Here is a 115343-nt window from a genome sequence, read left to right as displayed (position 1 = left end):
ACGGAAACCGGCATCGGCGGGGGCGGCTGATCGGCCAGCACCACGCACAGCTCGCCGTTGGCCAGTTGCTCGCGCACGCGATAACGCGGCACCTGCACGAGGCCAAGGCCCGCAAGCGCACCCGCCGTATACAACTCCGCGCCATTCACGCCCACCGGACCCGGCAGCGTGATATTGCGCACGCCGTCGGGCAGCGCGCGAATTCGAGCGGATGGGCGCGGCCCGTAGCCGGCGAAAGGTAGTTGACGGCGCGGTGCCCATCCAGCAACGCTTCGATCGAAGCGGGATCGCCGTACCGTTCGAGATAGGCGGGACTCGCGACCGTCACCTGTTCGAGCAGCGCGACGCGCCGCGCGATCATCGACGAATCGCTGAGTTCGCCCGCACGCAGCACGCAGTCGATGCCCTCGCGCACCAGATCGACGAAATGGTCGCCCGAGCCGATAAAGAGTTCGATGCGCGGGTAGCGCGCCAGAAATTGCGGCAGACGCGGCATCACGAAGTACTGCGCGAGCGTGCCTTGCATGTTCACGCGCAGGCGGCCGTGCGGATCGGTGTCGCGAAAGGCCTCCTCGGTTTCTTCGAGATCGGCCAGCAGGCGCGTGCAGCGTTGATAGTAGGCGTCGCCGTCGGGCGTGGGCTTCACCTGCCGTGTGGTGCGTTCCAGCAGGCGCACGCCCAGGCGCGTCTCGAGACGCTTGATCGAATTGGTGACGGTGGCGCGCGGCAAATTCAGGTCCTCGGCCGCCTGCGTGAAGCTGCGGCGGTCGACGATGCGCGTGAAAATCTGCATCTCCTGGAAACGGTCCAAGGGCGGTCTCGTGTGGATTGGTCGCGGCGTTTTGCTGTGGCGTATTGCTGTGGCGTTTTGTAGCGATCCGCGGGGCGGCGTCATCTTCTCATGAGCGCAGCGCGTGGCCAAAAATACCCAGCCCCCGGCGCGGCGCACGGTGCACCGGCCGTCTCAGCCCTTGAGCGCCACCCGCTGCACCGCCGCGACGAAGGCCGCGCCCGCATCCTCGATCCGTCCGGAATTATCGATCTGCACGAAGGTCGCGCCTTCGGGCACGTCGAACGGCGCGCGCCGCGCCAGCCGTTCGGCGACTTGTTCGGGCGTTTCGCGCGCTCGCGAAGCAAGCCGTGCGGCCAGCACATGTTGCGCGGCATTCACATGCACGAGCGTCATGCGCGGAAAACGCGCCAGCGCTTCATTCACGTAGGCGCGCGAGCCGTTCACCACGACGGTGCAGCCCAGCTTGAGCCACTGCTCGACTTCCACGCCGATCCCATAGCGCAGCGCGTGGCTGCGCCACTGCAGCGCGAACAGGCCCAGCCGCGCGCGCGCTTCGAATTCGGTGTCGGTGAGCGCGATGTGGTTTTCGCCGCCGCCCTCCTCGCGCGTGATGTAGCGATGTGCGAACACCACGCCTTCCGCTGCGAGCCGCGTGCGCGCATAGCCAAGCAGCGTGTCCTTGCCTGCGCCCGATGGGCCCATCACGTAAATCAGGCGGGCCGTCATGCCGCTGCCTCCTGCTGCTGCGCGAAATCCACGCGCTGCCACAGCACAAAGGGCGCGCCCGGCTGCGGCTCGACGTAGATCGCCACGCCATGCACGGGCAACGCGCCCGCATCGTGCATCTGCGCGTTCCAGGCCTGCGTGAGCGCGGCGCGCGCGGGCGCATCGTCGAGCGAATCGGATAGCGTCATATGAAAGCGGAACTCGTCGAACACATACGGATAGCCCCAGGTTTCCACGTAGTCGCGCTGGCGCGGCGTGAGCGGCGCGTCCAGGCGCTTCGCCAGTTCGGCGTTTGTCTGCGCGGCGCGCAGCGAGCCGAGCGTGCGCAAGGCGTCGGCGGCCAGGTCCTGAAGCGCCTGCGCGCCCGCATCGTCGCTTGCCTTAACCGCGACGAATCGGCTCAAAGTAGCCGCTTCCGCCTTCACCGCGAAGCGCGCGCGCCGCGCGGCCCAGGCCTGCGTAGCGGCAAGGAGCGTCTGCGGCGTCACGCCATCGGCGAGGCGAAACGGCGGCACCAGCGTGCCGTGCCAGCCATATCGAGCGGGCACGACGGTCAGCGCCGCAAGCGGCTGGTCCAGTTCCACAGGCTGCGGCGGCGCAAGCGGCGCGCCGCTTTCCGGGTCGCGGCCAAGCCACGCGCAACCGGCGCGCCACCAGATGCTGTCGCGCGGCGGCGCGTAATAGATCGCAAAGCGCGTCGCCGCGCTCCAGAGGTCGTGGGCGGCGCTCATTTCGGTGCTCATATCTCGTGCTCCACCATCAGTTGCACGCGGTCCGCTGCGAAATGCGTCACGCCGTATTTGATCGCCACGCCTTCCAGATCGACGTCGACGTTTTCGACCCAGAGCACCGGCTGCTGTCGATTGATGTTCAAACGCCGCGCGACTTCCGGCTCGGGCAACACGCTGCCGATACGGCTCCATTTGCGCAGATAGTCGCTCACGCCAAATTCCGCCAACGCCTTGGACGTGCTGTCCACGCGCTCCATGACCGCGGGCAGATCGGCGAAACGCGCGGCCGGATACCAGCTGCGCGCGTAGGTGAGCGGCACGCCGTCCGACTCGTGCAGCGTTTCGAGCCGATAGACCAATGCGCCCGCGCGCAGCCCCAGCGCCTTGGCCACCGCCGGATCGGCCTTCACGCGCGACGACGCCAGCAGCTTGCCCACCGCCGAATGCTGATGACGCTGCAGGTTTTCCGTGAAACGCGTGCGCTTGCCGATGCTGTAGTCGATCGCGCCGGGCTGCACGAAGGTGCCGCGCCCCTGCTCGACGCTCACGAGACCCTGGGCAGCGAGGCCCAGCATCGCGCGCCGCACCGTATGCCGGTTGACGTCGAAGCGCTTCGCCAGTTCGCCTTCGCTCGGCAGGCGGCCATCGTCGCCGAAACCCTTCGCGGCGATCTCGGCTGCGAGGATCTGCTCGATCTGCCGCCACACCGCCAGCCCTGCGCCGCGTTCGAGCGTGCTGTGTTGCGCGTCGTCGTTCGATGTCATGGTGCTGTCATTCCCCTCGGTTTCAATAGCGTTTTGCGCATTGTAGTGGCCAGGGCGTGATGAAAATATGAAAACGTCTTCAGCGCCGGTGCGCGTTCACTGTAACATTAAACGTCTAGACGTTTAGATGAATAGATGCTCCAATGTCCCGACGTCGCGACGCCCTGCGAGGTGCGCAATCCGGCAAGTGTTTCAACCAACCGCGCCTTGATCACGCTTTGATCTCGTTTCGCCCCTGTTTTATCCGCAGTTCAATTCCGTTCACGACACAGGAACTCCGATGAACGCTTCCTCCGCCCCATCCACCGCCGCCGGTTCAGCCGCGCGCCGCGCCTGGATGGCGGTTCTCGCGCGCACGCCGCGCGCCGAGCTCGAAGCGGCCTTGGCCGCGGCGCTCGGCGGCGAGCCGGCGCCTTCCTTCGACTGGCTGCGCGCCCCCCAAACCGGCCTCGCGATGGTGCGCGGGCGCGTCGGCGGCACCGGCAACGCCTTCAACCTGGGCGAAGCCACCGTCACGCGCGCCACGCTGCGCCTGCGTGCGCCGGACGGCGCGGCGCACGGCACGCAGGCCGCCACGGTGGGCGTCGCCTGCCATCTGGGCCGCGACAAACGCCGCGCCGAACTCGCCGCGCTGGCCGACGCCCTGTTGCAGCAGCCCGAGCGCCACGGCCGCCTGCACGCGCAGTTGATCGAGCCGCTGGCCGCACGTCTGGCCGAACAGCGCGCCGCGCGCCGCGACGACACCGCCAGCACCCGGGTCGAATTCTTCACGATGGTTCGAGGTGACGCATGAACGAAGGCGCCATGACTGCCGATTTCGCCGGGGCGAACGCTGCCGCCGTGCATCTGTCGCTCGACGTGCTCGCGCCGGGTTTCGCCGATCCGGTTCACGACACGCAAGCGGTGTTCCGTACGCTGCTGAACGCGCTTTCACGTCCCGGCACGATCGAATTGATCGAGACCCCGCTGCCCGCCGCCGAGGCCATCGAAGCCGCCAGCGACGGCACGCCGCGCGCCGGTCTCGCGGCCTTCGCCGCGCTGCTCGCGCTGGCCGACTACGCCACCCCCATCTGGCTCGCCCAGCCCGACGCCGCGCTCGCCGCCGCCCTGCGCTTTCACGCGGACGCGCCGCTCGCCGCCACGCCGCGCGAAGCCGCTTTCGCCTATGTGCATGACGCCGCCATGCTGCCGCCGCTCGACACCTTCGCATGCGGCACGGCCGAATCGCCCGAGCAGTCGGCCACCGTGTTCGTGCGCGTCGATTCGCTCACGGACGGCGCGCCGCTCACGCTCAGCGGCCCCGGCATCCAGACGACCCAGCGCTTTGCGCCCACCGGCCTGCCTGCATCGCTCTGGCAGGAACGCGCCGCGCTCGCGCCGCTCTTTCCGTGCGGCATCGACTTCTATTTCGTCTGCGGCGCCCGGATCGTGGGCCTGCCGCGCAGCACCCGCGTGGAGGTGAACTGATGTACGTCGCCGTCAAAGGAGGAGAGCGCGCGATCGAAGCGTCGTGGCGTCTGCTCGACAAAGCCCGCCGTGGCGACACGAACGTGCCCGAACTCTCCGTCGCGCAGATCCGCGAACAGATGCGCCTGGCTGTGGCGCGCGTGATGGCCGAAGGCTCGGTCTACGACGAAGAACTCGCCGCGCTCGCCATCAAGCAGGCTGCGGGCGATCTGGTCGAAGCGATTTTTCTGCTGCGCGCCTATCGCACCACGTTACCGCGCTTTGGTTACACGGTGCCCGTGGACACCGGACATATGGACGTCGAGCGCCGCATTTCCGCGACCTTCAAGGACGTGCCCGGCGGCCAGGTGCTGGGCGCGACCTACGATTACACGCAACGTCTGCTGGATTTCACGTTACTCGCTCAAGGCGATGATGATTCGGATCCCGAACCGACTTCGCAACCCAATGCGCCGCAGGAAGCCATGCCACGCGTCGTCACGCTGCTGAACAGCGAAGGCCTGATCGAGCAGGAAACCGTCACCGGCGAAGGCATCGAACCGGGTGACCTGTCGCGCGAACCGCTGTCGTTTCCCGCCGATCGCAGCGTGCGCCTGCAGAACCTCGCGCGCGGCGACGAAGGCTTCCTGCTGGCCATGGGCTACGCCACGCAGCGCGGCTACGCGCACTCGCATCCGTTCGCGGGCGAGATCCGCTTTGGCGCCGTAGCCGTGGAAATGGTGCTGGACGAACTGGGCGAAGCGGTCGAAATCGGCGAGATCGAGCTGACCGAATGTCAGATGATCAACCAGTTCGCGGGCAGCAAGGACATGCCGCCGGCCTTCACGCAAGGCTACGGCCTCACCTTCGGCCATGGCGAACGCAAGGCCATGGCGATGGCGCTGGTCGATCGCGCGCTGCGCGCCGAGGAGTTGGGCGAAACGCTCGCCTCGCCCACTCAGGACATCGAATTCATGCTTTCGCATAGCGACAATGTGGAAGCGTCGGGCTTCGTGCAGCATCTAAAATTGCCGCATTACGTCGACTTCCAGGCCGAGCTCGAACTCGTGCGCCGCCTGCGCGCGCAGCATGGCGAACAGCCCGGCGACGAACTGCAAACGGGAGAGGCCGCATGAACGCGCCCGATATATTCGACACCTCGCTCGCCTCGCACGAAACGCAGGCCGCCGACGGCTACAACTTCGCCTATCTCGACGAGCAGACCAAGCGCATGATCCGCCGCGCCCTGCTCAAGGCCGTGGCGGTGCCGGGCTATCAGGTGCCGTTCGCCTCGCGCGAAATGCCGCTGCCGTATGGCTGGGGCACGGGCGGCATTCAGGTGACGGCGGCGATCATCGGCGCGAAAGACACGCTCAAGGTCATCGATCAAGGCTCGGACGATACGACCAACGCGGTGAACATCCGCCGCTTTTTCGCGCGCACCACCGGCGTGGCCACCACGCGCCGCACCCGCGAAGCGACCATCGTGCAGACGCGCCACCGCATTCCGGAAACGCCGCTCACGGACAAGCAGATCCTCGTCTACCAGGTGCCGATGCCCGAACCGCTGTTCAGGCTGGAGCCGCGCGTGGCCGAATGCAAGAAGCTGCATGCGCTTGCCGATTACGGCCTGATCAGCGTGAAGCTTTACGAGGACATCGTGCAGCACGGCAGCATCGCCACCACGTACGATTATCCGGTGACGGTCAACGGGCGCTACCTCACCTCGCCTTCGCCGATTCCGAAATTCGACAATCCCAAGCTGCATATGAACGCCGCGCTGCAACTATTCGGCGCGGGCCGCGAGCGACGCATCTACGCGATTCCGCCTTATACGCCGGTGAAATCGCTCGATTTCGACGATCATCCATTCGAGGTGCAGCGCTGGGAACATGCGTGCGCGCTGTGCGGTTCGCGCGAGAGCTTCCTGGACGAAATGATCGTCGACGATGCGGGCAAGCGCATGTTCGTGTGTTCGGATAGCGACTATTGCCACGAACGCCGCGAAACTCAGGATCACGAAGTCATTCACGAACAAGCGGGAGCGCAAGCATGAATTCAGGGATGAAGCCGCTCTTGAGCGCACGCGGCCTCACGAAGCAGTACGGCGGGCGCAACGGCTGTCGCGACGTGAGCTTCGATCTGTATCCGGGCGAGGTGCTGTGCATCGTGGGCGAATCGGGGTCGGGCAAGACCACGCTGCTCAACACGCTTGCGCTACGCACCGACGCCGATGCCGGTGCGCTCGACTACACCAGCGCGAACGGCGAAACGCTCGATCTGCGCACGCTTTCGGAGCCGCGCCGCCGTCTGCTTGCGCGCACCGAATGGGGTTTCGTGCAGCAGAATCCGCGCGACGGGCTGCGCGCGGGCGTGTCGGCGGGCGCAAACATTGGCGAGCCGCTGATGGCGGTGGGCGCGCGCCATTACGGGCGCATCCGCGCGAGCGCGCAGCAATGGATGCGCCGCGTGGAGCTGGACGAGACCCGCATCGACGAACTGCCTTCGGCGTTTTCGGGCGGCATGCAGCAACGCCTGCAGATCGCGCGCAATCTGGTCACGGGACCGCGCCTCGTGTTCATGGACGAGCCCACCGCAGGTCTCGACGTGTCCGTGCAGGCGCGTCTGCTCGATCTGCTGCGCACGCTCACGACCACGCTGCATCTTTCGGTGCTGATCGTCACGCACGATATTGGCGTGGCGCGTCTGCTCGCGCACCGGCTGATGGTGATGCAGGGCGGCACGGTGGTCGAATCGGGTCTGACCGACCAGGTGCTGGACGATCCTCAACACCCTTATACGCAGACGTTGGTGGCCTCCGTGCTGCCGGTCTAGGATGAACGTCATGACACTGAATTCCCCCGTTTCCGCGGCCGCGCGCGCGTTCGCCGAGCGCCCCGCGCTGATGCTGCGCGCCGAAGACGTGCGCAAGACCTTCACGCTGCATGGCCAGGGCGGCATCGGCATCGACGCGCTCGCGGGCGTGTCGCTTGACGTGGCGCGCGGCGAATGCGTCGTGCTGGTCGGTCCCTCGGGCGCGGGCAAGAGCACCTTCCTGCGCTGCCTGTACGGCAACTATCTGGCGAGCGGCGGCTCGATCGCGATCCGCGACGACGCCGCGCCCACCCAGCATCTGGAAATCACGGGCGCGCAACCGCACGACGTCTTGCGCCTGCGCCGCAACGTAGTGGGTTACGTGAGCCAGTTTCTGCGTGTGATTCCACGTGTTTCTGCGCTCGATATCGTGGCCGCGCCGCTGGTTTCGCGCGGCGTGGATGAGGAAGAAGCGCGCGCCCGCGCCGCCGCTTTGCTCGAACGTCTGAACGTGCCGCAACGTCTCTGGCCGCTCGCGCCCGCCACGTTTTCGGGCGGCGAGCAGCAGCGCGTGAACATCGCGCGCGGTCTGATCGCACAGCATCGCGTGCTGTTGCTCGACGAACCCACAGCCTCACTCGATGCGGAAAACCGCGAAGTGGTGGCCGGTCTGATCGTCGAGGCGCGCGAGCGCGGCGCGGCGATCGTGGGCGTATTCCACGACGAGGACACGCGCGAACGCGTCGCTACCCGCGTGCTGGCGCTGCGTGCGCCGCGCGTGGCAGAGGTCGAGGCAGCCTGAGCGCAGGCCCGCTGAACATGCATTCGTAATCCGCTTTACGTACCCTTAACCGTGATTCAAGAACCGATTTCCGGAGCCTGACGATGTTGATCAAGAACGCTCGCATCGTGACGCGAGACGACGTTTTCACCGGCACGCTGCATGTCGAAGGCGAGACGATCCGCGACATTTCGCGCGGCTCCACCGCCGCGCCCGAAGCCGAGGACTGGGAAGGCGACTTTCTGCTGCCGGGTCTCGTCGAGCTGCACACCGACAACCTGGAAAAGCACCTCGCGCCACGCCCCGGCGTGCACTGGAACACCGACGCCGCCTTCGTGATCCACGACGCGCAGATCGCCGCCGCCGGCATCACCACGGTATTCGATGCGCTCGCGATCGGCACGCGTCTGGCCGTGGGCGTGCGCGGCCGCGACGTGCAACTGGCCAGCGCCGCCGCGCTCTCACGCTTTTCCGAACGCAAGCTGCTGCGCGCCGACCACTTCCTGCACCTGCGCTGCGAAATCGCCACGCAGGACGTGATCGAGCTGTTCGACATCCTGAGCGAGCATCCGCTGCTGCGCCTCGCCTCGGTGATGGACCACACGCCGGGCCAGCGCCAATGGCACGATCGCGCGCAGTGGCGTCGCTATCAGGAGCGCCACGGCAAGTGGACCGACGAACACGCCGACAACCTGCTCACCGAGATGGAAACCGAACAGGAGCGATTCGCGGACGCGCACCGCCGCGCCATCGTCGAACGCTGCCGCACGCGTAACATCCCGCTCGCGAGCCATGACGACACGCTGGTCGAGCACGTCGAGCAGGCTGCCGCCGAAGGCATCGTGCTGGCCGAATTCCCAACCACGCGCGCCGCTGCCGAAGAAGCGAAGAAGCGCGGCATCGCCACGATCATGGGTGCGCCCAATGTCGTGCGCGGCGGCTCGCATTCGGGCAACGTGTCGGCGCTCGAAATGGCGCAGGCCGGCCTGCTCGACATTCTCTCGTCCGATTACGTGCCATCGAGCCTGCTGACTGCCGCGTTCGACCTCGTGACCAAGGCCGGCTGGACATTGCCGCGCGCGCTCGCCACCGTCTCGTGGGAACCGGCTAGCAAGGCTGGTCTGGATGACCGTGGCGCGATCGAACCGGGTCTGCGCGCCGACTTCGTGCGCGTGACCATGCTCGACACGCTGCCGGTGCCGCGCGCGACGTATCGCGCCGGTCAACGTGTGATCTGATTCGTGATCCGACGCGTGATCTGATGATCTGAGCTTGCTGCATTGCGGCAAAGGCGTGCCGTCGCCAACCACGAAACCAACGGCACGCCATCGTTTCGATTTCAACTTCCCTTCATGCGCCGCGTGTAGCGACCGCCGCTGCCCGGCGCATGCCTGCGACTGTTGCGGCAGAGCATCGCAATCCGTTTTCCGCCGCCCACCTTGCACGCCCTCCCAGCATCTCTAAAGCCTTTCAGTACAAGGCTTTGCGTCCATCGGCACAGATTGGCGAACGCTCCTTAGAGCGCTTGTTCGCTTGCCATCCGGTATTTCACTAGCGACGCAGCATTTTTGACCGGGTAAGCTTCTCGCCGCCGCTCGCAGCAACGCTTGCGAGGACAACCGAATCTCCGGCGCGAGCCGCGCCGGAAAAATGCACCGTGGCGGCACGACCGCACATGGCGCGCCATGAACCATAAGAGGAGTAAAGAGAGTGAAGAAACTGCTTGCCACCCTGTCGGTTGCCCTGCTGGCCGTTTCGGCTAGCGCCGCCTATGCCAAGGATTGGTCCACCGTGCGCTTTGGCGTAGACGCGAGCTACGCTCCGTTCGAATCGAAAGCCCCCGATGGCAAGCTGGTCGGCTTCGACATCGACCTCGGCAACGAAATCTGCAAGCGCTTGAACGCAAAGTGCGTGTGGGTCGAGCAGGATTTCGACGGCATGATCCCGGGCCTGAAGGCCAAGAAGTTCGACGGCGTGCTTTCGTCGATGACGATCACCCCGCAGCGCCAGGAACAAATCGCCTTCTCGGCCAAGCTGTTCGACACGCCGACGCGCCTGGTCGCCAAGAAGGGCACCACCTACCAGCCGACGGCTGACTCGCTCAAGGGCAAGTCGGTGGGCGTCGAACAAGGCACGATCCAGGAAACCTACGCGAAGGACAACTGGGCGCCCAAGGGCGTCAACGTCGTTCCCTACCAGAACCAGGACCAGGTCTACGCCGACCTGATCTCGGGCCGTCTGGACGCAGCGCTGCAGGACGAAGTGCAGGCTGACCTGGGCTTCCTGAAGACCCCGCGCGGCGCAGGCTTCCAGTTCGCCGGCAAGGAAATCCCGACGGGCGCGGCCGCTATCGGCCTGCGTAAGGAAGACGCCGACCTGAAGGCCAAGATCGACAAGGCTATCGCCGACATGATCAAGGACGGCACGTACAAGAAGATCGAAGCCAAATACTTCGACTTCGACGTGTACGGCGGCTAAGCGGTTTTAACTGCCCGGTCGAAAGCCCGAACCCTCGCGGTTCGGGCTTTTTGTTTTTGGGCTCCGTGTGTTTCTGTCTCGCGGTTGCGCCCCGCGGTTTCTGTCGATCCGGCGGATCGGCTAAGATCATGGGGATCGGCCCGCTCGCGGGCCACCCACCCGGACAGGCTCGGATAACGCGCCTCGCGCCTCAAGCGCCACGCGCACACCCATCATGCAAACCCACCACCATCCGTTGATTGCGCCCGCACTGGGCACCGCGCGAGAGATCACGAGTTTCCACTACGGCCAGCCAGGCGGCGCCAAGGTCTATGTGCAGTCGTCGCTGCACGCCGACGAATTGCCCGGCATGCTGGTCTGCTGGGCGCTGCGCCGCAAGCTCGCCGCGCACGAAGCCGCCGGGCGCATGCGCGGCGAAGTCGTGGTCGTGCCGGTGGCGAACCCGATCGGGCTGAACCAGCAATGGCTCGGCCATCTCGCGGGCCGCTTCGAGTCGAACACCGCGCAGAACTTCAACCGCAACTTCCACGAACTGACGGCGCTCGTGTTGCCGCAGGTCGAGTCGCGCCTGGGCCCCGACGCCCACGCCAACCTCATGGCGATCCGCGCCTTGATGGGCGAAGGTCTGGCCGCCGTGCAGCCGAAGACCGAACTCGACTCGCAGCGCCTCGCGCTGCAACGCCTGTCCTACGACGCCGATATCGTGCTGGACCTGCACTGCGACTGGGAAGCCGCGATGCACATCTACACAAATCCCGAAATCTGGCCCGACGTCGAGCCGCTTGCGCGTTATCTGGACGCCAAGGCGTCGCTGCTCGCGCTCAATTCGATCGGCAATCCGTTCGACGAGATTCACAGCTTCTGCTGGACGGCGCTGCGCGAACAGTTTGGCGGGCGTTTCCCGATTCCGCACGGCTCGATTTCGGTGACCGTGGAGTTGCGCAGCCAGCGCGACGTCTCGCACGAATTCGCCGAGCACGACGCGCAGGCTATCGTCGATTACCTGATCACGCGCGGCGTGATCGACGCCACGGCGTCCCCGCTGCCGCCGCTCGCGCATCCGGCCACGCCGCTGGCGGGCACCGAGCCGATCGTCGCGCCCGCCAGCGGCGTGATCGTGTTCCGTGCGGACTGCGGCGCATGGATCGACGCGGGCACGCCGGTGGCCGACATCGTCAACCCGCTCACCGATGAAGTGACCACGCTCAGCGCGAGCGTGAGCGGCGTGATGTACGCGCGTCACAGCGCGCGTTTCGCGACCGCCGGGATGGAAATCGCGCGCATTGCAGGCGACACGCCAATCCGTTCAGGCTCGCTGCTGTCGCTCTGATCGCTCGAAGAATCGGCTCAACGCCCCGGCTTGGGAACAAGCCGGGGCGTGGTCATTTCTGGCTGCCCGGAAGCCCGTGAGCCAAAGGCGAATATTGCAAAAATCGTCACAATAGCGGCTTTTTCCGGTCAATAAAGGGCGCTAACACTTGCCTTGCGCCGCCGCATTTGCATCAAAAAAATAACATCACATTCATGCAAATCGCCTGGCCAACCTTACAAAGCAGAAAATCTTATAAAGGTCATCCGGCGCACCGCCGTGGCCTCCAAAGCCCCGTCATTTTCTGGCAATGCCAATAACGGCAAGGCTTTCAGCCGCTTCCACCGGGTCACAAGGCTGCTGTCGCATTCACACCACATAACAGCGACATTTCAGCGACATATCCTTACTGTCACATTTCTTTAGCTAGCGACCCTTAAATTGCAGCGCGACACATCAACCGGCCCGTACGAGGCCGGAGACTTACTTTCCTTCATCCGGAGAAACAGTTGAAAAAGAAAATTCTGACCACCGCTATCCTCGGCCTGATCGCCGGTTCCGCTCACGCACAAAGCAGCGTGACGCTGTATGGCCTGATCGACGCGGGTGTGAACTACATCAACCACACGACCAACGCATCGAAGGGCAGCTCGAAGGCCTTCACGTACGGCGACGGCGTCGCTCAAGGCAGCCGTTGGGGCCTGCGCGGCTCGGAAGACCTGGGCGGCGGCCTCAAGGCGATCTTCGTCCTTGAAAACGGCTTCAACAGCGGCAACGGCACGGCAGGTCAAGGCGGCGCGATGTTCGGCCGTCAAGCCTATGTCGGCCTGACGCAAAGCAACATCGGTTCGATCACGTTCGGCCGTCAATACTCGTTCAGCACCGACATCCTCGGTTCGCTGTACTCGACGGGCGGCAACACGGTTTCGGGCAACTGGGCCTACCACGTCAATGACGTCGACCAGCTCACGTCGAGCCGTATCAACAACGCCGTCAAGTTCCAGAGCGTGAACTTCTCGGGCTTCACGTTCGGCGGCCTGTATGGCTTCTCGAACACGACATCGTTCGCCGGCGCTCCGACGACCGCTACGACGTCGTCGTCGCGTGCCTACAGCTTCGGCGCGAACTACGCATACGGCCCGTTCAGCCTGGGCGGCGCATACACGGACATCACGTACCCGGCAGCGGCAGCGCCGGCGTTCTCGACGTCGCTGGCCAACATCAACGCCGCTACGCCGAGCGCCGTGCGTGACCTGCGTTCGTTCGGCTTCGGCGGCCGCTACGTCTTCGGCCCGGCTACCGCATGGCTGCTGTGGACGAACACGCGCTTCCTGCCGATCACGGGTTCGTCGACGCTGTTCAACGCGTACGAAGCCGGCGTCAAGTACGCCTTCACGCCGGCTCTGACGGGCGCGGTGGGCTACACGTACTCGCGCGCTTCGGGTCTGTTCAACGCGCACTGGAACCAGGCCAACGGTTCGATCGACTACGCTCTGAGCAAGCGCACGGATGTCTACGGCCTCGTCGCTTACGAAGAAGCTTCGGGTTCGTACAAGGGCACGCCGGTGCAGGCGCAGATCGGCGATTCGTCGTCGAGCATCTTCGCTCCGTCGGGTTCGGGTTCGCAGAACCAGCTCGCAGTGCGCGTCGGTATCCGCCACAAGTTCTAAGCATTGCGAACGTAGCGCCTGCCACGCGGGCGCTGTGTGCGCGATATGCAAAAGGCTTCCTTCGGGAAGCCTTTCTGCTTTTTGCAGGCGAACTGCGGCGTCGTGCAACCTGCCGCCTTGCGCGCGCTTCTGGTACGCTGCGGCCTTTCCCTTCGCAGCTTTCGAACCGATGGAACTCCCTTTCAACGAAGCCGGCGTCTCGGTCACGCGCACCTCGCTTTCCGTCGCAGGGCAGATCTTCGCACTGCGCGATATCGACGATCTGCGGGTCGTCACGATCCATCGCAGTCGTGTCGTGCCGTTGCTGCTGTCGCTGTTCGGCGTGGCGCTGGCGGCTTTCGGCGGCGCTTACCACTCGGGCGCGGGCCTGGGCTGCGGCGTGATGATGATCGTGGTGGGCTGGCTTGCGTGGATCTGGCAAGAGGTCACGCACCGCCTGCTGGTGGTGACGAAGGGCGAAACACGCGAAGCGGTCTCCAGCAGCGACCGCACCTTTGTCGAACGCGTCGAACAGGCCGTGCGCGCAGCCAAGGCGGCCAGCGCCGATACCCCGGCAGCGCGCCCCACCGCACAGTAACACCGCTGCTTCAGGACAGTTTCAGGTGGGCGCGCGTTGACCCTCAGCCCACCTGCTCGACCGGCTTCGTATGCCAGATGTCGCGCGCGTACTCCGCAATCGCGCGATCCGACGAGAACGCGCCCATCCCGGCCACATTGAGAATCGCGCTCGCGGTCCAGCGTGGCGTATCGACGTAGCGCTCGTCGGCCGCTTCCTGCGCCTGCACGAAGGCGGCGTAGTCGGCCAGCACCATGTAGTGATCGCCCCAGTCCACCAGCGTGTGGAAAATATCCGAGTAGCGCGCAGGGTCGCCGGGCGAGAAGAAGCCCGTGCGGATCTGGTCGAGCACGGTGCGCAGCTCGGCATTTTCTTCGTACACCTGACGGGGCCGATAGCCCGCGCAACGCAGCGTATCGACCTGATCGGAGGTGTGGCCGAAGATGAAGATATTGTCGTTGCCCACCGCATCGCAGATTTCGATGTTCGCGCCGTCGAGCGTGCCCATCGTCAACGCGCCGTTAAGCGCGAGCTTCATATTGCCGGTGCCCGACGCCTCCGTGCCCGCCGTCGAGATCTGCTCGGACAGATCGGCGGACGGAATCAGCACCTCGGCCACGCTCACACCGTAGTTCGGCACGAACACCACCTTGAGGCGCTCGCCCACCACGGGATCGTGATTGATCTTTTCGGCCACGTCGTTGATGAGGCGAATGATGGTCTTGGCCATCCGGTACGCCGACGCCGCCTTGCCCGCGAACACCACCACGCGCGGCACCCAGTCCACTTCGGGCTGCTGGACGATACGGTTGTAGCGCGTGATGACGTGCAGCACGTTGAGCAACTGGCGCTTGTATTCGTGGATGCGCTTGACCTGCATGTCGAACAGCGCATCGGGATTGAAGCTCAGGCCCGTACGCGCCGTCATGCGTTCGATAAGCCGCAGCTTGTTCGCGCGCTTGGCCGCGCGAAAACGTTCGCCGAAGGCCGCATCGCCGCTGAACCTGCGCAAGCCATCCAGCGCGAAGAGATCGCTGCGCCAGTTCGGGCCGATGGCCTCGTCGACGAGATGCGCAAGCGGCGGGCTCGCCTGCGCCAGCCAGCGGCGCGGCGTGATGCCGTTGGTGACGTTGGTGAAGCGATCGGGAAAGAGGCGCGCGAAGTCCGCGAAGATATCGCGCGTCATCAACTGCGAGTGCAGTCTGGAGACGCCGTTGACCTTGTGGCTCGCGACAATCGCCAGATAGGCCATGCGCACGCGCCGCTGTCCATATTCATCCACCAGCGAAATGCGGCGGATAAAGTCGAGATCGTGCGCGCCCTTGTCGCTCGCTTCGCGCAGAAACGCAGCGTTGATATCGAAGATGATTTCCAGGTGCCGCGGCAGCAGACGCGCCAATAGTTCGACATCCCACGTTTCCAGCGCTTCGGGCATCAGCGTGTGATTCGTGTATGAAAACACGCGCTTGATGTGCCCCATCGCTTCGGCCCACGGCATATGGTGGACGTCCACCAGCAAGCGGATCAATTCGGGAATCGCCAGCACCGGATGCGTATCGTTCAGATGCACCGCGACCTTGTCGGAGAAGCGCCCGAACGTGCTGTGGGTGCGCAGATAACGGCGGATCAGGTCCTGCATGGTCGCCGAAACGAAGAAGTATTCCTGGCGCAAGCGCAGCTCACGGCCCGCCATGGTCGAATCGTCCGGATACAGCAGACGCGATACGTTCTCCGAAATATTTCGTGCTTCCACGGCGCGCTGGTAATCGCCCTGATTGAAGGCGGAAAGGTCGAGTTCTTCGTCGGCGCGCGCGGACCACAGCCGCAAGGTGTTGGTCGCGCTGGTCGCGTAGCCGGGAATCACCGTGTCATACGCCATCGCATTGACGTGCGTGGTGTCGATCCATTCCACGTGGCCGTCGCGCTGCACGGTGCGCCCGCCGAAATGCACGGGATACAGCACTTCGGGTCGCGGGAATTCCCACGGATTGCCCGAGCGCAGCCAGTAATCGGGCGCTTCCACCTGCTCGCCGTTGATGATCTGCTGGCGAAACATGCCGTAGTCGTAGCGAATGCCATAGCCGAAGCCCGGAATGCCCAGCGTCGCCATCGAGTCGAGAAAGCAGGCCGCCAGCCGGCCAAGGCCGCCGTTGCCGAGCGCCGCGTCGGGTTCGAGATCGATCAGCGTTTCCATATCGACCCCAACGCCCGCGAGCGCCTCTTTCATCTGGTCGTAGATGCCGAGCGCGAGCAGCGCGTTCGAAAAGGTCCGGCCGATCAGGAATTCCATCGACAGGTAGTAGACGCGTTTGACGTCCTGATCGTACTGGCGGCGCGTGGTCACCATCCAGCGCTCGACCAGCCGGTCGCGCACAGCCAGCGCGGCGGCGTGCAACCAGTCCTGCGGACGCGCGGTGACGGCGTCCTTGCCGACGCCGTACATCAGACGGTTCGAGATGGAACGGCGCAGCGCGTCGGCGCTGCTCTTCAACTGGTCGAATTCAAGACCGACGGCTGTCATCGAATGCCTCCCGGAAAAAGCGGCGCGCGGCGCGATGCCAGGATGGCGGGCGCGGCGCGCGGGCGTTCGGGCTGCGCTTGCATGTCGTGTGCCGCGCGCGATGGGCGTCAATCGCTCTCGCAAGGACACTCTGAGGCACCTTCGCGGTGCATTCCGTCCGCCGGACGGTCATGGGCAGGCAGGCGCAGATCAGTTTGCAGAGTAGGACATTTTCAAGGCGTGCGGCGGCGCGGCAACCATGCAAGGCGCATCATCTACAGCGCGAAGACTGCGAGGCGACCCACGTTGAGCGCCATCGCGCGGCGTTTTCGCGGGGGCGCGAGGGACTGGCTGTTAGTTGCGATAGAGGCCTGTATAAAGCTCGCCTTACAGCTGGCCCACACTCTGAAGCAAGCGCTGCAGAGTCGCGCCACCTCTGTAACAATCGCGGAATCGTTCGCACGACGCCACGCGCCGTGCCCGAATTCCCCGCTTCGCCTAGCCTTCGATTACGCCCGAGACCGCCTTGTCCGAAACCGTATCCGCGCCGAAAGACACCGGCCGCGCCGACGCCCCCATGACGGCGAAGAACCGTCGCGCCATGGCCGCCGTGATGCTCGCCGTCGCGCTGGCGACGCTCGACACTGCCATCGCCAACACCGCGCTGCCTGCCATCGCCGCCGATCTGCACGCCGCGCCCGCTGCTTCGGTGTGGATCATCAACGCTTACCAGCTTGCGATGGTTGCCACGCTGCTGCCGCTCGCGGCGCTCGGCGATATCCTCGGTCACCGGCGCATCTATCTCAGCGGGCTCGCCATCTTCACGGTGGCGTCGCTCGCCTGCGCGCTCGCCCCCTCGCTGACGGCGCTGGCCGGCGCGCGCGTGCTGCAGGGGCTGGGCGCGAGCGCGATCATGAGCGTGAACACGGCGCTGATCCGCTTTCTCTACCCGCCGCACCGGCTCGGGCGCGGTCTGGGCATGAACGCGCTGATCGTCGGCGTGTCGTTCGCCGTGGGACCGACAATGGCCTCGCTGATTCTCTCGGCGGGCACCTGGCCGTGGCTATTCGCGATCAATGTGCCGCTTGGCGTGATCGCGCTGGTGTTCGCCATTCCTGCGCTGCCGCAGACGGCGCGCGGCAAGCATGGGTTCGATCCGCTCGCCGCGCTGCTCAATCTCGTGACCTTCGCCGCGCTGATCTTCGCGCTCGGCGAGGCGGCGCAACGTGCGCCCGGCAAGGAAGTGGCGAGCGCCGCGGTGATCGCGCTCGTGTTCGGCGCGCTGCTGATTCGCCGCGAGCACGGCCACCCCGCGCCGATGCTGCCCGTCGATCTGTTCAAGCGGCCGGTGTTCGCGCTGTCGTCGCTGACTGCAGTCTGTTCGTTCGCGGCCCAGGGCCTGGCGTTCGTGTCGCTGCCGTTCTATTTCGAAACCGTGCTGATGCGCAGCCAGGTGGAAACCGGCTTCCTGATGACGCCCTGGCCGGTGGTGGTGGCCGCCGCCGCTCCCATCGCCGGGCGGCTCTCGGACCGTTATCCGCCGGGTTTGCTCGGCGCGATCGGTCTGGCGATCCTGGCCGCGGGCATGGCTTCCCTGGCCATGCTGCCGGTGCACCCGAGCGTGATCGACATCGTGATTCGCATGGCGATCTGCGGCGCGGGCTTTGGCTTTTTCCAGTCGCCCAATCTGCGCGCGATCATGGCGGCCGCGCCCCCCGAGCGCAGCGGCGGCGCGAGCGGCACCGTCGCCGTCTCGCGGCTGCTGGGGCAGACCACGGGGGCCGCGTTGGTGGCCTTGTGTTTCGGGATCGTGGGCAAGCATGGCCCGACGCTGGCGCTCAGCCTGGGCGCGGCCTTTTCAGCGGCGGCGAGCGTGGCGAGCGGCCTGCGCCTGTTCGCGCCGTCGCATCGCTCGGGCGGGCATTGAGCGAAGCGGCGCGAACTGCGCCGCCTTTGTATATCAGCGCTTGAAGTACGCCTTCACGGCTGCGACAAAGGTGTCGATATCGGCGGAGCTTACGTCCAGATGCGTCACGAAGCGCGATGCGTAGAGCATCTGCGTGAGAATCCCGCGCTCCTTGAGCCACGCCTCCAGCGGCGCGCAATCGGCTTGCGGAAACTGCGCGAACACCATATTGGTGGCGTGCGACATCACCTTGACCTCGTCGATCTGCGCCAGCCCGGAAGCGAGGCGCGCGGCATTCGCGTGATCGTCGGCCAGACGCGCAACGTTGTGATCGAGCGCGTAGTCGCAAGCCGCGGCCAGCACGCCCGACTGACGCATGCCGCCGCCCAGCACCTTGCGCCAGCGGTGCGCCACCTCGATCAGCGCCTTGCTGCCCACCAGCACCGAGCCGACCGGTGCGCCCAATCCCTTCGAAAAACAGATCGACACGGAATCGAAGCCCTCGGCCATCGCCTTGAGCGACTGGTCTGACGCCACCGCCGCGTTGAATACGCGCGCGCCGTCGAGGTGCGTGGCGAGCCCCTTGCCGTGCGCGAACTGCGTGGCCTGGGCGACATAAGCCGCTGGCAGCACCTTGCCGCCGATGGTGTTTTCCAGCGCGAAGAGGCGCGTGCGCGCGAAGTGATCGTCGATCGGCTTGATCGCGGCGGCGACACGATCGAGCGGGATCGAGCCGTCCTCGGCGTTGTCGAGCGGCTGCGGCTGGATGCTGCCGAGCACCGCCGCGCCGCCGCCCTCGTACTTATAGGTATGCGCGGCCTGGCCGACGATGTATTCGTCGCCGCGCCCGCAATGCGCCATCAGCGCGGCGAGATTGCTTTGCGTGCCGCTCGGGAAAAACAGCCCGGCTTCCTTGCCGGCCTGTTCGGCCACGCGCGCCTGCAGGCGCAGCACGGTGGGATCGTCGCCCCAGACATCGTCGCCGGTTTCGGCGCGGGTCATGGCGGCCAGCATGGCCTGGTTCGGGCGGGTGACGGTGTCGCTGCGCAGGTCGATCATGCGATGGAATCCTCGTGGAGGCCGTGGGCGCACGGCTGGACGCCGCGCCGCAGGACCGGTGCGGCGTGGAAACCATCGAGTGTATTTTCAAACGGCGCGCCGTGGCAAATCGGGCAAAATCGCGCGGAAAAAGCGGCGATGGCCCTGGCGCGCCGGTTTCGCGCGAGTCAGCGCAAAGGCTTAACGCGAGAGCAGCGGCAGCGGATCGACCGGCTTGCCGTCGCTGCGCACCTCGAACTGCACGCCGGCGACGCCGTTGTTGTCGACGCCCATTTCGGCGATCGGCTGGCCTTGGGAGACAGCGTCGTCTTCCTTCACCAGCAGGCGGCCGTTATGACCATAGGCGGTCACGGTCTGGTCGTTGTGCTTGATGATGACGAGCGGACCGTAGGCCTCGATGCCCGAGCCTGCGTACACCACGCGGCCAGCAGCGGCGGCCTTGACCGGCTCGCCCGGCGCGCCGCCGATCACGATGCCGGTCGACTTGCCCGGCACGAAGCGCTGCAGGATCGGGCCGCGCGCCGGCCACATGAGCGTGAGCGTCGAGCCGACCGCATTGGGCACGGCCACGCCGTTCGCGGCGGGTGCGCTGCTGGTGAAGGCAGGCGGCTGCGGGGGCACGTTGCCGGCGCTATAGCCCGCGGGCGGCGCGACGCGCAGCACCTGGCCCGGCAGCACCTGCGCGTTCGGCGGCAACTGGTTCCAGTTCGCCAGATCCTGGGTGCGCTGCCCGTAGGCCGACGCGATGCGCGACAGCGTGTCGCCAGGATTGACGCGGTAGTAACCGGCGGGCACGCCATTGGACGTCGGGGTGGGCGGCGCGGACGGGCTGCCCTCCCAGGGCGTGAGCGTACAGGCGCTGCAGGCAAGCGTGAGGGCAGCCAGAGCCGCATACGCGCCTGGGATTCGCCGTTGTTGATTCATGTTGCTGTTCCTCGCTGGTTCCTCGCTACGTACGACGGGGATACGTATTGTTGGATGCGCGTGGGGCCGCCGGCGTTCGCCCGCGAAACCCGCTCCGTTGAGTAAGCCGGAATTGGCGAACGGCCCCCATTATATCGTCCCGGGCGCGGCGGCTTTTTTAACGCGCACGCCCAGGCCGACTGCCGTTCCCCACGTTTTCAGCCGCGCGGCGTCTTCAGGTTTCCATCGTACAAACTCGCTAGCCCTGATCGCGCCCTCGCCTATACTGGGTTTTGCCGCCTGCTGATAATCAGACAAAAACCGACGCCCGCCTCTCGCCGTGGTGCAACGTACGTCCCTGAGGGAACCCAGGATGAACAAAGCCACCTTCCTTTCCGTGCAGATCAACGTCGAAGACGTCGCGGCATCGCCGGGTCTCGTCGAATTGTTGAACAATCACCTCGTGTTCGCCGCCGACGTGGCCGAAGCCGCCGACGAACTGGTCCAGCACGCCAGCGTCGCGCGCCTGTCCGGCGGCCTGCACGCAACGGTCGAAATACCGGCCATCGTCGTCGAACGACTGCGCGATGCGCTCGACACCCTGAGCGGCTACGACGAAACCTGGCTGTTCGCGCTCGAACCCGGACGCGCACTCTTCGACGACATCGCACGCCGCCCGCGCCTGCTGCACTGAGCCCGGGCCCATCACTGGCCACGCCGGAGCGGGCCGCGCAAGCGCCCGCTTTGCCTGACCGCCTGCCGGAAGCCGCGAATCGTCATCCGATCAATGGGATGGCCTGGCAACCGGCCGATTATTTCAGGGGACACGCCGTGAAGTCTTTCCTGCATCGCCGTAACGCCGTGCTGTCGGGCGGCGCGTCACACCTTGTCGCCGTGGACGCCGAGCCTTCTCCCGATGGCGCGAGCGCTCAAGCCGGAGCAGCCGGACTCGTGAGCGACGAAGCGCTCATAGCAAACCCCGCGCCCGCTAGCGCAGGCGCTGCCGTCCACGCGGATCTGCCGACCGGCAGCGAGACGCCGGATGCGCCGGATTCGTCCACCGCGCCGCGCCCCGTCTCCACCTTGCATGCGGTGCCGGCCGTACCTGCGCACCTGGCCAATCGCCCGGTCCAGCTCGCGGATGGCGCGTCGTTCGCCGCGCTCGTCGCCGCCGATGAATTGAGCACCTTCCGCGTATTTCGCAGCTTCGATTACTCGGTCACCCTGCTGTTTCACTCGCGCGCGCTCGCGTACTTCGTGGCCATGCACCAGGACAACACACTCTGGCACGCCTTCCGGGCCGCCGATCTCGATTCCGCAAGCGCCGTGTTTCATCACCTTGAAGAGCAGGCGACGCGTCTGGCAGAGGGCGAAACCCGTCTCGCGCAACTGGCGGCGCAGAACGCGATGCTCGCGAAGCAGATCGAGGAATCGGAAGCACACGCCGAGCGGCTGCGCGTGGACCTGCAACGCCATGCGGAGCAGGAACACCTGGTGAGCACGCGCCAGCATCAGGTGCGTCGCGACGTGGCGCAGTTGGAGGCGCAACGCATCGCCGCCCAGGCGCAATTGAACAAGGCGCACCGGACGATTCATCAGCTCAGCGTGACGAGCAACGAAGGGGTGCCCCATTTGCCGGGAAGGTGAGTGCGGGGCGTTGTAAAAACAGCGCGCCCAGAAAAGCGAAAAGCGCGGGCCGGTAAGAACCGGGCCGCGCTGGACTGCATGCTGCTACTGCGTACTTCACTTACTACCTCTACTGCTTGATACCACTGCGAGTACTGCTTACTGCAACAACTCATGCAACCTCTTTGTTTACTGCGACTACTACGTACTGCTTACTGCAACTGCCTTTTTCTAACGCAACTCCAACGCAACAACTACTGCAACATCTACAGCGTACTGCAACTACCTACTACACCTCTTTGCTTACTACGACCTGCTACCACCTACCGCAACTTCAACTGCTTACTACCTACAGCCACTACTGACTACTCAAGCAACAACACAGACAAAACAACTAAACGCTACAACTTCTACTGCACCTCTTTGCTTACTACGAACTGCCACTACCTGACACGACTTCAACTACGCACTGCTTACTACTACTGCTAACCACTCAAGCAAGACCACAACAACGACAAACTGCAACTGCGTGACACACCTCTGTGCTCGCTGCAACCTGCTACTGCCTTACTCACTACAACTACTCGCACTACATTTCCAACCGCCTGCATGGCGAAGCGGGTCTACCTCACCGCTGCGCTTTAACCTGCGACCACGTTCTGCTTAGTGGCCGAAATACACTGCCTGCGACGGCGTGACGTGTGCCGGTTGCACTGCCGGACCGCCTGCCTGCGACGTGCCGACTGCCGGCGCGCCATAACCGCTCGTATCGCCGCTGGCCAGCTTTTCCTGGGTCACGCGAGCCTGGGCGGCCTGCAGATTTTCGGGGTAATTCACACGATCACCCGACGGGTTGTAGCCAGCCTGTTCGAGCTGCACGAGCTCGGCGCGCACCTGGGCGCGGGTCAAACCTTGCTGGCTCGACTGGGCAAACGAAAGGGACGGAACAACAAGAGCGGCTGCCACGACGACTGCGGGAATAAGCTTCTTCATGATTCGACCTCCATCTGTTTTATTGACGCTTTCGGGCGGGTGTTCATGTCCGTCTGCGATTGACTAAAGTCTAGGCTCTTATTCGCTCTAGGGAAAACCCTAATTACAAAATACACCGTTGCGAAAACGGTAATAAAAAAGGGGAACCCTCTCGGGCTCCCCTATTCATTCGACAAATACCCGCAACGACTATGCGGGCAATAGCCGCAGTTTTACGACCAGTCGGCGTGAAAACTGCCCGGCTTGTCGATGCGCTCGAACGTGTGCGCACCGAAGAAGTCGCGTTGCGCCTGCACCAGGTTCGCAGGCACGCGCTCCGAACGATAGGCGTCGAAGTACGCAATCGCCGACGAGAACGCCGGCACCGCCACGCCTGCCTTAACCGCTTCGATCACCACGTCGCGCAGCGCCGACTGGTAATTCGCAGCGATATCGCTGAAATAGGGATCGAGCAGCAGATTGGCCAGTTGCGCATCCTTTGCATAAGCGTCCGTGATCTTCTGCAGGAAGCGCGCACGGATGATGCAGCCCGCACGGAAGATCTTGGCGATGGTGCCGTACTGCAGATCCCACTTGTATTCGTCCGAGGCGGCGCGCAGTTGTGCGAAGCCCTGTGCGTACGAAATGACCTTCGAGAAGTACAGCGCGCGGCGCACCGCCTCGATGAAGGCCGTGCGGTCGCCCGCGAACGGCTTGGCGTCGGGACCCTTGAGCACCTTGCTCGCCGCCACGCGCTGCGTCTTGAGCGACGACAGCACGCGCGCGAACACGGCTTCGGTGATGAGCGGCAACGGCGCGCCCAGATCCAGCGCGTTCTGGCTGGTCCACTTGCCGGTGCCCTTTTGCGCGGCGCGGTCGAGGATCACGTCGACGAGGTATTGGCCGGTCTCCTCATCCTTCTTGTCGAAGATCTTCGAGGTGATTTCGATCAGGTAGCTGTCCAGCTCGCCCTGATTCCATTCCGTATAGACCTTGCCGAGTTCTTCGTTCGACAGGCCGACCACCTGCTTGAGCACCGCGTAGCTTTCGGCGATCAGTTGCATGTCGCCGTACTCGATGCCGTTGTGCACCATCTTCACGTAATGGCCAGCGCCATCCGGGCCCATGTAGGCCACGCACGGCTCGCCGTCCGCCGGCGCCTTCGCCGCGATTTCGGTGAGGATCGGTGCAACCAGATCGTAAGCATCGCGCTGGCCGCCCGGCATGATCGACGGGCCCTTGAGCGCGCCTTCTTCGCCGCCCGACACGCCCGTGCCGATGAAATGCAGGCCCGCCTTGGCGAGTTCCTGGTTGCGGCGGATCGTGTCCGTGAAGTGTGTGTTGCCGCCGTCGATCAGGATGTCGCCTTTGTCCAGCAGCGGCTTGAGCGCCGCGATGGTCGCGTCGGTCGGCTCGCCCGCTTTCACCATCAGCAGAATGCGGCGCGGCTTTTCGAGCGATTCCACGAACTCTTCGAGCGTGAACGTCGGCACCAGTTTGCGCTCGGGGAACTCAGCGATCAGCTCATCGGTTTTCTCGCGGCTGCGGTTGAACACCGACACCGCATGGCCGCGGCTCTCGATGTTGAGCGCAAGATTGCGCCCCATCACGGCCAGACCCACCACGCCGATTGCCTGTTTGCTCATGTTGACTCTCCACTTCAATCGATTGGGGTGACGCCCGCGCAGGTCTTGCGAGAGACGTCGATCGTGCAAGGATAAGGGAAACGCTCCAACGATGCGTGCTTGCGCGCATGGGCTTGCCAGTGCTCTCGCCCGGCGGGCATCGCGGCCTTCGTCGTCGTGTCCGGCACGCGCTTCGTGAGTGCGCGCCGCTTATCGAGGGCCGCGATTATCGCTCAGTTGTCGCCGCATGAGCGCTCGCCGCCCGCTTCTCCTTGCGAAAAACTACCGTGAAATTGTTTGCCGGCATCGGCACGACGGCCTCGCGGGCAAAGCCTTCGGCGCGCGCGAGCGCCTCGACGGCTTCGAGATCGCGCACGCCCCATGCCGGGTCGCGCGCGCGCAGATCGGCGTCGAACGCTTCGTTGGACGGCGCCGTGTGTGCGCCGTCGCGGCGGTAAGGCCCATAAAGCACCAGCGCGCCACCAGGCGCGATGCGCGCCCCCGCGCCTTTCATGAGCGCAATCGCGGCCTCCCAAGGCGCGATATGGATCATGTTGATGCAGACCATCGCATCGACTGCGTCGATTGGCCAGGGTTCGCTGCGAACGTCCAGTTCGAGCGGCGCGCGCAGGTTCGCGAGGCCCGCGTGCTCGCGCCAGGCGGCAATCGAGGCACGGGCGCGCGGGTCGGCGTCGCTCGGCTGCCAGTTGATGCCGGGCAACGCCGCTGCGAAATGTACGGCGTGCTGGCCCGTGCCGCTCGCGATCTCCAGCACCGTGCCGTGCGCGGGCAGCGCGCTGCGCAGGACATCGAGGATCGGCGCAGCGTTGCGCGCGGCGGCGGGTGCGCTCAGACGCAGGCTGGCTTGCGGGTTTTGCGGTTCGTTCATCGGTATCAGATTCAGTACAGGCTCTTTTTCATGCGCTCGGCGAGATCGGCTTCGTAGCGCTCGACGTCGAAACCCTCGCCGTATTGCTCTTGGTTCACGCGGCGCAGCATTTCGCCCGCGCCCGGCAGTTGCGAGCGCTCGACATGGCGCGCCGGGTCCCAGAGATTCGAGCGCGCGATCGCCTTGGCGCAGTGGAAATACACGCTTTGCACTTCGATCAGCAGCACCGAGCGCGGCGGCTTGCCGTCCACGGCGCAGCGTTGCAACAACTCGGGATCCAGACTCACGCGCGCGCGACCGTTCACGCGCAGCGTTTCGCCCACGCCCGGCACCATGAACAGCAGGCCGACCTGCGGCGCGGCCACCACGTTGCGCAGGCTATCGACCCGGTTGTTGCCGGGCCGGTCGGGCAACGCGAGCGTGCGCGCATCGAGGATCTGCACGAAGCCCGGCGCGTCGCCGCGCGGTGAGCAATCAAGGCCATCCGGGCCGCCCGAGGCCAGCACCACGAACGGCGACAGTTCGATAAAGCGCCGGTAGTCCGCGTTGATGTAGTCGATTTCCTTGCGCAGCGAGCGTTCGTTCGGCGCGCCGTAGTGCGCTTCGAGTGCGGCGATCGTGTTCAGCATGGGGCACTTCCTCGTCGATGGACGGATCGGTTGGCGAAGATGGGGCGTCAGGCGCTCGATGCGTTCGATGCAGCGAGGCGTGCGACCAGCGCTTCGAGCGTGGCCGCACAGGGCGCCGCCACCTTGAGCGCGAGCAGCGGATCGGCGCGCGTCTTGCCGAGGTTGATGGCCGCGACCGGCTTGCCGCGCTGCTGCGCCCAGGCGCAAAAGCGGTAGCCCGAATACACCATCAGCGACGAGCCGACCACCAGCACGGCGTCTGCCGCATCGAGCGCCGCCGAAGCCGCCGCGACGCGCTCGCGCGGCACGTTCTCGCCGAAAAACACCACCGACGGCTTGAGCATGCCGCCACAGGCCTCACAGGCGGGAATGTCGAAGGCGTTCGTGCCGTCGAATTCCAGATGCGCATCGCCATCGGCGGCCGGTTCGGCGAATGCGCCCGCGACGGCCGGATTGCGGGCCACCAGCTGCGGCTGCAGCGAGGCGCGCGTGTACTGTGCGCCGCAATCGAGGCAATGCACAAGGCCAATGCTGCCGTGCAGTTCGATCACGTCGCGGCTGCCCGCGCGCTGATGCAGGCCATCGACGTTCTGGGTGACCAGCGCGCCCACACGCCCCGCCGCATCGAGTTGCGCGAGCGCGCGGTGCGCGCCGTTGGGCTGCGCGAGGCCAACGGTCGGCCAGCCGATCATGCTGCGGGCCCAATAGCGGCGGCGCCAGCTCTCCGAGCCCAGAAATTCCTGCAGCGTGATGGGCGGCGAGCGCTTCCACGCCCCGTTGTCGTCGCGGTAGCCGGGTATGCCGGAATCGGTGCTGATGCCCGCGCCGGTCAGCACGAACAGGCGCGGATGGCGCTCGACGAAATCCTGCAAGGCGTCGAGCGCGGCAGGCTCAGGCGCGGCGGTGGGATTGACTGCAATGAGCGGGGCGGGATCGGACATGACTCGGCTCGGCGGGTGGGCGTATCAGTCGGCGGTTTTGGCGGTGTCGGCCATGTTTGCGGGGTCTGCCTGGCGCTGCGCCTCGCGTTGTTCCCAAGCCGCGAGATCGGCGCGGTAGCGGGTCACTTCGTCGTTGTACAAATCGAAGATGCAAGGGTCGCAGCCGCTTTGGCAGCAGGCGTTATCGTCGGGCCGCTCGGGTGGCTGCGGGCGCGGGTCGTCCTCGGGACGCGGGGGTAAAGACATGGGGCAAGGCGTTTTGGCTGAACGCCTTCCAGTATACGGGAGCGCGCGCGGACGCGCCTGGCGCTCCGCTTCGGCTAGCCACGGCCGACGAAAGGCATTTTCGTCGCCATGATCGTCATGAACTGCACGTTCGCGGCGAGCGGCAGTTGCGCCATGTGCAGCACCGCATCGGCGACCAGTTCCACGTCCATCAACGGTTCGACCGCGATCTCGCCGTTCGCCTGCGGCACGCCGCGCGCCATGCGCCCGGTCATTTCGGTGGCGGCATTGCCGATGTCGATCTGGCCGCAGGCAATGTCGTAGCGCCGCCCATCGAGCGAGACCGATTTCGTCAGACCGGTGATGGCGTGCTTGGTCGCCGTATAGGCGATGCTGAACGGGCGCGGCGCATGCGCCGAAATCGAGCCGTTGTTGATGATGCGCCCGCCCATCGGCTGCTGGCGCTTCATGAGCCCGAACGCCGCGCGCGTGCAGAGGAACACGCCGGTCAGATTGACATCGACCACGGCGCGCCAGTCCTCGACCGGCAACTCGTCGATATCCACGGCCGGGGCATTGCGGCCGGCGTTGTTGAATAGCAGGTCGAGGCGGCCAAAACGCGCGCGCACGCTCTCGAACAGCGCATCGACGGCCGCGGCGTCCGCCACATCGCAGGGTGCGGCCAGCGCCTCCTGACCCGCCGCCAGCGCTTCGGCTTCGAGCGTTTCGAGCGGCTGCGCACGCCGCCCCACCAGCACGACGGCGTAGCCGTTCGCCAGCAGCTTGCGCGCGCAGGCGCGCCCGATCCCGCTGCCCGCGCCGGTGACGATCGCCACCTTGCGCCCCGCTCGCGTCGGTTGCCGTGTCTGGTCATGTAGCTGTCGATCCGCTTCAGCCATCGTCCTTTTCTCCGTTCGAAATCGCCATTCAAGCTAGCCCCGCGCGCAATACCTCCACGAACGCCCGGCCCGCCTGCGAATCCATACCGCCGTCGCGCCACACCGCGAACACGCCCACGGTCAGCTCCGGTTCCACGCGGCGGATCGCCACCGGTTCCCCCGCGCTGCGCGCCGTGATCTCGTCGAGCAGCACGCGCCCGACACCACGCGCCGCCAGCGCGCGCGCCACGTACCACGTCTGCGCTTCGACAGCGGCAAGCTGTCCGTCCACGCCCTGCGCTTCGAGCAGATGGCCGATGGCCTCGCCCAGCGGATCGACATTGCCGATGCTGATCCAGTCGCCCGCGACGCATTCCTGCAGCGCGAGCGGCGCGTGCGCAGGCGAAGGGTCGTCGGGCGGCGCAACGCACACCACCGCTGTGCGCCCGAGTTCGAACGCTTCGATGCCGGGTCGCGCGGGCGGGTTGAGCGCCACGCCCACGTCCAGATCGCGCGTGAGCAAGGCGTTGAGCAATTCCACAGTGTGACGCGTCTGGATTTTGAGCGAGACCTCGGGGTAACTCGTGCGAAACGTTTCGACGGCCTGCGGAATCAGGCTCATACCCAGACTCGGCAGGCAGCCGATGCGCAGCAATCCTTGCGGGCGCAACGAAAGGTTGCGCGCCAGATCGCGGATGCTATCGAGGTTCGATTGCAGCTTCTGCGTTTCCGCGAACAGCAGTTCGGCTTCACGCGTAGGTTGCAGACGGCCATGGGTGCGCGCGAACAGTTTGAGGCCCGCGCTGCGCTCGGCATGCGCGAGCACCTTGCTCACGGCGGGCTGGGACACGCACAGCAGCTCGGCGGCTTTCGAGAGCGAGCCGGTGCGCATGATCGCGTGGAAGACTTCGATGTGACGTAGACGCATGGGGCGCGAGCGGCAGACGGGCAAGCGCTGGATCGCAGCCCGCATGCGGCGAAACAAAAGCGCAAGGATAGCGCGTTCGCATCGGTCGACACAGGCGAATGCGTGTCATGCTCATACGCGGAAATCGGCGGCCATGTCCTCATCGCCCCGCGCGGAAATCTCGCCGCTGCGCGCCGCCTTCACGAACACATCGTAATCACGTTCGACCTGATCCGCGTAGGCCGCGCCGTAGCCCGCGAGCGCTTCCGCGAACTGGTCGCTGCGGCCGATATAAGCGGCAATCTCGATCGCCGCGTTACTCGACTTCGCGTGCGCGCGCGCCATCGCCCAGCCGCACAGGCGCGCGTAACCGGCCAGCAGCGTGCTGTCGAGCAGATCGAGTTCGACCGAGAGCTTCATGTCGCGCAACTGGCGGAAATAGAAGTGCCGCCCCGAAGGCCCCGTCGACCAGCCCAGAAACAGATCGCTCGCCGCCTGCAACAGACGCTGGCCCTGCACGACGCGCGCGCCCTCGTGCTTGAACGCGGGTGACTTGAAATACTGCGAAATCACCGAGCGGCGCGCTTCCTTGATCTGCAGGAACAGCGGCTTTTGGTGATGATCGGTCAGCAGCATCACCAGACAACGCGTGCCCACGCTGCCCACGCCCACCACCTTGAAGACCATGTCCTGGATTTCGAAGTGCTCCAGCAGTTCGCGGCGCTCGGGCGCGAGCGTCTTCAAATAGGCGTCGTAAGTCGGCATGATCAGCGTGCGCCAATCGCCCAGCGTGAGCCAGTTGTCCTCCGATTCGTAGAGCGAGTTCGGACCGTGGACATGGAAGAGCGCGGGCGGCGCATCGCGGATGGTCCAGTGCGTGCCGTCGCGATACGCGAGCTTCTCCAGCATGCTTTCGTGCGTGCGGCCCGCGGCCTTCTCCATGCCGCGGCGAATCAGGCGGCGGCCATCGGGCGTGAGCGCGCTTTCGGCCATGCGGTCGAAGGTGATCTTGTCGTACCAGAGTTCGAGCGCGCCGTATTCCGAGTACTGGCGCATGCGGTCGCGGTAGGTGTTCACGACCGCCATCACCAGATCCTCCGCCACGCCGCGCGAGTAGCGCATATGCCGCGCCGCCACCACGAAGCTCGCCACCAGCCGTTTGAGATCCCACTCCCACGGGCCGGGCGCGACTTCGTCGAAATCGTTGAGATCGAAGACAAGCTGACGTTCGGGCGTGGCGAAGCCGCCGAAGTTCAGCAAATGGCCATCTCCGCATATCTGCATCGCCATGCCGGTGTCGGGCACCTGGGCGAGATCGTGCGCCTGAAGCACGGCGCTGCCGCGAAAGAACGTGAATGGCGAGACGATCATGCGACCGTAACGCAGCGGCACCAGATTGGGCACGCGGCCCTCGCTGCTTTGCTTGAGCAGCGCGAGCGGATCGCGCTTGAGATCGCCCACCAGACGGTGGCTCGAACGCCTGGCCTTTTCACGCGCGGCGCGTCCAGCCGCTTCGCGTTCCGCAACGGTCTTTCCATTCATGAACTGCTCCCGTTTTGAGGATGTTCGTGGATGCCGTGATTCGTCCCGCATCGGCGCGCGTGTCGATCCGACCGAAGCACGCACCTGCCGTATTTAAGCGTGTGGCCCTCTTTTGCGCAAGCGCCCACCGTGCGCGCAACGTCCGTCCTGCTCGTGTACCTTGCGCAATGGACGTCGCGCGCGGGGACGGCGTCAGTGGGTGCAGTTCAGCGTGCAGTCCCGGGTGCAGTCCACGGTGCAGACGCAAGTGCAACCCGGGCTCGACCTTCGCCGCATCGCGAGGCCTCAATGAATGTCGACGTCTATGGAACGCTCGTCGCCGCGTCGCTTGTGCTGTTGCTCGGCAACCGGCTGGTGGCCGCGCTGCCGCTGCTGCGCCGCTGGACCATTCCCGAACCCGTGGCGGGCGGCCTCGTGGCTGCGCTCGTTCTGTTCGGTCTACACGCGTTCGCGAGCGTCGATGTAAGTTTCGACGCATCGCTGCAGACCCCGCTCATGCTGGCGTTCTTCGCCACCATCGGCCTCAATGCCAATCTCGCCAGCCTCAAGGCGGGCGGCCCGATGCTCGCGCGCTTCCTGGTCGTGGTGGTCGGGCTGCTGGTGCTGCAAAACCTGGTGGGCATCGGCCTCGCTTATGCGCTGGGCGTCGATCCGCTGTTCGGCTTGCTGGGCGGCTCGGTCTCGCTGTCCGGCGGGCACGGCACCGGCGCGGCGTGGGGCAAGGTCTTCACCGAGCATCACGGCTTGCAGTCCGCGACCGAAGCCGCCATTGCCTGCGCAACCTTCGGGCTCGTGATGGGCGGCATACTGGGCGGCCCGGTCGCGCAGCGTCTGCTCAAGCGGCTGGGGCGCGGCGAAGGCGCAGATGTCAATGCCGATACCGATACCGCCGCCGATGCAAAGGGCGCAGCCGCGTCGCAGGCTTTCGAAGCACCCAAAGCCGAGCAGCCGACCACCGCCGCCGCCTTCATCGAAACGCTCACGCTGATCGCCATCAGCCTCGCGGCTGGCAACCTGATTGCAAGCTGGCTCGCCGGCACGCCCGCCGAGTTGCCCGCGTTCGTGTGCGTGCTGTTCGTGGCGGTGCTGCTCGCCAATGGCCTGGCGCTCGCGGGCCGCCCCGTCGCCGCGCATGCGGTGGCGCTGATCGGCAACGTGAGCCTGGCGCTATTCCTCGCGATGGCGCTCATGACGCTGCGGTTGTGGGATCTCGCCGCGCTCGCGTTACCCGTGTTCTCGATCCTCGTCGCGCAGACCGTGCTGATGGTGCTGTACGCGATGTTCATCACGTTCCGCGTGATGGGCGCGAACTACGACGCCGTCGTGCTCGCAGCGGGTCATTGCGGTTTCGGCCTGGGCGCGACGCCCACCGCCATCGCCAATATGCAAGCCGTGACGGCGCGCTTCGGTCACTCGCATCTCGCATTTCTCGTCGTGCCGATGGTCGCCGCGTTCTTCATCGACATCGCCAATGCCCTCGTCATCAAGCTGTTTCTGGCGCTGCCGATCTTCTCGACATAGACGTCGATCCCATAAGTCATCCTTGATGATTCGGCGGATAAACTTTAACTGTCGTTAATCGATCGCTGCCCCTATGCTCGAACCATCGTCCGTCCTCTCACGCAGGTGATGCAGGCCATGCGAGCGACTGACCGACACGCGGTTTTCAACGTCATTGGGGAATCATATGAAGATCTGCATCTTCGGAGCTGGCGCGATCGGCGGCATGCTGGGCGTGCAACTCGCGCGCACAGGCGCCGACGTGAGCTTCGTCGCGCGCGGCCCGCATCTGGCTGCCATGCGCGAGCACGGCGCGCGTCTCTTGATGGACGGCGAGGAATTCGTCGCAAAGGTTCGTTGCACGAATGATCCGCGCGAGCTGGGCGTACAGGATGTCGTGATCGTCACGCTCAAGGCGCATTCGGTCGCCGGCGTGATCGACGCGATGCAGCCGCTGCTGGGCAAACATACCGCCCTCGTCACGGGCACCAACGGCATTCCGTACTGGTACTTCCACCGTCACGGCGGCAAGTTCGAAGGCACGCGACTCGAAAGCATCGATCCCGACGGTGCGCAGTGGACGCGGCTTGGCCCGCAGCGCGCGCTTGGCTGCGTGCTCTACCCCGCCGCCGAAATCGACGCGCCGGGCGTGATCCGCCACGTGTACGGCAAGAAGTTTCCCATCGGCGAGCCGTCCGGCGAACGCACCCCGCGCATCGTGCAGTTGCAGGAAGCGATGACGGCAGCCGGTTTCGAAGCGCCGATCCGCGACAATATCCGCGACGAAATCTGGCTCAAGCTGTGGGGCAACCTTTGCTTCAACCCGATCAGCGCGCTCACGCACGCGACGCTCGACGTCATCACGCACGACCCCGCAACGCGCGCCGTGGCGCGCACGATGATGCTGGAAGCGCAGCGCATCGCCGAGCATTTCGGCGTGCATTTTCGCGTGGATATCGAACGGCGCATCGACGGTGCGGGCGCGGTGGGCGCGCACAAGACTTCGATGCTGGTCGATCTGGAGCAGCGCAGACCGATGGAGATCGACCCCCTGCTGACCGTGGTGCAGGAAATGGGCATGCTGGTGGGCGAAGCGACGCCCGCCATCGATACGGTGCTCGCGCTCGTCAAGCAACGCGAGCAGATGATGAAAATGGCCGCCTGAGAAGCAGCGGGCAAGTGACAAGGCCGCGCGAAAGCGCGGCCTTATTTCATTGCGCGATTGAATCGACGATTTCGGGCTCCTGCGCAGCAGCCCGGTCGATACGCCCCGCTTCGATGAACTGTGACCACACCGCCAGCGCGCACGGCCGCAAAGAGCGATGACGCCGACGCACGAGCAGCGTGCTGACCTCGACAACCGGATGCAGCACACGCACGACGTGCGGCCCGGCAGCTAATGGCCAGTGTCTCGCATCGCCATCGTCGGCACCAGTCGAAACAGGCAGTATGCCGATCCCCATGCCGAGCTGCACCATGCGCGCGACGCCCGCCGCCTGAGCGAATTCCCGCATGGCGTGATCGGGCGCGCGCAAACCTGCTAGCGCGTGCACGACCGCGCCAGGGAAGCCGGAATCGCGATTGAGCGTGACGAGCGCTTCGTCGGCCAGCGCGCTCCAATGCAAAGGCGTAACTCGCCCGAGTGAATGTTGCGCTGGCAACAAGGCGCACAGCGGCGTGGCCGCGATGGGCTGCACATCGAACTGGCCGCCCGCGAGCCGCAGCGCGGGCATCACTTCAGCGATCACGCCGAAATCCACTTCGCCCTGTTCGACCGCCTGCAACACCGCCTCCTGAGACCAGTCCTGCAAATGCAGCGTGACGGCGGGCAACGCAGCCGCGCAGCGCGCCATCGCGTGCGGCACCCAGGCCGACGACAGCGCCGGGTTGCTCGCCATCGTGACGACGCCGCGATGCGCCTGATGCGTATCGCGCCCTTCGCTCAATGCCATGTCGATTTCGTCGAGCAGGCGCGCGATGCGCCGCTCGAAGCCGCTGCCCGCCGACGTGAGCTCGACCTGGCGCGTGGTGCGATCGAACAGTTTCAGATCGACGGCCTCTTCGAGTTCGCGCACGCAACGGCTCACCGCAGACTGCGTGAGACCGAACTCGCGCGCCGCGCGCGTAAAGCTGCGCGAGCGCGCGACCGCGACGAAGACCTTGAGTTGCTGGAGTGAAACGTTCATCGACATCGGCGCTTCAGGGTGTCATTCGCCGGTCTGGTTCTGCCACTGCTGAAGCGCGCCGGTATGCGTCGCGAGCGTGGCCGACGAGGCTTCGCCGTTCTGCTCGATCAGGCGTTGGCGCATCGGCGCGAGGATGAACTTCGCGCTCACGCCCGCCGCGATCGTGATGATGGCCGCGACGATGAACACGGCGCTCCAGCCGCCCGTCGCCGACAACACCGAAGCGACCGGTACGAGCAGCGCGGCGGTGCCCTTGGCGGTGTAGAGCGTACCCGCATTGGCGGCGGCGAACTTGCTGCCGAAGGTATCGGCGCAGATCGCCGGGAAGATCGAGAAAATCTCGCCCCAGAACAGGAAAATCAGTGCGGCGAAGGTCATGAACGCATAGGGGTTCGTGCCGTACTGCATCATGCCCAGCAGCGCCAGGCCCTCGCCCACGAAGATGATGAACATGGTGTTCTCGCGGCCGATCTTGTCGGAGATGAAGCCGCAAAGCGGACGCGTAAAGCCATTGCAGATGTTGTCGATCGACAGCGTGAGCGTAAGCAGCGGCAGCGTCGCGCCGAACACGGTCATCGGGATGCGCGCCAGGCCCCAGTCCTTCGCGATCGGGCCGATCTGCGCCGTCGCCATCAGGCCGCCGGCAGCCACCGCCACGAACGAGACGTAGATGATCCAGAACACCGGCTGACGCACCATCTGCCCCGGCGTGTAATCGACCCGCGAGACAAGGCGTCGAGCCGCGCCCACGGCACGCGGCACCGGCTTCACCAGCAGGAAGGCCAGCACGAGAATCGCCGCGCCCTGCAGGATGCCGAAGAAAAGAAACGTATGCTCGTAGCCCGAGCGCGTAATCATGTTGGCGATGGGAATCACCGTGACCGCCGCGCCCGCGCCGAAGCCCGCCGCCGTGAGGCCAGCCGCCAGCCCGCGCCGGTCCGGGAACAGCTTGAGTGCGTTGCCCACGCAGGTGCCGTACACACCGCCCGCGCCGATACCCGCGATCACCGACGGCGCGTAAAGCATCGGCAGCGTAGTTGCATAGGCATTGAGCACCCAGGCAAGGCCCGCGCAGACCGCGCCAACCGCCACGACGGGACGCGGGCCGAATTTGTCGACCAGCCAGCCCTCGACGGGCACGAGCCAGGTTTCGGTCAGGATGAAAATCGAGAACGCCAGTTGAATCGACGCTTCGCCCCAGTGATGGCGCGCGTTCATCGGCGCGACGAACAGCGTCCACGCGTATTGCAGATTGGCAACCAGCGCCATGCATAGCATGCCGAGCACCAGTTGACACCAGCGGTTCGTCCAGAACGGACCGCCTTCGCTCCTCTGACCGATTGCATTCATCTCGCTTGTCTCCGCTATCCATTCATGGGGGCCGGTGCTTTTGCCGGCCTGCATAGTCTTCAACTTATGGTTATCACTCTGATCGCTGTTTTTATTCGATTCGTTACACGGAAATTCGTAATGAAATTCGCTGACTTTCTTTGAATCGCTGCTTTCTTATGAATCACGGACTGGCTGAAAAGACGGCGTATCGATCGGGGTTTTCCCGCTATAAACATGGATCTTTAAGCGAATTTACGCGTTAACCCGCAAGCCGCTGCCGATGCATTCGGACTCCTTTCAACTCATGCTAGGGTGAATGCTCAATTACTCATAATTAAAGTTTGTTAGTATGTGGATTCACCATCCTTTATGGATCGGCCATGACCATGCGGAACGCCACGCTGCGCCAGTTGAAGGTCTTCGAGACCGTGGCGCGCCACCTGAGTTTTTCGCGTGCCGCCGAAGAACTGCACCTCACCCAGCCAGCCGTTTCCACCCAGGTCAAGCAACTCGAAGAGCACGCGGGCCTGCCGCTCTTCGAGCAATTGGGCAAGAAGATCTACCTCACGCCGGCCGGCACGGAAATGCTGCATTACAGCCGCGCGATCATGCAGCAGTTCCACGAAGTCGACGAAGCCATGAGCCAGTTGAAGGGCGTCTCGGGCGGCAAGCTCAACGTGGCGGTGATCAGCGCCGGCGATTACTTCTTTCCGCGTCTGCTCGCGGAATTCACGCGGCGCTACAAGGGCGTGGAGCTCAATCTCTCGGTGCACAACCGCGAGCAATTGCTGCATCAGCTTTCCACCAACCAGACCGACCTGGCGATCATGGTGCGGCCTCCGCATGCAACCGACGCCGTCAACGAAACGTTTGCGCCGCATCCCTATGTGATCGTCGCCGCGCCGTCGCATCCGCTTGCGCACAAGCGCAATATCAAGCTCAGCGCGCTCGCCAACGAGGCGTTCATCGTGCGCGAGCGCGGTTCGGATACGTGGAATTCGATGGAAGAAGGCTTCGCTGGCAAGCTCACGAACCTGAAGATCGCGATGGAGATCCACAGCACGGAAACGATCAAGCAGGCCGTGATCGCGGGCATGGGCATCGCGTTTCTATCGGCGCATACGATAAGCCTCGAACTGCAGGTCGGTCATCTGGCCGTGCTGGATGTCGAGGGCTTTCCGGTCATGCTCAACTGGTATGTCGTGCACCGCAAGAACAAGCGTCTGCCGCCCGTCGCGCTCGCGTTCAAGCGCTTCCTCACGGAGGAAGGCGCGCAACTGATCGAAAACATTACACAAGTCTCACAGGCCTCACTTCATAAGTAAGGCACTATGGTTACGGGCGTAACGTTTATGCCTGGCTTATGCCTGGCTTATGCCTGGCTTATGCCTGATTAATGATCCGCAGCGATTCTGCGCGACGACCGCCGCCTTCGGCGCGAGAAGTCGCGCGAGGCGTGGTGGATTGGCGGCCAGGCGGCGGTGGGAGGCGGCTGATACACGGCGATCCAGTCATCGAAGTTAGTCGGCTCACAGGCACACGGTCCGCATGCGGCAACGAGCCATGCGTCGGGCACCGTGCTCCATCTGGATTGCGCGGATCGTTTTGATGCGTCGGGCGGCGCGGCGTTGATGCGGATCCCGCTTACGCGCCAGCGGCGACGTGCGCCGCCCATCCAGCACACGCCCAGCGCTGCGGCCAGCACCGAGCCTGCCGCAAGCGCCGACACGTCGAACTCCTTGGATGCCGACGACAACCCGATCCCCGCGCCAAGCGTGAAGATCAAAGCAAGCGCCAGGAAATAAAGCACACGCTCTGTGCGGCTCGATGAGATGCGAAGTCGGGAAATCGCCCGCGTGTCGTGAGCGAAGTGAAATGCGGCGGCTCCTGCACCAAACCCCATCGCGCCCAAGATCGCGCAGACGTAGAGCGCGACGCGTGTCGGTTCTCCATGAAGCAGCAGAAAAAGCATGCTCACGCACATCGTCACAAGACCCAGCGCACAGCCCCACGCTGCAATCGCACGTTTCCAGAGCATGATTTCGCTACGTGCGGCGAGCGAAAGGCCGAAAAGCGCCCCTGTCTCCGCTGCCGTTACGACAGCAACGCTCTCGTCGAACAGCGCAGCCAGCACGCCCGGCACAGCCGTCGCCAGCAGTGCCAACAAAATCGCGAACGCTGCTCGGCGCGGCGGCGCGACCTGGCGAGCACACGATGGCTTCGCGCGCAGCGGCACACGACGCCGCCATCCCGACACAAGCGCAGCGAATTGTGCAAATGCACAGGCAAACCAGGCGAACAGCATGGCGCCGCCCAGCGCTATCGCTGCGTCGGCGAGAGGCTCCGGCATTTCGTCTCCTTCGTCTTGTGCTGGGTGGGCCGGCTGCGCTCAAGCCACGCGCTCGTCTTCCACTTGCGTCTGCTCAACGGCCTGCTGCGAGCGCAGCGTATTGACGAGCGTGCCGATTCCCTCGATCGTCACCGACACCATCGCGCCCTCACCGATCGAGCCGACGCCCAGTGATGTCCCGCAAGCAATCACGTCGCCCGGCTCAAGGGTGAGATCCTGCGAAATCAGGCTGACCTGTTGCGCGGGCGCAAACACCATGTCGTCGAGCGCATAGTTCTGCCGCTCGACGCCATCGAGCAGGGTCACGACGCGCGCCTGCCGCCAGTCGAAACCCGACACGATGGCCGGTCCCAGACAGCAGAACGTATCGAATCCCTTCGCCCGGCACCATTGCGGGAAGTGCGGATTCTCGCTCAGCAGTCCCGCAGCCGTGACATCGTTGACGACGGTATAGCCAAAGATCGCCGCCTGCGCCTCTTCCAGGCTCGCATTACGGCAGCGCTTGCCAATCACAATGCCTAACTCGCCTTCGAAGACGATTTTTCCCGCATAGTGGGCGGGTCGCCTGATCGTCTCGCCCGAACCGATCACCGACTCCGCGGGTTTGAGCAAAAACAGCGGATGCTCCGGCACCGGCTTTTCGAGCTTGCTCGCGAGCGCATGGAAGTTGTTCCAGAGCGCGACGACCTTGCCGGGCGCACACGGCGCGAGCGGTGTGAGCGCACGCAGCGAGAGCACCGCGCCCGTCGGCACGGGATGGTCGATCCCCTCGTATTCATGCAGATAGCCGTTTTCCGTGCGGCCGAACACGATGCTGCCGTCGTTCGCCATCAAGCGCATCCATGTATCCATGCTCTGCTCCAGCGGTTCAGGTATTCGTTGTGTGCGCATCGTTATCGCGCGCGGGGTCAATCGTGGCGCCCAGGGTGCGTAGCCCTTAAATGGCACCCGATGCGCGCAGCGAACGGATCTCCGTTTCGCTATAACCAAACTCGGCGAGCACTTCATCGGTGTGCTCGCCCAGCATCGGCGAACGCGTGACTTCGGTTGGACTATCCGAAAGCTTGATGGGATTGCCAACTGTGAGGTACTTGCCGCGCACCGGATGCTCCACCTCGACGATGGTGCCGCTCGCGCGCAGCGAAGCATCGTTGGCGATTTCCTTCATCGAGAGAATCGGGCCGCACGGAATGTCGTGGCGATTGAGCACGGCCATCGCCTCGAACTTGGTGCGCGCCATGGTCCAGTGTTCGATTTCCGCGAAAATGTCCTTGAGATGCGGCAGACGCGCGCTGGGCGTGGCGAAATGAGGATCGTCGATCCATTCCTCGCGGCCGATCAGCTTGCAGATGCGATCCCAGACCGGCGCCTGGGCAATGAAGTAGATATACGCGTTCGGATCGGTCTCCCAGCCCTTGCACTTGAGAATCCAGCCGGGCTGGCCGCCGCCCGATGCGTTGCCTGCGCGTGGCACCGCGTCGCCGAAGGCCGAGTTCGGAAATTGTGGGTACTCCTTCATAACGCCGGTACGTTCGAGACGCTGCTGGTCGCGCAACTTTACGCGGCACAGGTTGAGCACGCCATCCTGCATCGCGGCCAGCACCTTCTGGCCGCGCCCCGTGTGCGTGCGCTGAAACAGCGCCGTGACGATGCCCAGCGCCAGATGCAGTCCCGTGCCGCTGTCGCCGATCTGCGCGCCCGACACCACCGGCGGCCCATCGTCGAAACCCGTCGTGGAAGCCGCGCCGCCCACGCATTGCGCGACGTTCTCGTAGACCTTGCAGTCCTCGTAAGGCCCTGGACCGAAGCCCTTCACCGAGGCCACGATCAGGCGCGGATTGAGCGACTGGATGTGCTCCCAGCTAAAGCCCATGCGATCGAGCGCGCCGGGCGCGAAATTCTCGACCAGCACGTCGCACTCGCGGATCATGCGCTCCAGCACGCGCTTGCCCTGCGGGTTCTTGGTGTCGAGCGTGAGTGAGCGCTTGTTGCCGTTGAGCATCGTGAAATAGAGGCTGTCCGCGTCGGGGAGATCGCGCAGTTGCTCGCGCGTGATATCGCCCGCCCCGGCACGCTCCACTTTGATCACATCCGCGCCGAACCACGCAAGCAGTTGAGTGCAGGTCGGGCCCGACTGCACATGCGTGAAATCGAGAATACGCACACCATCGAGTGCCTTGCCCATGTCAGGTCTCCTTGTTTGATGCCTCATTTATCAATACGGTATGTGATATATCACAAGGAGGCAAGAGCGGGTTTATCCGCTGAAACGACAGGCAAAACAGGCTGTCAGCCTTCTCCTGTACGGCTTTGTCGGAAGGGAGGATGAACTGCTGCGCCCCAGACACGGGAAAACCCTGACGTTTTTGAGGGGAGATATTTCAGATTTGGTGTGCGGGATGCGATCGCCGCTGCCTCGGTCAAGGGCCTTGATGCGCATAAAGTTCTGACCAATGCGCTGAGCGACATGCCGGCCCGCAAGCTCTCCGCAAACGAAAACGGGAGACCCGATGGTCTCCCGTTGTTCGCAAAGCGCGGGCGCCAGCTTCGCGCCGCAATCTCAATCAATCGAGGAAATCGCAGTTCTTCTCCACATAGACCGCAAGATCGAGGGAATGCTGTCGCACGAGGCGCTCGGCGAGTTCGGTGTCACGCTTCTCCAGTGCCTCGATGATGCGCAGATGATCCACGATCGAACGCGATGCACGGTCGCTCTGCGAGATCGTCATACGGCGGATCGCGCGCACGTGCACGAAGATGTTCTTGATCGTGTCCAGAATGATCTGCGACTTCGACAGTTCGACGATCGCCTGATGGAAAGCGATATTGGCATCCGAGTATTCGGCGATATGCTCGGCCGGCGTGCTGTCGCGGAAGGCGTCGAACATGTGGCGCAGCCGGGCGATTTCCTCGTCTGTGGCGTGCAGCGTTGCGAGACGTGCGGCCATGCTTTCCAGCGCGGCCCACATCTGGATCATCTCGACGATTTCGCGCTTGTTCTTGCGCACGATATAGATGCCGCGGCGCGGCACCATGCGCAGAAAACCTTCCTGCTCCAGCAGCGTCATGGCTTCGCGCACGGGCGTGCGACTCACGCCAAGCGTTTCGCTCAGCACGCGCTCGTCCAGACGGATTTCTTCGCGCGACTGATAAATGTCCGCGTCGGCGATGGCCTGGCGCAACATCGCATAAGCCTGATCGCGCAGGCTCAGCGTGGCATTGATGGGCTGCAGCGCCAGCGTAAGCGGCGCGGCGTCCCGGGTGGCGACAGCTTCAGTGTGCTCTGACGACATTCATTGCCCTTTTACCCTTCATTGACTCTTCTTTGCCGCCCCAGCCTGCTCAGCCAACTCGGCCCACCTGCGCCCCAACCTTGGGACCGAGGTGCGAACGGACTGGCTGGCGAACCGGCTGCGCGAGTGGCGCTTCGCCCAATCCCGCAAAGCGCCCGTGCTGGCCAGCCTGATCGATGGCCGACTGCGGCAGCCATTTGGCGATCATAACCGTTGCAGCCGCACCTAAACCCACCACGGCTGCGCCGAAGAGTGCGAGAGAGACGAGATCCATTTGAAGCTCCGCAAGATTGAGTCATTGAATGACTCAATCATATGCTGCGTCGCGACAAAAATCAATATTCTGTATGTGATATATCAAAAACAATGATTGCTCTGCGGTGTCTTCGATACATTCCGGCGGGTCACTGCAAAGCATTCATGCTGTACCAAACACGAGCGCGCGGCAAGAGGGGCACAAGCGGCTCAAAAGCGGTTCATAAGCGGTTCACGACCGGTTCAATCCTGGTCGGCGCGAACGGTTGTTTGCATTTTGCATGGCAGTCCGGAAGGCTCGGGGGAATTCTGTTGACAGCGCAAACACTGTCCCCGTACATTCGATTCATGCACACCTTTGCCACCCTTCCCCACACGACCGCGACCCATCGCCCGTGGCATATGCCAAAACATGGCATTGCACGGGGGAATGTGTGCGTATAGGCAATCCAGGCAGTCTGTCGTTACGCAAACCACAAGCCCCGCCGATTCGACGGGGCTTTTTGATTTGTGGGTGGCAGAAGTAGCGCTCCGTCCGTCGGCTTCAGAAATGGAGAACACGATGGATCAAGCTTCACAGCAGGACGCCGCCGGCGCCTGCTCCGCATTGAGACTTGAGCGCTTCGACCGCTTCCCGCTCGATGCCGCGCTACCTGCGCAATCGATCCACTTCGCCGTGCCTGCCGGACAGACGCTCACGTGGCGCGTCGCCGCCGACAGCACCGTGCGCGTCCACGGCTCGCGCATCTGGCTCACGCGCGCACGCTCGCCTTACGACCATTGGCTGAATCCGGGCGAGACCCTGCGCGTGCTGCGCGGCGAGCGGCTCTGGCTGAGCAGCGATGCGTGCGCCGACGCGCTATCCGATAACGAACTCACCACCGCGCGCGTCACGATTACCTGCGCCTGGCGGCCACCGCTGGCCAGCGCGCGTTGGATCATCGAGCGCTACGTGACGCGCTTTTTCTGTCTGCCGCGGCTGACGCTGCGCCGGGCGCGCTAGCTCCCGGCAGCCCGCGCCCGTCATGAAAAAACGCCGGGCGCGCCTGAATCGGCGCGCCCGGCGTGACTGGACTGTTCTGCGTGGCGCGGCTGTCGTCAGAACTTGTGGCGCAAACCCAGGTTGATCATGGTCTGCGACGCGGTGCCGTTATAGCCATACGAGCCGATCGACGCTTCGGCAGGCATCGAGCCACCCGAGCCGTCGCCCTGATCGCCGCTCGCGTGCTGCCAGGCTGCCGTCATATAGAGATCGGTGCGCTTGGACAGACTGTAGTCCGCGCCAATCGACACCTGATGGTAATTGGCATTGGTATCGCCATTGGCGTGCGTATAGCTGTAGCCCAGGCCCAGCAACAATGCCGGACTCAACTGATAATTCATGAAACCCTGACCGGTGTTGTACTTCTCGGTATCGCGGAACACCGAACTCGCGTCCGGCGCGTACTGCGCGTTGCTGTAGCCCAGCCCGAACGTAAACAGGCCCAGCGAGTATTGCGCCGCCGCTCGCGCGATCGAAAGTGAGTGAGCGCTCGCATAGCCGGAATTGATCGGGCCGTCGAAGGTGCCGTCCGACGTGCTGGTCCAGCCATCCGTGCGCACGCCAAGGCCGGCCTGGCTATTGGCCGCGTAGAAGTAACCGCCCGCGACCGCGATCGGGCCGTTGTTATAGGCGACAGCTGCCGAATACGACTGCTCGGAACCGGTCGTGCCCGCGATCCCGCCGAACGAGTACATCGCGGCGGCCTGCAGGCCATTCCAGACGGGCGTGGTGTACTTGACCGCGTTGCTCACGCGGAAGCTGTTGTCGTAGTTGTCGACGTCGCCAGCCGTCGCGAATGCCGAGCCGAAGTAGTTATCCTCGGTGATGCCCTGCACCAGATCGATCAGCGGATCGTACTGGCGACCGAGCGTGAGCGATCCATATTGCTCGGCAGTCAGGCCAACATACGCCTGGCGGCCAAACAGGCGCCCGCCCTGCGCCGACGCCCCCGTCGACGGATTGAAGCCGCTCTCCAACTGGAAGATCGCCTTGAGGCCGCCGCCCAGATCCTCGGCGCCCTTCATGCCCCAGCGCGAGCCCGACAGATTGCCGTAGCTGCTGTTGCCGAGCGTCCAGAGATTCTTGTCGCCGTTGGCGTGATTGACGTAGGTAATCGAAGTGTCGATGGTGCCGTAGAGCGTGACACTGGTCTGGGCATGCACTGCGCCGGCGGCGCCGAGCGCGACGAGCGAAAGCGAAGTCAACGCGAGTTTCTTCACGTCATTCTCCTTGTCGACCGGAGTTCGTGCCCCGGTCCGATGCAAGACCTTTTGCGGGATCGCATATCGCTGGATCCCAGGCGCAGTTCACATCTCTTGACTGAATCAGACTAACTCCACCGCGACGCGAAGTAAAAGAATTAAAAAGTGTGTCTCGATTTGGTAACAGCGGATTCAGAAAGGGTTAGCGGCTGCCGTAAAGCATAGGGTCGCGCGGCGATGCAATGGCCGCCCCGACGCCCTGCGTCTGTGCGAAGCACCTCGCCAATTGAGACGTCGCTAGCATGACGGATTCAACTTCGCGCCCGGCCCCGTCACTACCCGCGACGAATATCCGTTTCGTTTGCAAACGTGAAGATTCGGATAAGTCGCGCGTGAATCGCTCAAAAGCAGAAGGGGCATGCGTAAAATGCCAGCCTCGCGCTTCAAAGTGGTGAATTTTTCATCCGAACCCGTTTGATGATTCTTTAACTACGTAGTCAACCGTCCAGACGCCCCGCGCGTTTGCTGCATTACCAGTCATTTACCAAACGTTTACGTTTTCGCTCGGCCGCAGCGGTCCGCCCGTCTGGTCCGCCGCCCGCAACGTAACGTCCAACTAGGATGTCGCCCCGGGGGACGCCAGCACGGCGCCAAGGCGGCATCCGGGAATCCGCCGGACCGACCCATGTTCCAATCGCCTCCTTCGCGCCTCGCGCGCGCCGCCGTCGTGGCGCTGCGCCGCCGCGCCCGCGTCATGCGCCTGCAGCGCTTCGCGGCGCCGGCGCTGGCACTCGGCATCTGCGCACTGCTGCTGATCGTGTTTCAGCACCTGTCCAAAGCGGTGGACTACCGTTCGGTGATCCGCCAGCTCTGGCAACTGACCCCGCGACAATGGACCGGCGCGCTCGGCGCCACGGCGCTCAGCTTCATCGCCCTCGTCGGCCGCGATGCGGTCGGCCTGCGCTATCTTGGCGCACGCGTCTCGCGCGGCGCGCTGTGGGTCGGCGCGATCGCCGGCTCGGCGCTGGGCAATGTGACGGGCTTCGGCGCGCTCACGGGCGGCGCGGTGCGCTGCCGGGTCTATGGCCCGGACGGCGTCACCGCCGCGCAGATCGGCCGCATGACGGTGTTTACGAGCGTGACGCTCGCCATCGCCCTCGCGCTGATGACGGCCATCGGCATGCTCGCCTCCGCCGATACGCTCTCGGGCCTCCTGCACCTCACGCCCGACGCGCTGCGCTGGATCGGCGGCATCGTGCTCGCGCTCGGCGCGGCGATGGTCGTCGCCTGCCCGGCCCGCGCGCGCGAGATTGAGCCCTTTAAACGCGCCTGGCTGCGCTTCACGGTGCCGGCGCGCCGCGATCTCGTCGCGCAACTGCTGCTCGCCGCGCTCGACGTGGTGGGCGCGGGCCTCGCGCTGTGGTCGGTGATGCCGCATGCGCAACTCGATTTCACCGATTTCCTGACTGTCTACACCGCCGCCATGCTGCTGGGCCTGATCGGCCATACGCCCGGCGGCATCGGCGTATTCGAAGCGGCGATGGTGTTCGCGCTCGGTTCCAGCGTGCCGGGCTCGAAAGTGTTCGCCGCTCTGCTGGCCTATCGCGCGATCTATTTCGGCGCGCCGCTCGCCCTCTCGGCGGGGCTGCTGGCCGTGTTCGAAGGCCGCGCGCTCAAGAACCCGCTCAACACCAATTTCGCCAGACGCGGCGCGGACGGCGTCTCGCAACTCGCTCCGCTGTTCCTCGCCATCGTCACCTTCGTGACGGGCAGCATGCTGGTGATTTCGGGCGCGACGCCCGCATTCGCCAAGCGCATCGCCCTGCTGCAGACCTTCCTGCCGCTGTGGGTGCTTGAAAGCTCGCAACTTCTCGGCAGCATCTTTGGCGTGCTGTTGCTGTTCGTTGCACGCGGCCTGCTACGCCGCCTCGACGCCGCATGGTGGGTCGCGCTCATTCTCGCCGTGGCCAACCTCGCGCTCTCGCTCACCAAGGGCCTCGCGTTTGTGGAAGCGGGCGTGCTGTGCGTGCTGATCGCGCTGCTGATCGCCACGCGCGGCCGTTTCAATCGCCATTCCTCGCTGTTCAAGGAAACCTTCACGCCCGCGTGGCTCGCCTCGGTTGGCTGCGTGATCGCGCTGGCCGTGTGGGTGCTGCTGTTCGCGTTCCGCGACGTCGATTACTCGCAGCATCTGTGGTGGCAATTCGCCTTTGACGAACGCGCGCCGCGTGCGCTGCGCGCCACGCTCGGCGCGGGTGTGTTCGCCGCGGCGCTGGCCTCGTGGCAGTTGCTACGCCCGGCGGCAGGCCGCTTCGTGATGCCCGCCAGCGAAGACCTGGCCGAAGCCGCGCGCATCGTGCGCGCACAGGAACGCAGCGATGCGGGCCTCGCGCTGATGGGCGACAAGAGTTTCCTGTTCTCGCAGTCGCGCAACGCCTTCCTGATGTACGCCAAGCGCGGCCGCACCTGGGCGGCGCTGCACGATCCCGTGGGCCCGCGCGAAGAATGGCCCGCGCTGATCCGCGAATTCGTCTCGCTCGCGCACACGCACGGCGGCCGCGCCGCGTTCTATCAGGTACGCGCCGACGCCCTGCCGCTCTACCTCGACGCCGGCCTCACGCTGATGAAGCTCGGCGAAGAAGCGCGCGTGATGCTGCAGGAATTCGATCTGAAAGGCCCGCAGCGCGCGCATCTGCGCTACGCGCTCAAGCGCGGCGAGCGCGACGGCTTCACCTTCGAGAACATCGAACCCGCCCAGATGGCCGACAGCCTGCCGGTTCTGCGCGCGATCTCGGACGCCTGGCTCGAAGACCGCGAAGCGCGCGAAAAGAGCTTTTCGGTGGCTGCGTTCGAGGACGATTACCTCGCCGCGCAGCACGTGCTGCTGGTGCGCCAGAACGGCGCGCCGCTGGCCTTCGTCACCTTCATGACGACCGATCTGAACACCGACGCGACGGTCGGCGTCATGCGCCATCTGCCGGGAGCTTCGGGCTACGCGATGGAGTATCTGTTCACTCAGCTTGCGCTGCATCTGAAGGCCGCCGGGTATCAGTCGCTCTCGCTCGGCATGGCGCCGCTTTCCGGCATGGGGCCGACGCCGCTGGCGTCGTCGTGGCACCGTCTGGCCGGGCTGATCTGGCGTTTCGGCGGCAAGTTCTACAACTTCCGGGGGCTGCGCGGCTTCAAGAACAAGTTCGCGCCGCGCTGGGAACCGCGTTATCTGGCCGCCTCGGGCTCGATGAGCGTGTTCATCACCCTCGCAGATCTTTCGTTGCTGGCAGGAGGCTGGCGTTCATGATTCATCGTATTTTCTCGCTGCCGCGCGCGACTGTCGCGGCGGCGGGCGCAGTATTGCTCGCGCTCGGCGCAACCCTGGCCCATGCAACCGAGGCTCCGGCGCATAGCGCCGTCACGCATGTGTCCGGCGGCCGCTATGGCGATGTCGCCGTGACGCGCCCGATCGGCGGGATGCGCGGTTTCACCGTGCTGTTCTCCGCAGGCGAGCACTGGAACGCCGACGACCAGACCCGCGCCGACGCACTCGCGCATCACGGCGCGCTGGTAGTGGGCGTGGACAAGGAGCGCTACGCCACCAACCTCGCGGCGGTCAAAACCGAGACCTGCCACAAGCTCTACAGCGATGCCGAAGCCCTCAGCCATCAGCTCGAACGCCAGGAGGCGTCGAGCCAGTACTTCGCGCCGATTGCGGTCGGTACGGACGAAGGCGCGCTGATCGCGCAACGCATGCTTGCGCAGGCCCCCGCCAATACGATGGCGGGGGCAGTGTCGCTGGACCCTGCCGCGAAGCTCGACCCGCGTTTCGCGCCCTGCCCCGCCGATCCCACGCTTTCGCGCGGCAAGGGACTGCCCGGCTTCTTCGAGCAAGGCATGACGCAGGCGAAGGCGGTTGCGGGCGCAAGCAAAGCACCGATCGCTTCGTCCGCAGTCCCGGCAACGGCCGCCGCGCCCCGCGCATTCACTGCGAACCTGAGCGACGCCGACAAGCTCGTGGCGCTCACCGCGCCGCATCTGCATCTGGCCGTGGAAAACGAGGAGGACGTCTCCGACCTGCCGCTGGTCGAATTGCCCGCTGCGCACCCGACCGACATGCTCGCCGTGGTGATCTCCGGCGACGGCGGATGGCGCGATCTCGACAAGACGATTGCGGAAGCGCTGCAAAAGCAGGGAATTTCGGTGATCGGCTGGGACGCGCTGCGCTACTTCTGGAGCGAGAAGCCGCCCGCGCAGACGAGCCACGATCTGGCGCGCGTGATCAACACCTATGCGTCGCGCTGGCACGCCAAGCACATCGCGCTGGTGGGCTATTCGTTCGGCGCGGATGTGATGCCGTTCGCCTATAACCGCCTGCCCGAGGCAGTGCGGGCGAAGGTCTCGTATATGTCGCTGCTGGGCTTCGCGCCCGATGCGGACTTCCAGATTCGCGTGGTGGGCTGGCTTGGCATGCCGGCGAGCGACAAGGCGCTCAAGGTGCAGCCGGAGCTGGCGAAAGTGCCGCCTTCGATCGTGCAATGCGTGTACGGCGCGGATGAGAAGGACACGCTTTGCCCGGCGCTGGCGAACACCGGTATCGATCTCGTGAAAACCAATGGCAGCCATCACTTCGATGGCGACTACAGCGCGCTGGCCGCGAAGATCATCGAAGGGTGGAAGAGGGAGATTGCGGCGCGGGGATGAGGTCAGGATTTCTGATTCCGGCTTGACTCACGGCAGGCTTTGCTCGACGATCTGGAAGAAGCGGCGCGCTACGTCAAGCTTTCGGATCTACGCCGCCTCGCGGCCTGACCCCAAACCCCATCATCCCTTGCGGCCCGCCAGATACTGCACGCCTTGCGGACCATAACGCTCGACGTGCGGCACATGGGCGCCGAGATGAAACACATCGCCGGCGCGGTACAAGCGCTCCTCACCCGCCACGCTGATCGCAATCTCTCCCGCGACGATCAGCGCCTTCGCTTCGAACGGATGCGAATGCTCCGTCATAACGCCCGCCTCGCGCGTCACCAGCACCGGCTCCGGAAAGCCTTCTTCCGCCAGCGTGCGAATAAAAGCGTCACGATCCACGGCAGTCTCCTTTCTCGACGGCTTCGTGCCGCAATCTCAAGTCTGTCACAGCGCCGCGCACCCCGTCGAAAAAAAACGCCGGCCATCAGGCCGGCGTCCGCATGGGGCATCCCGCGGCAAAAACCTTACACGACGGCGGCAGCCGCCTGTGCATCCTCTTGTTCGTCGACCGACGAGCGAATCAGGTAATCGAACGCTGCCAGCGAAGCCTTCGCGCCTTCGCCCACCGCGATCACGATCTGCTTGAACGGCACGGTCGTTACGTCGCCCGCGGCGAACAGACCCGGCACCGACGTCTGGCCCTTCGCGTCCACTTCGATCTCGCCGTGCTTGGACAACGCCACCGTGCCCTTCAGGAACTCGGTGTTCGGCACGAGGCCAATCTGCACGAACACGCCTTCGAGTTCGACATGACGCTTCTCGCCCGAGTTGCGCTCGAGGAACGCGAGACCCGTGACCTTCTGGCCATCGCCGGAAATTTCCGTGGTCTGCGCATTCACGTGCACCGTGACGTTCGGCAGGCTGCGCAGCTTGCGTTGCAGCACTTCGTCGGCACGCAGCTGCGCGCCGAATTCGAGCAGCGTGACGTGGCTCACGATACCGGCGAGATCGATCGCCGCCTCGACGCCCGAGTTGCCGCCGCCAATCACCGCCACGCGCTTGCCCTTGAAGAGCGGGCCGTCGCAGTGCGGGCAGTACGCCACGCCCTTGTTCTTGTACTCCTGCTCACCCGGCACATCCACATTGCGCCAGCGCGCGCCGGTGGCCAGCACCACGCTCTTCGCACGCAGCGTCGCGCCGCTTTGCGTGCGCACTTCGAAACCCTTGCCCGTCGGCACCACAGCATCGGCGCGTTGCAGGTTCATGATGTCCACGTCGTAGGCGCGGACGTGCTGCTCAAGCGCCGTTGCGAACTTCGGTCCTTCCGTTTCCGTCACCGAGACGAAGTTCTCGATCGCCATCGTATCGAGCACCTGGCCGCCGAAACGTTCGGCCAGCACCCCGGTCTTGATGCCCTTGCGCGCTGCGTAGATTGCAGCCGCAGCACCCGCGGGGCCACCGCCGACGATCAGCATGTCGAAGATGTCTTTCTGGTTCAACTTCTCGGCCGCGCGCGCCGACGCGCCCGTGTCGAGTTTGGCGAGGATTTCCTCCACGCCCATGCGGCCCTGGCCGAACACTTCGCCGTTCAGGTAGATGGTCGGCACAGCCATGATCTGGCGCTTCTCGACTTCATCCTGGAACAGCGCGCCGTCGATGGTGACGATCTGCACGTTCGGGTTGAGCGACGCCATCGCGTTGATCGACTGCACGACTTCCGGGCAGTTCTGGCACGACAGCGACATATAGACTTCGAACGAGAACACGCCGTCAAGCGATTTCACCTGCTCGACCGTTTCGTTTTCCAGCTTGACCGGGTGGCCGCCCACTTGCAGCAGGGCCAGCACGAGCGACGTGAATTCGTGGCCCATCGGGATACCGGCGAACGTGACCTTTACGTCCGAATTGGCACGCCTGATCTCGAACGAAGGGGTACGCGCGTCGCCAGCAGCGGCGCCACGGCGTTCTCCGTAAGTGATGCGATCCGACAGCGATGCGATGTCCTGCAGCAATTGCTGCAGTTCCTGCGACTTCTCGCCGTCGTTCAGGAACGCAACGATCTCAATCGACTGCGTGACTTTTTCGAGGTAGCTTTTCAGTTGGGTCTTGAGATTTGCGTCGAGCATGGCGTTTTCCGGCTAGAGAAGAAGCGGGGGAACTCTTGATTTATTACTCAGTATTGCCTGGCATTTTCGCCGTCTTGTAGCTGGCGAATCAGACATCCGGGCCGCCGCCGCGTGGGCGCGGCCCGGAGATACAGCTAGTGAGACTTCAGCGTCATGCAGTCAGTGCGACTGCATCGATAAAACGACGCTTAGATCTTGCCGACGAGGTCGAGCGACGGCTTGAGCGTTTCTGCGCCCGGCGTCCACTTGGCGGGGCAAACTTCGCCCGGGTGCGATGCGACGTACTGAGCTGCCTGAACCTTGCGCAGCAGTTCCTTCGCGTCACGGCCGATGCCGTTGTCGTGGATTTCGCACAGCTTGATCTCGCCTTCCGGGTTGATCACGAACGTGCCGCGCAGTGCCAGACCTTCTTCTTCGATCATGACGTCGAAGTTGCGCGTGATTGCGCCCGTCGGGTCGCCAACCAGCGGGTACTGGATCTTGGCGATCGTGTCCGACGTGTCGTGCCATGCCTTGTGCGTGAAGTGCGTGTCGGTCGACACGCCGTAGATCTCAACGCCCAACTTCTGGAATTCTGCGTAGTGGTCAGCCAGGTCGCCGAGTTCGGTCGGGCACACGAACGTGAAGTCAGCCGGGTAGAACACGACAACCGACCACTTGCCCTTCAGGTTTTCTTCAGAGACCGGAACGAAGTTACCGTTGTGGTATGCGGTTGCCTTGAACGGCTTGACTTGCGTGTTGATGAGAGACATGCGTTGATTCCTCGCTCTGGGTTGGGAAAAGGTATGGACGAAGGTTACGGGAACTACGCCCATTTGAAAAATTGGTTGCTTTGATCGCAGGAATAAACCGTGCCTATCGGACTCCATGAAAGCCCTTAATTGGCCTCCAAAGCCCGTCGGCACGGGGTTCCGCGCTCGCTGCCGTCCTCATCGAACGGCCCGAGCAACCCTCGGGGCGCTGAGCATACAACGAAACTGCGACATTGAACCTCACGCTTTTCGCGATCGGGCGGCCCGTTCATGCGCCATTCAGGTGCATGTGCCCCGCCTCACACTCAGTCACACTCAGGCGGCCGGGGCATGCAACGGCTGTGATTGCCTGACGCGCCGCGAGGTTCCTCGGGACCGACGCCACCTATGTCGCCGCGCCGGCTCGCCACGCCCGCTTCTCTAGATGCGGGCGCAACCGCCATTCCTCAATGGTTTGCGGGCAGCCCGCGTCAAAGCGCCCCGCCGCGCGCCGTTGCCGCGCGCGCCGCCAGCCGTTCGCGGAGAAATTGCGTCAGGGCGCGGATCGTCACCGAAGCTTCACGATGCTGCGGATAGACCGCGTGGAGCGCGTTGGCCGGCGGCATATAGTCCTGCAGCACCTCGACGAGCAATCCCGCATCAACCGATCCCGCAACGATAAAGTCGGGCAAATAGCAGATGCCGAGGCCCGCGATGGCGGAATCGCGAATCACCTCGCCGTTATTGGCGCGCAGCGGACCGTGCACCTCGAATGGTTTTCTTACCCCGTCGATCATGAATTCCCACGGCGCCCGGCCCTGCTGCCCGTAGGGCAAGCAGGCGTGCTGGGCGAGATCGGCAGGCGTCTCGGGCGCGCGCCGACGGCGGCGATAGCCAGGACTGCAGCAGGCGATCATGCGCACATCGATCAGCTTTTGCGCCACCAGCGTCGAATCCGCCAGCCGCCCGATGCGCAGCGCCATATCGAAGCCCTCGCCGATTACATCGACGGCCCGGTCGCTTAGATCCATGTCGAAGCGCACATCAGGATGCTCGCGCAAGAACTCGGCTACCAGCGGCGACAGGTGCGCCATGCCGAACGACATTGGCGCGCTCACTTTCAGCAGCCCGTGCGGCTCCGAGCGGCGGTCCGACATCGCGCGCTCCGCTTCCGACACCTCGCTCAGGATGCGTTTCGCGCGCTCATAGAAGTCCTGCCCCAGATCCGTCACCGCCAGCTTGCGTGTGTTGCGGATCAGCAGACGCGCGCCCAGATCGGCTTCGAGCGCTGCCACGCGGCGGCTCACGAACTGTTTGGACAGGCGCAGTCGGTGCGCTGCGGCGGTGAAATTGCCGGCGTCCACGGTGTTAATGAAGATGCGCATGTCGTCGAGTTGCATTTCTATTGTCCACCATATTGAGACAGTAAGTCGTATTTTACGGACATCCACGTCACTCTGGTTGACCTAATATTCACTCCATCGCAACTGACAACGAATCGCAACCGATTCAACCGGAGAGAAAAAATGATCGAACTTCGCAAGGCAGACCAACGCGGCCGCGGTGAACATGGCTGGCTCAGCTCGCGTCACACGTTCTCTTTCGCGAACTACTACGACCCCAAGCAAGTGGGTTTTTCGGATCTGCTGGTGATCAACGACGACCGCGTCGCTCCGGCGCGCGGCTTCGGCAAGCACCCGCACCGCGACATGGAAATCTTCTCGTACGTGCTGGAGGGCGCGCTCGAACACAAGGATTCGATGGGCACGGGCTCGGTGATCGTCCCCGGCGACGTGCAGCTGATGAGCGCCGGCACGGGCGTGGCGCACAGCGAATTCAACCATTCGGCCGATGAAGGTGTGCACTTCCTGCAGATCTGGATCGCACCGAATGTGAAGGGCGCGCAGCCGCGTTATCAGCAGAAGAACATCGCGGATGCGCAAAAGCGCGGCAAGCTGCGCCTGATCCTCTCGCCGGATGGCGCCGACGATTCGCTGCTGCTGCGTCAGGACGCACGCGTCTATGCCGGCCGCTTCGACGGCGCGGAAAGCGCAAAGGTCGAGCTGGGCGCAGACCGCTTCGCCTATGTGCATGTGGCGCGCGGCAGCGTGAAGCTCAATGGCGTGGAGATGGGCGAAGGCGACGGCGCACGCATCCGTTCCGAACGTGAGCTGAGCTTCACGGATGGACACGATGCCGAAGTCCTGGTGTTCGATCTGCGTAATATCGAAGTGTCGGAGCTCTGGTCGTAAAGCCGACTTGCCGGACGCCTGGCGTCCGGCAAGCAAAACCTCGTTTCGCTGCAACTGTTTAAACACACCGGCAACGCGTCTGACAACGCGCCTGCCAGCAAAATATCCTGGAGAAACACCATGCGCTACAACCTCTTTGGCCAGAGCAACGATGTCGTCCTGCTGGTCTCGCGTATCCTGCTTGCCGCCCTGTTCGTGCTGTTCGGCTGGTCCAAGATCACCGGCTTTTCCGGCACGGTCGGTTACATGGCGCACGTGGGCGCGCCCGCGCCGATGATTTCGGCGGTCATTGCAGTCGTGATGGAATTCGTGGTTGGCATCCTGATCGTAGTGGGCTTCTATACGCGCCCGCTTGCCGTGCTGCTGGCGCTCTACACCATCGCCACCGCGATCATTGGCCATCACTTCTGGAACATGACCGGCGCGGACCAGATGGCGAACATGATCAACTTCTACAAGAACGTCAGCATCGCGGGCGGGCTGCTGGCCCTCGCCGTGACGGGTCCCGGCAAGTTCTCGATCGACCGGAAGTAAGCACTGCCGCGCTCCCCGTGAGCGTGGCAAAGAAAGGCGCGATGACCGTAACGGTATCGCGCCTTTTCGCTTTTGTAGACTCGGCCGAATGGCCTATGCCATTTGGCCGAATTTGCTTCGATGCATGTGCATGCGACGATCAGTGCGGACAAAACCCGGCACGAGGAGGAACCGTCCATGCTAGTGCGCGAGCTCTTGCCGATGGCCGTCGAGATCGGGTCTGGCACATGGACTTGCTATCCTTGGCGGCCTGACTGCGCGTGTCGATTGCGAACAATGCGATGCACGCGCCTTGTTTTCGATCCCGCTTTCAGACGCCTTTTGACGATGCACGACCCGCAAGACAATCTCTACGCTTACCTCACGTCTCTTCAGCAATCGGCGCTGGCCGCACTCAAGCGCCTGCCGCTGAAGAGCCGCGCCGCGCAAGGCGCATTGATGGCCTTGCGCGCCGTGTGCGGCGCGGGACTCGCGTACACGATTGGCCGCGCGCTGCATACCGAACAGGCGTTCTGGGCCGCGATCACGGCGATCGCCGTCACCCAGCACGATTACGCCGATACGCTCACGCAGTCGCGCGACCAGTTCATCGGCGCGATCGCGGGCGGCATCGTCGGGTTCGCAGCGGCGACGCTGGGCGCCCAGAACATCCCCGCGTATCTCGCGGCGGTGGCCGTGGTGATCATGGCGTGCTGGTGTCTGCGCGTGAGCACGGCCGCGCGGCTGGGCGCCATCACAACGACCATCGTGCTGCTCGTGCCCACCCGCGGGTCCGTGTGGGATGTCGCGCTGTTCCGGGTAGCGGAAGTGGCCATCGGCATGGCCTGCGCGCTGCCGGTTTGCTGGGTGGCTTCGTTTGTGGAGCGGCGGTGGTTGCGTGGGTAGCCGTGCGCGCAGGATACGGCGCTTTTTGTCGCTCTCAACCCTCGCGAAATAATCCATCTCCGCTCGCTGCGCAATGATCTGCGCAATCGCGGCGATAATGGCGCACGCCATGCGGCGATATCCGGTCCGGTCGCTCGCAAAGGCATCGCCGGGTGCGGCGGTAGCGCACGGGCGGCGTGCAAACGCCCCCTGCCGACACGAAATCGTGCGACACTCCGCGGTCGCGCCAATCCGGGCGCACGAGATCCCACGACACGCTTTTCGCGACGCCGCACGCCATGAATACGACCCGTCAATCTGTCCCCGCCACCAACGCCGCGCAGCGCAAGACCATTTCGCTGCTGCAAATGCTTGCGCTGATCGCTTTCGGCGGCATCGCGGCCTCGCTGGTGCTCCGCCTTTTCGTTTAAGCGGACTGAGCAACGAGCCGCGCGGGACGCCTGAACACCTGTTTTTTCGCTTATGTACAAGAAAGGCGTCGCCCTCGAAATCCAGTTCTCTCCCGAGCGTCTGAACGACGGCGCAGGCGATCCGTACTGGATCGACCTCACCGCCGAGGAAGCCGCTGCGCTGCTCGACACGCTGCAGACGAAGCTCGCGGCACGCGAAAGCACGTCGGCGCCGCTCGTCGTCGCGCTCGATACACCGCCCGAAGCGCCGGCAGCGCCAATGCCTGCATCGGAATCCGCCAAAGCGGCTGCCGAAGACACAGCTTTCAAGCAGTGGGTCTGCGTGATCTGCGGGTGGGTCTACGACGAGGCAGCAGGCGCGCCCGACGATGGTCTCGCGCCCGGCACGCGCTGGGCCGACGTGCCCGAAGACTGGCGCTGCCCGCTATGCGACGTGGGCAAGGAAGACTTCGCGCTCGTCGAGTTCTGATCACGCGCGCGAACGCGGGGCGCGGACTTTAGCCTCCCTCGCGTGCGTGCGGTTCGTAGAACAGCGCGAACAGCTCCGACTGCGAACTCACGCCAAGCTTGGCGTAGATGTGCTTTTTGTGCGCACGGACGGTCTCGAACGAAATTTCGAGCCTTTCGGCAATCGCGCGCGTCGAAAAACCCGACAAGCTCTGCCGCACCACTTCGATTTCGCGCGCCGTGAGCGGCGTGCGCCCGTTCTGCTGCGTGACCGCCTCGAAACGCCCCGCACTGTCCGCCTCGCGCAGCGCCGCCAGCGCGCCCGGCTCCACCGCTTCCGATTGCGGCACGTCCGCCATCACCTCGTTCGCGATCAGCGGTTCGTACGCCAGGCGTTGGCGCATCAGCGCGATCACCCACGGCGCGAACATCGCAAACTGCGCAATATCGCGCTCCGTGTAATGGTGCTTTGCACCCAGCGAGAAAATCAGCGTGCGCTGCGCATCGAACGGCACGTTGAACTGCACTTCGTCGCCGATGATGTTGCTCTTGAAGTAGCGCTGATAGTAGTCCGTCATGCGGAAATTATCGGGCGCCACTTCGGCAAGCGTGACGAGGCCCGCGCGCGGTCTTTCGCAGGCGTTGATATAGAACGGATCGAGCTGGTACATCCCCTCCAGATACGCGCGGAACAAGAGATCCACGGTGCCGTCGGGCATCGGCGACTCGGCGCAGACGAGCGGTGCGCGATCGCGTATGAAGACCAGCGCGACCCAGTTGTCGAAGGCAGCGAAGCGTTCGATCACGCGCGTCGTGCGCGTCCAGAAATCGGGGCCGTCGAGGGCGTCGATCAGCGTCGCGATGTGATGATGGAACGCGCGGTCCTGCCAGTCGGGTTCCATGGTTCCTCCGATCAGGGTAACCCTGCTGGGTAATTCCTGGACAAAAATAACGTGGTGATAATAGCCGCTATAGGGACTCGCGCGGCCGAATAAATGGGCAGCATCGAAGCAACACCGCCCGCGAGCCGGCAAGACGGATGCAATCTGGAGACAAGCATGCAACTCGAACTCGCGCAAATACCCCTCATCGATGGCAACGTCGCGTCCAATCTGGCGCGCACGCTTGAGGTCATCGGCCAGCGCCGCGAGGGCACCGACCTGATGGTCTTTCCCGAAGCCACCCTGACCGGTTTCCCCACGCGCGAGAACGTGCGCGATATCGCCGAGACGCTGTCCGGCCCGTCGCTTTGCGCCGTGCGAGACGCCGCGCGCGCCGCTAATATGGCCGTCGCCGTAGGCCTCGCCGAGCGCGACGGCGAGCGCTTCTACAACACCACGGTGCTGATCGACGAGCGCGGCGAGATCGCCCTGCGCTATCGCAAAACGCACCTGTGGGCCACGGACGTCGGCGTGTTCACGCCGGGCGATCGCTTCGAAGTCTGTGAATTCAAGGGCATGACCGTCGGTCTGCTGATCTGCTACGACATCGAGTTTCCCGAATCCGCGCGTGCGGTCGGCTCGCTGGGCGCGGAAATGCTGGTCGTCACCAACGGCAATATGGACCCGTTCGGTCCGGTTCACCGCCGCGCCATCGTCGCGCGCGCGCAGGAAAACCAGATGTTCGCCGCGCTCGTGAACCGTATCGGCGATGGCGACGACAACCTCACGTTCCCCGGCGAATCGGCGCTCGTGAGCCCGTTCGGCGACGTGCTGGCCGAGCTGAAGAACGAAGACGCCGTACTGCCCGTGACCGTGGACCGCGCGCTGCTCGCGCAAAGCCGCGAGCACTACAGCTATCTGCACGACGCGCGCATCGCGCTCAATCTCGTCGACGAGAACGACGCGCAAGGACGGCGTTCGCTCAATATCCGTCCGCGTGCGCGTTGATCCACGCTGATCCGCGTTGATCCGCGCAAGATCACCCTGAATCGCAGTATTTTTTACCAATGACCGCGCCGCCCGTTGCATGAATCGACAGGCCGGCGTGGCTCAGTCAAGCAACATCCAGTGATTCGGACACCAAAACGAATCGCGAAGTCGAATTGAAATATCTGGCGCGCAACGCGAGGGAGAATGCGCGCCGCAAGTTTGCCTCAGGGTTCGCAGGCCTTTGCCGCACGGCAGGGCTGCGCGAGCCTGCGCAATCCACACCCGCAGCACTTTGGAGACAACTGCATCATGAAGCCATCCTCACCGCCCGCCGCGAGCGGCGCACGAGAACCGCATCTCAAGCGCACGCTCGGCCTGCCGTCCGTGTTGCTGTTCGGCCTCGCCTACATGGCCCCGCTGATCGTCTACGGCACCTACGGCGTGCTCGCCGGCGCAAGCCAGGACACGGCGGCGCTCGCTTACCTGATCGCCCTCGTCGCCATCGTCTTCACGGCGCTGAGCTACGGCAAGCTCGCGCGTCTGTTCCCGGTCGCAGGTTCCGCCTACACCTACACGCGCAAGAGCTTCAACGCGCATATAGGCTTCATGATCGGCTGGGCCACGCTGCTCGACTACTTCTTCCTGCCAATGGTGATCTGGCTGATCGGCGCGGCCTATCTGGGCGCGGCGTTTCCGAGCGTGCCCGCGTGGATCTGGATCGTCGCGTTCATCGTGCTCACCAGCGGTCTGAACGTGCTCGGCATCGAACTGGCCGCGCGTTTCAACATCGTGCTGATGGTCGTGCAGCTCGCGATCTGCGCCATGTTCGTGGTGCTGTGCTGCCACTACGCATCGGCGGCTGCCGGTCCTGGCGGTCTGATCGCCGCCCAGCCGTTCTTCCAGCCGCACGTGCCGCTGTCGGCCACCATGGCGGGCGCTGCGATCGCGGCTTACTCGTACCTTGGCTTCGACGCTGTCTCGACGCTGACCGAAGAAACCATCGAGCCTGAAAAGACCATCCCGCGCGCCATCGTGCTGATCGCGCTGGTAGGCGGCGCGATCTTCGTGATCGCCGCGTACACGCTGCAACTCGCGCATCCGGGCGCCGTGTTCAAGGATGCGGATTCGGCTGCATTCGAAATCGCCCGCAAGGTGGGCGGCGACATTTTCGTGACGATCTTCCTGGCTGGCCTGATCCTCGCGCAGTTCGCTTCGGGTATCTCGGCGCAGGCAAGCGTGGGCCGTCTGCTCTACGCCATGGGCCGCGACGAAGTGCTGCCCAAGTCGATCTTCGGCTACATTCACCCGCGCTACCGCACGCCCGCGATCAATATCGCCATCGCCGGTGTCGTCGGTCTGATCGCACTGAAACTCGACGTCGCCACCTCTACGTCGTTCATCAACTTCGGCGCGTTCCTCGCGTTCACGTCGGTGAACCTGTGCGTGATCCGCCAGTACTTCAGCGGTGCAGCGGGCTCGCGCGGCTTCGGCTTCATGGGGGGCCTCGTGTTCCCGCTGATCGGCGCGGTCACCGACATCTGGCTGCTGTGCAGCCTCGAAAAGACCGCGATCGTGCTGGGCGTGATCTGGTTCGTGCTGGGTCTGGCCTACCTCGGCTGGATCACGCGCTGCTTCCGCCGCGCGCCGCCGGAAATGGCTGTGTAAGCAGCTCGCTTCTCAAACAGGCAAGAACAAACGGCGAGCGTCCCGCAAGGGGCGCCCGCCGTTTTTCGTTGTGCGCGCAATCAATACGCGTTCAGTCGGATAACCCCGCCAGCCGCGCCGCGGCCATCACTTCGCGTTTGGTATCGAGAATATGCCGCTCGATCAGCGCGACCACCTCGTCCACCGCGCGCCGCTTGCAGGCGTCGACGATCTCGTAGTGATCGCGCTGCACGTCGCCTTTTTCCGTATCGAGCGACATGCGCAGATGCGGATAGCGGTTTGTCGTGCTCAGACAATATTCCTCGATCATCTTGCGCAGCCGCGCGTTATTGGCGGGCGCGCACAGCGCGAGGTGGAACTGGCGGTTGCACTCGGCCCATTCGGCGGCCGACGTGGCCGCGTCATACGCGGCGAGGATGCGCTTCATCACGTCGATGTCGGCGGCCACCATGTTGGGCACCGCCAGCTTAGCGGCGTACGTTTCCAGCGCCGCGCGGATATCGAGCAGTTCGCAGATCTCGCGCGTGGACATCGCCATCACCACCGCGCCGCGGTTGAGCTGATAGCTCACGAGGCCTTCGGCTTCGAGCTGGCGAAGCGCCTCGCGCACGGGAATGCGGCTCGCGCCGAAGCGCTCCGCCAGCCCCTCCTGGCGCAGCTGCGCCCCCGGCGGCAGCACGCCGCGCAGGATCTCGTCGCGCAGCTGGTCGCGGATGGTTTGAGGCAGCGATCGTTGGTCTTCCTTGCCCTGCACTGTCGTCATGTGTTCGTGAGCGTTATGGCCGGCCGAGCGTAGGCCGACGAAAAAATCTTGTCGTCGTTTTTTTCGTCTGCCAGAATTGGATACAATCCAGTCAGATATGGATACGAACGTTGACGGCTTGTATCCGTCAAACAGTCCTTCATTGTTGCTGCATCCTTGTCCGGAGACCCTATGGGATGTTGTAAACGTCTGAAAAAACAAACAATTTTAGCGTATCCGTCCGGGCCGACCGAGACCGTTGCGGGCGCAACGGGTTAAGGGTCTTAGCGCTGGATTTTTTGGATCCATTTGACCGGGCTCCAGTCGATTCACCCCTGCGCATCAGGCACGCCGCGCGTTGGCACGCGGTGCGAGCCCGCTTGCGCCCATGAAAAACGTAGAACGCAGAGGAGAGAACCAAGATGGCACGCAACAACCCAGGCAATAACCGCAACCTGACGCTTCGCGCACCTGTGCTGATCGCCGCGCTGGCCGGTCTCTGGAGCGCCGGCGCGTTCGCCCAGACCAACGAGGTGAAGATCGGCTTCGCCGCGCCGCTCACCGGCGGCCAGGCTCACTATGGCGCGGACTTCCGCAGCGGCGTGGAAATGGCGATCGAGGACGAAAACGCCACCAACCCGACCATCGGCGGCAAGCCCGTGCACTTCGTGCTGGATGCCTACGACGATCAGGCCGACCCGCGCACCGGCACGACCGTCGCGCAAAAGCTCGTCGACGACAACGTCGCCGCCGTGATCGGCCACTTCAACTCGGGCACAAGCATCCCGGCCGCGCCGATCTACGCCAAAGCCGGCATCCCCGAAATCGCCACCGCCACCGCGCCTGCCTACACGCGCCAGGGCTTGCCGACCACCTTCCGCCTCGTCACCTCGGATGCGCAGCAAGGCAGCGTGCTGGGCGCTTACGTGGTGAAGGATCTGAAGTTCAAGCGCTTCGCCGTGATCGATGACCGCACGGCCTATGGCCAGGGCGTGGCCGAGGAATTCGCCAGATCCGTGAAGGCGGCGGGCGGCACGGTGGTCGCGCAGGAATTCACCAACGACAAGGCGGTCGACTTCCGCTCGATCCTCACCCACATCAAATCGGCGGATGTCGATGCGATCTTCTACGGCGGCGCCGACACCCAGGCCGCACCGATGCTCAAGCAGATGAAGTCGCTCGCCATCAAGGCGACGCTGATCGGCCCTGACATGGTCCATTCCGCCGAGCTGATCAAGATCGCAGGTCCGGCCGCCGAGGGCGCGCTGGCTTCGTCGGGCGGCAGCCCGCTCGAACAGATGCCGGGCGGCAAGAGCTATGTCGAGCGTTACTCGAAGCGCTTCAACAAGCCGGTCGAACTGTACTCGCCGTACGCCTATGACGGCACGCGCGCGGTGTTCGCGGCGATGAAGAAAGCCAATTCGACCGATCCGCACATCTACCTGGCTTCGCTCAAGACCACGGCGATGAAGGGCGTGACCACCAACGAACTGGGCTACGACCAGTACGGCGACCTGAAATACGGCGGCGTGACCGTCTACAAGGTCGTCAACGGCCAGTGGCAGCCGCTCACGACGGTCGGCACGAAGTAAGCGCGAGCCAGCAAAGTAAGTGAACGCTCACGTCACGCGCCGGCGGGCTGCGCGGCGGACACGGGACAGCCGGCGGTACCCGGCTGCGGCGCGCAAACCGGCAGGCACCTTCTCCGTCTGCCGATATGCGCGCCGGGTTGACACGGGCTCTCGCCGCACGCGGGAGCCCGTTTTTTTTTGCTCTGCATCTATTTCTTGCGCGCTGCCGGCAAGCGTGACACGAAGTCGCGCAGCACCGTCGCGCGGGGCTTAGAGCGCTTTTAGGGTCGGGTGGAAACGGGCATTCGGTCGCGCGGAGCGGAACCGAACTACAATGCATGCCGTCCACTGGTTTGCCGGTCGTTCGTTAATTGTGGTTTGAGTCTCGAACGCCGTCCCGTTTGCACCGAACATGCCCCGTTTTTCCAGACTTACCCCATTCCTGCTGATTCCGCTGGTTGCTGCCCTCGGCGCATGCTCGTCGGCCAAGCCCTCCAACCAGTTTCAGGACGACCAGTTGCTGAGCAGCGCGCCCAGCCAGTTCTCGCGCAACTTCAGCTACGCGAGCGCCGATGCCTGCGAGGCCTCGCGCCGCGCGCTGCTAAGCCAGGGCTACATGACGACGATGACGCACAACGACACCGTCGACGCCACCAAGAACTTCCAGCCGACGAGCGACCAGCACATCGTCGTGGAAGTGCACGTGGTCTGTACCGTGGCCGACGCGACCAACACCAGCATGGTCTACGTGAACGCCGTGCAGAACGGCTATGCGCTCAAGAAGAGCGACACGTCGGCGAGTGTGGGTTTGTCGATTCTGGGGTCGGTGTCGCTGCCCATCCGCTCGAATAGCGATGAGATGGTGAAGGTGTCGAGCGAGACGATCCAGTCGGGGGCGTTCTATACGCGCTTTTTCGATCTGGTCGGCAAGTATCTGAATACCGTTGCGAAGAGCGAGCCGGTGCCGGGCAGCGGCGCGATCAAGATTACCCCCCTGCCGCCGAGCCTGGAGCCGTCCCCGGCGCTGGCCAATGGCGGCGTGCCGGGTGTGGCGACGCCGGGTATGTCGGCCTCGCCGGCTGCCGCGGTGACGGCTGCATTTACTGGCGCAGCAGCGGTTCATAACGACGCGCTGCCCGCCACGCCGGTGCTGGGCGCGATGCAGCCGATTCAGCCGACTGCGTCGGCGCAAACCGGTCAGGCCGTGCACGCGGTCATGCCGGTGGCTGCACCCGCTACGGCGACGCTGCTGACGCCGGTTGTGCCTGCCGCAGTCGCGGCGGCGGCCAGCGCGGCGAGTGCGGCTAGCCCGAGCACTGCGGCCGTGCCCGCGGCGGCGGCCGCTTCTGCTGCGCAGGCTTCGGCAGCACTGCCCGCCAGCGCGGCGGCCAGCGCCGCCCCTTCGAGCGCCACGCCAGCGGCGGCGGCCAAGGCCCCCTGACGCTTACCTCACCCGGCGCCACGGGGAATCGCGCAAAGCAGGCTTAGCGCAGCCCCGCCATCATCGCCCCCATCCCCACCAGCAGGCTGCCCATCAGGCGATTGACCGCGCGCAGACGGCGCGGCCGTTGCAGCACATGGCGCAGCCGGTGCGAAAACAGCGCCATCGACGCCACGCCGCCCGCGAACAGCACCGCAAAGGTCGCCGCCAGCACCAGATACTGGCGATTCGCGCCCCACGCCGCATCGGCGCTGATGAATTGCGGAAAAAACGACGGAAAGAACAGCAGCGTCTTCGGATTGAGCCCCGAGGTGGCGAACCCTCGCCAGAACAGATCGCGATGCGAAGTGAGCGCCAGCTCCGCCGCATCGCTTTCTTCAGGGCCGCCCAGCGTGCGGCTGCGCCACTGCTTGCAGCCCAGCCACACCAGATAGGCCGCGCCGACCCATCGCAACACAGTGAGCGAGTGCCCACTGATGAGCAGCAGCGAATTCAGACACAAGGCCGTCAGCACGAGTTGCAACAGCACCGCGAGCGTACCGCCCCAGACGCAGGGGAGCGCGCGGCGCCAGCCGGCGTGCAGCGCCTGGCTCATGGTGAGCACGTTGACGGGACCGGGGGTGTAGACGAGGACCAGCGCGGCGGCGAGAAAGGACAAATACAGCTGGAGCGACATTTCCGGGAATTCTGGCGAAGGCGTTTGGATGGAAGCGGCCTGCCCGCTAGAGCGAGGTCGAGCCGCACAACGACAAAAAATCGGCAACAAAAAACCGCGCAAAAGCGCGGTTTCCAATGCCATCCGCCCGATCGGACGCCGCAGGCCGCGAGATAATCGCGCGCCGCGCCCGATGGCCGCCGCAGGATGCAGCGAAGGATCGGCTCAGACGGTCCACCGCGGCTTGTGGCTGCGGCGGCGCACCCCGACGCGGGGAGGTGGCCGCGTGGGTCGTGCCGGGCGAGAGGGCATGTGAAAAATATACCGGGATTGGGGCTGGATTTGCTTCCTGTTTTCCAGCCAGAACCGCCCTCAACCGGAATATCCTTCCGTTAAAATCGGCTTTCCCCGTACACGATTCTTTTTTGCCATGAGCGCCCGCGAACGTCAGCCCAAAACCCTCGACAACCAGGACCGCAAGATCCTGCGCGCCCTGCAGCAGAACGCGCGTCTGTCCAACGCCGAACTCGCCGAGCAGGTCGGCATGTCCACCACGGCCTGCTGGAACCGCACGCGTCAGCTCGAAACCGACGGTTATATCGACGGCTACGTGGCGCTGGTGAACCAGCGCAAACTCGGTTTCGCCGATATCGTGATTCTGGAAGTCACGCTCGATCGCCATGAGGACGACGCGCTCGCGCGCTTTGGCTCGGAGCTCGCGGCGCTGCCCGAAGTGCTGGAGGCGTATCTGGTTTCCGGCGAATACGATTACTGGATCAAGGTGGCCGTGGATGGCACGGCGGGCTACGAACGCTTCCTGCGCGAGAAGCTCTATCGCATCTCCAGCATTCGCCATAGCCGTTCGATGTTCGCGCTGCGCTGCATGAAGGATGTAGCGTCGATACAGGTTTGATTCGGCATCCGAATCATATGTTGGGCGAGCGCGCCCCGCTCGCTCGCAGGATCATCTTGACGACTTCTTGCGTCGTGGTCTCGAAGCTGGCCGCCGACAATGCGCGCTTGCCCGCGAGCGCGCGAATCTGCGCTTCGAAATCCGCGTAGTGCTGCGTGGTGGCCCAGATCATGAAGAGCAACGTTCTGGGCTCGACGGGCGCGAGCAGACCCTCCGCGATCCAGCGCTCGATCAACGTCACGCGCGACTCCATCCATGGCTTCACACGCTTCAGAAGAATGTCCTGCATATGAGTCGCGCCGCTGATGATTTCGTTGGCCCACACCTTCGAGCCTAGCGGCCTGCGCCGCGACAGTTCCATCTTCGCGCGCACGTAGCCGCCAATTGCCTCGACGGGGTCGTCGCTCGCGTCGAAGGTATCGGCCGCTGCGTTCCACTCCTCGAACAGATCGTCCAGCACGCGCCAGTAAAGCGAAAGCTTGGTTGGGAAGTAGTAATGCAGATTCGCTTTGGGCAGGCCCGCGCGTTCGGCAATCAAAGCCGTGCTCGCGCCTTCAAAGCCGCGCTCGGCGAACACGGCTTCCGCGCACGCGAGCAGATGCGTTTCGTTCGACGCGCGAATCGACGCCTTGCGGCGTGGCTTCTTCGCGCTGTCCTGCTGCTCGCGTGCAGTCCCGCTTTGGCGCAGTGCGAGATTCGCGGCTGGCGTGCTGGTTTCGTCGTCGCGCATGGCATCGGTCCGTTCGGAAAGAAAGGCATCGCAAGGCGGTGGGTCAAAGCGTTGGCCAACGCGACGCCGGGTTCATTGTAGACACGCGTCACGGGCAATGTGCTCGCACTCTTGACGAATGCGCGGGTAAACCTGTGTACCGCGCCCGCGCGCCCCAGGCGTTTTCGCGCACTGCAACATCGATGGCACGCTTCTCGCTCGTATTACCGCATTGAATTCCCTTTAGTTATAGCCTACAACCTGTCCAATCGGACAGGATTCGGCAAGCGGGATTTCACTGCCCCGAATGAGTGTCGCGCGCATGCACCGCGATTGCGCAACACGCCCCAGACGATGGCACCGATGCACGCTTCATGAACACAAACGCCGTCGCGAACCCCACAGCGGCCCCATGAAAAACCGCCTCGCGACGCAACGCCCAGTCGAACATTGACAGGAGAGCCCGCATGAACGTAGTAAGCGAAGCCGCGCTGAGCACCGCGATTCACGTGAATGGCCAGCGACTCTGGGACAGTCTGATGGAGATGGCGAAGATCGGCGCGACGCCCAAAGGCGGCGTGTGCCGCCTCGCGCTCACGGACCTCGATAAAGAGGGCCGCGATCTGATCGTGAAGTGGGCAAAGGAAGCGGGCTGCACGGTGAGCGTCGATCAGATGGGCAATGTGTTCATGCGCCGCGCGGGCCGCAACAACGATCTGCCGCCCGTGATGACCGGCTCGCATGCGGATTCGCAGCCCACCGGCGGCCGGTTCGACGGCATCTACGGCGTGCTGGGCGGTCTTGAAGTGATCCGCTCGCTCAACGATCACGGCATCGAAACCGAACACCCGATCGAAACCGTCATCTGGACCAACGAAGAAGGCTCGCGCTTCGCGCCCGCGATGGTGGCGTCCGGCGTATTCGCGGGCGTATTCACCCTCGATTACGGGCTGTCGCGCAAGGACGTGGACGGCAAGACCATCGGAGAGGAACTCAAGCGCATCGGTTACGCAGGCGATCTGCCGTGCGGCGGCCGCAAGATTCACGCGGCCTTCGAATTACATATCGAACAAGGCCCGATTCTCGAAGCCGAGAACAAAACGATTGGCGTAGTCACCGACGCACAAGGTCAGCGCTGGTATGAAGTTGTCCTGACCGGTCAGGAAGCGCATGCGGGCCCGACCCCGATGCCGCGACGCCGCGACGCGTTGCTCGGCGCCTCGCGCGTCGTGCAACTCGTCAACGAAATCGGCCTGCGTCACGCGCCGCTTGCCTGCGCGACGGTTGGCATGATGCAGGTGCATCCGAACTCCCGCAACGTGATTCCGGGCCGCGTGTTCTTCACCGTCGACTTCCGCCATCCGCTCGATGAAGTGCTCGCTCAAATGGATGCCGAGTTGCGCGAAGGCATCGCTCGGATCGTCGAGCAGGGCAAGCTGGAAGCCGAAGTCGAACAGATTTTCTACTACGCGCCGGTGCCGTTCGACCAGGCCTGCGTGAAATCCGTGCGCGCCGCCGCCGAGCGCTTTGGCTACTCGAATCGCGACATCGTTTCCGGCGCGGGCCACGACGCCTGCTATCTGGCGACGGTCGCGCCCACCTCGATGGTGTTCGTGCCGTGCATCGACGGCATCAGCCACAACGAGATCGAAGACGCAACCCAGCAATGGATCGAGGCCGGCGCGAACGTGTTGCTGCATGCAATGCTGGAGCGCGCGAGCGAGCCGGGCTGATCTTTCGTTAGCTAGACCAGCAAAGCCATAAGAAAGCCGTTCCCCACGTACCGGCCGGCGCGCCTCGCGCGCAGTCGGCGGACCCGTGTTTTGCCTCGCAAGGAGCATCCGGATGTCCCACTCCGCAAAAAACACTACGCGCAGCACGCCAGGCATCGTCGCAGGACGGATCAGCGCGCAAGAACTGGGCTGCCAGTTTGCCGATGTCGCGCCGCCGCTTTCCGGCAATGCGGCGGTGATCGCCTCTGACCGCTGCCACTATTGCTACGACGCACCCTGCGTCGCGGCCTGCCCCACCGGCATCGACATTCCCGGCTTTATTCGCAAGATCGGCAACGGCAATCTGAAAGGCGCGGCGCGCGATATTCTCAGCGCCAATCCTCTGGGCGGCATGTGCTCTCGTGTTTGCCCAACGGAGATTCTGTGCGAAGGCGCCTGCGTGAGAAATCATCAGGATGGCGAACCGGTTCAGATCGGCGCGCTGCAACGTCATGCCACCGACTTCCAGATGGCGCGCGAGGCCGCAGGCGCCACGCCGCTGTTCCATCGCACGAGCGAGACGGGGCGCACCGTCGCCGTGGTTGGCGCGGGGCCTGCAGGGCTGGCGTGCGCGCATACACTCGCGCTCGCGGGCCACGACGTAAGCGTGTTCGATGCGCGCGAGAAGCCCGGCGGCCTCAACGAATATGGCATCGCGGCGTACAAAACCGTAGAAGACTTCGCTCAAAAGGAAGTCGCCTGGCTGCTGTCGATCGGTGGCATCGAGTTGAAGCAAGGCCGGCAACTGGGCCGCGATTTCACGCTCGACACGCTGCTTGGCGAATTCGACGCCGTGTTTATCGGCGTGGGCCTGAGTGGCACGCACGCGCTAAAGATCGAAGGCGAAGCGCTCGAAGGCGTGCGCGACGCGGTGGACTTCATCGCACAACTGCGCGAATCGAGCGATCTCGCCACGCTGCCCGTGGGCCGCCGCGTGGTGGTGATCGGCGGCGGCAATACCGCCATCGACGCCGCCGTGCAAAGCCGCAAGCTGGGCGCGGAGCGCGTCACGCTCGTATACCGTCGGGGCAGCGCGCACATGAGCGCAACAGGGGCCGAGCAGGAATTCGCGCGCCAGCAGGGTGTGACGATCGTGGAGTGGATGAAGCCCGTGCGCATCACGGGCGACGGTGCGGTAGAGGCCGTGGAGTTCGAGCGCACAGCGCTCGATGCGAACGGCGCGCTTCAAGGCACCGGCGAGATCGAACGCATCGAAGCCGACATGGTGCTCAAGGCCATCGGCCAAAAGCTCTTGCCTGAAGGCCTGGACGCGTTGCAATTGAGCGCAGGCGGCGCGCGCATCGCCGTGGATGCCGATGGCGCGACTTCGCTGGCAGGCGTATGGGCCGGCGGCGATTGCGCGGGACACGGCGCAACCGATCTCACCGTGCAGGCGGTGCAGGACGGCAAGCTCGCGGCGCGCGCCATCGACCGCTGGCTCGCCGCGCAAACCGGCAAGGCCGCATAAAGCACGAACGCACCAGCAAACGCCCCACACCGATAAAACAAGGAGTTGCATCATGGCCGATCTGCGCTGCTCGATTGCCGGTATTGAATCGCCCAATCCGTTCTGGCTGGCCTCCGCGCCGCCCACCGACAAGGCCTACAACGTCAACCGCGCCTTCGAGGCGGGCTGGGGCGGCGTGGTCTGGAAAACGCTAGGCCTCGACCCGCATGTGGTCAACGTCAGTTCGCGCTACGGCGCGACTACCTGGCGCGGCCAGCGCATCGCCGGCCTGAACAATATCGAACTGATAACCGACCGCCCGCTCGACGTCAATCTCAAGGAAATCGCCCAGGTGAAGCGCGACTGGCCGGATCGCGCGCTGATCGTGTCGCTGATGGTGCCGTGCACCGAGAGCGACTGGAAGTGGATCCTGCCGCTGGTCGAAGACACTGGCGCCGATGCGGTGGAACTGAACTTCGGCTGCCCGCACGGTATGAGCGAGCGCGGCATGGGCGCGGCCGTCGGACAGGTGCCCGAATACATCGAAATGGTCACACGCTGGGTCAAGGAGGGCACGCGGCTGCCCTGCCTCGTCAAGCTCACGCCCAACGTCACGGATATTCGCCACGGCGCGCGCGCGGCGCTCAAGGGCGGCGCCGACGGCGTCTCGCTCATCAACACCATCAATTCGATCGTGGGCGTCGATCTGGACGTCATGGCGCCGCTGCCGACCGTCGACGGCAAGGGCACGCACGGCGGCTACTGCGGCCCCGCCGCCAAGCCCATCGCGCTGCACATGGTGGCCGAAATCGCCCGCGATCCGCAAACGCAGGGTTTGCCGATCTCTGGCATCGGCGGCATTTCCGACTGGCGCGACGCCGCAGAATTCATGGTGCTGGGCGCGGGCAGCGTGCAGGTTTGCACCGCCGCGATGCATTATGGATTCCGAATCGTCGACGATATGATCGACGGCCTGTCGAACTGGATGGACGACAAGGGCTACGCCAACCTCGACGCGATTCGCGGTCGCGCGGTGCAGAACGTCACCGACTGGCAGTACCTCAATCTGGACTACGACATCAAGGCGCGCATCGATCAGGACCGCTGCATCCAGTGCGGGCTGTGCCATATCGCCTGCGAAGACACCTCGCACCAGGCCATCACCGCAACGAAGGACGGCCAGCGGCACTTCGAAGTGGTCGATGCGAATTGCGTCGGGTGCAATTTATGCATGCATGTCTGCCCGGTCGACGCATGCATCACGATGGAGCGCGTCGATTCCGGGCGCTACTCGAACTGGACCACGCATCCCAACAATCCCGGCCGCGTAGCCGATCCGAAGGCCGCCTGATCCACCGGTACTAAAAAAGCCCAATAAACCGAACGACAAGACACGGAGAATCCGCATCATGAGCCAGCCAGCAGCCAGCGGTGACGTAGGCGAAGCCAGCGCGCGCCGCAGCGCCAGCGAGTTGTACAACGACGACCTCGCGCCCACCGGCGTCGCGCAGCGCACCTGGCGCTGGTATCACTTCGCGGCGCTGTGGGTGGGAATGGTGATGAACATCGCCTCCTATATGCTCGCCGCCGGGCTCACCGAGCAGGGCATGTCGCCGTGGCAAGCCGTTATCACCGTGCTGCTGGGCAACGTGATCGTGCTGGTGCCGATGCTCGCCATCGGCCATGCGGGCGCGAAATACGGCATCCCGTATGCGGTGCTGGTGCGCTCGTCGTTCGGCACGCAGGGCGCGAAACTGCCCGCCATGCTGCGCGCCATCGTGGCGTGCGGCTGGTACGGCATCCAATCCTGGCTGGGCGGCAGCGCCATCTACACGCTCGCCAACATCCTCTTCCATAACGCGCTGGTGGGCGACGCGCTGCCATTTCTGGGCATCTCCATCGGTCAGGGCGCGTGCTTCCTGCTGTTCTGGGTGTTGCAGCTTTACTTCATCCTGCATGGCACGGATTCGATCCGCTGGCTCGAAAGCTGGTCCGCGCCCATCAAGGTGGTGATGTGCGTGGCGCTGGTCTGGTGGGCCTGCTCGAAAGCGGGCGGCGTGGGCAGCATGCTGTCGCAACCCTCGCAATTCGCCGCGGGCGGCAAGAAAGCCGGCCTCTTCTGGGTCACGTTCTGGCCGAGCCTCACGGCGATGGTGGGCTTCTGGGCCACGCTCGCGCTCAATATCCCCGACTTCACACGCTTCGCGAAAACGCAGAAGGATCAGCTCGTCGGCCAGGCAATCGGCCTGCCGATTCCGATGGCGCTGCTCTCCGTGGTGTCGGTCGTGGTGACGTCCGCAACGGTGGTGATCTACGGCAAGGCGATCTGGGACCCCATCGACCTGACCAGCCGCATGGAAGGCATTGGCGTGGGCATCGCGCTCGTGATTCTCACGCTCGATACGATGTGCTGCAATCTGGCCGCGAATCTGGTCGGCCCGGCCTACGATTTTTCGAGCCTGTGGCCCAAGGGCATTTCGTACAAGGCAGGCGGCCTCATCACGGCAGGCATCGCCATCGTCATGATGCCGTGGAAGATTCTGGCCACCACGCAGGGCTATATCTTCACGTGGCTGGTGGGATATTCGGCACTGCTTGGCCCGGTCGCGGGCATTCTGATGGTCGATTACTTCCTGATTCGCCGCACGCGGCTGGATACGGAACAACTCTTCGAGGAAAGCGGCGAATATGCCTATTCGAACGGCTGGAATCCCGCCGCCGTGATCGCGCTGCTCGCAGGCGTGCTGCCGAATCTCCCCGGCTTTCTCAACGAGGCGTTTCCGAACGCCTTCCCTTCCGTGCCCGATGCGTTCAAGGGACTCTATACCTATGCGTGGTTCGTTGGACTCGCGATTGCCGCCATCGTCTACGGCGTGCTGATGAAGCTGGGCAAGAGCCGCAGGCCGAGCGTCGCGAATGCGTGACAGCATGAAACCACTGGAAATGCAGGCTCAAACTGTAGGAGACATAGCATCATGGCGATCCTGATTCGAGGCGGCACCATCGTGGACGCGGATAAAACCTGGCGCGCCGACGTGCTCTGCGACAACGGCACGATCACGGCGATCGGCGAAAACCTTGACGCGCCCGCCGGGGCCACCGTGGTCGACGCGGGCGGCCAGTATGTGATGCCGGGCGGCATCGACCCGCATACGCATATGGAACTGCCCTTCATGGGCACCAAGGCGCACGACGACTTCTATACGGGCACGGCGGCGGGCCTCGCGGGCGGCACGACGTCGATTATCGACTTCGTGATTCCCAACCCGAAGCAGCCGCTCATGGAAGCGTTTCGCGAGTGGCGCGGCTGGGCCGAAAAAGCCGCCGCCGACTACGCTTTTCACGTCGCCGTGACGTGGTGGGACGAAAGCGTGCATCGCGATATGGGCCTGCTCGTCAACGACCACGGCGTATCGAGCTTCAAGCATTTCATGGCATACAAGAACGCCATCATGGCCGACGATGAAATCCTCGTGAACAGCTTCGCGCGCGCGCTCGAACTGGGCGCCCTGCCCACCGTCCACGCGGAAAATGGCGAACTCGTCTTCCAGCTTCAGCGGCAACTGCTTGCGCGCGGCTTCACGGGACCGGAGGCGCATCCGCTTTCACGTCCGCCCGAAGTGGAAGGCGAAGCCGCGAACCGCGCGATCCGCATCGCCCAGGTGCTGGGCGTGCCGGTGTATATCGTGCACGTTTCCGCGAAAGAAGCGCTGGAAGCCATCACGCGAGCGCGCGCCGAAGGCCAGCGCGTGTTCGGCGAAGTGCTTGCGGGACATCTGGTGATCGACGAAGCCGTCTATCGCGATCCCGACTGGACGCGCGCCGCCGCGCACGTCATGAGCCCGCCGTTCCGCACCAAGGAACATCGCGATGCGCTCTGGCGCGGTCTGCAAGGCGGTCTGCTGCAAACCACGGCCACCGACCATTGCGTGTTCTGCGCCTCGCAGAAAGCCATGGGCCGCGACGATTTCACACGGATTCCTAATGGATGCGGCGGAGTCGAAGACCGCATGGCGATTCTCTGGGACCAGGGCGTGAATACGGGACGGCTGACGCCGAACGAATTCGTGCGCGTCACCTCCACCAACGCCGCGCAGATCTTCAACCTCTATCCGCGCAAAGGCGCGGTGGCCGTGGGGGCGGACGCCGATCTCGTCGTCTGGGACCCAGAAGCCACGCGCACGATTTCGGTAAAGACGCATCACCAGAACGTGGACTTCAATGTCTTCGAAGGCATGACGGTGCGCGGGGTGCCCACGCATACGGTCTCGCAGGGCGAGCTGGTTTGGGCTGATGGCGACTTGCGTGCGCGCCGCGGCGCAGGCCGCTATCTGAAGCGGCCCGCGAATCCGGGCTATCTGCAGGCCTCGCGCCTGGCGAAGCAACTGAAGGAAACCGAGCCGGTGCATCGCGAAGGCGACAAGGTCGCCTGAGCGGGCGCATCAAGCTGGATCGATCTGCATCAAGACAGCATCAATACTGCACGACGATCGTCACGCGGCGATTGAGCGCGCGGCTTGCGGGGTCGGTGCCGGCAACGAGCGGGAAGTTGTCGGCCCGGCCGATTGCCGCGAGGCGATGCGGCTCGACGCCGCGCTCCACCAGATAGCGCACCACGGCGCCCGCGCGCGCCGACGACAGCTCCCAGTTCGAGGCGTAACGCGCGTTGGCGATAGGCGTGCTGTCCGTATGCCCTTCCACGAGGATGTTGCCATCGGGCACTTGCGCAAGCACGCCGGCAACGCGGCTCAACACGCCGAACGACTCCGGCAGCAACGCGGCGTCGCCCGCATTGAACAGGATCCTCGCATTGATGCCGATCTCCATGCCGTGCGGCACAGGCGAAACGGTGATCTCACCGCTCGCGCGCAAGGGACCCAGCGAAGCCAGCAAGACGCGTTCGGGGTTCTGTGACGGCGCGGGTTTTGCAGGCGTTGTCTGCGTCTGCACCGTCTGCACCGCCTGGGACTGGGCGCGCAGTTCCTGTTCGTGACGCCTGGCAAGCTGCATGGCGTAGAGCGCGAGGAACAGCACCATCATCGTCGTGACGAGGTCCGCGTATGACAGCAGCCAGCGGCCCGTTTGCCCGGAATGCTCGCCGCTCTCTTCCTCGTCGTGATCGAGTAGTCCCGCCAGCAGATCGCGCGCTGCGGGCTTATCGGATGAGATTTGCATGCTGATGATCCGCTCGCACTCAGTTGACGGCCGCGCTCTGGCGCGCCCACGCGTTCGCATCGTTGCGCCCGCCCGCATGCGTCGTCACTTCGCCCGAAAGACGCGTGGCGATCATATGCGGCGTCTCCTTGCGCGAAATCGCCAGCAGGCCGTCCAGATAGAGCTTGCGCAGGCGCAGTTCGCTTTCGATATGCGCGCGCATCTTGCCGTACAGCGGCAGGAACACCAGATTCGCCAGCGCAAGCCCGTAGAGCGTGGCGACGAAGGCCACTGCGATGCCCGTTCCGAGTTGCGACGGCTCGACCAGATGCGCGGTCACCTGGATCAATCCCAGCACCGAACCCAGAATGCCGAAGGTCGGCGCATAGCCGCCCGCCTGCTGCCAGACGCGCGCCGCCGCCAGATGCGTGCGGCCATAGTTTTCCAGTTCGCGGTTGAGCGCATCTTCGAGCACGGCGGTGGACACACCACCCGCCAGCAGTTCCAGGCCGCGTCGCGCGAAGGGATGGATACCCGTCCAGTCCATCGACTCGAACGCGAGCAGGCCGTTGAGCTTGGCCTGATCGCCCCATTCGAGCACGGCGGCAAGACTGGCTTCATCGACCTGCTGCGCGCGCACGAACACCGTGCGCAAGCGGCGGATCGCGTCGAAAAAGCGCGCCCACGTGTTCTGGATCATCACCGCGCCCAGTGTTCCACCCAGCACGACCACCAGCGCCTCGGGCTGCAACAGCGCGCCGAAGTGACCGCCTTCCAGGATGAAGCCCACCACGACGGCCGTGCCGCCAAGCAGGACTCCGAACAAAGTCAACAGATCCATGCGTGTTTCCAGATAAGAATGGGTAAAGGCGACGCGCGTGCACGATCAGCGCGCCCGCATCATGCAGGCGCGCCAGGCGATGAGCCGTCGCTCGAATCAATCGTCGTGTTAAGCGGCGCGCGCCCTGAGTTCGCGCACAGCGCTGATGAGGCGCGCCTCGATGCCTTCCAGTTCGAGCGGGTCGGACTTGATCTCGCGACGCATGAGCCAGGAGATTTCGTTCTTGCGCGCTTCGGACAGCACCGATTGCAGACGCTCGGACACAGCCGGATCCTGGAGCGACGCCAACAGCTTCGCGAGATCGTAGGTATCGAGCGCGTTGACCGCGTCAAACAGCGTGCGTTGATCGACGAACAGCAGATCGTCGAGCGTCTTTACCTCGCCCGAGCCGCGATTCGCGCGCTTGCTGAAGTACGCGACGCCCTTTTGCTCGACGAAGTTCAGCACCTTCGATTTGCGGAACGCGAACAGCTCGTCGGCGATCTCGCCATGCGAGAGCTTGTTGAGCAGCAGCGTGCGCTCGACGCCGATCAGCGCTTCGAGATCGCCCAGCTCGATGAGTTCGAGTTCGCTGTTGATCGAGACGTCCAGATCGTGGTCGGCCACCTGTCCTGCGCGATCGATGATACGGACCGGATCGAACGTGACGACCTGACGGCCGAGCGCGCCATCGCCGCCATCCGCGCCGCCCAGGTGCGAAGCCGCCTGGCCCGATTCCATCGCGATGAGGTTGAGCTTTTCCATGCGGCGCAGCATCGCCATCACGTGCGGGCGCGAATGGCCCGCCACGGCGCGGCACTTGTGCACTACGTCCGCCAGCGCGACGCTCACTTCGCCCGCGCCCGGAGCCGGGCCCTGGCGCAACCAGCCGCCCTTGGGCTCGACCCGCTCAGCGCCCGCCAGCAGAGACAGCACGTGCGCGTAGGACACCACGCCGGGCATGAAATCGGCGTGCGTGTAAGTGGCGAGCTGATCGTCCTTCGCCTTCGCGCGACGGATCATGGTGCGCACGACGTGGCGCAGCAGCGGCGAGACGCGTTCGAGCTCGTCCTCGATGATGTTGGCGGGAATGACGGTGAGCTGGCAGAACGACAGCGCCTTGGCGGTGCTCGGGCGCGGCTCCGCACCCAGCAAAGCGCTTTCGCCGAAAAATTCGCCGCGGCCCAGCGTTGCCGTCACGACGCGCTTCTCTTCGCAGCGGGTTGAGATTTCGACTTTGCCGTCGGCGATAACGAAGAGCAGGCGCTCGCCCGCGTAGCCTTCCGAATAGATGACTTCGCCCGGCGCAGCGGTGCGCGACCATGTTTGACTGCGATTCAAGGTGTTTCCCCGTGTGCGGTGTCGTTGTCGACCGTCTTGAGCGCCCGGCCTGAGCGCTCATGGACGATCGATCTGGTTCTCGTATGACTGCCGTTTACGGCTTTACGCAGGGGGTTCTTGAATCAATTTGCATCGGCTTCGCGCGGGTGCAAGCGGGCAGGATTCAGCAGGTGGAATGCGTTGCAATCGATAGGCACGTTTTAGCGCTTCGATCGATGCAGATAGCGAGAAGGCAAACGATTGCGTTTGCTGTGCATGTGCACGCTTGGCAAGGCCGGGACAACGCATCCGGCCTCACTTTTTTGTTCAAGCCGCAAGCATCCCCGCCGCCCCCATCGACGAGCCATTCGCCGGCGGCACGACCACGCCCGCACGCGCAAAGCGGATCGCCTCCATCAAGGCCTCGTGCTCGCCCACGTGATTGGCCAGCAGCAGGATCAGTTGCGCGTTGACAGACTGGCTCTGCGCATCGTCGAGATCGCGATGCATGTCGATCAGCGCTTCGTAGAAATCGTCGGGGCGCGCGAGATTGGGTTGGGTATTCAGCATCGTCGTCTCCTGTCCCATCTTCATATCGTCGTTCGTTTTGTAATGGTCTGCATAATCGATTCGAAAGGCGGCGTGCTTTCGTTCGAGCAAAGCGGCCGCCCTTCGCATCATCGCCTCAAGCCGTACCTTCCACGCACAGCGCCCGCTTCAACGCGCGCTCCACGCGCGGCGCGCTGGCGCGATGCCAGCGTGCGCTCACGTGCTGATCCGGACGGATCAGATAGAACGCGCCGTCCTGCGCGCCGTAGCGCTGCGCCGCCAGACCTTGCGCATCGCGCAGCACCTTGGTGCCTGCGGGCAGGCCTTCGGGCTGTGCGCCCTCGCCGTCGATCACCGCCACGAAGTCAAGCGGCACCGCACCGCCTGCGAGCGCATCGAGCGCCGCGCGCGTCTGGCCATCCAGCGACGTGCCCGCGCGGCAAAACAGCAGCCCCGTGAAGCGTCCGCCAAGCTGCTTGAGCAACCATTGCGCGTTGCCTTGCGCATCGCTCAGCGGCGCGTCGGCGCATGACGCACCCGGCACCATCTGGCCGGTGAAACTGTCTTCATCGGCGGTGTTGAGCGTCGATTCGTGCAGCACCGCTGGCACCGAAAGGCGTCCGCTGTTGACAAGCTGGCGTGCAAACGCATGCTCGCGGGCCAGCGTGAGCACGGCGTCGCGGAACACGCGGCTCACCGCGCTCTTGGGGGTGATGAAATCGGTCGAACGCGTGGAATTGCGGATGTTTTCATCGGCCGCGTATTCGCGTTCGCTCGCATAGGTGTCGAGCAGCGCGTCGGGCGCACGATGCTCCAGCACCATCGCGAGTTTCCACGCGAGGTTTTCGCTGTCCTGGAAGCCGCTATTCGCGCCACGCGCACCGAACGGCGATACCAGGTGCGCAGAATCACCCGCGAACAGCACGTTGCCGTGCCGGAAGCTGTCCATACGCAGGCACGAAAACGTGTAAATGCTCACCCATTCGAGTTCGAATTTCACGTCCGGACCGAGCAGGGCGCGCACGCGCGGAATCACGCGTTCGGGCGTCTTTTCGAACACCGGATCGGCATCCCAGCCCAGCTGGAAATCGATACGCCAGACGTTATCGGGTTGCCGATGCAGCAGCACGGACTGATTCGGATGGAACGGCGGATCGAACCAGAACCAGCGCTCGGTCGGGAAATCGGCTTCCATTTTCACATCGGCGATCAGGAAGCGATCCTTGAACGTGCGGCCGTGGCTGTCGAGGCCCATGAGCTTGCGCACGGGACTGCGCGAACCGTCCGAGGCCACCACGTAACGCGCGAGCAGTTCATACGGGCCGTCGGGCGTTTCGATTTCGAGCGCGACATGAGCGTGGTCAGTGCGGGGCTCGCCACGCTGCGAGATGCCCGTGACCTTGTTTTTCCAGCGGATTTCGAGGTTCGGCAATGCCTGCGCGCGTTCGAGCAGGAAGCCCTCCACGTAGTACTGCTGAAGATTCACGAAGGCCGGACGATGATGCCCGCTTTCCGGCAGCAGATTGAAGGTGTAAACCAGCTCGTCCTTGCGGAACACCTTGCCTACGTTCCAGCTCACGCCTTTCTCGACCATGCGCTCGCCACAGCCAAGACGGTCGAAAATATCGAGCGAGCGCTTCGAGAAGCAGATCGCGCGCGAACCCGTGGAAAGGGTGCAATCGTCGTCGACGAGCACGACGTGGACGCCCTGCTGGGCGAGGTCGATCGCCGTGGCGAGGCCCACCGGGCCCGCGCCGACCACCACCACGGGCCGCACCGTCTTCACGCCGTCGCCTTGTTCATGGCAGCGTGCGTAATCGAACGTCAGAGATTGGTAATCGATCATGTGTCTCTCCGTCTCCTCCAGGAACGCTCAATCCTGCAGCGCGTCCCACATTTCCTTGTCGCGCTGCGCGGTCCAGATGCGCGGATGCGTGATGCCGCTCGCTTCGTCATACGCGCGCGTCACGTCGAACGGCAGGCAATGTTCGTAGATGAAAACGTGACCAAACTTCGGGTCCATCGCTTCGCGCGTGAGCGCCATCGCGCCCTTCAGATCGAGTTTCTGCGCGACGGCCGCGCGGCCCTGCGCCAGCAGCGTCGACACGAAGTCCTTCGTGTAATCGAGTCCCTTGTTCACTTCATCGGGATTGAGCAGCGCGGGGCCGCGCCCCGGCACCAGCTTTTGCGCGCCGAGCGAGCGCAGCGCTTCGAGCGTGGCGGGCCATTCGGCCAGTTGGGCGTCGCCGCAATAGCAGGCCGCGTCGTATTCCACCAGGTCGCCCGAGAACAGCACCTTCTGCTGCGGCAGCCACACCACCGTGTCGCCCTTCGTGTGGCCAGAGCCCAGATGCGCGATCTTCACTTCGAGCTTGCCGAGGAACAGCGTGATTTCCTTCTCGAACACCAGCGTCGGCCACGTGAGGCCCGGCACCGTTTCAACGCCGGCAAAGAGACGCGGGAAGCGCTCGATTTCCGACTTCATGTCCTGCTCGCCGCGCTCGACGATCATTTCGTAGGTGCCGCGGCTGGCGATGATCTGCTGCGCGCCTTCCTCGAAATACGCCGACGCGCCCAGCACGCGCACCGCGTGATAGTGCGAGAGCACCACGTATTTGATGGGTTTGTCGGTGACGCTGCGGATCTTCGCGATGAGGTCCTGCGCCATCGCGGGCGTGGCGGTGGTGTCGACGATCAGCACGCCGTCGTCGCCGATGATGACGCCCGAATTCGGATCGCCTTCGGTCGTGTACGCGTAGGCGTTTTCCGAAAGCTGCGTGAAGGTGACCTGCTTTTCTTCGAGGTCGGCCTGCGATGCGAACGCTTTTGCCATCTGAGTCTCCGTATCGGTGGGGAACGGGCGACGAGGCGAGGCTGAGCGCACGCGCCACGACGGCGCACGTGCGGGGACCGGCGCGCAGGGCCAGCCATTTTTGTCTCGCCCCGTCTCGTTTGGTTGAACCGCTGTTTTGCCGGGGTGAAGCCATGATCGCCCGAGGGATTTTATTTGTCAATAGCGAATACACTAGCCATATGCAAACAATGAAACCCGCGGAATTCCCCCGTCATTCAGTTAACATGGACCCTTTTTCAGCCTGGTACAACGAGTGAAGACTCCTCGCAACGCGCCGCCGTCCGCAGCAGGGACCGGAGCCGATGCTGAAGCGGCTGGATCCGGCCGCGCCCAGCGCGGCATCCAGAGCGTCGAAGTGGGCGCGCGCCTGCTGCGCGTGCTGGCCGATGCGCGCGTGCCGCTTGCGCCCACCGACCTCGCCACCGCCGCCGACATCGCCTCCAGCCAGGCGCACGCCTATCTGGTGAGTCTCACGCGCCTCGGCCTGATCAAGCGCGACGCGCTGTCCGGGCGATACGAGGCCGGGCCGCTGGCCTTGCGCCTGGGCCTGCTGCATCTGACGCAGCAGCCCGCGCTGCGCGAGGCCGTGCCGCACGCGGCAGCGCTCGCACAGGCGCACAACTGCAGCGTTGCGCTGTGCATCGCCGGACCGCAAGGGCCCACCATCGTGCGCTACGAGCACGCCAGCCTGCCGCTGCATGTGAACCTGCACGTCGGCACCGTCATGTCGCTGCCGGCCACCTCGACGGGACGCGTGTTCTGCGCGTTTCTCGACGACGCCACGCTGCGCGCGATGTGGGCCAACCAGACGGCGCAGCCGGTCTGGCGCGGCACGGCGGCCGCCGAAGAGATGACCGCGCCCGATGCGGCTTTCTCCGCCACGCTCGACGCGATCCGCGCGCGCGGCTTCGAGATCGGCATTGACGCGCCCAGTCCCGGCGTCAGCAGCGTCTGCGCGCCGGTGCTCGATGCGCAGCGCGCGCTGCGCGTGACGCTCACGGCCATTGGCGCAAGCGGCGCGCTCGACGTGCGCCCCGAGGGCAAACTCGTGCACGCGCTGCGCGACGCCGCACAAGCCATCGCACAAGCCGCGTTTGCTTCGCCCCCATCGACCTGACCATGTCCAAAGAAACCACCGGGACCACCGAAGCCGCCGACAAGCCGCAGCGCGGCATCCAGGCGCTCGACGCCACGGGCGAGTTGCTCGCCGCGCTGGTGGCGGCCGGCACGCCGCTGTCGCTGCGCGACCTCGCGGCGGCGGCAGGCATGCCCAGCGCAAAGGCGTTTGCGCATCTGGTGAGCCTGCTGAAAACCGGCCTGCTCGCGCGCGACGAAGCGGGCCGTTACGAAGCCGGGCCACTGAGCCTGGAGCTAGGCCTGCTGGGTCTCGCGCGCCTGTCACCCGTACGCGAGGCCGATGCCGAACTCGTCGACCTCGCCGCCGGCACCGGCATGAGCGTCGCGCTCGCCGTGCCGGGCCCGCTCGGTCCGACGGTCGTGCGGCTGGAAGAGTCGCCGCGTCCGCTGCATGTGAGCCTGCGTCCCGGCACGGTGATGTCGCTCGTGAATACCGCCATCGGCCGCGTGTTCGCCGCCTGGCTCGACGACGATGTGCGCGCGGCCTTGCTCGCGCAGGACGCACTGCGGCTCGCAGGCGTGGCCGAACTGCCCGACGACGGCGCGCGCTACGCCGAACGCCTCGCCGTGATCCGCGCGCAAGGCCTGGACACCGCGCTCGACAAGCCGGTTCCCGGCATCAGCACCGTGGCCGCCCCCGTGTTCGATCACACCGGCAGCGTGTGCCTCGTGCTCGCGCTGATGGGGCCGTCGGGCAACCTCGACACCACGCGCGAAGGCTCCAGCGCGCAACGGCTGATGGCGGCGGCCGAGCGCCTGTCGCGCCGCTTCGGATACGTGGCGGGCGCGGCGCTCCCGGCTTTATAGGCCGTCGATATAATCGCGTTTTCGACGCGCGATATTCAGCACCTGCAAGACTGCGCACACGAGAGCGCAGCGCCGCCGCATCAGACAGACCAACCAGGCCAACCAGACCAACCACGTCAACCACGCCAATCAGGCACAAGGACCCGCCCATGAGCACGGCCTCCACCGGTTCCAACGCGGCGCTGCGCCAGGTCGCCGATCTTCCCTGTCCGCGCGGCCTGCCGCTCATCGGCAATCTGCTGCAGCTGTCGCCCACGCGCCTGCATCTGATCCTCGAACGCTGGGCCGAAGAACTCGGCACGCCGTACCGCTTCCAGGTGGGCAACATTCCCATCACGATCTGGACCGACACCGAGCTGATCCAGCAGATCATGCGCGAGCGTCCGCACCGCTACCGCCGCTACCAGCCGATCGAAGCCGTACTCGAAGAAATGGGCGCCAACGGCCTCTTTTCCGCCGAAGGCGCGGCGTGGGAAACGCATCGGCGTCTGGTGATGCAGGCGCTCTCGATCAACAACATCAAGGCGTTCTACCCCACCCTCGCGGACATCACGCAGCGCCTGCGCACGCGCTGGCTGCGCGCCGCCGAGCGCGGCGAGACCGTGGAGATGACCGACGACCTCAAGCGCTACACCGTGGATGTGACGAGCGCGCTGGCGTTCGGCGAAGATCCGCGCACGCTGGAGCGCGATCACGGCGTGATCCAGGAGCACCTGGAGCGCATCCTGCCGAGCGTGATGGGCCGCATCAACGCGCTGTTTCCGTACTGGCGCGTCTTCAAGCTGCCGGCGGACCGCAAGCTCGATCAATCGCTGGTGGAAGTGCATCGCTACATCGACTCGATGATGACGCGCGCGCGCGAGCGCATGCGCGACGAGCCGTCGGACACCCCGCGCAATCTGATGGAAGCGATGCTAGTGCAGCAGCAAGGTGTAGAACCAGGCGGCGAGCACGGCGCCATCACCGACGCGCAGATCCGCGCCAACGTGCTCACCATCCTCCTCGCGGGCGAGGACACGACCGCCGATTCGATCGCCTGGACCCTGCCCTATCTGGTCGCCGATTCAGCGTTGCAGAAGCATCTGGGCGACGAAGCGCATCGGGTGCTGGGCGACGCGCCCGTTTGCCCCGACTACGCCACGCTCAAGGAACTCGATATTTTCGAGGCGATCTGCATCGAGGCGACGCGCCTGCGCCCGGTGGCCGCCGTGCATTCGTTCGAGCCGCTCGAAGACGTGGTGGTGGATGACGTCGCGCTGCCCAAGGGCACGCGCATGTTCTTCGTCGCGCGGCCCGCCATGATCGACGCGAAGAACTTCGTCGATCCGCAGCGCTACGATCCTTGGCGCTGGATGCGCAAGGGCGAGCACGCCGACCAGGCCGCCCAGGCCGCCCACGCCGGCGCGCATGAAGTGCGCGCGTATCTGCAGTTTGGCGCGGGACCGCGTGTGTGCCCCGGGCGTCATCTGGCGACCGTGGAAATGCGCCTGGCGCTCTCCATGCTGATGAACGAATTCTCGATCGAACTGGCCATCGATCCGGCGAAGATCAACGAGGTGTCCGCGTTCACGATGGTGCCGGACACCATGCCGGTGAAGTTGACCAGGCGCGTGCGCTAGGCGCGCGCCTCGTCGCACCACGCTTGCCACATGTGCCGGAACGCGGCTTCCATGTTGCGCGCGAAGCGCGCGCCGTCCATCAGCGGCGACGCCTGCATGCGTGCGCGCAAGCCCGCGCGCAACGCCGCAAGGCGCGGCAGATCGAGGGCGAGCGCGGTGACGATGGCGGCGTAACCGGCGTCGTTATCGGTCGCCAGTTCCGGCAAACCCAGATTCGCGAGCAGGCAGAGGCCCGCGCGACTTGTCGCCGAGTGCCCGTAGCGCGTGGGCACCGGCACCCCCATCCAGAAGGCGTCGAGACTGGTGGTGTGGCCATTGGCCGGAAACGTATCCAGCGCGATATCAAACTGCCGATACATGTGCAGGTAGTCGGCACGCGCCTGGAAGCCGCTGAAGCTCACACGCGCAGGCTCGACGCCTATCGCCTGAAGGCGCATCAAAAGCTGCTCGCGCGCCCGGCCCGGCGGGGCCATCAGAATGAGCCGCGCGTCGGGCAGCGCGGCGAAGACACGCGCCCAGAGCGCCAGCGTGGCATCGGTCAGCTTGCAGGGATTATTCAGGCAACCGAACGTAATGAAACCGTTCTTGAGCGCTGGCAAAGCGCTGACTTCGGGCGTCGAGGTCAGCGCGTCGTAGCACCAGAATGCATCGGCAAGACGCAGCGAGCGCTCGGTGTACTGGTCGTCGATATTCGGCGTATTGGGTGGATCGATCCACGGATCAGTGAGCCGCCAGCCAATCGACGGGCTGCCCGTCGTACCCGGGTACGCGAGCCATGCGACCTGCACAGGCGCGGGCCGCCGCGCGAACAGCAGACGCCGCGCGCCGTCCATATGCATCGTCAGATCGACAAGAATGTCGATGCCGTCGTTGCGAATCTGCTGCGCAAGGCACGCATCGTCCAGTTCGCCCGCTTCGCGCCATACATCGGCGTGGAGCTTGAGTTGCGCCGTCACGTCATCGCGCCGGTTGCCCAGCGCATAGCAGACGATCTCGAAGTGCACGTGATCGTGATGGCGCAGCAGCGGCATCGTGAAGAGCGACTGGCAATGATTGCGGAAATCCGGCGACACATAACCGATGCGCAAGCGCCGCCCGGGTTCGCGCGTGTTCGCATAGCGCGTATGCGCGCTTGCGGCGAGCAAAGCGGATTCGTGCTGCAAGGCGAAGCGCTGCGCCTCGGCACGCACCGCGTAAGCATCGTCATTTGCGAACATCAGCGCAAACAGCAGATTGCTGTGCGCGCCGATATGCGCGGGCTGGCTCGCCAGCGCGCGGCGATAGCTGGCAATCGCCTCGTCGATGCGTCCCATCTTGCTGTGCACGTTGCCGAGATTGAGCAGCGCATCGGTGAAATCCGGCTTCAGCGCGATGGCTTGTGCAAACGCGGCATGCGCCTCGTCCACCTGCCCCAACTGCAAATGCAGGTTGCCCAGGTTGTTCCAGGCCGACACGCGGCCAGGCTCCAGCGCAATGGCGCATTCGAGCGCGGCTTTCGCTTCGCCGATGCGGCCCGCGCCCGTCAACACGGAACCGAGGTTGGTCAGCACCGCGACGGAATCGGGCGCAAGCGCGCGAGCGTGTTCGAAGATGGCAAGCGCTTCGCTTTGCCGATGCATTTTCAGCAGCACTTGCCCGAGGTTGTTCCAGGCGTTCACGTAGGTGGGCGCGAGTTCGAGCGTGCGCCGTAGCGCTGTTTCAGCGCGCTCCAGTTCGCCCGCGTTCGACAGCATCGTCCCGTAGTTGAAGTGGATGACCGCGTGCGCGGGCGCAAGCGCGATGGCGCGCTCGAAGCAGTCCGACGCCGCGGCGCTGTCACCCGCTTCGCCATGCAGATGGCCGAGATTGTTGAGTGCGATCGGGGAGTCCGGTTCAAGTTCGAGAGCGCGCTGCAAGGCGCGAATCGCCGTATCGCGGGCCGACGCGTCGCAGGCCATTGCGAGCGTCACAAGGAAATGCGGGGCTTCGCGCACGGCCAGCGCGCGTTCGATCAACGCGCGCGCCTTCGGCGGGTCGCAGTGAATTTCAAGGATCGCGGCGAGGTTGAGCGCATCGGCGTCATGGGGATTGGCGGCGATCGACTGCGCGCATAGCTCGCGAGCGAGTTCGGTTTCGCCGCGTTGCCAGGCGGATTCGGCGGCGAGCAGGGCGTGCGAGAGAGGTTCGGAAACTTCGGGAACGTGAGGACGGGACATGACGCAGACAAAGCGTGCTGGGACGCAAAGCGGATAACGCTGAAGTCTAGTGACGTCTCAATATGCCCGGGGGATTTCTGACAGACGACGCGATGCGCTACGTCCCTAAAAAACTGGGCGACGGACGGGCGGCTCGATCTGCGCGCCGTGGCGGCTGGAGAACGCCAGGCGGACGTCGATGCAATCGCCTTCGCGCGGCAGACGCCCCTCACTCCTTCACCTCCCCCACACTGTCCGAGCCACTGCGCGTCTGCGCTTCCCGCATCTTCTCCAGCGTGCGCGGCGTCAGCCCCATCGCCACGGCAATCGCCAGCGCATCGATCACCGCCAGATGCGCGATACGCGCAACACCTGGCGCATGCGGCTCCTGCGCGGCAGGCACACGCAGCAGCAGGGGAATATCGACCACCCACGCCAACCTCGAGCCCGCATTGGTCAGCGCAATCGTGGTCGCGCCGCGCTCCTTGGCGATCTGGATGCTCTCGTTGACTTCCACACTGCGCCCCGACTGCGAAATCGCAAACGCCACATCGCCGGGTTCCAGCAGCCCCGCATAAAGCCGCTGCAAATGCGCGTCCGTAAACGCGCTCGCCGCGATATCCAGACGCAGCAGACGCAACGCCGCGTCCTGCGCCACCAGCCCCGACCCCGCACCCACACCGAAGAAATAGACGCGCCGCGCGCTGCCAAGCGCCGCTGCCGCCGCCTCGAACACCGCCGGATCGAGCGACGCGCGCGCGTGCTTGACACCCTGCACCACCGCTTCCGCCACGTTATCGAGCAGCGTGCCGATCTGCGTGACATCGCCGCTCGTCACCTCCTGCGCCGCCGCGAACGGCATGCCGCCCGCCGCGCTTTGCGCCAGCCGCATCTTGAAGTCGCGCAGGCCATGCGCGCCCACCGCACGGCAAAAGCGCGTGACCGAAGGCTCGGACACATCGGCGCGCAACGCAAGTTCGGTGATGCTCGCGCGCATCGCGAAGTCGATGTCGGCGAGCACCATCTCCGCGACCTTGCGTTCGGCGGGCCGCAGCGACTCCGCGACATTGCGGATGTGATGGATCAGGTTGGAGACCGGCAAGCTATTTTCCGTGGAGTGAGCCGTGGATGAACCAGGGAAGGCGCGAGCGATGCGAGGCCTGAGGCCGGACACTCACCTCATCAATCGAGCCGCTTGCCGCTTTCGGTATCGAACAGATGCAGGTGCGCGAGAGGCAAACCCAGCGTCATGCGCTGGCCCGGTTCGATGCCGGGCCGCGCGCGCGTCGTGACGCACCATGAATTGCCGCCTATCTTCCCGTACAAGTGGGTCTCGGCGCCGGTCGGCTCGATTACTTCGACGGTGAAGGGCGCGTCGCCCGGATGGCCCTCCCCGCTGCCCGTTTCGATATGTTCCGGACGGATGCCCAGCGTCACACGCGCGCCCTGCTGCGCGCGTGCTTCGGGAATCGCGATGCGCACGCCGTCTTCGAGCACCAGCGCCGCGCCACGCGAATCGCTCACCACCGTGCCCGTCACGAAGTTCATCGACGGCGAGCCCAGAAAGCTCGCCACGAACAGATTCCCGGGCTTGTCGTAGAGATCGAGCGGACGGCCGATCTGCTCGATGCGCCCGGCGTTCATCACGACGATGCGGTCGGCCATCGTCATCGCTTCGATCTGGTCGTGCGTGACGTACACCACCGTGTTGCGCAGACGCTGATGCAGCGCCTTGATTTCCGTGCGCATCTGCACGCGCAGTTTGGCGTCGAGGTTGGACAGCGGCTCGTCGAACAGGAACAGCGATGGCTCGCGCACCACGGCGCGGCCCATCGCCACGCGCTGACGCTGGCCGCCCGACAGCGCGCGCGGCAGGCGCTCCAGATAGTTCGAGAGGTTGAGCATTTTCGCGGCGGCTTCGATGCGCGGCTTGAAGCCGTCCTCGCGCTCCTTGCGAATGCGCGGGCCGAACGCGATGTTGTCGTACACCGAGAGATGCGGGTACAGCGCATAACTCTGGAACACCATCGAGATATTGCGTTGCTGCGGCGGCAGCGCATTGGCGCGCGTGCCGCCGATGGTCAGATCGCCGCCGCTAATGTCCTCCAGCCCCGCGATCATGCGCATCAGCGTGGTCTTGCCGCAGCCCGACGGGCCGACCAGCACGACGAACTCCCCGTCCTCGATGTCCAGATCGACGCCATGCACGACCTGGGTCTCGCCGTAGCGCTTGTAGATGCCGTTCAGTTGTACCGCTGCCATGCTGTCCTCGTGTGCACTTTGTGCGTCCGTGTGTGCTTCAGATTTCGTCGAGCGTGAGTTCGTTCGCCATCAACCGGTTGCCCGCCATCAGCCCCGCATCCACCGGCAACGCAACACCCGTAATCACGCGCGCATGCGGCGAGGCGAGAAACTGCACGGCATCGGCGATATCCTCGGGCGTGGCCACGTCGCCGAGCGGATACCATTTCTTTAGTTGTTCGAATATTTCTGGATTCTTCGCCACGCGCGAGTGCCACGCCTGGGTTTTGACGGTGCCGGGGCAGACGATATTCGCGCGGATGCAGTGCGGCCCCAGCTCCATCGCCAGCGCTTTCGTATAGCTCACCAGTGCCGCCTTGGCCGCGCTGTACGCGGGATGGCCAAGCGCGCTCAAGCCGTTCACGGAGCCGATCAGCACCAGCACGCCTCGCCCGCGCTCGATCATCGAGGCCCGCACCGCTTCCACGGTGTAGTAGCTGCCGTTCAGATTCAGGTCGACGTCGCGGCGCCAGCTCGCGGCATCCGTGTGTGCGAGCGTCGTGCCGAGCGCGCCGCCCGCGTTCGCCACTGCCACGTCCACCGGCCCACGCGCGGCGACGGCCCGCGCCACGGCATCCGCCAGCGCGGCTGCGTCGCTCACGTCGGCGGCCAGCGCTTCGAGGCGTTGCGCGCCGAATTCACCGGCGAGTTGCTGCACGGCCGCGCCCTCGCGGTCCAGCGCGAGCACGGTGTCGCCCGCGTCGACGAATCGTTTGCACAACGCACGGCCTATCCCGCCGCACGCGCCCGTCACCAGCACCACCCGGCTCATTGTCGACTCTCCGTGAAAGGTTGCTTTCGGGCGCGGCGCAGTTCCTCGCCATGCCTGTAAATTTCCAACATCACGATGTTTTCAATCATTGATCACAGCAACGATCAAGAGTTTACACGTAGGCATCCCAAATATTGAACTGCGGCGATTCCCCTTGTTTTACCGCATGTTATGCAAATTCAGGAGCAGAAAACAATATCGCGATTCCCAGGTGACAACGCTTTTTTCATCCTGTAGGATTTTTTCAAACAACGCAAGGCCAGCCAGATAACCACGTTAGGAGAGACAGAATGGCGTTTAAGGCACGTGCATCCACCACGCTCGGCAAGCTCGCCGTCGCACTCGCGTTTGCGGGTATTACCGTCGCGGCGCATGCCGATACGGTCCGCGTGACCGTCGCCCACTACAGCGACGCTACGGCCCCGTACTTCGAAAAAATGGCCAAACAGTTCGAAGCCGCCAACCCCGGCACGACCATCAAGATCGAAGACGTGAACTGGGATTCGCTGCAACAGAAACTGCAGACGGATATCTCCGGCGGCGCCAACGCCGACCTCGCGATCATCGGCACGCGCTGGCTGCTGGACTTCGTGAAGGACGACATTGCCGAGCCGCTCGATCCCTATATGGACGCCAATTTCAAGGGCCGCTTCATTGGCCCGTTCCTGGCGCCCGGTGAAATCAACGGCAAGATCTACGGCCTGCCGATCGCGGCTTCGGCCCGCGCGCTCTACTACAACAAGGACATGCTCGCCTCGGTGGGCTATCCGAACGGCCCGAAGACGTGGAACGACGTGATCGACGCGTCGAAGAAGCTCAAGGCCAAGGGCATCGCCGGGTTCGGCCTGCAAGGCAAGGAAATCGAAACCGACGTGTACTTCTATTACGCGCTGTGGACCCACGGCGGCGACGTGGTGGGCAAGGACAACAAGGCCGCGTTCAATTCGGCCGCCGGCGTGAAGGCCGCCACGCTCTACAAACAGCTCATCGATGAGGGCCTCACGGAGCCGGGCGTCACCGGCTACAGCCGCGAAGACGTGCAAAACCTCTTCAAACAAGGCCGGGTGGCGATGATGATCTCCGCACCGTTCCTCGCCAAGCAGTTGAAGAAGGAAGCGCCGAACATCAAGTACGGCATCGATCCGATCCCGGTCGCCACCACGCCCGCGACCTACGCGGTCACGGACTCGATCATGATGTTCAAGAACTCGAAGGTGAAGAAGAGCGCATGGAAGTTCCTCGACTTCCTGTTCACGAAGCAGCCGCGCGTGGAATTCACCAGCACCGAAGGCTTCCTGCCGACCACCCAGGCCGAGGCTACCGATCCGGCGTTCCAGGACCCGGACACCAAGGCTTTCGTCGCGCTGCTGCCACACGCGAAGTTCGCGCCCACGGTGACAGGCTGGGAAGACACCGCCAAGGCCGTGACCAACGCAATGCAGTCGATCTACCTCGGCAAGGCCAAACCCGCCGATGCGCTGAACCAGGCCGCAACCGAAGCTAACAAGTCGCTCGGCAAGTGACACAGCCAACGCAGCCGCCGCAAGGCATCGCGGCTTGAACCGGCGCGTGGCGTAGCATGACGCTACGTCGCGCGCCCGTTGTTCGATCGACGGCCTGCGACTGTTGCGACTGTTGCCACTGATCGCAAGCAACACCGGACGCATCACGACATGACTACCGGTCCCCTGAAGCAGACGCCGCCAGGCGTTGCGAACGACCTCCCACGCGCAGGCAAACGCATGAGCCGTCCCAATCGCGCCGAGCGCAACATCGCCCTGCCCCGCGCCCCGTGGCTGCTGATCGTGCCGAGCCTCGCGCTGGCGCTTTTCATCATCAGCTACCCGATCTTCAACATCGTCTGGCAGTCACTGCACGATGTGTCGCGCTTTGGCCAGATCCGCGATTTCAGCGGGCTGCAGAACTTCTACAACGTATTCGGCGACCCGGTATTTCTCAGCGCGCTGAAAAACACCATCATCTGGACCTTCTGCGTGGTGGTGGGCACCGTGGGCATTTCCGTGCCGGTCTCGCTGGTGCTTAATCAGGACTTCTATGGACGCGGCATCGCGCGCACGATCGTCATGCTGCCGTGGTCGGTGTCGCTCACGATGACCGCCGTGGTGTGGCGCTGGGCCTTCAACGACGATTACGGCATGGTCAACGTCACGCTGCAGAAGCTCGGCCTGATCGCCGGGCCGATCCACTGGCTCGCCACCCCCGAATACGCGTTCCCCGTCGAGATTGCCGTGGGTATTCTGGTGTCGATTCCGTTTACCACCACGATCTTTCTGGGCGGCCTTTCTTCCGTGCCCGGCGACATCTACGAAGCCGCGCGCATCGACGGCGCGAGCGCCTGGCAGCAGTTCCGCCAGCTCACGCTGCCGCTACTCAAGCCTTTCATCAACATGGCGATCCTGCTGAACGTGATCTACGTGTTCAACTCGTTCCCGATCATCTGGGTGATGACCCAGGGCGGCCCGGACGACAGCACACACATCCTCGTCACCTATCTCTACGAATTGGGCTTCCGGCTGGGGCGGCCAGGCGAAGCGGCGGCCGTCTCGCTCATCATGCTGGTGATCCTGTTCGCGTTCTCGGTGGCATATCTGCGCGTGCAGGCGAAGCGCGGCGGCGCAGAAGGAGACCTCGCATGAACCGCAAGCTCAAACGCTCGCTGTGGTGCTGGCTTGCGCTTTCGCCGCTCGTCATCGCCGTGCTGTTTCCGTTCGCGGTGATGTTCTTCACCTCGTTCAAACCGGCCAACGAAGTGTTCGTTTATCCGGCGCGCTGGCTGCCGCAGCATTGGCGCTGGGAGAATTACGTCGATATGTGGCAAGCGGCGAACTTCGGCGTGGCGCTACGCAACAGCATCGTCATTTCGTTCCTGTCGACCGCGCTCGCGCTCGCCGTGAGCCTGCCCGCCGCGTATGCGCTCGCGCGCTTTCCGTTTCGCGGGCGCGGCGCGTATCGCCAGTTCCTGCTTGTCACGCAAATGCTCTCGCCGATTCTGCTGGTGGTGGGGCTGTTCCGTCTCGCCGCGATGATTCCCTATGGCGACAGCAATCTCGTGGATTCGAAGATTGGCGTGATCGTTTCGTATGCGGCGTTCAATATCGCCTTCGCCGTGTGGATGCTGTCGTCGTATTTCCAGACGGTGCCGCGCGATCTGGAGGAGTCCGCGTGGCTCGAAGGATGCAGCCGCACAGGCGCGGTTTTCCGCGTCTTCCTGCCGCTCGCGATCCCCGCCGTGGTTGTGACCGCCATCTTCACCTTCATCAGCGCGTGGAACGAATTCGCCGTGGTCTACACGCTGATCCGCTCGCCCGAAAACAAGACGCTCACGGTCCAGGTCACCGACATGGTGGCCGGAAAGTACACCGTCGAATGGGAACTGGTGATGGCGGCGACGCTCGCGGCCACGCTACCGGTTTCGGTCGTGTTCGCGTGGCTGCAGCGCTATATGGTGAAGGGGCTCGCGCTGGGCGCGGTGAAATAAGCCGCGGACCGATGGGTTGCCGCTGACGGCGCGTGGTTGCGCGTGGTTGCGCGTGGTTGCGCGTGGTTGCGCGTGGTTGCGCACTGCGTGTCGCGCGCCGCCGTGCGAAGGCCGGATCAGCACCAGCAGCGGTATCACCAGCAGCGTAGCGACGAACATCAGCTTCGGGCTGCTGGCCGAGCGCTGGCTTATTGGCCCGCCACCTTGCGCTGACGCCACAGACACAGCAGATCGCAGGCAAGATGCGCGGCGGCCAGCGCCGTGATCTCGCTCTGATCGTAAGCGGGCGCCACTTCCACCACATCCGCGCCCACCAGGTTCAAGCCCTCCAGACCGCGCACGATCGCCAGCGCCTGCGCCGACGACAAACCGCCCGCCACCGGCGTACCCGTGCCCGGCGCAAAGGCTGGGTCCAGACAGTCGATATCGAAGGTCAGATACGCGGGCCGCTCGCCGACAATCTCCAGAATGCGATCGCGCGCCGCGCGCGGGCCATGTTCGTGCACCCAGGCGGCGTCGAGAATATTGATGCCCAGAAAATCATCGTTCCAGGTGCGGATGCCCACCTGCACCGACGTCTTCGGATCGATCAGCCCTTCTTTTACGGCCTTGTAGAACATCGTGCCGTGATTGAGGCTGTCCGGATGATCGTCAGGCCAGGTGTCGCAATGCGCGTCGAAGTGGATCAGCGAAAGCGGCTTGCCGTATTTTTCCGCATGCGCGATCAGCAGCGGATACGTGATGAAGTGATCGCCGCCGAAAGTGAGCATCTTCGCGTTCGAGCGTAGGATGGTGCGCGCGTGCTCGATGATCGCAGGCTTGATCGAGAGCGGATTGTGCGCATCGAACCAGCAGTCGCCGTAGTCGGTTACGGCCAGCGTGTCGAAGGGATTGAAGCCCCACGGATACGGATGCAGTTCCGCGAGTTGCACGCTTGCCGCGCGCACCGCCGATGGCCCCAGCCGCGCGCCCGAGCGAAACGTGGTGGCAAGGTCGAGCGGCACGCCGCTGATCGCCACGTCCACGCCTTGCAGATCGCGCGTGTAGTTGCGGCGCATGAACGACAGCACGCCCGCGTAGGTATTCTCGATGGAAGCGCCGTAGAGCGAACCGCGACGGATCGCGCCGTCGCCGTGGATCGTGTCGTCCATATGTGTGATGTCTTTTGTATCGAGGGGAAAGCGTGGCGGCGCTGCTGGCGCGCCGCCACGCGGGCGAGGGAATCGCCTTAACGCAGACGCACGAGCGTCGACTTCAGTTCGGTGTACTTTTCAAGTGCGTGCAGCGACTTGTCGCGGCCATTGCCCGATTCCTTGAAGCCGCCGAACGGGAAGTTCATGTCGCCGCCTTCGTCGTAGCAGTTGACCCAAACCGTGCCCGCGCGCAGACGGCGCGCGATTTCATGCGCGTTCGTGAGGTTCGAGGTCCACACCGCCGCGGCCAGGCCGTAATCGCTGTCGTTGGCGATACGCACCGCTTCGTCGATCGTGCTGAACGTGATGACCGACAGCACCGGCCCGAAGATTTCTTCGCGAGCGATGCGTGCGTCGTGATGCGTATCGAACACGGTCGGCTCGACATAGAAGCCGCCGGTCGCCTCGTTCACGCGCTCGCCGCCGAACAGCAGCTTCGAGTCCTTGCGCCCTGCCTCGATATATCCCAGCACGCGCTCCATCTGGATCTTGTCGACGATCGCGCCCATCGATACGTCCGGATCAAGAGGATTGCCAGGTTTGTACGCCTTCGCCGCTTCCACGAGCTTGGCGAGGAACACGTCCTTGATGTCGCGGTGCACCAGCAGGCGCGAACCCGCCGTGCACATCTCGCCCATGTTGTAGAAGATTGCGCCCGCCGCAGCGTTGGCCGCGCGGTCCAGATCGGGGCAATCCGGCAGCACGATGTTCGGCGACTTGCCGCCCAGTTCGAGCCAGACGCGCTTGAGATTGGACTGACCGGCGTACTGCATGATCTGCTTGCCGACATTGGTCGAGCCCGTGAAGGCGATGCAGTCCACGTCGCGATGCAGGCCCAGCAGCTTGCCGGGTTCGCCGCCGCCGGGGAGCACGTTGAACACGCCTGCGGGAATGCCCGCTTCGTGCGCGAGCTGTGCCACGCGAATCGCCGTGAGCGGCGACTTTTCCGAAGGCTTGAGCACCACGCTATTGCCCGCCGCGAGCGCCGGGCCGAACTTCCACGAGGCCATCAGGATCGGGAAATTCCACGGCACGACCGCGGCCACCACGCCAATCGGCTCGCGCGTGACGAGACCGACCAGGTGATGATCGGCGGGCGCCACCTCGCCCCCCACCTTGTCGATGGCCTCCGCGAACCATTCCACGCAATAGGCCGCGCCCGGCACGTCCACCGAGGTGGTGTCGCTGATCGGCTTGCCCGCGTCGAGCGTTTCGAGCAGCGAGAGTTCGTCGAGATGCTCGCGCATCAGTGCGGCCCAGCGCAGCAGAATGGCTTTGCGCGCACGCGGATTCAGGCCCGCCCACACGCCGTCGTTGAACGAGCGGCGCGCGGCGGCCACCGCAGCGTCCACATCCGCCGCGCCGCAATCCGCCACGTTCGCGAGCACGCGGCCGTCGATCGGGCTCACGCACTCGAAGCTGCGGCCCGAGTACGCCTCGCGATACGCGCCGTCGATGAATGCGCGACCTTCGATCTTCAGCGTCGCGGCCTTGTCCTGCCAGTAAGCGAGAGTTTTCTTTTCCATCAGGATGCCTCAATGATTGACGATCCGCCCGGCGTGACGTAGCAACGGCAACAGGCGAACCGGATACGCGCGTTGATGAACCCTGCGAAGCGGGCGTTACGACCTAGAAGGTGGGCGGCGAATTCGCCGACACCACTTCGCAGACTTCGTTTGCGCTGGGATTGCGAAACCGGTGCGGGAAGCGGCTTTCGAAGTAATAGCTGTCGCCGGGGTCGAGCAGCCAGGTGGTGCCGTCCACGGTCAGTTCGATCTGGCCTGCCACCACCACGCCGCCTTCGTGACCTGCGTGAGAGAGCATTTCCGGGCCGGTATCGGCAAGCGGTTGATACACCTCGCGCAGGATACCCATGTTGCGGTCCTTCACGTTCGCGCCCGCGAGATAGAACTCGATGGAGGCGTTGCCGAGGTTCGGCATTTCGCCTCGCCGCGACACCACGCTCACGCCCTCGTGGAGATCAAATGTGAAGAATTCCGCGAGGCTCATCGGTATGCATTCGAGGAGCTTCTTGAGCGAACCCACCGAGGGACTGACACGACTTTGCTCGATAAGCGAAATCGCGCCATTCGTCACGCCCGCGCGCTTGGCCAGCTCGCGTTGTGACAGCCCATAGCGCTTGCGCACGTAGCGCAGACGCGTGGCAACTTCAGAGGAAACGGATACAGACTCGGACACGATTAAAGAACCGATTGAAGAACCGTTTGGGTCGGGAAAGACACTGGAAGCGCACGCAGGATCCAGGCCGAAATGCTACACGGCGGTGCGGTGGCGTGTTGAATATTCTAATCAGTTTGTTTTTTTTTGCGTCAGTACTAACCCCTGTAAGTTATTCGAAATATAGAGACAGTGCAGGATATTTCGTACTGCGCGACGTTTACGGACGTCTTGGGGAAAGTGCTGACATAAAAAACGTAAAAAAATAATTGACGGCCTTTTTGGCTCGTATATGCTGAAACACAGGTCGATCGAACGATGAAAAGCGCATTACATTGCTCTGCAACACGCGATCAATGCTCGATACATCGAAAGACACCCATGTGTCGATGCTGAAGAGCGCAGTTTTCATGCCGCGCATCGAAAAACAGTGATCAACAAACTCCAGTCGAGTGTAATTGTGAGAGTCCGTGGCCCTCTGGTGAGATGGGATCGAAGTCATGCGAGGTGTCTTCGCAGTGACTGCGGCGCCGTCGCCGATGGCAGTAGCGGCAGGCTTGCCTCTCGTCCGCTTCTGTCCGCGCTTCTATCCGTTTTCACAATCCTTTCCCGTCGGTCCGTCCGTCGCCATAACGCCGTCTCGGCACGCGCATTTATCGCGGTACACACCGACGAAGTCGCGTCGCTGCTGCCCTAGCGCCTCTCCTTCCTGCGCTGTTCGTTTCATTCGCCGTCGATCGCGAGCGGGCTGTCCTGCTGCGCGCGCCCGATGTGGATGCGCACGCCTGAACACCGTCGCGCCCCACAACGGCAGGAAACGAACCGCGTACATGATCTCCACGCGCAGCGCGATCCGTTAGCGCCGCTGCGCCCCGCACTTAAAGGTTTGCGGCCGTGTCTTCTGCACGGTTGCAAGGTCATGTCACGCCTGAAGCATCGCTAAAATCAGCTTGATTCGCGATGCGACAGGAAGAAGAAACTAGGCGTTAGTCATGCGAACCAAACCATTGATTGGAGTTACTGCCGATCGCACCATGATGGGGCCGCACGCATCGCACGTAACGGGCGAGAAGTACCTCGCCGCTGCCGTGGATGGGTCGGATGGGCTCGCGTTCGTGCTGCCCGCGCTGGGTGACCGGCAGGCTACGGCCGACATTCTGGACGCCGTGGACGGCCTGCTCTTCACAGGCAGCTATTCGAACGTAGAGCCTCACCGTTATGGCGGCCCGGCCAGCGCCGCCGGCACGCTGCACGATCCGGCGCGCGACGCCACGACGTTGCCGCTGCTGCGCGCGGCCATCGACGCAGGGGTGCCGGTACTGGCCATCTGCCGCGGCTTTCAGGAAATGAACGTGGTGTTCGGCGGCACGCTGCATCAGGAGGTGCATGCCGTGGACGGCCTCAACGATCATCGTGAAAACAAGGCCGATCCGCTCGAAACGCAATATGGTCCCGCGCACACCATCGCGCTTGCAAAAGGCGGCCTGCTGCAGACGCTCGCAGGCGGCGCACGCGAAGCTCGCGTGAATTCGCTGCACGGTCAGGGCATCGACACGCTCGGTCAAGGACTAGTTGCGGACGCAACGGCCGAGGACGGCCTGGTCGAAGCAATCACCGTTGCGAACGCAAGTAGTTTTGCGCTGGGCGTGCAATGGCACCCCGAATGGCTGCACGCGCAAAACGCGCTTTCCACCGCTATCTTCCGCGCCTTTGGCGACGCCTGCCGCGCCCGCATGCTGGCCCGCAGTTCGGTCCAGACGCCGGACGGCGCCGCACGCCACCCCGCACGTGCACATGCCGCGCAGGTCTGACGCCGGCCCACACAGAACAGAGAGAACGACAATGCACGACATCGACGAATTCCTGAAGAAACATCACATCACCGAAATCGAAGCGATCATTCCGGATATGGCCGGCATCGCGCGCGGCAAGATCATTCCGCGCAACAAGTTCGAATCGGGCGAATCCATGCGCCTGCCGCAAGCCGTGATGATCCAGACCGTCACCGGCGACTACCCGGAAGACGGCAGCCTTACCGGCGTAACCGACCCCGACATGGTCTGCGTGCCGGATGCTTCGACGATCCGCATCATTCCGTGGGCGACCGATCCCACCGCCCAGGTGATCCACGATTGCGTGCACTTCGACGGCTCGCCCGTTGAAATCTCGCCGCGCCGCGTGCTGCGCCGCGTGCTCGAACTCTACGAAGCGAAGGGCTGGAAGCCCATCATCGCGCCGGAACTGGAGTTCTATCTCGTCGATATGAACAAGGATCCGGACCTTCCCCTCGCGCCGCCGATCGGCCGTACGGGCCGTCCGGAAACGGGCCGCCAGGCGTATTCGATCGAAGCGGTGAACGAGTTCGATCCGCTCTTCGAAGACATCTACGAGTACTGCGAAATTCAGGACCTCGAAGTCGACACGCTGATTCACGAAGTCGGCGCCGCGCAGATGGAAATCAACTTCATGCACGGCGAACCGCTGGGTCTGGCCGACCGCGTGTTCCTCTTCAAGCGCACCGTGCGCGAAGCGGCGCTGCGCCATCATATGTACGCCACTTTCATGGCGAAGCCGATGGAAAACGAGCCGGGTTCGGCCATGCACATCCACCAGAGCCTGATCTCGGCGGAAAGCGGCCAGAACCTCTTCACCGGCGCGGACGGAAAGCCCACTGACATGTTCCATGCGTATATCGCGGGCCTGCAGAAGTACACGCCGGCCCTGATGCCGATCTTCGCGCCGTATATCAATTCGTATCGCCGCCTGTCACGCTTCATGGCCGCGCCGATCAACGTGGCCTGGGGTTACGACAACCGTACCGTGGGCTTCCGCGTGCCGTATTCCTCGCCGGCCGCGCGCCGAGTGGAGAACCGTATTCCGGGCGTGGACACGAACCCGTACCTCGCCATCGCCGCGACGCTCGCCGCCGGCTATCTGGGCATGACGCAGCATCTCAAACCCACCGAGCCGCTGCTGAGCGACGGTTATGCGCTGCCTTACCAGTTGCCGCGCAACCTGGAGGAAGGCCTCACGCTGATGAGCGGTTGTGAGCCGCTCAACGACCTCCTCGGCGAGAAGTTCGTGCGCGCTTACCTCGCGCTCAAGGAAACCGAATACGAAGCGTATTTCCGCGTGATCAGCTCGTGGGAACGCAAGCACCTGCTGCTGCACGTGTAAAAGAAAGGAGACATTGAAAATGAACTATCGGATCGACGCCCCCGCCAGCGCACTGAAGGAAGTGCCGACGACGTTGCGCGCGCAAGCATCGCAGAGCGCCCGTACCACGGCCGAGTATCGCGCGCTCGACGCCGCGCATCACATCCATCCGTTCTCGGACATGGGCTCGCTCAACAAGAGCGGCAGCCGCGTGATCGTGAAGGCCAAGGGCGTGTACCTGTGGGATTCGGAAGGCAACCAGATCATCGACGGCATGGCCGGCCTCTGGTGCGTGAACGTGGGCTATGGCCGCAAGGAACTGGCTGACGCCGCCTATACGCAGATGCAGGAACTGCCGTACTACAACACGTTCTTCAAGACCACCCACCCGCCGGTGATCGAGCTTTCGGCGCTGCTCGCCGAACTCTCGCCGGAGCCGTTCAATCACTTCTTCTATTGCAACAGCGGCTCCGAAGGCAACGACACGGTGCTGCGCATCGTGCATCAATACTGGCTCACGCAAGGCAAGCCCTCGAAGAAGGTCGTCATCTCGCGCAAGAACGGCTATCACGGTTCGACCATCGCGGGGGGCACGCTGGGCGGCATGGGCTATATGCACGAGCAGATGCCCTCGAAGGTCGAGAACATCGTCCATATCGACCAGCCGTACTTCTACGGCGAAGCCGAAGGCAACATCACGCCCGAGGAATTCGGCCTCGCGCGTGCTCAGCAACTCGAAGCGAAGATCCTGGAAGTGGGCGCTGAGAACGTCGCCGCGTTTATCGGCGAGCCGTTCCAGGGCGCGGGCGGAGTGATCTTCCCGGCCTCGACCTACTGGCCGGAAATCCAGCGCATCTGCCGCAAGTACGACATCCTGCTGTGCGCCGACGAGGTGATCGGCGGCTTTGGCCGTACGGGCGAATGGTTCGCGCATCAGCACTTCGGCTTCGAGCCGGATCTCATCACGCTGGCCAAGGGCCTCACCAGCGGCTATGTGCCGATGGGCGCCGTCGGCCTGCATGACCGCGTGGCGAAGGCGCTGATCGAGAACGGCGACTTCAATCATGGCCTCACGTATTCGGGCCATCCGGTCGCGGCCGCTGTTGCAGTAGCAAACCTCAAGCTGCTGCGCGACGAGAAGATTGTCGAGCGCGTGAAGACGGACACCGGCCCGTACTTCCAGCAACAGCTGCGCGAGACCTTCGCGAATCATCCGATCATCGGCGACATTTCGGGCGCGGGTCTCGTGGCCGGCCTGCAGCTCGCCGAAGATCCCAAGACGCGCAAGCGCTTCGCGAACGGCGGCGACGTGGGCACGATCTGCCGCGACTTCTGCTTCAACGGCAACCTCATCATGCGCGCCACGGGCGACCGCATGCTGCTCTCGCCGCCGCTCGTCATCACGTGCGGCGAGATCGACGAAATCGTATCGAAGGCGAAGAAGGCCATCGACGCAACCGCGCAACAACTGGGACTTTCGTAACGCTGCAACTGTAAGGGCCGGCGGCGCACAACGGGGTGCGGGCGCCGCCCGCCGACCTTCATCATCTGGGGAAATCAACATGAGTGTCAGACATCTTCGTCATGCCGTCGCACTGGCCGCGCTTGCCGTCTGCGCGGGTCTCACGGCGACTTCGAGCCAGCCCGCTCGCGCCGCGGACGACGCACTGAACGTCTACAACTGGTCCGACTACATCGCGAAAGACACGATCCCGAACTTCGAGAAGCAGACGGGCATTCACGTCAAGTACGACAACTACGATAGCGACGACACGCTGCAGGCGAAGCTGCTTGCGGGCAGCTCGGGCTACGATATCGTTGTGCCGACATCGAACTACATGGCCAAGCAGATTCAGGCCGGCGTGTACCAGAAACTCGATAAATCCAAGCTCCCCAATCTTTCGAACCTCGACCCGCTGCTGATGCACATGATCGCCGACGCCGATCCGGGCAATCAGTACGGCGTGCCCTGGGCTTACGGCACCGACGGCGTGGGCTACAACCAGGAAGCCATCGAAAAGGCGCTCGGCGCGAATGCACCGGTCGATAGCTGGTCGCTGATCTTCGACCCGCAATATCTCTCGAAGCTCAAGGGCTGTGGCGTGTCGTTCCTCGACCAGGCCGTCGACGCCTTCGCCGCCACGCTGCAATACATGGGCAAGAACCCCAACAGCACGAACCCGGCCGACTACCAGGCGGCTTTCGAAGTGCTGAAGAAAGTCCGCCCGTACATCACGCAGTTCAACTCGTCGGGCTACATCAACGACCTCGTGAACAACGACATCTGCGTCGCGTTCGCCTGGTCGGGTGACGTGGGTATCGCTCACCGCCGCGCCGAGGAAGCCAAGCGTTCGTATCACATCAAGTTCGCCAATCCGAAGGAAGGCGGTCTGCTGTGGTTCGACGTGATGGTCGTGCCGAAGGATGCTCCGCACCCTGAAGCCGCGATGAAGTGGATCAACTACATCTCGGACCCGAAGGTCAACGCCGCGATTACCAACGAAGTCTTCTACCCGACCGCGAACAAGGCCGCGCGCCAGTTCGTGACGCCGGCGGTGGCGCAGGATCCGACCGTCTACCCGGGCGACGAAGTGCTCAAGAAGATGACGCTGATGAAGCCGATGCCGGCCGACATCCTGCGCCTCGAAAACCGTCTGTGGTCGCAGCTGAAAACGGGCCACTAAAGACTCAAACCCGGCGCTTCAAAGCCGTCGATGAACGGCTGGGCGCCGAAGGAGAAGGAAGGAGACAACGCGCGGATGAGGGATCGCTCGACCCCTCGCCGCCAGAAGTCCGCTGTTCGAAGTCCGGCTGAGCGTGCCGCCCCCTGTAGAAGACGACGCGCCAGTCTCCAACGAGCTCCGTTCGCAGTACTGACCTCCGCGAGTCGCTCTGCGCCCCGTGCTGGACAGCTCATGCCTGCGTTTATCTGCGGCGCGCAAGAACGGGCAGTACCGCGATCAGAAAGGAACCAGTTACATCATGAATTCGACGTCCCAAGTCAACGCCTCCGAAGCCGCGCGCGCTGCCGCGACGGCCAGCTCCCGCGACGCTTTCGTGCGCATCGAAAACGTCGTCAAAAAGTTCGGCGACAGCACCGCCGTGAACAATGTGAGCCTGAACATCGCGAAGAACGAGCTCTTCGCGCTGCTCGGCAGCTCGGGCTGCGGCAAGTCCACGCTGCTGCGCATGCTCGCGGGTCTCGAAACCGCTACCTCCGGCAAGATCTACGTCGATGGCGAAGACCTCGCCTCGCTGCCGCCGTACCGCCGCCCCGTCAACATGATGTTCCAGTCGTATGCGCTCTTTCCGCATATGAGCGTCGAGACTAACGTCGCCTTCGGCCTCAAGCAGGAAGGCGTGCCGAAGAACGAGATCAAGGAACGCGTGGCCGACGCGCTCAATCTGGTGCAGATGAGCCGCTACGCGAAGCGCAAACCGCATCAGCTTTCCGGCGGCCAGCAGCAGCGCGTCGCGCTCGCACGCTCGCTCGTCAAGCGCCCCAAACTGCTGCTGCTCGACGAGCCGATGTCCGCGCTCGACAAGAAGATCCGCCAGAAGACCCAGCTCGAACTCGTGAACATCATCGAAAAGGTCGATGTCACCTGCGTGATGGTCACCCACGATCAGGAAGAGGCGATGACGATGGCCAATCGCCTCGCCGTCATGAGCGAAGGCCGTATCGTGCAGATCGGCTCGCCCAGCGAAGTCTACGAATTTCCCAACAGCCGTTTCTCCGCCGAATTCATCGGCTCGACCAACCTGTTCGAAGGCAAGGTCGTGGAGGACGAGCCCGATCACATCTTCGTCGAAAGCGAGGACCTGGAAACCCGCATGTATGTGAGCCACGGCGTGACCGGGCCGCTGGGCATGCCGGTGGGCATTTCGGTGCGCCCCGAGCGCGTGCGCGTGACGCGCGAGAAGCCGGGCACCGCCAACAACTGGGCGCGCGGCGTGGTTACCGATGTGGCCTATATGGGCAGCTATTCGCTCTATCACGTGCGTTTGCCGGGCGGCAAGGTAGTGGTGTCGAACCTGTCCAGCTCGCATCTGATGAACGAAGGGGCGCCGGCCTGGAACGACGACGTCTATGTCTCGTGGGCGCCGTCCAGCGGCGTCGTGCTCACGGCCTGATGCGGAGGATCACCCAATGAGTTCCGTTCCCTCAACTTCCGCCGCGCCGCACAGCGCGGTCAAGCGCGGTGCGCTGGCGCGTTTTTTCTCGCGCTTCGTGCCCTCGGGCCGCACCACCGTGATCGGCGTGCCGTTCATCTGGCTGGCGCTGTTCTTCGCCCTGCCCTTCGTGCTGGTGCTCAAGATCAGCTTCGCCGATCAGGTCATGGGCATTCCGCCCTATTCGAACCTGGTCGAGATGAAGGACGGCATGGTCCATCTCGCGCTGCAGCTTTCGCACTACGCGTTCCTGCTGCAGGACAGCCTCTATATCGCCACCTATATCAGCTCGCTGAAGATGGCGGCGGTGTCGACGTTCTTCTGTCTGCTGATTGGTTATCCCATCGCCTATTACATCGCGCGCTCCAATCCGGCCACGCGCAATGTGCTGATGATGGCCGTGATGCTGCCGTTCTGGACTTCGTTCCTGATCCGCGTCTATGCCTGGATCGGCATTCTCAAGGACGACGGCCTGCTCAATCACGCGCTCATGGCCATCGGCATGATCCATTCGCCGCTGCGTCTTTATCACAGCGATGCCGGCGTCTATATCGGCATGGTCTATTCGTATCTGCCGTTCATGGTGATGCCGCTGTACGCGCACCTCTGCAAGATGGACCTCACGCTGCTCGAAGCCGCGTATGACCTGGGCGCGAAACCGTGGGTTGCGTTCACGCAGATCACGCTGCCGCTTTCGAAGAACGGCATCATCGCGGGCAGCCTGCTGGTGTTCATTCCGGCGGTGGGCGAATACGTGATTCCCGAACTGCTCGGCGGCGCGGACACGCTCATGATCGGCCGCGTCATGTGGGACGAGTTCTTCAACAACATGGACTGGCCGATGGCCTCGGCTGTCACCGTCGCGATGGTCTTGCTGCTGCTCGTGCCGATGGCGGTCTTTCAGTACTACCAGGTCAAGGAGCTGGAGGAAAGCAAATGATCAAGCCCAATCGCGCGATTTCCACCAGCGTCCTCACGCTTGGTTTCCTGTTTCTGTATATCCCGATCATCAGCCTCGTTGTGTATTCGTTTAACGAATCGAAACTGGTGACGGTGTGGTCGGGCTTTTCGCTCAAGTGGTACGCGGCGCTGCTGCAGGACGAAGAACTGTTGAGCGCGGCGTGGCTGTCGCTGAAGATCGGTCTGATGACGGCGTTTGCATCGGTCGTGATCGGTACGTGGGCGGGTTTCGTGCTGGCGCGCATGGGGCGCTTTCGCGGCTTCACGCTCTACACCGGCATGATCAACGCGCCGCTCGTGATCCCCGAAGTGATCCAGGGCATTTCGCTGCTGCTGCTGTTCGTGGCCCTGCAACAGATGATCGGCTGGCCGGCGGGACGCGGCATCCTCACGATCTGGATCGGTCACGTGATGCTGTGCGTGTCGTATGTGGCGATCATCGTGCAGTCGCGTGTGAAGGAGATGAACAAGTCGCTCGAAGAGGCCGCACTCGATCTGGGCGCCACGCCGCTCAAGGTGTTCTTCGTCATCACGCTGCCGCTGATCTCGCAGGCGCTGCTGTCGGGCTGGCTGCTCTCGTTCACGCTCTCGATCGACGACCTCGTGCTCTCCGCGTTTCTTTCGGGCCCCGGCTCGACGACGCTGCCGCTGGTGGTGTTCTCGCGTGTGCGCCTGGGTTTGAATCCGGAGATGAACGCGCTGGCGACGCTCTTTATTACCGCCGTGACGATCGGCGTGATTGCCGTGAACCAGTTGATGAGCGCGCGTGAAAAGAAGCGTATTCGAGATATGCAGATGGCTTTCACGCAACCCGATCCAGCCGAAACGGCAACCGGCGGTACACCGCCGGGCGCAGTAGGGTCGCCGATCGGGCGGCGCGCCGCGTGATTTTTTGATGACCCGACACGGCGCGCGTAGCCATGCGCGCGCCGGATAAAAAACGGCCAGCAGAACAGAGAAGTCGAAGAACAACCGCAGTTGGCAATAAAAGAACTGAACGTCGAAACGCCTGCAATAACGACCCATAAGGAGAATGTCGATGAAGAAGAAGTTAATCTGTCTGCTGGTGGCCGGGGCACTGCCGGGGCTCGCGTTTGCGGACTCGACCAGCGACCAGATCAAGGCCCTGCAGCAGCAGCTCAATGCCCTGCAAAAAGAGGTGAAATCGCTCAAGAGCGAACTCGCGGAATCGAAGACCACCGCGAAGGGTTCGTCGAAGCTGGCCATCGCTCCCGCACCGGCGACCACGGCCGCCGCGCCGGAAGTGGACATCTCCTCGCCCGACTACGGCAAGGCGCCCGCGCATCTGACCAACGACGAAGTCGAAGCGATGAAGCAGCAGATCGCCGGCCAGCAGCTCAAGGTGGATTCGCTCTCCGACGCCGCCAATACCGGGCCGCTCGCGGGCCTCTCGGTCACGGGCTATATCGACCCGACCTATCTGTATAACCGCGCCCCGGGCACCTCGTCGTTCCTGTTCGCGAATCACGAAAGTTCGTACAACTACTTCAACAGCACGTTCGGCGATCTCTACCTCGACATCAAGAAGACGTTTGGCGTGGGTCCGATGGCCCCGTCGGCTGAAATCACGCTCATGCCCAACCGCGGCAACGGCATCACGCTGCTGGCCAACGAGCATGGCGATATCGGCAACAACATCCTGAACACGGCGGTCATCACGGTGCCGATCACGGCCACGCAGACCTTCGTTGCGGGCCTGATGCCGAGCTTTGGCGGCTACGAGGTGCAGCAGTCGAACCAGATGCTCACCCTCACCCACAACCTGCTGTACGACTTCTCGGATCCGGGCAGCTACGTGGGCGTGGGCTGGAACTACACGCCGGACGGCAGCCAGTGGGCCTTCAAGTTCATGCTGGGCAACGAGCAGTACCGCACCTACGGTTCGGTCACGCAGACGGGCACGAATGCGCTGGGCGACCCGATCACCACCAGCAACAAGATCCCGACCCTCACGGCCCGCGCGGATTACACGTGGTCGAGCGCGCTGGATATCGGCGGATCGTTCAATATCGGCCGCCAGACGCTGTCGAGCGCGATCGATTCCACCACGGGCCAGGCGGTCTATGGCCCGGGCGGTCAGGCGAGCAGCTCGGGCGGCTACTTCTTCTTCGGCGAAGTGGATGCGAGCTATACGGCAGCGGACGTCCAGTACAACGCCGAAGTCGATTACGGCCAGCAGCAGCGCGCCGCGTACAACGGCGGCAACGCGCAGTGGTACGGCTTCTCGCTGCTCGCGCACCGCAAGTTCAACGCGCCGGTGGTGGGCCGCATGGGCGTGACCGCACGTTACGACGTGCTCGCCGACAGCAAGAACGGCGGCGGCGGTGCCGGCGTGGCGCTCAACGGCAACGGCATGGACCCGTACAACGGCTTCGGTATCGGTGCGGACTGCCTGGCAAATTCGCAGGCGAACGGCGGGCTGGGCTTCGAGTGCAAGGGCGCGGTGCGTCAGGATGTAGCGCTGGATCTGCTGTTCTACCCGACCCAGCAGATCACGGTGAAGGTGGAATACCGCCACGACTGGGCGTCGCAGAAGGTGTTCCTGCGTAACGACGGTTCGTACAGCAAGAGCAATGACTTGCTGGGAGCGCAGTTTATCTACTCGTTCTAAGGAGTGCGTTTGCGGGCGGCGCGCCTGCGGGATTCTCCGCGCCGCCGCCCGCTTTTTTTCGTACGCGCTTTAACCCGTACGTCTCTTCTATGCTCAAATTCGCCAATCAGCCTCACGCGCCGTCCTGGTATGCAGCCACCGCCAACGACGCCACCCGCCATCCCGTGTTGCAGGGCACGATCGACGCCGATGTCTGCGTGATCGGCGCGGGTCTCACGGGTGTATCGACAGCCCTCAATCTCGCTGAACGCGGCTATCGCGTCGCGCTGCTCGAAGCGTCGAAAGTCGGATGGGCGGCGAGTGGTCGCAACGGCGGGCAGTTGATTGGCGGCTTCGCATGCGGCATCGACACGTTCGGCCAGTTCATGAACGAAAGCGAAGTCAAGCAGATCTGGGCGATGGGGCTGGAAACGCTCGACATCGTCAAGTCGCGCGTGGCGAAGCACCGGATCGACTGCGCGTTGACCGAAGGTTATTTCACGGCGGCAAACAAGGCACGCGACGTCGACGACCTCAAGCAATGGCGCGACGAAGCCGCGCAACGCTTTGGTTACGACCGCTTCCGCTACGTGGATGGCGATGGTGTGCGGCAGTACGTGCAATCGGAACGCTATCCTGGCGGCCTGTACGATCCCGATAGCGGTCATCTGCATCCGCTCAACTACACGCTCGGGCTTGCGCGCGCAGCGCGCGAAGCGGGCGTGCAGATCTTCGAGGACAGCGCCGTTACGAACCTGCGCGACGAGCCGGGCGGCCACACCATCGAAACCGCGCAAGGCAAGGTGCGCGCGAAATTCGTTGTGCTCGCATGCAATACCCATCTGGGCACGCTCGCGCCGGAGCTCGCGCGCAAGATCATGCCGGTGGGCACCTACGTGATCGCTACCGAACCGCTGGGCAAAGAGCGTATGGCCGCGCTCATGCCAGCGCAGGCGGCGGTGTGCGATAGCCGCTTTGTCCTCGACTACTTCCGCCCCGCGCCGGATACGCGCCTGCTCTGGGGCGGCAAGGTCAGCTATTCGACCTTCGAGCCGCGCAATCTGGGCGAAGCCATGCGCAGCGACATGCTCAAGACCTTTCCGCAACTCGCCGATGTCAAGGTTGACTATGCGTGGGGCGGCTTCGTCGATATCACGATGAACCGCGCGCCCCATTTTGGCCGCCTCTCGCCCACGGTATATTTCGCACAGGGCTTTTCGGGCCACGGCGTGAACACCACGGGACTCGCGGGCACGCTGATCGCCGAAGCCATTCACGGCCAGGCCGCGCGCTTCGACCTGTTCGGCAAGATCCGCCACCGCGACTTCCCCGGCGGCGCAGCACTGCGCACCCCTGCCCTCGTGCTGGCGATGGCATGGTATCGAATGAAAGACCTGCTTTGATGCAACGCATTTGATGGAACACTACCGATGAAACTGGACCTCGACGCCCAGGCGGACGTGCTCGCCCGCCACTCGTATTACGAAGCCACCGCCACGCGCCCCGCCGACGACGACCCGGTACTCGAAGGCGCGCTCGAAGCGGATGTCTGCGTGATCGGCGCGGGCTTCGCGGGACTGTCGGTGGCGCTCGAATGCCGGGCGCGCGGGCTGTCGGTGGTGGTGCTCGACGCGCATCGGCCAGGCTGGGGTGCGTCGGGTCGCAACGGCGGGCAAACGCTCGTCGGTTTCGCGAAGGATGAAGTGCTGGAGAAACAGCTCGGCGCGCAAGGGATTCGTGCGGCGTGGGCGCTGTCGATCGAAGGCGTGGCGCTGGTGAAAGAGCGCATCGCCCGTTACGGCATCGACTGCGATTTCACGTCGGGCTACATGACCGTGGCAACCCGGCCCAAGCGCGTGCCCGATCTGCGCGCCTGGATGGAGGCCGCGCAGAAGCGTTGGGGCTACGACAAGCTGGAATGGCAGGACACCGATGCGACGCGCGCGCGGGTGAATTCTCAGGCCTATCTGGCGGGCGTCTACGATCCCGTTTCCGGCCATCTGCATCCGCTCAAGTATTGCCTCGGCCTTGCGGCTGCCGCGCGCGAGGAAGGCGCGCAACTGTTCGGGCATTCGCGTGCCGTCGAAGTGGTGCGCGGCGCAAAGCCGGTGGTAAAGACCGCGCGCGGCGAGGTGCGTTGCCGCTTCGTGGTGTCGTGCTGCAATGCTGCGCCTGGCGGTGTGCTGCCAGCGTCCATCGAAGCGCGCATCGCGCCGATCGCCTCGTACATCATCGCCACCGAACCGCTGGGCCGTGCACGCGCCGACGCGCTGATTCCCAGCCGCGCGGCGATTTGCGACAACAACTTCTTTCTCGACTATTTCCGGCTATCGGCGGACCATCGCCTGCTGTTCGGCGGACGCGCCGATTCAACGGGCGCCGCGCCCGCACAGCTTGCCGAAGCGATGAAAACGCGCATGACCGGCGTATTTCCGCAACTCGAAGGCGTGCAGGTGGAGTATGCGTGGGGCGGCTTCGTCGACGTCACGCGCAATCGCGCGCCGGATTTTGGGGCCGTGGACCCGAACTATTTTTATGTGCAGGGGTTTTCGGGGCATGGCGTTGCGCTCACAGGCATCGCCGGACGTGTGGTGGCTCAGGCGATCGCGGGCGAGCGCGCGTCCTACGATCTGTTCTCGCAGGTCCGTCACGCGCGCTTCCCAGGCGGGCCGGCGTGGCGCAGGCCCGCGCTGGAGATCGGCATGATGTATCACCGCGTCATGGAAATGTTTTGAGCGCCCGCGCGTGCTCACGCGTCATGTGATGCGCGATAGAGCGAAAACGTCTTGCGCGCCTTGAATCCTGGGCGCTCATCAGGCGCAATCGCCGACGTATTATCGTCGCGCACATGCAGAAATGGGGTGTCGCCGCGAGCCTGGATCTCGCTGCCGAAGTCTTCAGCAAGCGCCCAGGTTCGTTGACGTTCCGGGTGACATTGCCGGTCGTGCTTTTTGCCATTCACCTCATTGCAATAGAACGGTTGCGGCTTTAACGTCCGGCAGCATCTCCCGCACTACGTTGCCCAACGCTTGCATCAACGTATCCGACGCCTCGGGCGTCGCCTCCGCATAGCCCAGCAAAAAGCCGTTATACGGCGCGTCACCCGCTTCTGCACCATCAGCCAGGCAATACGCACTCAACGGCGAGAGCGCCAGGCCATGCGCACGGGCAGCTTCGCTCACCGCCACATCGTCGAGCGGAGCATCCAGCCGCACGCTCAGGTGCATCCCACCCGCGTCCGCCGACACCGTCATCAGCCCCGCAAGATGCTTTTCGATCGCCGCGACCAGACCATCGCGACGCGCGAGATACAGCTTGCGCATGCGCCTCAGATGCCGCGCATAGCGTCCGCTTTCGATAAAATCCGCCAGCGCCATTTGCTCGGCCACGCGCCCTTGCCGCTTGAGCGTGCGATGCGCCGTTTCCATTTGCGCCACCACCGCACGCGGCACGATCATGAAACCAATCCGCAGCGCCGGAAACAAGGTCTTGCTGAAGGTGCCGAGGTAAATCACTGGCGTATCGTCGGCGAGTCCCTGGATCGACGGCAGCGGCGGCCCATCGTGGCGCAACTCGCTGTCGTAGTCGTCTTCGATGATCCACGCGCCGCACGCCCGCGCGTGTTCGATCATGGCAAGCCGCCGCTCCAGGCTCAGCACGCAACCCAGCGGATACTGATGTGAAGGCGTCAGATACACCAGGCGCGGCGGCGCATCGCGCCAGTCTTCCGCACGCGCGGCCATACCCGCCGCATCCACGGGTATCGGCTCGAGCGATAGACCCGCCGCAAGCATCGCCACGCGCGCGCCCGGATAGCCGGGATTCTCGATCCACACGCGCTCGCCTTCGTCGGCGAAAAAGCGCGCACAGATGTCCAGGCTCGTTTGCGTCCCATCGGTAATGAACACCTGATCGGGCTGGCAGCGCACCCCGCGCGAAACGCGTACATATTGCGCGATGGCCTGACGCAAGGCGGGCTGGCCCACGCTGTCGCCGTAGCCCAGTTCGCTCGCGGCCACCTCGCGCATCGCCCGTTCAAGCGCGGTGCGCCACTGCACGAGGGGAAACGCGTCGAGCGCGGGCACGCCGGGCCGAAAAGCGATGGCGTCGCTGCTGGGCGCACGACGTGGCGGCAGTTGGCGCACGCGGCGCGAGAGCATGCGCGGGGCGGTCTCGCCGGGTTCCGCTTGCACCGATGGCTGCGCGGAGGCGCCTTTCACGTCGTTGACGACCGAGCCGTGGCGCGTCGCCGTGACAAAGCCTTCGTCGATCAATCGCTCATACGCATAGAGCACCGAATTGCGCGCAATATCGAGTTCCTCCGCCAGCGTGCGGCTGGACGCGAGACGCGTACCCCGACCAATATCGCCGTCGAGAATCGCGCGGCGCAGGCTCTCGTAGAGCAGGTCCTGCTGGGTCAGGCGGCGCGATGCATTCGCACGCGCCTTGCGCTCGTAGGCCGACATCATCAGCGCGTAGTCCAATCTCGTGGCTCCATGTTTTGCCGCTGGTGTGGGACTAACAATGGTGCCACAAAACGCTTACGCTGGCGTCTGTTATCGATTGAAGAGACGACAAGGAGAACGACGATGAGCCAGACGATCGAGGTGCGTGCCGTCACACCCGCCGACTATGACGCGTGGCGTCCGCTCTGGGACGGCTATAACCGTTTCTATGGCCGCTTCGATGCGACAGCGCTGCCCGAATCGATCACAGCAACCACGTGGACGCGTTTCTTCGACGGCTACGAACCCATGCACGCGCTCATCGCACTGCAGGGCGAACGCGTGGTGGGCCTCGTGCATTTCATCTATCACCGCAACACCACGCTCGACGGTCCCATCTGCTATCTGCAGGATCTGTTTACCGTAGAAGATCTGCGCGGCAAGGGCGTGGGGCGCGCGCTGATCGAAGCGGTCTATGCGCACGCAAAGGCGTCGAATTCGAAGCGCGTCTACTGGCACACGCACGAGACGAATCGCACGGCAATGCGCCTCTACGACGATGTCGCCGACAAGCCCGGCTTCGTCATGTATCGCAAGGACGTTTAATTCGAGCGAGGGGCTACGCGAAGTCGCCTAGCAGCGATGCGCGCACCTCGCCCTCGATGATCTGCGCGGGCACGCGATAGTGCGGATGATCGCAGCCCATCGCCAGCGCCGCGCCCGCGCGTAGCCTGTCGATCATCGCCGGGGTGAATTCGAAGCGCACGAAATGCACCGCCGAGGTCTTTTCATCGTTGTCGCGATCAAGGTCTTCGTCGGCGATCGCGTGCACGGGCGGCTCGCCATCCACCTGCATGAACACGCGATCCTCGATGCCGATCAATCGCGCGAGCGCCGCCTGGCGCTCGATGGCGTTCTCGTACTCGATCTGCAAGGTCGCCTTCAGGTTGCGGCCGTCGGGCACGAGTGGCAGGTAGGCGTCGAGTTCGCCCTGTATGCCGTCTTCGTCGAAAATCTTCTCGATGTGCAGCATCTCCTGGATCTGATAGCGGATCGTCGCTTCGTCCTCGAAGAGAAACGTCAGGTGATTGCCCAGCGCCACCGCGCGGCGCTTCTTGTGCTCGATAATCTTGCCGCGCATCGCGGTGCGTTGCTTCGAATACGCTTCCAGCGAGAGCAAGGAATTTCTTGCGATCGTCATCGGTTTGTCCTTTTGCATGATGGGATCAGGCACTGAAACCATCGCAGTCCATATCAAATGCCGTAGGCGCGGCGCAATAACGTCAGCGGATGCGCAAGCGGCGGCCCGCCTTCGGCTGAACCGAGCCGTTTCTCCTCGATGCCTTGCGCGATGTGGTGTCCTGCCAGCTGGCAATCCGACGAGATGAAATCGGGACCGCCCTGCGCCATCTGCTTGAATACCGGCGTGCCAATCTTCATCGACATCGCATGAAATTCCTTCTTGACGCCGAAGGTGCCCGCATGGCCGGAGCAGCGCTCGATCACGTTGACTTTCGTTTCGGGCACGAGCGATAGCAGATCCGAGGTCTTGCGGCCGATGTTCTGCACGCGCGCGTGACAAGGTACGTGATACGAGACATTGCCCAGCGGCGTGTCGAAATCGGTCTTGAGCAGACCGTCGCGATTACGCGCCACGAAGTATTCAAACGGGTCCCAGAACGCTTCGCTCACGGCGCGCGTGTCTGCGTCGTCGGGGAACATCAGCGGCAGTTCGTGCTTGTACATCAGCACGCAACTCGGCACCGCGCCCAGCAGCGCGTAGCCCTCGCGCGCGTACTGAGCGAGCACGGGCATATTCGCGGCCTGCTTCTTCGCCACGCCTTCGAGGTTGCCCTGTTCGAGCAGCGGCATGCCGCAGCACGCCTCGCTCTTGACCAGCTCGTAGGGAATGGCGTTGTGATCGAGCAGCGCCAGCAGATCGTGGCCGATGCCGGGCTCGTTGAAGTTCACATAGCAGGTGGCGTAGATGGCCACCTTGCCCGGCGTGCGTTCGCCATCGCGCACCTCGCTCGACGCCGCCTTGCGCGCCGAACTGCGAAACTTGCGCGTCGCGAACGAGGGCAGCCACGCATGCCGATCCACACCCAGCGTATCCTCCATGAGGCCGCGCATCGCTTTCGTGCCATTCACCGCATTGACGGTCTGCGTGACGACGGGAATGCCCGCCAGATGGCCCAGCGCATCCGTATTCGACAGCACGCGGTCACGTAGCTTGACTTCACCGTTGCGATAGCGGATCGCTTTCGCTCGCAGCATCAGATGCGGAAAATCGACGTTCCACGGATGCGGCGGGACATACGGGCATTTCGTCATATAGCAGAGGTCGCAGAGGTAACACTGATCGACCACCTTCCCATAGGAAGCCTTATCGACATCGTGCACCTCGCCGGTATCGGTTTCGTCGACGAGATCGAACAGCGCCGGAAACGCGCCGCATAGCGAGACGCAGCGCCGGCAGCCCGCGCAGATATCGAACACCCGCGCGAGTTCATCGTCCAGCTTCGCCTGGTCGTAGAACGCCTCAGACTGCCAGTCCAGCGGATGCCGCGTGGGCGCTTCGAGACTGCCTTCCTTATGGGGCATGACGTCTCCTTTTTTCTATCTGGCTTTGTGTGCTGCGTTTGCCGTGCGCGCAGGCACGCGCGGGCGGTTGCGCAGCGAGCCGCACGATCGCCCCGTGCGTCAGTCGCTGCGTGCCGCGCCGTGCACGAGCCTAAGGGCTCAAAAGCGGGCTCCAAAGAGAACTCAAGCGAGGACTCAAGAGAGGACTCAAAAGCGGCCTGAGGCCCTTGATGCCTATTCGACCAGCGCTTCCAGCGCTTTCGAATAGCGGTTGGCGTGGCTGCGCTCAGCCTTGGCTAGCGTCTCGAACCAGTTTGCGATTTCGTCGAAGCCCTCGTCGCGCGCCGCCTTGGCCATGCCGGGGTACATATCGGTATATTCGTGCGTCTCGCCGGCGATGGCGGCTTCAAGATTCAGCCGGGAGGTGCCGAAGGGCAAACCCGTGGCGGGATCGCCTACGGTTTCCAGATATTCGAGGTGGCCATGCGCGTGGCCGGTTTCGCCTTCCGCCGTCGAGCGGAACAGGGCGGCGACATCGTTTTGGCCTTCGACATCGGCCTTGGCTGCGAAATAGAGGTAACGACGGTTTGCCTGCGACTCGCCTGCGAAGGCGTCCTTGAGATTTTGCTCGGTCTTCGAGCCTTTGAGCTGTGTCATCTATGCCTCCATCCTGTTCTGTGGGGACGCGGCGCTACGCATCTTCGTGCGGTGCAGCAAGACATCATGCGGACTACGCCGCTCTATCAATCTAGGAAATGCCGTTTGCGTTCCCAATTGCGAATTTCAATCTCGCCGATAGTGCGCGGACAAATCGCGGCAAAGCCTTGCGCGACGGCGTGTCACAGACGCAGCGGCGGTTCTATTGTCTAAGCTGAAGACAAAAGCGTCCCAATATGTGAAAAACCGCCTTGCACACGGATGCATACGTTCTAGACTTATTGTTCGTCCAGATTGGTCGCGCGACCGCCCCTCGCGCCATTTTCGGAGTTCACATGCGACTGACGATTTTGATCAACGGTCCCGATCCGACCGTGAATCATGACTATGCAGTGCTCTGGCTCGATACCGACCAGCAACGCTGGTCGCGTGAGTCGCACGCCGGCATCGATCTCCCCGAATGGGGCGAGATGCGCGACAGCGGCGGCGTCACGGCGCTTTGCGCGCCCCTCGCCGATCAACCGCTTTGCACACTGCGCGGCCTGCACGTCAACCGCCGCCAGGAAATCAGTTCCGCGCACGGCGATGCCACGTGGTCGTGCGAAGTCTCGCACGCGCCGATGGAAGGCCAGTGGCGCCTGCAGGCCGTGGATCGACAGGCCGTCCAGGCAGAAAACGCGTTGTTTGCAGGTTGACTTTGAGTTGACCGCAGCGTGCTGTTCTGGCGCGCCGCACCCGGCTGTTCCCTCTTGATGTTTCCGTTCCCTGCGCTGCCTCGCGCGGCGCGGTTTGCTGTGCATCGCCCTGGCGATGCACACGCTGGCGCTCGCCCGGACGCCGCATCGCGCGTGTCGTGATGTGGCCGCGCGCGAGCCCGCCCGCTATACTTTCAGGCCCTTTACGAACGCGGCGCCGCGCATCGAGCAGATCGAGCGCAGCGCCCGCGTACCTCTCGCATTTCCGGTTCGCCCATGAAGAAGTTGTTTGCCTGTCTCGCCATGGCCTTCGCAGGTCATGCGTTCGCCGCACCCGCCTGTTCCGCATTCGTCCCCGAGGGCCAGTTCCCCAGCATCTCGAACCCGCGCATGGCGCCGAAAACGCGCATGCTCTGCTACTCGGATTTCGTCGTGCTGCACTCGGGCATCACGCATGGTCCGCTCTGGTCGGCGGAACATCTCACGCGCGATCACCTCGAAGCCGCGAAGGACATGACGCGCACCAATCGTTTCTTCGAGGACGACCGTCTGCCCGCAGGCGAAGGCGCCACGCTTGCCGATTACAAGCGCAGCGGCTTCGATCGTGGTCACATGAGCCCGGCGGGCAATCGCTGGAATCCGCAGGCGATGGCCGAATCGTTTTCGCTGGCCAACATCGTTCCGCAGAATCGCGAGAACAACCAGCGCCTGTGGGCGCACATCGAAACGGCGGTTCGCAAACTCGCGGATAAATATGGCGAAGCCTATGTCGTAACCGGACCGCTCTTCACGGGTGCGCAGTTGCAGACCATCGGCGCGACGCGCGTGCTCGTGCCTACGCAGATTTTCAAGGTCGTGTACGTGCCGTCGCAGCAGCTCGCGTTCGCCATCGTCGCGGACAACACCACCGTCGATCGCTACGACATCCGTCCGGTCGCCGAATTGAGCTCGCAGGCCGGCATCGCGTTTCCTGGCATTCCGCCGCAAGTCGCCGCGAAGACC

At 64.1% G+C, this 115343-nt stretch carries 103 protein-coding genes and 1 pseudogene (2 of these 104 cut by a window edge); 55 read left to right on the top strand and 49 right to left on the bottom strand.

What is annotated here, in order from left to right:
- From F4827_RS24395 to phnF, 4 genes and pseudogenes are all read right to left on the bottom strand, one after another.
- Positions 1–811: pseudogene (locus F4827_RS24395) on the bottom strand (LysR family transcriptional regulator) (it extends 85 nt beyond the left edge of the window).
- 153 nt (positions 812–964) lie between these two features.
- Complete coding sequence (gene phnN / locus F4827_RS24390; RefSeq protein ID WP_183728531.1) at positions 965–1519, bottom strand: phosphonate metabolism protein/1,5-bisphosphokinase (PRPP-forming) PhnN; 555 nt, start codon at positions 1517–1519, stop codon at positions 965–967.
- Positions 1516–2262: a DUF1045 domain-containing protein gene (locus F4827_RS24385; protein WP_260175411.1), complete on the bottom strand. Its 747-nt coding sequence runs from the start codon at positions 2260–2262 to the stop codon at positions 1516–1518. The genes phnN and F4827_RS24385 overlap by 4 nt, the downstream gene beginning before the upstream one ends.
- Complete coding sequence (gene phnF, locus F4827_RS24380; protein ID WP_167068856.1) at positions 2259–3014, bottom strand: phosphonate metabolism transcriptional regulator PhnF; 756 nt, start codon at positions 3012–3014, stop codon at positions 2259–2261. Before phnF ends, F4827_RS24385 begins: the two co-directional genes overlap by 4 nt.
- A 280-nt stretch (positions 3015–3294) precedes the next feature.
- Between phnF and phnG the strand changes: the two genes are divergently transcribed.
- The 11 genes from phnG (at position 3295) to F4827_RS24325 (ending at position 14089) form a co-directional block, all read left to right on the top strand.
- On the top strand, positions 3295–3807 hold the full coding sequence (gene phnG / locus F4827_RS24375; RefSeq protein ID WP_183728529.1) for a phosphonate C-P lyase system protein PhnG: 513 nt from the start codon (positions 3295–3297) through the stop codon (positions 3805–3807).
- Positions 3808–3818: 11 nt separating this feature from the next.
- Positions 3819–4481: a phosphonate C-P lyase system protein PhnH gene (gene phnH / locus F4827_RS24370; protein WP_260184649.1), complete on the top strand. Its 663-nt coding sequence runs from the start codon at positions 3819–3821 to the stop codon at positions 4479–4481.
- On the top strand, positions 4481–5596 hold the full coding sequence (locus tag F4827_RS24365) for a carbon-phosphorus lyase complex subunit PhnI (protein WP_183728522.1): 1116 nt from the start codon (positions 4481–4483) through the stop codon (positions 5594–5596). The genes phnH and F4827_RS24365 overlap by 1 nt, the downstream gene beginning before the upstream one ends.
- Positions 5593–6516 carry an alpha-D-ribose 1-methylphosphonate 5-phosphate C-P-lyase PhnJ gene (locus F4827_RS24360; protein WP_183728519.1) on the top strand — a complete coding sequence of 308 codons (924 nt, stop codon included), beginning with the start codon at positions 5593–5595 and terminating at the stop codon, positions 6514–6516. Before F4827_RS24365 ends, F4827_RS24360 begins: the two co-directional genes overlap by 4 nt.
- 8 nt (positions 6517–6524) lie before the next feature.
- A complete protein-coding gene (phnK, locus tag F4827_RS24355) occupies positions 6525–7295 on the top strand; it encodes a phosphonate C-P lyase system protein PhnK (RefSeq protein WP_183728583.1) in 771 nt (256 codons plus the stop codon).
- Between the two features lie 10 nt (positions 7296–7305).
- Positions 7306–8076 carry a phosphonate C-P lyase system protein PhnL gene (gene phnL / locus F4827_RS24350; RefSeq protein WP_183728515.1) on the top strand — a complete coding sequence of 257 codons (771 nt, stop codon included), beginning with the start codon at positions 7306–7308 and terminating at the stop codon, positions 8074–8076.
- Between the two features lie 83 nt (positions 8077–8159).
- Positions 8160–9293: an alpha-D-ribose 1-methylphosphonate 5-triphosphate diphosphatase gene (locus F4827_RS24345; RefSeq protein WP_183728512.1), complete on the top strand. Its 1134-nt coding sequence runs from the start codon at positions 8160–8162 to the stop codon at positions 9291–9293.
- Positions 9294–9765: 472 nt separating this feature from the next.
- A complete protein-coding gene (locus F4827_RS24340; protein ID WP_183728509.1) occupies positions 9766–10533 on the top strand; it encodes an ABC transporter substrate-binding protein in 768 nt (255 codons plus the stop codon).
- Between the two features lie 214 nt (positions 10534–10747).
- Positions 10748–11863 carry a succinylglutamate desuccinylase/aspartoacylase family protein gene (locus F4827_RS24335; protein ID WP_183728505.1) on the top strand — a complete coding sequence of 372 codons (1116 nt, stop codon included), beginning with the start codon at positions 10748–10750 and terminating at the stop codon, positions 11861–11863.
- 488 nt (positions 11864–12351) lie between these two features.
- Positions 12352–13512 carry a porin gene (locus tag F4827_RS24330; RefSeq protein WP_183728502.1) on the top strand — a complete coding sequence of 387 codons (1161 nt, stop codon included), beginning with the start codon at positions 12352–12354 and terminating at the stop codon, positions 13510–13512.
- Between the two features lie 169 nt (positions 13513–13681).
- On the top strand, positions 13682–14089 hold the full coding sequence (locus tag F4827_RS24325) for a DUF6232 family protein (protein WP_183728499.1): 408 nt from the start codon (positions 13682–13684) through the stop codon (positions 14087–14089).
- Positions 14090–14132: 43 nt separating this feature from the next.
- Here the strand turns inward: F4827_RS24325 and F4827_RS24320 are convergent, their stop codons facing one another.
- Positions 14133–16589 (bottom strand): glycogen/starch/alpha-glucan phosphorylase, encoded by a 2457-nt coding sequence (locus F4827_RS24320; protein WP_183728497.1) that lies wholly within the window; start codon positions 16587–16589, stop codon positions 14133–14135.
- A gap of 556 nt (positions 16590–17145) precedes the next feature.
- Here F4827_RS24320 and F4827_RS24315 point away from each other — a divergent pair.
- On the top strand, positions 17146–18495 hold the full coding sequence (locus F4827_RS24315) for an MFS transporter (protein WP_409258849.1): 1350 nt from the start codon (positions 17146–17148) through the stop codon (positions 18493–18495).
- 33 nt (positions 18496–18528) lie between these two features.
- Here F4827_RS24315 and ltaE read toward each other — a convergent pair whose 3' ends face one another.
- Entirely contained in the window at positions 18529–19533 is a 1005-nt protein-coding gene (ltaE, locus tag F4827_RS24310) for a low-specificity L-threonine aldolase (protein ID WP_183728493.1), read from the bottom strand.
- 180 nt (positions 19534–19713) lie between these two features.
- Positions 19714–20457 (bottom strand): peptidoglycan DD-metalloendopeptidase family protein, encoded by a 744-nt coding sequence (locus F4827_RS24305; protein ID WP_183728490.1) that lies wholly within the window; start codon positions 20455–20457, stop codon positions 19714–19716.
- A gap of 352 nt (positions 20458–20809) precedes the next feature.
- Between F4827_RS24305 and F4827_RS24300 the strand changes: the two genes are divergently transcribed.
- Both F4827_RS24300 and F4827_RS24295 read left to right on the top strand, forming a co-directional pair.
- Positions 20810–21130 (top strand): hypothetical protein, encoded by a 321-nt coding sequence (locus tag F4827_RS24300; RefSeq protein WP_027817161.1) that lies wholly within the window; start codon positions 20810–20812, stop codon positions 21128–21130.
- 137 nt (positions 21131–21267) lie between these two features.
- Complete coding sequence (locus tag F4827_RS24295; protein WP_183728487.1) at positions 21268–22083, top strand: DUF2968 domain-containing protein; 816 nt, start codon at positions 21268–21270, stop codon at positions 22081–22083.
- A 642-nt stretch (positions 22084–22725) separates the two neighbouring features.
- Here F4827_RS24295 and F4827_RS24290 read toward each other — a convergent pair.
- The 9 genes from F4827_RS24290 to F4827_RS24250 form a co-directional block, all read right to left on the bottom strand.
- Positions 22726–23055: a DUF4148 domain-containing protein gene (locus F4827_RS24290; RefSeq protein WP_183728484.1), complete on the bottom strand. Its 330-nt coding sequence runs from the start codon at positions 23053–23055 to the stop codon at positions 22726–22728.
- Between the two features lie 212 nt (positions 23056–23267).
- The gene (gene gndA / locus F4827_RS24285) at positions 23268–24680 is read right to left on the bottom strand and encodes an NADP-dependent phosphogluconate dehydrogenase (protein ID WP_183728481.1); all 1413 of its coding nucleotides are present in this window, start codon (positions 24678–24680) and stop codon (positions 23268–23270) included.
- A gap of 205 nt (positions 24681–24885) precedes the next feature.
- Positions 24886–25548, bottom strand: a complete 663-nt coding sequence (locus F4827_RS24280) for a DUF938 domain-containing protein (RefSeq protein WP_183728478.1) — start codon at positions 25546–25548, stop codon at positions 24886–24888.
- Positions 25549–25559: 11 nt separating this feature from the next.
- On the bottom strand, positions 25560–26177 hold the full coding sequence (locus F4827_RS24275; RefSeq protein ID WP_183728475.1) for a pyridoxamine 5'-phosphate oxidase family protein: 618 nt from the start codon (positions 26175–26177) through the stop codon (positions 25560–25562).
- Positions 26178–26224: 47 nt separating this feature from the next.
- Positions 26225–27118, bottom strand: a complete 894-nt coding sequence (locus tag F4827_RS24270; protein WP_183728470.1) for an NAD-dependent protein deacetylase — start codon at positions 27116–27118, stop codon at positions 26225–26227.
- A 24-nt stretch (positions 27119–27142) separates the two neighbouring features.
- On the bottom strand, positions 27143–27364 hold the full coding sequence (locus F4827_RS24265) for an oxidoreductase-like domain-containing protein (protein WP_183728467.1): 222 nt from the start codon (positions 27362–27364) through the stop codon (positions 27143–27145).
- Between the two features lie 74 nt (positions 27365–27438).
- Positions 27439–28242, bottom strand: a complete 804-nt coding sequence (locus tag F4827_RS24260; protein WP_183728464.1) for an SDR family oxidoreductase — start codon at positions 28240–28242, stop codon at positions 27439–27441.
- Positions 28243–28270: 28 nt separating this feature from the next.
- A complete protein-coding gene (locus tag F4827_RS24255) occupies positions 28271–29149 on the bottom strand; it encodes a LysR family transcriptional regulator (protein WP_183728461.1) in 879 nt (292 codons plus the stop codon).
- Positions 29150–29260: 111 nt separating this feature from the next.
- Complete coding sequence (locus F4827_RS24250; protein ID WP_183728458.1) at positions 29261–30670, bottom strand: DUF2252 domain-containing protein; 1410 nt, start codon at positions 30668–30670, stop codon at positions 29261–29263.
- Between the two features lie 288 nt (positions 30671–30958).
- Here F4827_RS24250 and gltS point away from each other — a divergent pair, with 288 nt between their 5' ends.
- Entirely contained in the window at positions 30959–32191 is a 1233-nt protein-coding gene (gltS, locus tag F4827_RS24245; protein ID WP_183728455.1) for a sodium/glutamate symporter, read from the top strand.
- Positions 32192–32357: 166 nt separating this feature from the next.
- The gene (locus F4827_RS24240; protein ID WP_183728452.1) at positions 32358–33335 is read left to right on the top strand and encodes a 2-dehydropantoate 2-reductase; all 978 of its coding nucleotides are present in this window, start codon (positions 32358–32360) and stop codon (positions 33333–33335) included.
- Positions 33336–33381: 46 nt separating this feature from the next.
- Here the strand turns inward: F4827_RS24240 and F4827_RS24235 are convergent, their stop codons facing one another.
- Positions 33382–34356: a LysR family transcriptional regulator gene (locus F4827_RS24235; RefSeq protein WP_183728450.1), complete on the bottom strand. Its 975-nt coding sequence runs from the start codon at positions 34354–34356 to the stop codon at positions 33382–33384.
- Positions 34357–34377: 21 nt separating this feature from the next.
- On the bottom strand, positions 34378–35706 hold the full coding sequence (gene oxlT, locus F4827_RS24230; protein WP_183728447.1) for an oxalate/formate MFS antiporter: 1329 nt from the start codon (positions 35704–35706) through the stop codon (positions 34378–34380).
- Positions 35707–36068: 362 nt separating this feature from the next.
- Here oxlT and F4827_RS24225 point away from each other — a divergent pair, with 362 nt between their 5' ends.
- Positions 36069–37013: a LysR family transcriptional regulator gene (locus F4827_RS24225; protein ID WP_183728444.1), complete on the top strand. Its 945-nt coding sequence runs from the start codon at positions 36069–36071 to the stop codon at positions 37011–37013.
- A gap of 68 nt (positions 37014–37081) precedes the next feature.
- Here F4827_RS24225 and F4827_RS24220 read toward each other — a convergent pair whose 3' ends face one another.
- The 5 genes from F4827_RS24220 to F4827_RS24200 form a co-directional block, all read right to left on the bottom strand.
- Complete coding sequence (locus F4827_RS24220) at positions 37082–38038, bottom strand: hypothetical protein (RefSeq protein WP_183728441.1); 957 nt, start codon at positions 38036–38038, stop codon at positions 37082–37084.
- A gap of 39 nt (positions 38039–38077) precedes the next feature.
- Positions 38078–38890: a fumarylacetoacetate hydrolase family protein gene (locus F4827_RS24215; RefSeq protein WP_183728438.1), complete on the bottom strand. Its 813-nt coding sequence runs from the start codon at positions 38888–38890 to the stop codon at positions 38078–38080.
- Positions 38891–38975: 85 nt separating this feature from the next.
- A complete protein-coding gene (frc, locus tag F4827_RS24210) occupies positions 38976–40223 on the bottom strand; it encodes a formyl-CoA transferase (RefSeq protein WP_183728435.1) in 1248 nt (415 codons plus the stop codon).
- Between the two features lie 379 nt (positions 40224–40602).
- Entirely contained in the window at positions 40603–41331 is a 729-nt protein-coding gene (locus F4827_RS24205; RefSeq protein WP_183728432.1) for a GntR family transcriptional regulator, read from the bottom strand.
- A gap of 49 nt (positions 41332–41380) precedes the next feature.
- Positions 41381–41605 (bottom strand): hypothetical protein, encoded by a 225-nt coding sequence (locus F4827_RS24200; protein ID WP_183728429.1) that lies wholly within the window; start codon positions 41603–41605, stop codon positions 41381–41383.
- A gap of 543 nt (positions 41606–42148) precedes the next feature.
- Between F4827_RS24200 and F4827_RS24195 the strand changes: the two genes are divergently transcribed.
- On the top strand, positions 42149–42589 hold the full coding sequence (locus tag F4827_RS24195; protein WP_183728426.1) for a DUF2917 domain-containing protein: 441 nt from the start codon (positions 42149–42151) through the stop codon (positions 42587–42589).
- 95 nt (positions 42590–42684) lie between these two features.
- On the opposite strand, the gene F4827_RS24190 is transcribed toward F4827_RS24195, so the two are convergent.
- A complete protein-coding gene (locus F4827_RS24190; RefSeq protein ID WP_183728424.1) occupies positions 42685–43848 on the bottom strand; it encodes a porin in 1164 nt (387 codons plus the stop codon).
- Between the two features lie 736 nt (positions 43849–44584).
- On the opposite strand from F4827_RS24190, the gene mprF reads away from it, so the two are divergent.
- Both mprF and F4827_RS24180 read left to right on the top strand, forming a co-directional pair.
- Positions 44585–47128, top strand: coding sequence for a bifunctional lysylphosphatidylglycerol flippase/synthetase MprF (gene mprF, locus F4827_RS24185; RefSeq protein WP_260175414.1), 2544 nt, complete (start codon positions 44585–44587; stop codon positions 47126–47128).
- Positions 47125–48525, top strand: coding sequence for a virulence factor family protein (locus F4827_RS24180; RefSeq protein ID WP_183728420.1), 1401 nt, complete (start codon positions 47125–47127; stop codon positions 48523–48525). Before mprF ends, F4827_RS24180 begins: the two co-directional genes overlap by 4 nt.
- A 120-nt stretch (positions 48526–48645) precedes the next feature.
- On the opposite strand, the gene F4827_RS24175 is transcribed toward F4827_RS24180, so the two are convergent.
- From F4827_RS24175 to F4827_RS24160, 4 genes are all read right to left on the bottom strand, one after another.
- Positions 48646–48912, bottom strand: a complete 267-nt coding sequence (locus F4827_RS24175; RefSeq protein ID WP_183728418.1) for a cupin domain-containing protein — start codon at positions 48910–48912, stop codon at positions 48646–48648.
- 125 nt (positions 48913–49037) lie between these two features.
- Entirely contained in the window at positions 49038–50639 is a 1602-nt protein-coding gene (gene ahpF / locus F4827_RS24170; RefSeq protein WP_183728416.1) for an alkyl hydroperoxide reductase subunit F, read from the bottom strand.
- Positions 50640–50827: 188 nt separating this feature from the next.
- Positions 50828–51391, bottom strand: coding sequence for an alkyl hydroperoxide reductase subunit C (ahpC, locus tag F4827_RS24165; protein WP_183728414.1), 564 nt, complete (start codon positions 51389–51391; stop codon positions 50828–50830).
- 470 nt (positions 51392–51861) lie between these two features.
- Positions 51862–52770, bottom strand: coding sequence for a LysR family transcriptional regulator (locus tag F4827_RS24160; protein WP_183728412.1), 909 nt, complete (start codon positions 52768–52770; stop codon positions 51862–51864).
- A gap of 126 nt (positions 52771–52896) precedes the next feature.
- Here F4827_RS24160 and F4827_RS24155 point away from each other — a divergent pair, with 126 nt between their 5' ends.
- The 5 genes from F4827_RS24155 to F4827_RS35860 all read left to right on the top strand — a co-directional run bounded on the left by F4827_RS24155 (position 52897) and on the right by F4827_RS35860 (position 55920).
- Entirely contained in the window at positions 52897–53622 is a 726-nt protein-coding gene (locus F4827_RS24155) for a pirin family protein (protein ID WP_183728409.1), read from the top strand.
- Between the two features lie 120 nt (positions 53623–53742).
- Complete coding sequence (locus F4827_RS24150; RefSeq protein ID WP_183728406.1) at positions 53743–54156, top strand: DoxX family protein; 414 nt, start codon at positions 53743–53745, stop codon at positions 54154–54156.
- A gap of 327 nt (positions 54157–54483) precedes the next feature.
- Complete coding sequence (locus F4827_RS24145; RefSeq protein ID WP_183728402.1) at positions 54484–55041, top strand: aromatic acid exporter family protein; 558 nt, start codon at positions 54484–54486, stop codon at positions 55039–55041.
- 278 nt (positions 55042–55319) lie between these two features.
- Positions 55320–55451 carry a hypothetical protein gene (locus tag F4827_RS35505; RefSeq protein ID WP_260175410.1) on the top strand — a complete coding sequence of 44 codons (132 nt, stop codon included), beginning with the start codon at positions 55320–55322 and terminating at the stop codon, positions 55449–55451.
- 52 nt (positions 55452–55503) lie between these two features.
- Positions 55504–55920 (top strand): rubredoxin, encoded by a 417-nt coding sequence (locus F4827_RS35860; protein WP_183728399.1) that lies wholly within the window; start codon positions 55504–55506, stop codon positions 55918–55920.
- Positions 55921–55948: 28 nt separating this feature from the next.
- Here F4827_RS35860 and F4827_RS24135 read toward each other — a convergent pair whose 3' ends face one another.
- Positions 55949–56800, bottom strand: coding sequence for a helix-turn-helix transcriptional regulator (locus tag F4827_RS24135; RefSeq protein ID WP_183728396.1), 852 nt, complete (start codon positions 56798–56800; stop codon positions 55949–55951).
- 156 nt (positions 56801–56956) lie between these two features.
- On the opposite strand from F4827_RS24135, the gene F4827_RS24130 reads away from it, so the two are divergent.
- Both F4827_RS24130 and F4827_RS24125 read left to right on the top strand, forming a co-directional pair.
- Positions 56957–57787 (top strand): carbon-nitrogen hydrolase family protein, encoded by an 831-nt coding sequence (locus F4827_RS24130; RefSeq protein WP_183728393.1) that lies wholly within the window; start codon positions 56957–56959, stop codon positions 57785–57787.
- Between the two features lie 291 nt (positions 57788–58078).
- Positions 58079–59434, top strand: coding sequence for an APC family permease (locus F4827_RS24125; RefSeq protein WP_183728389.1), 1356 nt, complete (start codon positions 58079–58081; stop codon positions 59432–59434).
- Between the two features lie 91 nt (positions 59435–59525).
- Here F4827_RS24125 and F4827_RS24120 read toward each other — a convergent pair whose 3' ends face one another.
- The gene (locus F4827_RS24120) at positions 59526–60197 is read right to left on the bottom strand and encodes a GntR family transcriptional regulator (RefSeq protein WP_183728386.1); all 672 of its coding nucleotides are present in this window, start codon (positions 60195–60197) and stop codon (positions 59526–59528) included.
- Between the two features lie 401 nt (positions 60198–60598).
- Between F4827_RS24120 and F4827_RS24115 the strand changes: the two genes are divergently transcribed.
- Complete coding sequence (locus F4827_RS24115) at positions 60599–61768, top strand: branched-chain amino acid ABC transporter substrate-binding protein (protein WP_183728383.1); 1170 nt, start codon at positions 60599–60601, stop codon at positions 61766–61768.
- A 391-nt stretch (positions 61769–62159) separates the two neighbouring features.
- On the top strand, positions 62160–63188 hold the full coding sequence (locus F4827_RS24110; protein WP_183728380.1) for a DUF2242 domain-containing protein: 1029 nt from the start codon (positions 62160–62162) through the stop codon (positions 63186–63188).
- 43 nt (positions 63189–63231) lie between these two features.
- Here F4827_RS24110 and F4827_RS24105 read toward each other — a convergent pair whose 3' ends face one another.
- The gene (locus F4827_RS24105; protein WP_183728377.1) at positions 63232–63864 is read right to left on the bottom strand and encodes a LysE family translocator; all 633 of its coding nucleotides are present in this window, start codon (positions 63862–63864) and stop codon (positions 63232–63234) included.
- A 409-nt stretch (positions 63865–64273) separates the two neighbouring features.
- Here F4827_RS24105 and F4827_RS24100 point away from each other — a divergent pair, with 409 nt between their 5' ends.
- The gene (locus tag F4827_RS24100) at positions 64274–64756 is read left to right on the top strand and encodes an Lrp/AsnC family transcriptional regulator (RefSeq protein ID WP_183728374.1); all 483 of its coding nucleotides are present in this window, start codon (positions 64274–64276) and stop codon (positions 64754–64756) included.
- Between the two features lie 13 nt (positions 64757–64769).
- On the opposite strand, the gene F4827_RS24095 is transcribed toward F4827_RS24100, so the two are convergent.
- Complete coding sequence (locus tag F4827_RS24095; RefSeq protein WP_183728371.1) at positions 64770–65486, bottom strand: TetR/AcrR family transcriptional regulator; 717 nt, start codon at positions 65484–65486, stop codon at positions 64770–64772.
- Between the two features lie 446 nt (positions 65487–65932).
- Between F4827_RS24095 and F4827_RS24090 the strand changes: the two genes are divergently transcribed.
- From F4827_RS24090 to hydA, 5 genes are all read left to right on the top strand, one after another.
- Complete coding sequence (locus tag F4827_RS24090; RefSeq protein WP_183728368.1) at positions 65933–67198, top strand: Zn-dependent hydrolase; 1266 nt, start codon at positions 65933–65935, stop codon at positions 67196–67198.
- Positions 67199–67310: 112 nt separating this feature from the next.
- Complete coding sequence (locus F4827_RS24085; RefSeq protein ID WP_183728365.1) at positions 67311–68705, top strand: NAD(P)-dependent oxidoreductase; 1395 nt, start codon at positions 67311–67313, stop codon at positions 68703–68705.
- A gap of 52 nt (positions 68706–68757) precedes the next feature.
- On the top strand, positions 68758–70035 hold the full coding sequence (gene preA / locus F4827_RS24080) for an NAD-dependent dihydropyrimidine dehydrogenase subunit PreA (protein ID WP_183728362.1): 1278 nt from the start codon (positions 68758–68760) through the stop codon (positions 70033–70035).
- Between the two features lie 58 nt (positions 70036–70093).
- Positions 70094–71608 (top strand): NCS1 family nucleobase:cation symporter-1, encoded by a 1515-nt coding sequence (locus tag F4827_RS24075; protein WP_183728359.1) that lies wholly within the window; start codon positions 70094–70096, stop codon positions 71606–71608.
- Between the two features lie 51 nt (positions 71609–71659).
- Positions 71660–73117 carry a dihydropyrimidinase gene (gene hydA / locus F4827_RS24070; RefSeq protein ID WP_183728356.1) on the top strand — a complete coding sequence of 486 codons (1458 nt, stop codon included), beginning with the start codon at positions 71660–71662 and terminating at the stop codon, positions 73115–73117.
- Positions 73118–73157: 40 nt separating this feature from the next.
- On the opposite strand, the gene F4827_RS24065 is transcribed toward hydA, so the two are convergent.
- The 6 genes from F4827_RS24065 to F4827_RS24040 all read right to left on the bottom strand — a co-directional run bounded on the left by F4827_RS24065 (position 73158) and on the right by F4827_RS24040 (position 79360).
- The gene (locus tag F4827_RS24065) at positions 73158–73859 is read right to left on the bottom strand and encodes an OmpA family protein (protein ID WP_183728353.1); all 702 of its coding nucleotides are present in this window, start codon (positions 73857–73859) and stop codon (positions 73158–73160) included.
- Positions 73860–73878: 19 nt separating this feature from the next.
- Positions 73879–74679 (bottom strand): flagellar motor protein, encoded by an 801-nt coding sequence (locus F4827_RS24060; RefSeq protein WP_183728350.1) that lies wholly within the window; start codon positions 74677–74679, stop codon positions 73879–73881.
- Positions 74680–74787: 108 nt separating this feature from the next.
- Positions 74788–75999: a cyclic nucleotide-binding domain-containing protein gene (locus F4827_RS24055; protein ID WP_183728347.1), complete on the bottom strand. Its 1212-nt coding sequence runs from the start codon at positions 75997–75999 to the stop codon at positions 74788–74790.
- Positions 76000–76305: 306 nt separating this feature from the next.
- Positions 76306–76548: a DUF2783 domain-containing protein gene (locus F4827_RS24050; RefSeq protein WP_183728344.1), complete on the bottom strand. Its 243-nt coding sequence runs from the start codon at positions 76546–76548 to the stop codon at positions 76306–76308.
- 115 nt (positions 76549–76663) lie between these two features.
- Positions 76664–78373 (bottom strand): FAD-dependent oxidoreductase, encoded by a 1710-nt coding sequence (locus tag F4827_RS24045; protein ID WP_183728341.1) that lies wholly within the window; start codon positions 78371–78373, stop codon positions 76664–76666.
- Between the two features lie 27 nt (positions 78374–78400).
- On the bottom strand, positions 78401–79360 hold the full coding sequence (locus F4827_RS24040) for an MBL fold metallo-hydrolase (RefSeq protein ID WP_183728338.1): 960 nt from the start codon (positions 79358–79360) through the stop codon (positions 78401–78403).
- A gap of 274 nt (positions 79361–79634) precedes the next feature.
- Between F4827_RS24040 and F4827_RS24035 the strand changes: the two genes are divergently transcribed.
- The 3 genes from F4827_RS24035 (at position 79635) to F4827_RS24025 (ending at position 82944) form a co-directional block, all read left to right on the top strand.
- Positions 79635–80498 (top strand): IclR family transcriptional regulator C-terminal domain-containing protein, encoded by an 864-nt coding sequence (locus F4827_RS24035; protein WP_183728335.1) that lies wholly within the window; start codon positions 79635–79637, stop codon positions 80496–80498.
- Between the two features lie 2 nt (positions 80499–80500).
- Positions 80501–81325, top strand: a complete 825-nt coding sequence (locus F4827_RS24030) for an IclR family transcriptional regulator (RefSeq protein WP_183728332.1) — start codon at positions 80501–80503, stop codon at positions 81323–81325.
- Positions 81326–81474: 149 nt separating this feature from the next.
- On the top strand, positions 81475–82944 hold the full coding sequence (locus tag F4827_RS24025; RefSeq protein ID WP_183728329.1) for a cytochrome P450: 1470 nt from the start codon (positions 81475–81477) through the stop codon (positions 82942–82944).
- Here the strand turns inward: F4827_RS24025 and F4827_RS24020 are convergent.
- From F4827_RS24020 to F4827_RS24005, 4 genes are all read right to left on the bottom strand, one after another.
- Entirely contained in the window at positions 82941–85139 is a 2199-nt protein-coding gene (locus tag F4827_RS24020) for a glycosyltransferase family 41 protein (protein ID WP_183728326.1), read from the bottom strand. The two genes, F4827_RS24025 and F4827_RS24020, sit on opposite strands and share 4 nt — an antisense overlap.
- 208 nt (positions 85140–85347) lie before the next feature.
- Positions 85348–86220, bottom strand: coding sequence for a MurR/RpiR family transcriptional regulator (locus F4827_RS24015; RefSeq protein ID WP_183728323.1), 873 nt, complete (start codon positions 86218–86220; stop codon positions 85348–85350).
- 80 nt (positions 86221–86300) lie between these two features.
- Positions 86301–87380, bottom strand: coding sequence for an ABC transporter ATP-binding protein (locus F4827_RS24010; protein ID WP_183728320.1), 1080 nt, complete (start codon positions 87378–87380; stop codon positions 86301–86303).
- A gap of 37 nt (positions 87381–87417) precedes the next feature.
- Complete coding sequence (locus F4827_RS24005; protein ID WP_183728317.1) at positions 87418–88191, bottom strand: SDR family oxidoreductase; 774 nt, start codon at positions 88189–88191, stop codon at positions 87418–87420.
- Positions 88192–88481: 290 nt separating this feature from the next.
- Between F4827_RS24005 and F4827_RS24000 the strand changes: the two genes are divergently transcribed.
- From F4827_RS24000 to F4827_RS23990, 3 genes are all read left to right on the top strand, one after another.
- A complete protein-coding gene (locus tag F4827_RS24000; protein ID WP_183728314.1) occupies positions 88482–89714 on the top strand; it encodes an ABC transporter substrate-binding protein in 1233 nt (410 codons plus the stop codon).
- Between the two features lie 219 nt (positions 89715–89933).
- Positions 89934–90848 (top strand): carbohydrate ABC transporter permease, encoded by a 915-nt coding sequence (locus tag F4827_RS23995; RefSeq protein WP_183728577.1) that lies wholly within the window; start codon positions 89934–89936, stop codon positions 90846–90848.
- The gene (locus F4827_RS23990; protein ID WP_183728305.1) at positions 90845–91690 is read left to right on the top strand and encodes a carbohydrate ABC transporter permease; all 846 of its coding nucleotides are present in this window, start codon (positions 90845–90847) and stop codon (positions 91688–91690) included. Before F4827_RS23995 ends, F4827_RS23990 begins: the two co-directional genes overlap by 4 nt.
- Before the next feature lie 188 nt (positions 91691–91878).
- Here F4827_RS23990 and speB read toward each other — a convergent pair whose 3' ends face one another.
- From speB to F4827_RS23975, 3 genes are all read right to left on the bottom strand, one after another.
- Entirely contained in the window at positions 91879–92841 is a 963-nt protein-coding gene (speB, locus tag F4827_RS23985; protein ID WP_183728302.1) for an agmatinase, read from the bottom strand.
- Between the two features lie 77 nt (positions 92842–92918).
- Positions 92919–94409 (bottom strand): aldehyde dehydrogenase, encoded by a 1491-nt coding sequence (locus F4827_RS23980; RefSeq protein WP_183728299.1) that lies wholly within the window; start codon positions 94407–94409, stop codon positions 92919–92921.
- Positions 94410–94512: 103 nt separating this feature from the next.
- A complete protein-coding gene (locus F4827_RS23975; protein WP_183728297.1) occupies positions 94513–95082 on the bottom strand; it encodes a cupin domain-containing protein in 570 nt (189 codons plus the stop codon).
- A gap of 439 nt (positions 95083–95521) precedes the next feature.
- Between F4827_RS23975 and F4827_RS35495 the strand changes: the two genes are divergently transcribed.
- From F4827_RS35495 to F4827_RS23925, 11 genes are all read left to right on the top strand, one after another.
- Entirely contained in the window at positions 95522–95758 is a 237-nt protein-coding gene (locus tag F4827_RS35495; RefSeq protein WP_311674404.1) for a hypothetical protein, read from the top strand.
- Positions 95759–96053: 295 nt separating this feature from the next.
- Positions 96054–96872 carry a gamma-glutamyl-gamma-aminobutyrate hydrolase family protein gene (locus tag F4827_RS23970; protein ID WP_183728294.1) on the top strand — a complete coding sequence of 273 codons (819 nt, stop codon included), beginning with the start codon at positions 96054–96056 and terminating at the stop codon, positions 96870–96872.
- A gap of 31 nt (positions 96873–96903) precedes the next feature.
- Entirely contained in the window at positions 96904–98238 is a 1335-nt protein-coding gene (locus F4827_RS23965; protein ID WP_183728291.1) for a glutamine synthetase family protein, read from the top strand.
- Positions 98239–98257: 19 nt separating this feature from the next.
- The gene (locus F4827_RS23960; RefSeq protein ID WP_183728288.1) at positions 98258–99700 is read left to right on the top strand and encodes an aspartate aminotransferase family protein; all 1443 of its coding nucleotides are present in this window, start codon (positions 98258–98260) and stop codon (positions 99698–99700) included.
- A gap of 79 nt (positions 99701–99779) precedes the next feature.
- Positions 99780–100901, top strand: coding sequence for a polyamine ABC transporter substrate-binding protein (locus F4827_RS23955; protein ID WP_183728285.1), 1122 nt, complete (start codon positions 99780–99782; stop codon positions 100899–100901).
- A 298-nt stretch (positions 100902–101199) separates the two neighbouring features.
- Complete coding sequence (locus F4827_RS23950; protein WP_183728282.1) at positions 101200–102351, top strand: ABC transporter ATP-binding protein; 1152 nt, start codon at positions 101200–101202, stop codon at positions 102349–102351.
- Positions 102352–102367: 16 nt separating this feature from the next.
- On the top strand, positions 102368–103330 hold the full coding sequence (locus F4827_RS23945; RefSeq protein ID WP_183728279.1) for an ABC transporter permease subunit: 963 nt from the start codon (positions 102368–102370) through the stop codon (positions 103328–103330).
- Positions 103327–104238 carry an ABC transporter permease subunit gene (locus F4827_RS23940; RefSeq protein WP_183728276.1) on the top strand — a complete coding sequence of 304 codons (912 nt, stop codon included), beginning with the start codon at positions 103327–103329 and terminating at the stop codon, positions 104236–104238. Before F4827_RS23945 ends, F4827_RS23940 begins: the two co-directional genes overlap by 4 nt.
- Positions 104239–104389: 151 nt before the next feature.
- Positions 104390–105982 carry a DUF3138 family protein gene (locus F4827_RS23935; protein ID WP_183728273.1) on the top strand — a complete coding sequence of 531 codons (1593 nt, stop codon included), beginning with the start codon at positions 104390–104392 and terminating at the stop codon, positions 105980–105982.
- A gap of 89 nt (positions 105983–106071) precedes the next feature.
- On the top strand, positions 106072–107364 hold the full coding sequence (locus F4827_RS23930; RefSeq protein WP_183728271.1) for an FAD-binding oxidoreductase: 1293 nt from the start codon (positions 106072–106074) through the stop codon (positions 107362–107364).
- A gap of 27 nt (positions 107365–107391) precedes the next feature.
- Complete coding sequence (locus tag F4827_RS23925; RefSeq protein WP_183728267.1) at positions 107392–108696, top strand: FAD-binding oxidoreductase; 1305 nt, start codon at positions 107392–107394, stop codon at positions 108694–108696.
- 228 nt (positions 108697–108924) lie between these two features.
- On the opposite strand, the gene F4827_RS23920 is transcribed toward F4827_RS23925, so the two are convergent.
- A complete protein-coding gene (locus F4827_RS23920) occupies positions 108925–110445 on the bottom strand; it encodes a PLP-dependent aminotransferase family protein (protein ID WP_183728264.1) in 1521 nt (506 codons plus the stop codon).
- A 105-nt stretch (positions 110446–110550) separates the two neighbouring features.
- Between F4827_RS23920 and F4827_RS23915 the strand changes: the two genes are divergently transcribed.
- Positions 110551–111012 (top strand): GNAT family N-acetyltransferase, encoded by a 462-nt coding sequence (locus F4827_RS23915; protein ID WP_183728261.1) that lies wholly within the window; start codon positions 110551–110553, stop codon positions 111010–111012.
- A 13-nt stretch (positions 111013–111025) separates the two neighbouring features.
- Here the strand turns inward: F4827_RS23915 and F4827_RS23910 are convergent, their stop codons facing one another.
- From F4827_RS23910 to F4827_RS23900, 3 genes are all read right to left on the bottom strand, one after another.
- Positions 111026–111607 carry a DUF3501 family protein gene (locus F4827_RS23910; protein ID WP_183728258.1) on the bottom strand — a complete coding sequence of 194 codons (582 nt, stop codon included), beginning with the start codon at positions 111605–111607 and terminating at the stop codon, positions 111026–111028.
- A gap of 53 nt (positions 111608–111660) precedes the next feature.
- A complete protein-coding gene (locus F4827_RS23905; RefSeq protein WP_183728255.1) occupies positions 111661–113010 on the bottom strand; it encodes a heterodisulfide reductase-related iron-sulfur binding cluster in 1350 nt (449 codons plus the stop codon).
- A 213-nt stretch (positions 113011–113223) separates the two neighbouring features.
- Positions 113224–113646 (bottom strand): rubrerythrin family protein, encoded by a 423-nt coding sequence (locus F4827_RS23900; protein ID WP_167064385.1) that lies wholly within the window; start codon positions 113644–113646, stop codon positions 113224–113226.
- A gap of 335 nt (positions 113647–113981) precedes the next feature.
- Between F4827_RS23900 and F4827_RS23895 the strand changes: the two genes are divergently transcribed.
- Together F4827_RS23895 and F4827_RS23890 are read left to right on the top strand one after the other, a co-directional pair.
- Positions 113982–114341 (top strand): DUF3564 domain-containing protein, encoded by a 360-nt coding sequence (locus tag F4827_RS23895; RefSeq protein ID WP_183728252.1) that lies wholly within the window; start codon positions 113982–113984, stop codon positions 114339–114341.
- 276 nt (positions 114342–114617) lie between these two features.
- On the top strand, positions 114618–115343 hold the 5' portion of the coding sequence (locus tag F4827_RS23890) for a DNA/RNA non-specific endonuclease (RefSeq protein ID WP_183728249.1). Its footprint extends 51 nt past the window's final position; the window shows 726 of its 777 coding nt (coding positions 1–726); the start codon lies at positions 114618–114620; its stop codon lies beyond the right edge, outside the window.

Source organism: Paraburkholderia bannensis (genome assembly GCF_014200455.1).
Taxonomy (GTDB): Bacteria; Pseudomonadota; Gammaproteobacteria; order Burkholderiales; family Burkholderiaceae; genus Paraburkholderia; species Paraburkholderia bannensis_A.
This window is presented reverse-complemented; position numbering and strand designations above follow the sequence as displayed.

Bases quoted from the DNA above. Each gene is read 5' to 3' on its own strand.
- F4827_RS23970 (WP_183728294.1), top strand. From the start codon at position 96,054: ATGCGAACCAAACCATTGATTGGAGTTACTGCCGATCGCACCATGATG.
- F4827_RS24275 (WP_183728475.1), bottom strand. From the start codon at position 26,177: ATGCTGAACACGATCGCCGCACTCGAAGCGCACTACGGCGCGCCGAAC.
- F4827_RS23925 (WP_183728267.1), top strand. From the start codon at position 107,392: ATGAAACTGGACCTCGACGCCCAGGCGGACGTGCTCGCCCGCCACTCG.
- F4827_RS24160 (WP_183728412.1), bottom strand. From the start codon at position 52,770: ATGCAACTCGACGACATGCGCATCTTCATTAACACCGTGGACGCCGGC.
- F4827_RS23955 (WP_183728285.1), top strand. From the start codon at position 99,780: ATGAGTGTCAGACATCTTCGTCATGCCGTCGCACTGGCCGCGCTTGCC.
- F4827_RS24360 (WP_183728519.1), top strand. From the start codon at position 5,593: ATGAACGCGCCCGATATATTCGACACCTCGCTCGCCTCGCACGAAACG.
- F4827_RS24120 (WP_183728386.1), bottom strand. From the start codon at position 60,197: ATGACGACAGTGCAGGGCAAGGAAGACCAACGATCGCTGCCTCAAACC.
- F4827_RS24320 (WP_183728497.1), bottom strand. From the start codon at position 16,589: ATGACAGCCGTCGGTCTTGAATTCGACCAGTTGAAGAGCAGCGCCGAC.
- F4827_RS35505 (WP_260175410.1), top strand. From the start codon at position 55,320: ATGAATACGACCCGTCAATCTGTCCCCGCCACCAACGCCGCGCAGCGC.
- F4827_RS23900 (WP_167064385.1), bottom strand. From the start codon at position 113,646: ATGACACAGCTCAAAGGCTCGAAGACCGAGCAAAATCTCAAGGACGCC.
- F4827_RS24100 (WP_183728374.1), top strand. From the start codon at position 64,274: ATGAGCGCCCGCGAACGTCAGCCCAAAACCCTCGACAACCAGGACCGC.
- F4827_RS24240 (WP_183728452.1), top strand. From the start codon at position 32,358: ATGAAGATCTGCATCTTCGGAGCTGGCGCGATCGGCGGCATGCTGGGC.
- F4827_RS23990 (WP_183728305.1), top strand. From the start codon at position 90,845: ATGAACCGCAAGCTCAAACGCTCGCTGTGGTGCTGGCTTGCGCTTTCG.
- F4827_RS24110 (WP_183728380.1), top strand. From the start codon at position 62,160: ATGCCCCGTTTTTCCAGACTTACCCCATTCCTGCTGATTCCGCTGGTT.
- preA (WP_183728362.1), top strand. From the start codon at position 68,758: ATGGCCGATCTGCGCTGCTCGATTGCCGGTATTGAATCGCCCAATCCG.
- F4827_RS23935 (WP_183728273.1), top strand. From the start codon at position 104,390: ATGAAGAAGAAGTTAATCTGTCTGCTGGTGGCCGGGGCACTGCCGGGG.
- F4827_RS23980 (WP_183728299.1), bottom strand. From the start codon at position 94,409: ATGGAAAAGAAAACTCTCGCTTACTGGCAGGACAAGGCCGCGACGCTG.
- F4827_RS24085 (WP_183728365.1), top strand. From the start codon at position 67,311: ATGTCCCACTCCGCAAAAAACACTACGCGCAGCACGCCAGGCATCGTC.
- F4827_RS24130 (WP_183728393.1), top strand. From the start codon at position 56,957: ATGCAACTCGAACTCGCGCAAATACCCCTCATCGATGGCAACGTCGCG.
- F4827_RS24300 (WP_027817161.1), top strand. From the start codon at position 20,810: ATGAACAAAGCCACCTTCCTTTCCGTGCAGATCAACGTCGAAGACGTC.
- F4827_RS24025 (WP_183728329.1), top strand. From the start codon at position 81,475: ATGAGCACGGCCTCCACCGGTTCCAACGCGGCGCTGCGCCAGGTCGCC.
- F4827_RS24090 (WP_183728368.1), top strand. From the start codon at position 65,933: ATGAACGTAGTAAGCGAAGCCGCGCTGAGCACCGCGATTCACGTGAAT.
- F4827_RS24335 (WP_183728505.1), top strand. From the start codon at position 10,748: ATGCAAACCCACCACCATCCGTTGATTGCGCCCGCACTGGGCACCGCG.
- F4827_RS24200 (WP_183728429.1), bottom strand. From the start codon at position 41,605: ATGGATCTCGTCTCTCTCGCACTCTTCGGCGCAGCCGTGGTGGGTTTA.
- F4827_RS24290 (WP_183728484.1), bottom strand. From the start codon at position 23,055: ATGAAGAAGCTTATTCCCGCAGTCGTCGTGGCAGCCGCTCTTGTTGTT.
- F4827_RS24235 (WP_183728450.1), bottom strand. From the start codon at position 34,356: ATGAACGTTTCACTCCAGCAACTCAAGGTCTTCGTCGCGGTCGCGCGC.
- F4827_RS24000 (WP_183728314.1), top strand. From the start codon at position 88,482: ATGGCGTTTAAGGCACGTGCATCCACCACGCTCGGCAAGCTCGCCGTC.
- F4827_RS24180 (WP_183728420.1), top strand. From the start codon at position 47,125: ATGATTCATCGTATTTTCTCGCTGCCGCGCGCGACTGTCGCGGCGGCG.
- F4827_RS24305 (WP_183728490.1), bottom strand. From the start codon at position 20,457: ATGAATCAACAACGGCGAATCCCAGGCGCGTATGCGGCTCTGGCTGCC.
- F4827_RS24155 (WP_183728409.1), top strand. From the start codon at position 52,897: ATGATCGAACTTCGCAAGGCAGACCAACGCGGCCGCGGTGAACATGGC.
- F4827_RS23895 (WP_183728252.1), top strand. From the start codon at position 113,982: ATGCGACTGACGATTTTGATCAACGGTCCCGATCCGACCGTGAATCAT.
- F4827_RS24030 (WP_183728332.1), top strand. From the start codon at position 80,501: ATGTCCAAAGAAACCACCGGGACCACCGAAGCCGCCGACAAGCCGCAG.
- F4827_RS24060 (WP_183728350.1), bottom strand. From the start codon at position 74,679: ATGGATCTGTTGACTTTGTTCGGAGTCCTGCTTGGCGGCACGGCCGTC.
- F4827_RS24150 (WP_183728406.1), top strand. From the start codon at position 53,743: ATGCGCTACAACCTCTTTGGCCAGAGCAACGATGTCGTCCTGCTGGTC.
- phnL (WP_183728515.1), top strand. From the start codon at position 7,306: ATGACACTGAATTCCCCCGTTTCCGCGGCCGCGCGCGCGTTCGCCGAG.
- F4827_RS24205 (WP_183728432.1), bottom strand. From the start codon at position 41,331: ATGTCGTCAGAGCACACTGAAGCTGTCGCCACCCGGGACGCCGCGCCG.
- phnH (WP_260184649.1), top strand. From the start codon at position 3,819: ATGACTGCCGATTTCGCCGGGGCGAACGCTGCCGCCGTGCATCTGTCG.
- F4827_RS24250 (WP_183728458.1), bottom strand. From the start codon at position 30,670: ATGAATGGAAAGACCGTTGCGGAACGCGAAGCGGCTGGACGCGCCGCG.
- F4827_RS24125 (WP_183728389.1), top strand. From the start codon at position 58,079: ATGAAGCCATCCTCACCGCCCGCCGCGAGCGGCGCACGAGAACCGCAT.
- F4827_RS24145 (WP_183728402.1), top strand. From the start codon at position 54,484: ATGCACGACCCGCAAGACAATCTCTACGCTTACCTCACGTCTCTTCAG.
- F4827_RS24065 (WP_183728353.1), bottom strand. From the start codon at position 73,859: ATGCAAATCTCATCCGATAAGCCCGCAGCGCGCGATCTGCTGGCGGGA.
- F4827_RS35860 (WP_183728399.1), top strand. From the start codon at position 55,504: ATGTACAAGAAAGGCGTCGCCCTCGAAATCCAGTTCTCTCCCGAGCGT.
- F4827_RS24215 (WP_183728438.1), bottom strand. From the start codon at position 38,890: ATGGATACATGGATGCGCTTGATGGCGAACGACGGCAGCATCGTGTTC.
- F4827_RS24115 (WP_183728383.1), top strand. From the start codon at position 60,599: ATGGCACGCAACAACCCAGGCAATAACCGCAACCTGACGCTTCGCGCA.
- F4827_RS24220 (WP_183728441.1), bottom strand. From the start codon at position 38,038: ATGCCGGAGCCTCTCGCCGACGCAGCGATAGCGCTGGGCGGCGCCATG.
- speB (WP_183728302.1), bottom strand. From the start codon at position 92,841: ATGGACGACACGATCCACGGCGACGGCGCGATCCGTCGCGGTTCGCTC.
- F4827_RS23930 (WP_183728271.1), top strand. From the start codon at position 106,072: ATGCTCAAATTCGCCAATCAGCCTCACGCGCCGTCCTGGTATGCAGCC.
- F4827_RS24385 (WP_260175411.1), bottom strand. From the start codon at position 2,262: ATGAGCACCGAAATGAGCGCCGCCCACGACCTCTGGAGCGCGGCGACG.
- F4827_RS23905 (WP_183728255.1), bottom strand. From the start codon at position 113,010: ATGCCCCATAAGGAAGGCAGTCTCGAAGCGCCCACGCGGCATCCGCTG.
- gndA (WP_183728481.1), bottom strand. From the start codon at position 24,680: ATGAGCAAACAGGCAATCGGCGTGGTGGGTCTGGCCGTGATGGGGCGC.
- F4827_RS23940 (WP_183728276.1), top strand. From the start codon at position 103,327: ATGATCAAGCCCAATCGCGCGATTTCCACCAGCGTCCTCACGCTTGGT.
- F4827_RS24280 (WP_183728478.1), bottom strand. From the start codon at position 25,548: ATGAACGAACCGCAAAACCCGCAAGCCAGCCTGCGTCTGAGCGCACCC.
- F4827_RS24315 (WP_409258849.1), top strand. From the start codon at position 17,146: ATGACGGCGAAGAACCGTCGCGCCATGGCCGCCGTGATGCTCGCCGTC.
- ltaE (WP_183728493.1), bottom strand. From the start codon at position 19,533: ATGATCGACCTGCGCAGCGACACCGTCACCCGCCCGAACCAGGCCATG.
- F4827_RS24270 (WP_183728470.1), bottom strand. From the start codon at position 27,118: ATGTCCGATCCCGCCCCGCTCATTGCAGTCAATCCCACCGCCGCGCCT.
- mprF (WP_260175414.1), top strand. From the start codon at position 44,585: ATGCGCCTGCAGCGCTTCGCGGCGCCGGCGCTGGCACTCGGCATCTGC.
- F4827_RS24075 (WP_183728359.1), top strand. From the start codon at position 70,094: ATGAGCCAGCCAGCAGCCAGCGGTGACGTAGGCGAAGCCAGCGCGCGC.
- F4827_RS24050 (WP_183728344.1), bottom strand. From the start codon at position 76,548: ATGCTGAATACCCAACCCAATCTCGCGCGCCCCGACGATTTCTACGAA.
- ahpF (WP_183728416.1), bottom strand. From the start codon at position 50,639: ATGCTCGACGCAAATCTCAAGACCCAACTGAAAAGCTACCTCGAAAAA.
- F4827_RS24005 (WP_183728317.1), bottom strand. From the start codon at position 88,191: ATGAGCCGGGTGGTGCTGGTGACGGGCGCGTGCGGCGGGATAGGCCGT.
- F4827_RS24105 (WP_183728377.1), bottom strand. From the start codon at position 63,864: ATGTCGCTCCAGCTGTATTTGTCCTTTCTCGCCGCCGCGCTGGTCCTC.
- F4827_RS24325 (WP_183728499.1), top strand. From the start codon at position 13,682: ATGGAACTCCCTTTCAACGAAGCCGGCGTCTCGGTCACGCGCACCTCG.
- F4827_RS23915 (WP_183728261.1), top strand. From the start codon at position 110,551: ATGAGCCAGACGATCGAGGTGCGTGCCGTCACACCCGCCGACTATGAC.
- F4827_RS24265 (WP_183728467.1), bottom strand. From the start codon at position 27,364: ATGTCTTTACCCCCGCGTCCCGAGGACGACCCGCGCCCGCAGCCACCC.
- F4827_RS23945 (WP_183728279.1), top strand. From the start codon at position 102,368: ATGAGTTCCGTTCCCTCAACTTCCGCCGCGCCGCACAGCGCGGTCAAG.
- phnN (WP_183728531.1), bottom strand. From the start codon at position 1,519: ATGACGGCCCGCCTGATTTACGTGATGGGCCCATCGGGCGCAGGCAAG.
- hydA (WP_183728356.1), top strand. From the start codon at position 71,660: ATGGCGATCCTGATTCGAGGCGGCACCATCGTGGACGCGGATAAAACC.
- F4827_RS24225 (WP_183728444.1), top strand. From the start codon at position 36,069: ATGACCATGCGGAACGCCACGCTGCGCCAGTTGAAGGTCTTCGAGACC.
- F4827_RS24045 (WP_183728341.1), bottom strand. From the start codon at position 78,373: ATGATCGATTACCAATCTCTGACGTTCGATTACGCACGCTGCCATGAA.
- F4827_RS24020 (WP_183728326.1), bottom strand. From the start codon at position 85,139: ATGTCCCGTCCTCACGTTCCCGAAGTTTCCGAACCTCTCTCGCACGCC.
- F4827_RS24345 (WP_183728512.1), top strand. From the start codon at position 8,160: ATGTTGATCAAGAACGCTCGCATCGTGACGCGAGACGACGTTTTCACC.
- F4827_RS23910 (WP_183728258.1), bottom strand. From the start codon at position 111,607: ATGACGATCGCAAGAAATTCCTTGCTCTCGCTGGAAGCGTATTCGAAG.
- F4827_RS24260 (WP_183728464.1), bottom strand. From the start codon at position 28,242: ATGGCTGAAGCGGATCGACAGCTACATGACCAGACACGGCAACCGACG.
- F4827_RS24135 (WP_183728396.1), bottom strand. From the start codon at position 56,800: ATGGAACCCGACTGGCAGGACCGCGCGTTCCATCATCACATCGCGACG.
- phnG (WP_183728529.1), top strand. From the start codon at position 3,295: ATGAACGCTTCCTCCGCCCCATCCACCGCCGCCGGTTCAGCCGCGCGC.
- phnF (WP_167068856.1), bottom strand. From the start codon at position 3,014: ATGACATCGAACGACGACGCGCAACACAGCACGCTCGAACGCGGCGCA.
- F4827_RS24095 (WP_183728371.1), bottom strand. From the start codon at position 65,486: ATGCGCGACGACGAAACCAGCACGCCAGCCGCGAATCTCGCACTGCGC.
- frc (WP_183728435.1), bottom strand. From the start codon at position 40,223: ATGGGCAAGGCACTCGATGGTGTGCGTATTCTCGATTTCACGCATGTG.
- F4827_RS23960 (WP_183728288.1), top strand. From the start codon at position 98,258: ATGAACTATCGGATCGACGCCCCCGCCAGCGCACTGAAGGAAGTGCCG.
- F4827_RS24195 (WP_183728426.1), top strand. From the start codon at position 42,149: ATGGATCAAGCTTCACAGCAGGACGCCGCCGGCGCCTGCTCCGCATTG.
- F4827_RS23965 (WP_183728291.1), top strand. From the start codon at position 96,904: ATGCACGACATCGACGAATTCCTGAAGAAACATCACATCACCGAAATC.
- oxlT (WP_183728447.1), bottom strand. From the start codon at position 35,706: ATGAATGCAATCGGTCAGAGGAGCGAAGGCGGTCCGTTCTGGACGAAC.
- F4827_RS24040 (WP_183728338.1), bottom strand. From the start codon at position 79,360: ATGGCAAAAGCGTTCGCATCGCAGGCCGACCTCGAAGAAAAGCAGGTC.
- F4827_RS24365 (WP_183728522.1), top strand. From the start codon at position 4,481: ATGTACGTCGCCGTCAAAGGAGGAGAGCGCGCGATCGAAGCGTCGTGG.
- gltS (WP_183728455.1), top strand. From the start codon at position 30,959: ATGAATGTCGACGTCTATGGAACGCTCGTCGCCGCGTCGCTTGTGCTG.
- ahpC (WP_183728414.1), bottom strand. From the start codon at position 51,391: ATGTCTCTCATCAACACGCAAGTCAAGCCGTTCAAGGCAACCGCATAC.
- F4827_RS23950 (WP_183728282.1), top strand. From the start codon at position 101,200: ATGAATTCGACGTCCCAAGTCAACGCCTCCGAAGCCGCGCGCGCTGCC.
- phnK (WP_183728583.1), top strand. From the start codon at position 6,525: ATGAAGCCGCTCTTGAGCGCACGCGGCCTCACGAAGCAGTACGGCGGG.
- F4827_RS24255 (WP_183728461.1), bottom strand. From the start codon at position 29,149: ATGCGTCTACGTCACATCGAAGTCTTCCACGCGATCATGCGCACCGGC.
- F4827_RS24010 (WP_183728320.1), bottom strand. From the start codon at position 87,380: ATGGCAGCGGTACAACTGAACGGCATCTACAAGCGCTACGGCGAGACC.
- F4827_RS23995 (WP_183728577.1), top strand. From the start codon at position 89,934: ATGAGCCGTCCCAATCGCGCCGAGCGCAACATCGCCCTGCCCCGCGCC.